This window comes from Rhodopila sp. (genome assembly GCF_965277825.1).
In the GTDB taxonomy this organism is placed as follows: Bacteria; Pseudomonadota; Alphaproteobacteria; order Acetobacterales; family Acetobacteraceae; genus Rhodopila.
On sequence record NZ_OZ255846.1, the window covers coordinates 284,395 to 397,471 of the forward strand.

Sequence of the window (113,077 nt, forward strand, 5' to 3'; positions counted from 1 at the left end):
CCGGCCTGGAGACGACCTGATGACCACGCTTCGCCGCTCGCGGCCCCCCACGCCAAGAGTCAGCACGCCGATATGATGTCATCCCGAAAACCCCGCATCGCCATCATCGGCGCCGGGCCCGGTGGCCTGGCCGCGGCGATGCTGCTCGCCCAGACCGACGCCTCGGTCACCATCTTCGAGCGACTCGACCATGTCGGCGGCCGATCGGCGACCATCCCGGCCCGCGCCCCGACCGGAACGTTCCAGTTCGACACCGGACCGACCTTCTTCCTCTATCCGCGCGTCCTCTCCGAAATCTTCGCCGCCTGCGGACGCAACCTGGACCACGAAGTGGACCTGATGCGGGTCGACCCGCAATACCGACTGATCTTCGAGGATGGCGGCCAGATCAGGGCATCCGCCACGATCGAGGAAACGGTGCGCGAAATCGCCCGCATCTCGCCCCGCGACGCCGCCGCGTTTCCGCGCTTCATGGCCGATAACCGCGCCAAGCTGGAGGCATTCCGCCCGGCCCTGGAATCCCCGTTCAACGGCCCCACCGACCTGCTGCGTCGCGGCGTGCTGCGCTCGCTGCCGGCACTGCGCCCACATCAGACGCTGGACCGCTACCTGGCTCGTTACTTCAGCGACGAACGCGTCCGACTGGCGTTCTCATTCCAAAGCAAATACCTGGGCATGTCGCCGTTCCGCTGCCCCAGCCTGTTCAGCATCCTGTCCTTCATCGAATACGAATTCGGCGTCTGGCACCCACGCGGCGGCTGCGGCGCGGTGATGACCGCGATGGCCCGCATCGCCACCGCCGCCGGCGTCGACCTCAGGCTGCGCGCCCCGGTGCAGGAAATCCTGTTCGAGGGCCGCCGCGCCGTCGGCATCCGCACCGCGGCCGGCCAGGAACGCTTCGACGCCGTGGTGATCAACGCCGATTTCGCCCAGGCCATGACCACACTGGTGCCGGACGCGCTGCGCCGCCGCTGGTCGAACCGGCGCATCGCATCGCGCAAATTCTCCTGCTCGACCTTCATGATGTACCTGGGCATCGAAGGCGACCTGCCCGGCGTCGATCACCATACGGTCTATCTGTCCAAGGACTATCGCCGCAACGTCGCCGAAATCGAGCACGGTCAGGTCCCCCCATCCAACCCATCGTTCTACGTGCAGAACGCCTGCCTCACCGATCCCGACCTGGCGCCGCCTGGGCACACCACCCTCTATGTGCTGGTGCCGGTCGGCCGGCGCATCGGCCAGGGCATCGACTGGAACGCCGAAACCCCGCGCTTCCGCGCGATGGCCCTCGATCGCCTGAAGCGCATCGGCATCCACGACATCGAACGCCGCACCCGCTACGAAAAAATCCTCACGCCGACCGAGTGGGAGCACGATCTGAACGTCTTCACCGGCGCCACCTTCAACCTGTCGCACAATCTCGGCCAGATGATGCACATGCGCCCGCGCAATCGCTTCGAGGATCTCGACAGCGTCTACCTCGTCGGCGGCGGCACCCATCCAGGCAGCGGATTGCCGGTGATCTTCGAATCCGCCCGCATCACCAGCCGCCTGATGATGCAGGATCTCGGGTTGGAAGCAGGCCGCGCCGCCGCGACCGATCTGCCAATGGATCAACCCCAGCCGGTGCCGGAGGTCGTTTGAGCGACACCGATCTCATGCAACCCCCCCGATCGACCCGACACGCTGCGGACGGTCTGCCGATCGGTGTGATCGGCGGCGGCCTGGGCGGCCTCGCCGCCGCCTGTACGCTCGCCGCGCGCGGCCACCGCGTCATCCTGTTTGAAAAGAACCCATGGCTCGGCGGCAAGGCTGCCACCCTGGAACAACAGGGCTTCCGCTTCGACATGGGCCCGACCATCCTGACCGTGCCCCGGGTGCTGGAAAGGATCTTCGCCGAAGCCGGACGCGACATGCACCACGTGCTCGACATGCGCCGACTCGACCCGCAATGGCGCTGCTTCTTCGACGACGGCTCGAGGCTGGACCTGAAACCGGACCTGCCCACCATGGCGGACGATATCGCCGCCTTCGCCCCAGGCTCGCAGCAGGGCTTTCGCGACTTCATGGACGTCGCCGCCAAACTTCACGAAGTCTCGGAAAAGTTCTTCTTCTGGCGCTCGGTCGAGGGCATCGGTGACACCCTCGACCTGAAAAAGAACATGGATCTGGCGACCCTGCGCGACGTGCTCAGCCTGCGCATGGGCGCAACCGTCGCCGGCACCATCCGGCGCCGCGTGCGCGACAAGCGGGTCGCCCAGATGCTAGACCACTTCGTCCAATATGTCGGCTCCTCGCCATACAGCTCGCCCGCCGTGCTGTGCGGCATCGCCCATATGCAGACCGACGGCGGCGTGTGGTATCCGATGGGCGGCACCCGCGCCGTGCCCCAGGCACTTGCCCAACTCGCCACCGAGCTCGGCGTCGAGTTCCGCCTGCGCACCGGCATCCGCCGCATCCTCAATAACGGAGCCCGCGTCGGCGGCGTGCAAACCGACGACGGCGAAACCATCCGCCTCGGCGCCGTCGTGTCGAACATGGATTCGGTGCGCACCCATCGCGAGCTGATCGGCGGCCAGCCGGCGGCACGCTTCGCCAAACGATGGAAGTCCGACCCGGCCTGCTCCGGCGTCGTGCTCTATCTCGGCCTCGACCGAGCCTACCCCCATCTCGCGCACCACGACTTCGTATTCTCGGCTGACCCGAAACAGGAGTTCGACTGGATCTACCGCCGCGGCGAGCCGGCCCCGGACCCCACCTGCTACATCGCGGCCCCTTCCCGCTCCGATCCCAGTGTCGCCCCACCCGGCGGCGAGGCACTCTACATCCTGGTCCACACCCCCTACCTTCGCCCGCACCACGACTGGACCAAGATGCTGCCGGCCTACCGCCAGGTGATCTTCGACAAGCTCGCCCGCTGCGCCGGAATGGCCGACCTGCAACAGCGCATCGTCTTCGAGTCCGCGCTGACCCCGGCCGACATCCACGAGCGCTACCGCGTGCTCGACGGCGCGATCTACGGATTGGCCAGCCATGGCCGGTTCCTTGGCGCGTTCAAGCCGGGCAACCGGTCCCGCGACCTGGGCGGGCTCTACCTCGCCGGCGGCGCCGCCCATCCCGGACCAGGCATGCCGATGGTTCTGATGTCGGGCTGGATCGCCGCCGACAGTCTCGACCGCGACGCCACCGGCGAATCGGCGGAAACCGGCACCACCGCCATGCCGGCGTCGACCGACGTGGCCAGCCTATCCGACATCGCCGCCAGGCCGGCGCCAACCGACGTGACCAGCCTATCCGACATCACCGCCAGGCCGGCGCCAACCGGTAAACCATCCGCCTGATGCGCCGCCGGCGCCGCCTCGCGATCGGCTGGCTTCTGCTGAGTTCGCCGGCCATCGCCGCCGATCTGCAAGTCACCGTCACCGGCGTGCGCAACAATCACGGCACCATCGCCATCGCCATCTGCGACAAGGCGGACTTCCCGACCGGAGCCTGCCCCTACCACGGCCGGATACCAGCTCGGACCGGCAGCGTTTCCCTCCACCTGACCGGCATACCGGCGGGCACCTGGGGGGCGGCCGTCTACCATGACGAGGCTGACATCGGACGCCTGCAGTTCGGTCTTCTTGGCATACCCAAGCAGGGCATCGGCTTCAGCAACGCGGCCAAATTGCACTTTGGTCCACCCGCCTTCGCCGATGCCGCGTTCACCTTGCGCGATCCTGGCGGCGCCATCTCGGTGCCACTGCGTTACCCCTCGCCATGAAGCCGTAGTGAACCCAATCCATGGCCCCGGACGATCCCTGCTCACGGCGCGGACGATCCCTGCCCAAGGCGAGTTCGGTCGGCGCTGCCATCTCAGCCTCTACCTGAATACACCCGGTATCCGATCAAAGCGAAGCGCCACACGCGGAGCGTCCACGATCCACCGCGTGAATCGCATACCCGGCGCCCTATGACTGCGCCGGATACGCTCGACCCCGCCAGGTGGCGGGAACCCCGCGCGCGCAACGGATCAGCGCCGCCCACTGCACCACCAGCAGTGCCGCGACACCGATCGGATGCAACACCGCGCTCAGCACCGGCTGACGGAACCGCCACGCCAGCAGCAGCCGCAGCCCGATCGAGGCCGAAACCGCGGCCCCGCTCACCCATCCCGGCACCAACACCAATAGCAGCAGCGGCAGGATCTGCCCGCCCACCAGAACAACGGTCCATAACGGCAACGCACGCGGCGTCCCCATCCCCTCGGTCGCGTTCTTGGTCAGGCCCTCCCAAAGACTGCTCGCATCCGAATACATCCGGCACGTCGCCAGCTCGGTCGCATCGAACAGTCCGGTGCGGATGCCCGCCGCGCGGAACGCCCTCGGCAGCTTCAGCCCGTCGTGCAACGACGCCCGGATGGCGGCGTGGCCGCCCGCAAGCCGGTAGTCCGCCCGCCGAGCGATGAACAATTGCCCGCACCCCGCGCCGAACGCGGGAGACACCGACCGCCGCATCAAGCCCATGGGCAAGAAACCCAGCAGCAGAAAATGGATCAACGGCAGCACCAGCCGTTCGGACCAACTGCCGACGATCTGGCGCGGGAAGCCGCTCGCCAGCCCGACGGCGTGACGCTGCATGAAGCCCGCCATCCGCGACACCGCCTCCGGCGCCAGCCGCACATCGGCATCGACAAAGACCATCAGCTCATGGCTCGCCAGCGTGGCCAGATGCGCACACGCCGATTGCTTGCCCGACCAGCCCGGCGCCAACGCCGGAGCGCTGGCCAGACGCAGGCGGACATCACCGATCGCACCGACGATCGACCGCGTGCGATCAGTCGAATGGTCATCCAGCACGATCACCTCGACCACGACGCCGACACTCGCCAGGGCGTGCGCGCAGGCGGCCCCGATCGTCGCCTGTTCGTTCCGAGCCGGGATCAGCACCGAGACCGCCGGGCAGCCCGCCGCAAGCGGTGGCAGGCCGAACGAACCGAGGTTGATCAACGCCAGCAGCAACGGACACACCGCCAGCACCACGGCCAGCCCGGCCAGCACAAGCATCATCGCCGCGTTTCCCTGCCCGGCTCGTGGGCCAGTTGAGCATGACGAAAATGCGCCAGCGCGGCCAGCCTGCGCCCGACATCATAGACCCCGCCAACCCCAGCCCGACCGCTCAGCAGACGCTGGAACCGGCTGGGATCGCGGCTGATCGCACTATTTGCCAGGCCATCCATGGTCTCGGTCAAACGCTGCTCCAGTAGCGCATTCCAGGCCGCGATATCACGTGAGCGTCCGGCCTCGGCCTCGATCGGCGATCCGAACCGCAGCAGCGCTTCCGGCTTGCGCTCGTTCCAGAAGGTGTACTCGATCGCCAGCGGCACGATCACCGCATCCGGCACTCGCCGGGCGAGATGCGCCAAGCCCGGGCGCAGCCGGGTCGGACGCACCCGGCCATCGGTGAACCGGCCCTCGGAGGTGATCCACAGTGCGGTTCCTGGCTGCGCCAGGATGCGCAGGCTGGTATCCATGAACCGCGCCGCACCTTGGCGAGTGGCGGTGTCGATGCCATAGACACCCAGCCGCCGGAACAGCTTGTAACGTCCCAGCGCCTCTGCTTCCATCGGCCCGAATCCGCGCCGATCGTGCACGATGGTGCTCGCCAGCAGCATGAACAGCGCCGGATCCCACCACGACGGATGATTGGCATAGATGATCAATGGACGATCGGTCGTAACCGGCAGGCACCCGTCGCGGGCGATCCGCACGGCATGGAAATTGCGCCAGAAGAACCACCTCAGATACCAGCCGAAGGCTCGGAACAGTCGCGGCGCATACAGCGCGATCGGGTCCTCCGCCGCCGCGGCGAGGCTGCGTGCAGGCATGGTTGTCGGTTCGATCCGTGCTGGCCAGCGTGAATAAATTCGCATTGAATCCATCAAATGGATAGCACCGCCGACCTGTCGAGGGGCGCTGACCCGCTTGTGGCCCAAGCGCCTATGGCCGGGGGGGCGCCTGTGGCCGAGATGGCGCGTGTGGCCGAGGTGGGACGCGTGGCCGAGGCGGCCCGTGTAGCCAAAGCGCGTGTGGCCGAGGCGCTGCATCGGGCCCGTCGCATCGGCCCGACCTGGGCGACGCGCCCGATCCAGCAACGGCTGCGCGTCATCCGGCGGGCGCGCCATCTGATCGCGCGCGACTGCGAGACACTGGCCGCGCTGTTGGTGCAACGTCGTCCGGTCGCCGAGACGCTGGTCAGCGAAATCCTGCCGCTGGCCGATGCCGCCCGCTTCCTGGAACGCCGCGCCGCCGGCTTGCTCGTCCCGCGGGTCGAACGCCGCGGCCGCCCGATCTGGCTGCTCGGCGTGCGCGCCGAGATCCGGCGCGAAGCGTTGGGCGTGGTGCTGATCGTCGCGCCGTCGAACTACCCGCTGTTCCTGCCGGGGGTGCAGATCCTGCAAGCCTTGACCGCCGGCAACGCGGTGTGCGCGAAACCCGCGCCCGGCTGGGCCGCCCCACTTCAGCACCTCGCCCGATTGCTGGCCGAAGCCGGCCTGCCCGACGGCGTGCTGAGCATCCTCGACGACACCCCCGCCTGCGCCGAGGCAGCGGTCCAGGCCGGGTTCGATCGCATCGCGCTGACCGGTTCGGCCGAGACCGGACGCAACGTGCTGCTTGCGGCGGCGCCACGCCTGACGCCGGCGACGATGGAGTTGTCCGGCAACGACGCCATGTTCGTGCTGCCCGGTGCCGACCTGAACCTCGTGGCGTCCTGCCTGGCCTACGCTCTGCGGCTGAACGGCGGCGCCACCTGCATCGCGCCGCGACGGGTGTTCATCACGCCACCATCGGCCGCGGTGCTGGAGCGCGCGTTGCTGACCCGCATCCAGGCCATCGCGCCGACCCCGGTCGCCCCGCACGTCCTCGCAGCGTTGCCGGCGCTGCTGCAAGAAGCCGCCGCATCCGGCGCCCGCGTCCTCGCCTGGCCCGCCGCCGGACTGGTGCCCCCCATCGTGGTCGCCGATGCCGGACCTGACCTGCGCCTGCTGCGGCAGGACGTGTTCGCCCCCGTGCTGGCGATCGTTCCCGTGCGCGACATGCCCCACGCCGTGCAACTGGCGGCGATGTGCCGCTACGCCCTGGGCGCGTCGATCTTCGGCCCCGAACCCGCGGCCCGAGCATTCGCCGCTCGGGTCAACGCCGGGTCGGTGGTGATCAACGATGTGATCGTCCCGACCGCGGATCCGCGTCTGCCGTTCGGCGGCCGCGGCGAAAGCGGCTTCGGCGTTACCAGAGGCGGTGAAGGCCTGCTGGAGATGACCGCGCTCAAGGCGATCAGTATCCGCCGCGGCCGCCTGCGCCCCCATCTGGCCGCGTCGACCGACCGCGATGGCGCGCGTTTTGCCGCGATGATCCGGTGGCTGCACGGCAAGTCGTGGTTCCGGCCATAAGCTGATCGCGGCGTGCGGGACCGTGCGCCGGGACGCGTCTTGTCGGCCCGTCGTTTGATTCTGTTGACAACCTCGGGCCACGCGCCGGATGTTAACATACCGTTAACAGACGGCTCCAGGGGAGGGACCGGTCATTTCAGACGTTTTCAGCAGTCGGATGCTGCCTCCGTCCCCGCTTGCGTCATCAAGATTTTTTATCGTGATCGCACGCAACCGCATACTCCATCCATGCGGTGCATGGAACATTGTCTGATGCCTGACTCCGAGGATCTGCCTCAACCAGCCACGCGCGTTGCCACCCAGGCTCGCCCGGGCGCGATGGCCGCCGTTATCGGACCATGCAAACCGGTGGCGGAAACACCGTCCAGGCCGCCGATCCTCCAACCGACAATCTTCCATCAGCCGTGGTTGTTGAACATCGCCAGCGACGGCACCTATCGCGAGGCCACGGTGTCATCCGGTGGAGCGGTCGTCGGACGTCTGCCCTATATCCTGTTCAGAAAGCCCAGCGGCCATAGGGTCCTCGGCATTCCCGATCTGACGCACGTCCTCGGGCCGGCGATCACGGTGGAAAACGGCGCCAGCCATGCCACCCGGTCGCTGCGGCAGTTCACCATCACCCGCGATCTGATCGCGCAACTGCCGACCGCATCGCATGTTGGCTTCAGGCTGCACCAGGGGATCACCAACACGCTCGCGTTCGAGGCCGCCGGCTTCGATACTTTTGTGAACTACACGGTCGAAATCGCCCCGCAACCCCGCGAGGTGCTCTGGTCGCAGATGCGCGACAAAACCCGCAACGTGATCCGTCGCGCCGGTGAACGCCTGACCGTGGTTGACCTGTTCGACCCGGAACGGTTCATCGACTTCTACGAACGCAACCTGCATGAGCGGGGTCTGCGAAACTATCATCCCAGACATCTCTGCGTGGCACTCGTCGCCGAATGTCTGCGTCGCGGCGTCGGACGGATACTGATCGCCGCCGACCCGAGCGGCAACTACAAATCCGGCGTATTCACGATTTGGGATCACCAACAAGAATATTACTTCATGTCGACCCGGACCCGAGATTCACACAACGGAGCAACCAGCCTGCTGATTTGGGCAGCCATCCAGCACGCCGCCATGCAAGGGCTGACCTTCAACACCGACGGCCTCGATAGCCGAAGTAATGTCATGCTCCTGACCGGCTTCGGCGGAACCATAAAGCCACGCCTGACGGTCGAGAAGTCATCAATGACCTACGCCCTGATCCGAGACATCAAACGACGGCTCACGCCGCTGACGGCCGATACGCGCGGCTAACGCGCGCGACTGACACGCGCGACTGACGCTGGTGGCTAACACGCGCGACTGCCACGCGCGACTAACACTAGCGGCCGACAGTGGCGGCTGACACGCGCGGCTGACGCTGGCGGCCGACACGCGCGACTGACACGTGCGACTGACGCTGGCCGCTGACACTGACGGCTGACACGGGCGGCTGACACTGACGATCAGTCGGGAAAGCCGCACGCCCCACCCCAGCCGCGGCACTGATGCCGCAACCCGAGCAAGAAAGCCGCCCAGCTTCGCCGGAGCGTACAGTTCGCGGCGCGATCGGAAGTCGATCCTGATCGCGCCGCGGCCGCCGCCCGGCCTCTCATGAAGGAGCGCCGCCGAGGTCCCCCGCGGCGGCGCCCACCCTCACGCCGACTCGCCCGATCAGGTGATCGCGTGCGCCAGCAGGCTGTTCAGGTTGGCGGTGGAGGCCCCGGCGATCGAGGCGATTGCCAGCTTCGCCCCGCCCGCGGTCGCGGAGATCGACAGCGTGGCGCCGCCAGCCTGGTCGGTCACCGTCAGGTAGTTCGCCAGCGTCGCCGCCGCGCCGTTCCAGTTGGTGGCGGCCAGCGCCGGCTTCAGGTCCAGCACATCGGCAATGGTCAGGATATTGCTCAGGATATTGCTGGTGAAGCTGACGCTGCCATGGCCCGCCGCCGGCAGCACGAAGGTGTTGTTGCCGCCGCTGTCGGTGACGGTCTCGGCACCGCCCGACAGGCTGACCACATCGCCCACACCCTTGAGGAACAGCATGTGTGCCCCCGCGGTCGCCACCACCGAGACCTGGCTGGCGCTGACCGTTGCGCTGGCGCTGGCCAGCGTGATCGGTGCCGGCAGTGGGCTGGTGCTGGTCCCCGGATCGGGTGCCCAGGCCGCGTTCGGGGTGGTCTTGCCCCACCACAGTTGGCTGGCGTTCTCCTGCCAGACCTGCTTGTTGACGTAGGCCAGTTCGGCGACGTTGGCGGTGGTCGTATCGGCGACACCGTTGACCGCGACCTGCCCGCTGCCGGTGATGGTCCATTTGTTGCCGCTGGCATCGATGATCGCATTGGCGCCACCGGCCAGCACCATGGTGTCGTTCGCCGAGGTCGGCGGCGGGGTGGGAGTCGGCGTTGGTGTCGGGACAGGGGTCGGTGTTGGTGCCGGCGTCGGCGTCGGAGCCGGCGTTGCCGGCAGCGGGCTGGTGGCGGTGCCGGCGCTGGGTGACCATGCGGCGTTGTTCTTGGTCTCGCCCCACCACAGCTTGGCGGCGTTCTCCTGCCAGATGGTGCCGTTGACATAGGCCAGTTCGATGACGTTGCCGGTGGTGCTGTCGGCGACACCGTTGATCGCCACCTGACCGCCGCCGGTGATGGTCCATTTGTTGCCGCTGGCATCGATGATCGCGGCACTGGTGCCGGTGACCACGGTGTCGTTCTTCGACGGCGTGGGGGTGGGCGTGGGCGTCGGCGTCGGCGTCGGGGTTGGCGCGGGTGTCGGCGTTGGCGTGGGAGCCGGCGTCGGCGTCGGGGCCGGCGTTGCCGGCAGCGGGCTGGTGGCGGTGCCGGCGCTGGGTGACCATGCGGCGTTGTTCTTGGTCTCGCCCCACCACAGCTTGGCGGCGTTCTCCTGCCAGATGGTGCCGTTGACATAGGCCAGTTCGATGACGTTGCCGGTGGTGCTGTCGGCGACACCGTTGATCGCCACCTGACCGCCGCCGGTGATGGTCCACTTGTTGCCGCTGGCATCGACGATCGCGGCACTGGTGCCAGTGACCACGGTGTCGTTCTTCGACGGCGTCGGTGTCGGCGCGGGGGCCGGCGTCGGTGTCGGCGCGGGGGCCGGCGTCGGAGTGGGCGCGGGGGTCGGCGTCGGCGCGGGTGTCGGCGTTGGCGTGGGTGTTGGCGTGGGTGTCGGCGTGGGAGCCGGCGTCGGCGTCGGGGCCGGCGTCGCCGGCAGCGGGCTGGTGGCGGTGCCGGCGCTGGGTGACCATGCGGCGTTGTTCTTGGTCTCGCCCCACCACAGCTTGGCGGCGTTCTCCTGCCAGATGGTGCCGTTGACATAGGCCAGTTCGATGACGTTGCCGGTGGTGCTGTCGGCGACACCGTTGATCGCCACCTGACCGCCGCCGGTGATGGTCCATTTGTTGCCGCTGGCATCGATGATCGCGGCACTGGTGCCGGTGACCACGGTGTCGTTCTTCGACGGCGTGGGAGTGGGCGCGGGGGTCGGCGTCGGTCGCGCCGCCGCCGCGATCCCCGCCGCGACCTGCTGTCCGAACGGCGTCAGCGACCCCGGGCCGCCGGCTTCGTTGTCGGTCAACTGATCCGGGCCACCCGACCCGCCCCAGGTCCACGCAGCGTAGCCATATCCGCTGTTCAGCACCGCGTTGATGACCTGATTGCCGTTCGCGTCGACATTCGAACCATCCGTCGAGTCACCGAATTCGCCGATGATCACCGGAACGGTGCCGTCGGCGCTGGTGATGCTCTGCGCCGCCGCGATGCCATATCCTCCGCTCGTCGACCCCTTCAGGGCCGCCGTTACCGTCGCCTGATCCGTGCTGTAGTTCGAGGTCCAGCCATAATAATGCAGGTCCCACGCGATATTGGTCATGCCGGAATAGGCCGACGCGGTCATGCCGAACCCGGCGCCCACCGAACCCGGGTTGCCGCCGCCGTCCAATTCCATCATCACCATGGAATTGTTGCCGGCGCCGCGGATCGCATTGTAGGTCGCCACCTCCTGCGTCGAGATCGCCGCTTCCGAGGGACCATAAGAGCCGCTATTCGGCTCGTTCATCGTCCCGAACCAGACATAGGGGTTGTTGGCGAACGTGGCGGCCAGCGAGGCATACCAGTTCGATTCGGTCGCCAACTGGGCCCCGGTGTAGGTGCCCGGAGACGGATAGGCATGGTCCTCGAACTCGACGACGATTCCCTTGGCCGTCATCTGCGAGACAAAGGTCTGGTACTGCGCCATCGAATAAGGCGCGGTGTCCCAAGTCGCCAACCGGATGAAATTCGTCCCGGGAAATGTCGAGCTCAGCGACTGAGCCACCGATGCCATGTCCTGGGGACCGATATCCATGCCCCGGGCAACATAGACATTGCCGTTCGGGTCAATAATTTGACCGTTACTTACGTGAAATTGCGTGCCAGCCATCGTGCTGAGTTCCCGAAAAGGTGATCGATGCACCCAGGGTTCTCACGACAACTTGATGAGGGTCAACGCAATGTCCCCAACCGCCAAGTCATCAAAAAAGATACGACATGTCATTACGTTTCCCGTATCTGCTACAAAAGACGCAGGAAATACGTTTCTATCAGCGATTACATCCTATGATGGTACATTTACAAAACGTATAACGCCAGAAAGACAGATTATTTTCACATTACGCCTAAAAACGAACGAAATCAGACTAATACGGATATAATAACAAGATCCGATGAAATGTTCTGTGACAGTCGAGCCGATCTTTTCGTGCCGAGCTACAAACCTCGGCGGGCGACCCCGCCGCCATCCGCCCCTACAATACAGCAGTATTCCGCAAGTGCAATACAGCAGTATTCGTCGACCGCGTGCCGCGCCAACGACATGGCTGCCAAGATGCAATCACCTACCTGTCCACGGCCAGGTAAGTTGCCGGCTGAAAGCCGCGCCAGACGGCACCGGCTCGTAAGCCTGCGATCAACGCCGCGTGCGCCTCATTCACCCGCGCCCGGCAGGTAACGCCGGCCCCGGCCGCGTCCATCATCCCCGGCTTCGCCGCCCCTGCAGCGCGATCGGCGACGGCAGCGAAAGATACGCCAGCCGTTTCATTTCCCGCCGCCCGGTGGACACCGTGTCCAGGATCAGCCCGCTCGCCAACGTCAGGAACGACAGCAATACCAGGCTGGCGGACAGGATCGCCGTGGGGAACCGAGGCACCAGTCCGGTGTGGACGAATTCCGAGATCACCGGGACGACCAACACCAGGGCAACCAGCAACAAGCCTAGCGAGATCGACGAAAAAAACTGCAACGGCCGCTCATCCTTGACCAGCATGACGATGGTCCTGGCAATCCTGATGCCATCGCGAATCGTGTTGAGCTTCGACACCGACCCGACCGGACGCGCGCCATAGCGGATCAACTGCTCACCAACCGGCATTTGCAGCTCAAGCGCATGAACCGTGAACTCGGTCTCGGTCTCGAACCCGACCGACAGCGCCGGAAACGACTTGACGAACCGCCGGCTGAACACCCGATAGCCAGACAGCATGTCGGAAATCCGCGCGCCGAAAATCCGCCTGACCGCTCCGGTCAGCATCGCATTGCCGAATTGATGGCCAATCCGGTAAGCCTCCTCGGTCTCATGCGCCCGCGTGCCGGTGACCATGTCGAGGTTGTCGGCGACCAGCATGTGAACCATGTGCTCGACCGCGCCGGCATCGTAGGTGTCGTCACCATCGACCAGCACATAGATATCCGCATCAACGTCGGCAAACATCCGACGCACCACATGTCCCTTGCCCTGCAGCGCCTCGGTGCGCACCACCGCTCCGGCCGCATGGGCAACCGAGCGGGTGTCGTCTTTCGAATTGTTGTCATAGACATAGACTTCGCAGCCCGGCAGCGCCGCCTTGAAATCACCGACCACCTTGGCGATCGTGACCTGCTCGTTGTAACACGGTATCAGAACCGCGATGTGGCCGAACCGATCAAGGCTGGCACGGTCAAACCCCTCCCGATCAACACCCGCCCGATCAACGTCGTCCCTCAGCCGAGCTCGTAACGCGGTCTCGCTCACCGTGGCCTCCAGACCCTGACTTATAGTAAAACAATAACGCAATCATCGGAACTAACCAAATCACGCGCGCTTCATAGCGCGGCGACGGAATGGAAAACGCGCACACGAAAGCGTTAACAGACACCGCGACCAAAACCAGTTCGAAAACAGACCGATCGATCGCGCCCAACGACCGCCAACGCCAGCACCCATAGATCAGGCCCAGACCCACGATCAGGTATTCCGGAATGGCAAGATACACCTGCCACACCGGCTCCACCGGGCGAATATACATCGTGAACAGGTCAGGCGGATTGGCCGGATCGGCATACCCATGGGACGGAACGAAATACTCACGCAAGGTGAACAACCCAAGCTGGGACAGCGAGTTGACGACGATGGCCCGCAACTGCATCCACGGATGCTCCAACGCCGCCGCTACGTAGATCCGCTTGTCCTCGGTCCGCAGCACCGCCGCCTCGTCCAGCGGCACCGCCGAATAGACGCCGTTCTGGTGCCAGATGAAATCGTCGTCGCCGACATCCAGCCGATCGAGATGCTTGCACATGTCCAGACCGATCGCCGGACAATGCGCGCGTAGATACAGCTTTCCCGGCCCGTCATCCAGCGAACGCGCCAACAGGAACGGCGGCCCGTTCGGCGTCAGCGTCCACTGCTTGAAGCCGATCACGCTCGCCGCCAGGGTCGCGCCGAGGGCCACCACAACCGCAACCCCGACCGTCAGGTAACGCGACCGCCACCGCCACAGCCGCCTGATCCGCAACAGCGCACCGACACCCAGGACCCCCAGCACCACCGGCGGTATCGAAAGATGCATCATGCAGCTCACGGCAATCAGCATGAACAGCGCGATCCGACCAACCGGCCGCAACCGATCCCAAAACAAAATCAGCAAGATCGCGCACCAGGCGGCGATCGGGGCGAACACGTCCGGCATCGCACTCGACGTCACCCACGACGCCGTCGTCAGCAACGCGAGCGTCACGATAAAGCCGGTCGCATACCAGCGCGGACGTTGTGGACAGATCAGCTCGAAGCCAAGTTTCAGCACCGCCGCCAACAGCATCGCCTGGATGCCGACCGCCACCCACAGCGACAGCGGATAGCCGGCGATATAAGTAAACAACGAGTAGAACGCCGAACGCACCATCCTCGCCTGCTGAATCGCCGCCTCGCTCGGCGCGGCACCCGCGACACCGGCACCATGCGGCCAGAACAATGCCAAACCCTTGGTCAGCGCCGCTCGCCCGGCCACGTAGTACGACCGCGTGTCCGGGAACACCAGCACGGCACCCTGATTGAGCAAGGTCGGCCAGCACAGCACCGCGGCTTCGACCAGGAACGACACAAATCCGATGACGCCGGCTGCGCGCCGGTCCACCGCAACCGCCCCAGCGGCGGGTCGATCGATCGTGCGGCGCCCTGTCCCGGCCAGTGACTCCTGCGCCATCAGCCCCTCCCTGCCTGCATCGTCGAACGACCGAAGCCCGGCCTCCATCGCTCACGCCATCCGTCGCTCACGCCATCCGCTCCAGCATTGTCCGCCCCTTGCGTAAAATCGGCGTCTCCACCAGGCGGTAGATCGCCAGCCCGAACAGATTTGCCCCGACCAGCGAAGCCACCGCGTAGCCGGTCGGATACATCGCATCGACGCCAATGCGTTTCAGCAACGATAACACGAAGGGGTGGAACAGATAGACACTGTAGGACGCATCACCGAACGCCTCCGCCACGGTCTCGAACCGTCCCGGTCGGCTGCGTCCGAAGATCGCCACGAACACCAACAGCAAGCACAACCCCCATATCACCGCCAGGTTGGGGAATTCGTAATGCTGCGCCTCGGTCAGCGGCGACTCGATCGAATAGGCGAACCAGACGATGAACACGCCGGAAATCAGCGCGAACGGGTACGGCACCACCAGTTTCTGCGCCCGCTGTTCCAGCACCCCGAGGCCGATTCCCAGCACGAACAGCAGAATGATCGGCCGAGTCCAGTACTGCGCCAGGGTCAGTGCGCCGTGCGTGTCCGATGCCGGCCGGATCAGCATGCCGACCAGCGTCAGGCCGGCCAATATCGCGCAGATCGCCAGCACGCCGGGCCGCCGCCTGCACAGCAGGCCAAGCGCGAAGATGGCATAGAACAGCACTTCATAATGCAGCGTCCAACCCTGCCCCAGCAGCGGGTTCATGCCGTCGGTCAGCGCCATGTAGTGCGGGATCAGCGCCAGCGAGCAGACGATATCGCTCGCGCTGTACTCGGCTCGATGCGGACTGAGCACGACGAACAACGCCGTCGCCAGCCAGTAGATCGGAAATATCCGGATCAGCCGCTTGCCGATAAACTGCCGGAACCCGAAACCGGACCCGAACGACTGGCGCGATGTCTTGAAGATGATGAAGCCGCTGATGATGAAGAACGTAGCGACACCAAAATAACCTGATACCCACAGCCTGTCGGCATATCGCCCCTGAACGCTGTGCGACAGCACCACCAGCGAGGCTGCCAGGCCGCGCAGCGCCTGCAGGTGGAACAGCTTCTTTTCACGCACGATCGAGACGCCACCCCGGCCGCTTGCAGAACCCGATCAACAACGCCACCATCGGGATCAGCCAGATCACCCGCGCCTCATACCGCGGCACCGGCTCCGAGATCGCGCCGGCCAGCGCTTCCAGCACCACCGCGGCGAGCATCATGATGGCCAGCTGACGCAGCGGGCGGGGCAGCGTTCGCCATGTCAGCACGATAAATCCAAGACTGCCGAAGACGATGCAGTATTCCACCACGCTGACATAAGTCTGCCAGGGCGCCTGATCGGGCATGTGCAAAATCATGTCGCTAGCGCTGTACTCGGCCCAGGACGGGATATAATACTCATGGATGCCGAAGGTGATCAGTTGCAGCATCGCGTTGCGCGCCATCGCGCTCGCCTGCATCCACGGATGCTCCAGCGCCGCGGCGACGTAGATACGCTTGTCCTCGGCACGCAACCGAGCCTCTTCGTCCGGCGATACGGCGGAGTATACCCCGTCGTCGGCCCAGATGAATTTCTCCGTCGTCAGATTGAGCTTGTCGAGATGCTTGCACATATCGAGGCCGATCGCCGGGCAATGCTCCAGCAGATACAGCCGGCCCGGACCGTCCTGCAGCGACCGCGCCAACAGGAAAGGCGGAGATTGCGGCGTGATCGTCCACTGATGGAAGCCCACCACGCCGACCACCAGCATCGCCGCCACCCCCGCTGCCAGCGCCGCGACGACCACCATGATGCGGTGCCGATCCCGCCACAGGTGGCCGCCGATCGTCACGCACCCGACAACCAGCAGACCCAATGCGATCGGCAGGTTGGTTACGTGCATGACCATGCTGGCGGCGATCCCTAACAGCAGCCAGAACCAGCCGCGACGCTGCGATTGATGCCAATAAACCAGCGTCATCGCGATACACAGCACCATGATCGGAGTAAAAATGTCCGGCATCACGTTGCAGGTTGCCCACGAAACCGTGGTGAACAACGCCAGCGTAACGATGAACGCCGTCACCTGCCACCGCGGCCGCCCCGGAACCGCCAGCCGAAAAACTAATTGTAGCACTATAGCAACGATAACCGCCTGCAATACGATCACCAGCCAGAGCGACACCGAAACCGCCGGAATATAGGCGAACAGCGAATAGAACGCCGAGCGTACGCCACGCGCCTTCTGCACCGCGGCCTCGACCGATTCGCCGCCTCCGCCATGATGGGCAAACAGCCCGGCGAGTTTTTCGATCGCCGCGCGGCCGCCCATGAAGTAAGAACGGGTGTCCGGGTAAACCAGCGGCCCCCGGTTGATCAGCCCCGGTATACATAAGGCAGCCACTTCACAAATGAACAACAAGACACGGTGGAAATACTCAGCGCTGGTTCGTCCGGTATGCCTGTTCAGCACCATTTCGACCACGTGAACGCCCTTTGCTGATGAAAGCTGCTATCAGGGTGTCGGCGACGCAGCAAGGTCTCCAAACCTAATACCGGGGCATGATCATGCAACGGCGAAACTATTTCGTTACCAGACCCCGGGCGATGAAACCTGAAACTGACATGAAACCCGAGACCGACATGATAGATGAAACCAGGATCGCCGTGGCAGTACAATTCATCCGCTTCGGCTTTGTCGGCGTCATCGGCTTCATCATCGATACCGCCGCCGTCTACGGATTCCGCCAATCCCTCGGACTCTACGGCGCTGGCCTGATCGCCTATCTGTTCGCCGCCAGCGCGACCTGGCTGCTCAATCGCATCTGGACCTTCCGCGGTCAAGGCACCGCGCCGGCACACCGGCAATGGGCGCTGTTCCTCGCCACCAACCTCGTCGGCTTCGTGCTGAACCGAGGCACCTATGCCGCGCTGGTGACCTTCGTCCCGCTCGCCGCCGCCCAGCCGGTGATCGCCACCGCCGCCGGCGCGCTCGCCGGAATGTTCGCCAATTTCAGCCTGTCCCGCCGGGTGGTGTTTCGCTGAATCACTGAAAATAAAGCGCTAGCGTCGCGAGACCGATGTTCGCCCGATATGGCGACCTTCAGACTGGCGACGCTAGCGACCCTGGAATTGCGCGTATGTCGCGCGTTGCAACGCATTCAGGTGCCCGGTCACGTCGAAGATCCCGGTCGGGTTGCCATAAGCCTGATAGCCGGCGAACCACCAGTCGGTCCCCACCCCCTGCTCGCCATCGGCGAAGCTCGGACCCCCCGCCGCCGCCAACTCGCCATTGGCGTAATCGATCAACGTCTTCGCCCAAGCCCGCTGATCGCTCGTGATCATGTTCGCCCCCATCTCGCCGATCCAGACCGGAGCGATGTGATCGCGCACCAGATAGCCCCAGACCTTGTTCATCTGACCCACCTTGACCGCGCCCGAATCGGGCTTGTAGCCGCCAATCTCGGTCGGATAGTCATGCACCGAATAGACCAGCTTGTTCGCCACCGATAGTTGCACCGGATACTTGCCCGCAACACTCAAATCCCCCCACGGCGCCGGCGTACCCGAATCCGCCAGCGAGCGCTGCATGTTCATCGGCCCCTCGCAGACGATCAGCTTCTCCGGATCGATCGCCAGGATGGCGTTTCCCGCACGCTCGCACATCAAGCGGATGTTGTGCGTCGGGTTGCGCTCGCCCGGCTCCCAGGTCGACATGCCCGGATAGCCCGAAGGCTCGTTCCACAGATCATAGCCGATCACCATCGGATTCGACCGGAAGTGCCGCGCCACCGTCCGCCAATCCTCGATGAATTTCTCCTGCGTCACCGTGCCGCGATTATGGCACCCGTCGGTATCGTCCGAGGCCCCGCCGGAATCGTACCAAAGCCCATTGACCTGCTGCGCGTAGCACGGCTTCCACGGTCCCGGCGCGCCCGCCTCGTTACTATGATCATCAAGTATCACTTTTAAGTGAGACCGACCGGCATCGGCAATGATCCGGTCCAGCGCCCCAAGCTTGTCGATCGAGCGGTTGCTCCAGTCCAGCCGGACCGTGTTGAATCCGGCCTCGGCGATCAAATCCATCTTGTCGTTGGCGCCGTTGTCCGGCCACATCCCGACACTGACGATGCGCACCGCGTTGCCCTTCGAGTCGACGATCTGACTGCCGCGTGTCGACAGCGGCGTGGCCGTCAGGAAACTCCCCGCCGCAATCGCGGTCTCCGCCCCGGCGATCGTTGTCACGATAAACAGCAGAATGAGATATAAGGTCAGTCGCATGCGCCAGACCTGGCGATTGGCTCGTCCGCTCCCATACACGTTGCAGTCATCCCGACCAGACCCTCAATCCCCGGAGTGTTCACGCCAACGTGCTTCCGCTCGCGCTGACGTTGCCAATTGGTTACGGCCATGTTGCCGCATAATGCCTCCGTCCCGCCCATAGATATGCTAGGATCACCAATGGCCGGCCGCCTCGACACCGTCATCCCCGCCACCACCATCCCCGCAACGACCATCCCAGCAACGACAACCCCCGCAACGACCATCTTGGGCCACCAAACACGCCGTCTCTACTCGTACTGATCAGGACCGTAGCCGCGATGCGCAACATGCGAACGCTCGAACGCAAGCTGGTGATCAAGGCCCGCCGGACCCCCGGCAGCGGCATCTTCCTGTGCGCCGTGGTCTGCATCCTGCTGCAGTTCTTCGTGACCAACAACGTGGTGCGGGTGATCGCCGGGCACGACGTCAACATCCGCTTCCACCCGGCCAACATCATCATGATGTTCTGCGCGTTCTACGCCCTGGCCAACGGCCCGATCCCGTTTCACCAACGTTGCCGCGAAGCGCCGGGATTGATCCTTTTCGTCTTCGCGATCCCGCTGTTCGCGATCTACACCGCCTGGTTCAACGGCCTGAGCGGAGCTGCGTTCTACTTCGACAGCTTCTGGGGGGCAGGCCTGCTCGCGGTCGCCCTCGAAGGCGCCACCGACCGGCAAAAGCGGTTTCTCGCCAAACTGCTCCTGGCCCTCGTGCTGATGAACGTGCTGTTCGGCCTGTTCGAAAGCCTGACCCAGCACAACCTCTTCCCGTTCGTCGCCAACGACGACGTCAAGCAGGCCGAGATCCAGGCCACCGCCAACTTCCGCGCCAACGCCTTCTACCCCCACCCGCTGACCGCCTCGCTGATCACCGGCATGGCGTTCTTCCTGCTCTACGTCATGCAATTGCGCTTCCTCGCCATGGCGCCGGCGTTCCTGCTGATCCTGATCGGGCTGCTGGCGTTCGGCGGCCGAACCGCGTTATTCGTCACCGTCGGGATGTCCGGCCTCGCCGCCTGCTGGGTGGTGCTGTCGGGAATCATCAAGCGCAACCTCAAGCTTGAGGTCATGGGCTACCTTCTGGTGGCGGTGACAGTGCTGCCGCTCATCACCCTGATCATCGTCACCCAGACCACCATCGCCGACCGCATCGTCAACACCTTGTACTTCGATGACAGCGCCGAGGTGCGGGTCTTCCAGTGGACCATTCTGAACTACCTGTCATTGAAGAACTGGCTGTTCGGCGTCCCGCTGCAGGAGCTCACCGCGCTGAAATATCAGATCGGCCTGGACTCGGTCGAAGATATCGAGAATTTCTGGCTGCTGCTGTTCCTCAATCTCGGCGCCGTCGGCTTCGTGGCGTTCCTGTTCGTATTCGGCGCGTTCCTGGTCCATATCGCCCGCTATGGCCACGGCATGTACGCCTGGATGCTCATGATCTCCGCCCTGATCATCGACTCCGGCTCCAATTCGCTCGGCCAGAAAAGCAACGACCTGGTGATCGAGGTGGCCTTCCTGGTGGCCATGTCGGGCTACCGGAACTACACCCGTCAGACCGTGCGACGAATCGCCACCAGCACGCCAATGCGCACCGAGGGACTGATCCGGGCGCGCATCCCGCCCCGGATCGTGCGTGGACTGCGTGTGCTGAACCGGGCACACTGACCAAGGATGACCAGCACTGCCCGCAGCACACCCGCCAGCACAACCCAAGACAGCAACAAGATCCCCGCCACCCTGATCGCCGGGGACGGCATCGGACCCGAGATCATGGACGCCGTCACCGCGGTGCTCGACGCGCTCGGTGCTCCCTTCGCCTGGGACCGCCAACACGGCGGCCTGGCCGGCATCGCCGAAGCCGGCGACCCCTTGCCGCCAGCCACGCTCGACAGCATCCGGCGCAACAGGCTGGCGCTGAAAGGCCCGCTGACCACCCCAATCGGCGGCGGCTTCCGCTCCGTCAATGTCCGCCTGCGCGAGGAATTCCAGCTCTACGCCAATCTGCGCCCGGCCAAGACGCTGGTCCCCGGCGGCCGCTTCGACGACATCGACCTGATCCTGGTGCGCGAAAACCTCGAAGGCCTCTACGTCGCCTTCGAGCACTACATCCCGATCGGAGACGACCCGCACGCCGTGGCGATCTCCTCCGGCGTCAACACCCGCGACGGCTCCAGGCGGATCGTCCGCTACGCCTTCGAACAGGCAGTGAAGCGCGGCCGCAAGAAAGTCACCCTGGTACACAAAGCCAATGTGCTGAAGGCGCTCACCGGCGTGTTCCTCGAAGCCGGCCAGGAAGTCGCCCGCGAATACCAGGGCCGCATCACCTGCGACGACCGCATCGTCGATGCCTGCGCCATGCAGCTCGTGCTCAATCCCTGGCAGTTCGACGTCATCGTCACCACCAACCTGTTCGGCGACATCCTGTCCGACCTGATCGCCGGCCTGGTCGGCGGCCTCGGCGCCGCGCCCGGCGCCAATATCGGCGACCGGGCGGCAATCTTCGAAGCAGTGCACGGCTCCGCCCCCGACATCGCCGGCAAGGGCATCGCCAACCCGACTGCGCTGGTGCTCGCCGCCGGCCTGATGCTCGACCATGTCGGCCTGACCGAGCAGGCCGAACACCTGCGCCGCGCCATCCACCTTGTCTTGAACCAGAACCGCACCCGCACCGGCGATCTCGGCGGTTCGGCCTCCACCGGCGACTTCGCACAAGCGCTGATCCAGCGGATCAACGCCCAGCGCTGACCACCTGGCGCTGACCCGCGCCACCACCGCCCATCCCGACCTCACCACCCAATTTGACCCCTCCGGCCACCCGCCTCATGCTGACCCCAACAGCCGGGGGAAATGGATGTCCGACAGCAGCCGAACACGGCCCGGCCGCAAACGCTTCATCGTCTACGCCCTGCTGTTCGCGATGACCCTGATCAACTACTTCGACCGCACCGTGCTCTCCATCGCCATGCCGGTGCTGAGCCAGGAATTCGCCCTCACCCCGGTCGCCATCGGCTACCTGCTGTCGGCCTTCATCTGGTCCTACGCCCCCTGCCAGTTGCCCGCCGGCATGACGCTCGACCGCTGGGGCACCCGCAAGACCGCGGCGCGCTGCATCGCCTTCTGGTCCGCCGCCACCGCACTCACCGCGGCCGCCACCAGCTTCGGCTTCCTGTTCTTCACCCGCCTGCTGCTCGGCATCGGCGAATCCCCAACCTTCCCACTCGCTGCCCGCGCCATCCGCGAGTGGGCGCCCATCGGCGAACGCGCCCTGGCATTCTCGATCTCCGGCTCCGGCCCAGCCTTCGGCACCGCCGTCTCCGCCATCACCATCGCCGGCCTGGTCAGCACCATCGGCTGGCGCCTCGCCTTCGTCTTCTCGGGCGCGCTCGGCTTCATCTGGGTCGCCGCCTGGCTGGCGCTCTACCGCGACCCCGAGCAAGCGTCGTGGCTGCAGCCCGCCGAACGCCGCCTGATCCTGGATCAGCGCGCCCCCGGTGGCACCACCGACACCACGGGCATGAAGCTTAAGGAACTGCTCAGCTATCAAACCATGTGGGGCCTATTCCTGGTGCAAGGCTGCGTGAACTACACCCAATACCTGTTCCTCACCTGGCTGCCGACCTACTTGGTGCAAAGCCGAGGCCTCAACATCCTGCATTCCGGCGTACAGACCGGCATCTGCTACTTCGGCGCCATGCTGCTGACCATCGCCATGGGCCGCCTATGCGACCACCTGCTGACCCCCCAGGCGGTGCAGGCCGGCAAGCGGCGCTACGCCGTCGTCATCCTGGCGTTCGGCGCCGCGGTCATGATCCTCGCGCCCTACACCGCGTCCGAGACCTGGCTGCTGGTTGAGATCACCCTGTCGCTCGCCTGCGTGCAGAGCGTCTTCGTCAACACCTACGCCCTGACCAACGACCTGCTGCACGCCGGCAAGAGCATCGGCACCGCGATCGGCTGGATCCAGCTCGGCGGCAACATCTTCGGCCTCGCCGCGCCCATCGCCACCGGCTACATCGTCGCCGCCACCGGCAGTTTCACCAGCGCCTTCCTGCTCGCCGGCGCACTGCTGGTGATCGGCGCGGTGGTCACCCTGACGATGACCCACCGCCCGGTCGGCGCCCCCCGCACCGCCATCGCTTAGACCTATCCTACCTCCACCGCCCCAATCTCGCGCAGCCGAGGCAACACCTCCTGGGTGAACAGCCTGATCCCCCTGCTCGATTCCGCGTGCGTCATATGCCCCGACCGCCCCACCAGCGCGAGATGCCCAAAACCCCCCACCTTGTCGTAGAACGCCATGATCTGCCGATACACACTGTCCGGGTTGCCGGCGAACAGGATACCCTGCGCCATCGCCTCCGCCGCGGTAATGGAAATCAGCTTCTCGGCATTGCGGCTGGCCGGCGCCACCCCCTTCTCCGCATCCCGCAACGCCAACCCGGCATCCGCCAATGGTTTCGTCCGATACAACCCAGGCGCCGCGACCGGCGGCGCCGCGCCGGGCAGGAACTTGTTGAACTGAGGCGCCGACTTCAAGCTGGTATTCAGGAACCACAGCAGCTTGCTGCCGACCTCGACCCCTTCCTCCTCGGTATCGCCAACATAGACCAGCGCCGCATAGGCAAAACTATCGGTCGTCGCCTTCGCCAGACCGGCCTCGGCCCGCGCCGCGCGATGCGCGTCATAAGCCCGCTTGGTGCCGTCCGGCCCACGCAGCACCAGCACATGGCGCATCCCGCGCCGCCCCACCTCGGCCGAACTGCGAGGGTCCCCCGTCGCCGCCCACATCGGCGGATGCGGCGCCTGATACGGCCGCGGCCAGATATTGACGTGGCGATGGCTGAAATGCTTGCCCTCCCAACTGAACGCCCCATCATGCGTGGTCAACGCCTTCCTGATCAGGTCGATCGCTTCCCAGTAACGTTCCTCGTTGTTCACCGGATTGACATTGGAGGACGCCATCTCGCTGCCGCCGGACTTCACGAAGCCGATGTCGAACCGCCCCTTCGCCAGGATATCGGCGGTGGCATATTCCTCCGCCACCCGCACCGGATCGGGCCGCAACGAAACCAGCGTCCCCAGGCTCAGCACCCGCACATTGCGGGTCTGCCGCGCCAGGATGGAGGTCACCATCGGGTTCGCCCCGATCAGCGAATTGATCCCGGCGTGATGCTCGATCGCGATCACGTTCATGCCCAAATCGTCGCACAACAGGAACTCGTCCAGCACCTCGTCGAACAACGTCGCCGCGACCTTGGGGTCGCACAGCCGGTTCGGCAACGAGGCCCGCACCGAATCAGCCGCATCGGTGATGCTCTTGTCGACGAACGGATACGGAATCTCACATTGCCACCAGGCGTCCATCCGGCCGGTCTCCCTACGAGTTCAAAAAAGCGCTGACGTGATCGACGAAAACGTCCGGCTGCTCGATCTCCGGCTGATGCCCGGCCCGCTCGATCAACGCAAATCGCGCCGCCGGAATCCGGGCCGCAAAGGCCTGTCCGTAAGTCGGACTGACAATGCCGTCCGACGCCCCCCACAGCACCAGCGTCGGCACCGCGATGCGCCCCAGCCAATACGCCAGTCGTGGATTGTGCATATACGGATGCCATGCATACAGCGACAGGGACTCCCAGTTGCGGTGCCGCATGACCAGCGCCTCGTCCGACATCGCATCGAAATCCGGCGCGTTGGCCAGATCATGCCAGGTGCGCCGCTTCACCTCCTCGGGATGAGTGTTGAACACGTCGGTGATATCCGCCGTCTCCCGGTCGCTGATCTTGATGCCGACGGCATCGACCAGCACCAGCCGCTCGATCTTGGCCCCGCCGCGCACCGCCAATTCCGCCGCCAGCCAGCCACCAAATGAAAACCCGATCAGCGTGACCCGGTCATACGGCAGCGCATCCAGCACCGCCGCCTGCAGGTTCGCCAGGTCATACACGCTTTCGAAATCCTTCGGCCGCGCCGATCGGCCAAACCCGGGATACGACGGCGCAATGACCTCGGCCCGCTGCGACAGCAACCGAACGAACCGAGCCTCCGGATCGCAAGGCTGCAACCCGTGCAGCAAGACGATCGGCTGTCCGGCGCCGCATCGCATCACTTCAAGCTCAATCCCGTGCACGGTCATCCTGGTGGCCTCGGGCATGGTGATCTCACTCCCTCACAAGGGTCATTCGTCGTCGCGCGTCTCGCGTCCCAGCCACATCGCGATCATGCTCGATACCGCGAAGCGGGTCATCAACGCCGCCGCATGGCTGAAGCGAACGGCACCACCAGCAGCCCGGCTATCATCTGACAGCGAACCGTGCATTGAACCAAGCCATCGCGCAAATTTATAGAATCGATGCGAACCCTCTGATTTCGGCATGCCGACGGACCTATGTCGCCGCGACACTTCGTCGCCGTCGCCGAGACCGGCACTTTCAGTGCCGCCTCCCGCATGCGCCGCAACCGTATGCAGTCATGGCCGGTAATTGCCCGTTACGTCAGCAGACAAACTTTGCCTACCCGTCGTGCCCATGCTACGATCAATCAATCGATCAATTACTGAGGGGCCGCCATGGATCGACGAATCGACGCTACCATCGCCCGCACCCAGCTCGGCCAGATCATGGAACTGGCCGAAAGAGACAACACGCGCTTCATCGTCGACAAGCGCGGCGAACCATCCGTCGTCATCATGAGCATCAAGGATTTCGTCAACACGATCGCGCCGCCGCCGGACTGGCTGACCAAGGCGTGGTCGGAAGCGAAGCGCCGCGGGCTGAATAAGCTCACGCGATGCAAGAGATCGACGCCGAAATCGCCGCCGCGCGGACCCAGACGCCGTCCGCCCACAAGCCGAGGTGATCCGGGCGGTCATTGACACGAATTTCCTGGTATCCGCCCTTCTGTCGCCGGAAGGCAACGCCGCGCTCATCGTACAAGCCGTTAAAGCCGGCCTGATCAGCGTCTTCTTGACCGATGAGATTGCCGACGAATATGCCGAGGTTCTGGCGCGCCCGAAGTTCGGTTTTGCGCCCGATGTGACAAGCGCACTGCTCGACAGGTTCCATACGCAAGGCAGCGTCATAAAGCCAAGCCAATCCGCGGGCGCGTCGCCGGATCCGGGTGATACGAAGTGCAATGCGCACTGGCTGCCCCGGTCGACGTGGTCGTCACCGGCAACAAGCGGGATTTTCCTGACGGGCCCTACGGCACAGGTTCTGAGCATAAGCGAATTCCTGCAACGGTTCATGATCGAAATACGATCATGACAAGCGCTTTGGTCGAGCCGCCCAGCCGTCCATCACGGCGAAACCTTTGCGCCACGGGCACGGGCAATGCCGGTCAGCCAAGCCACTGCCTACGGCGTCGCGCCCTCGCCCAGATCCCACCAGATGCCGGCAAACGCCGCCAGCCCCTCGCGGGCCGGCCCGACCAGCAAATGCTCGTCCGGCCCGTGCTGCTTGCAGCCGTTGTAGCTGTGCGGAATCCACACCAGCGGCACACCAAGATAGTCCACGAACACATCCCCCGGCAGGCCGCCCGAGGAATTCGGGATCACCTGCACCCGCTTGCCCAGCGTCCGCTCCATGCTGGCCACCGTCCAGCGCACCCAAGCATGGCCTGGATCAGTGCGACTGGCCGGCATCCGCACCCCGGCATTCTCGATCCCGACCGCGCCCAGGTCATGCGCGTCCAGGTGCCGGCGCAGCGCCGCCGCGAACCCGGCCGGGTCGCTATCGACGGTGTAACGGATCTGGCAATGCGCCCGGGCATTCGGCGCCACCGCATTCACCGGATTGTCCGGCCGCCCCGACAGCATCGCCAGCACGATGAAGCTGTTCCAGCCATAGATCTTCTCGGCCGCCGTCAGCCCGGGTTCACCCCACCCCGGATCGATGCTCGCCGCCTCGCCGCCGCCCACCGGGCAGCCATCCAGCACCGCCCGCACCGCCGCCGGCACGCCGCGCTGTCCCGCGCCCGACCCGGCCGCCCCAGGCAGCCAGTCGCGCACCAGGATCTTGCCCCGCTGGTCGATGATGCAGCCGAGCGCGTGGGCCAACAGCACCGCCGGATCCGTGGTCAGGCCACCCCAATGGCCCGAGTGAACGCCGCCCGCCCGCAGATCCACCACCAGGTCGAAGTGATAGGTGCCGCGGGTGCCGGTGGCGATGGTCGGGACCTCCGCCATCACCCGAGGCCCATCGCTGGCGATCAGCACATCGGCCGCCAGCCGCTCGGCATGTTCGGCGACAAAGCCGCGCAACCCTGTGGAACCACGCTCCTCGCTGGTCTCCAGCACCAGCTTCAAATTGAACCCCAGCACGCCGCCGCGTTCAGCCACCACCGCCTCGAGCGCCGACAGGTTCAGCGCGTGCTGCCCCTTGTTGTCGGCCGAACCCCGACCATACCAACGCTCGCCCTCCTGGATCAGCCGCCAGGGCGACAATCCGTCGCGCCACTGATCGTCCAGCCCGCGCACGGTATCCCCATGCCCATAGGATAAGACTGATTTGGCTGCGCCTGCTTCGACCCGTTCAGCAGACAGTATCGGCCCATGCCCTGCGACGGGATTGTCAAGGATTTCAACGACAAAGCCCATCCGTTCCAGCCACGGCTGGATCGCCTCATGAAGATACCGCTGCACATCCGCCGCATGGTCAGGTTCTTGGCTGGTGCTCGGAATCGCGATCAATTCGGCCAGATGATGGTGAAAATGCCCGTCGTCAAAATGCTTCAACGCGCTCGCAACCGCGCCTTCCCGTGTTCCCATTCTCAACTCCGTCTTGCCCAAGGCCGCGTACGAAAGTCCCCACCACACCGCCCGATCTCATCGCTCGGCCTGTCATCCCCTATCTGCGGTTCAGTTCCTCGCCGCGGAATACGGCAACCGACAGCAGGACAGTCTAGATCATCGCGCACTACACAGTGACCCCTGATCACAGTCCTATCGATCGCGCGCTGTCGCGTCGAAGGGTCATCACCGCACCAAGGTCACCCTCGAAATCCTGCTGGATGCCATTGATGCCGGGCTGATCGGCCGAGGCACCGTGCCGGCCAATCGAGGCGACGGACCGACTTTCCATAGAAAGTCTGATCAGCCAGTAGCCAGCACGATCGGCAGCAAAGCGTGCAGCACGGAGAGATGGGTTTCAATGAAAGCGGCTGCGATCAATGCAACATGCACCGGGTTGGCCGTAATATCGGTATCGCTGGCAAGGAACTCGCTCTGGATCGCGGCGAGTTGGTTGTGCCCTTGAATCTGCCCTTTGATATAGGCGATGTCGAAGGCCGCTCCGCTCAGACCTTGCAAGGACTGCACCATCATCTGCTGTTGATCGGTCAAGGCAGCCGGCGGCGGATCAGCATCGTTGGTCAGGGATTGCGCCACGGCGGTTTGTTCGTCGATCTCCAGTTTAGCAAACCGCAGCACGACGGGGCTTTTGGAATTTTGCAGCGCAATCTGACTAACGGTTTTAGCCAAGGTGCCTATTTGCAGCGTGTCGGCCGTGTAGGACGCGGGGTCGAGCATGTCCGTCGCGGTTTGGCCACGAGCCACGGTGCCAAGCAGGATAGGAGCCGCGGCCGCTCCGGTGAGGGCGAGAATAACATTCCGGCGATCCATCAAATGATCCTTTGAATTGGCTGACCGCGATCGGCCTGCACTGAGCCAACGAGTAGTGTTGCAAGAAAGTTCGCGGGATAAGGAGATTTGTATGCCGCTCGCCGCAGGATTTACTCCGGCATCAGCCAACCCGATCACTGATCCCGTCCGTCGATCGTGGCGCAACCCGGTCCGACCCGCATCCTGTGCAGCAAAATCTTGACGCGCTGATCGGACGATCCCCCAACTGGCGTTCGATGATCACCGCCAGATCGACGCTGCGCCAAACCGAAGCTGCGCCAAACCGAAGCTGCGCCAGACCGAAGCTGCGCCAGACCGACGCTGTGCCAGACCGCCGCTGCGCAAGATCGACGCTGCGATCACGGTCGCCGTCGGGACCAGTTTCCTCCGACAGACCGCACACCAGTAACGCAAAATGCGCTGAGCAACCCCAAGGGTGGAACTTCATGGAGGACTGGACGAATTTCTTCGCGGCGGAAGTCGGAGCCGCGGCTACTCTGACCGGCTTGCTGTTCGTTGCCCTTTCAATCAACCTGACCCGGGTTCTCCAGTTCTCCTACCTCCCGTTGCGAGCCCTCGAAGCGCTCGCGACCCTGATGTCGGTCCTGTTCGTCAGAGACACAATCGACAGCACCATCGGGTCGCCGGCTTGTCGAACACCGCCCGTCAGCTCAAGTCCCGAGGTTTACCTCTTCCAAAACAATCCACCCCGCTCCGGCCTTCAGCCCGCGCTTCCGCAGCCTCCGCTCCGCGGGCCATTGTCTCACCAGATGTGCGGCATCACCTTCCTCCCGCTATCCCCTGATAGCTCCGGTCCGAACGGGTTTGCGTCGCGCGACCACGGCGGAGGCGTCGATCATCGCCTAAACCCGAGCGACCCGCGGCAGCAGCGTCCAAAACTGCGTGCCAAGCTGGCGCAGCGGCAGCAGCGTCGGCAGAACCTGCCCGACATTCGGCCACGGCAGGATCACCACATCGTCGGGCGGATCGGCCAGCAGCACGTCCAGCGCAACGATCGGAATCCGGCTGCCCGGCATCAGACGGCCCCACCTGGCCGGATCGCCATCGGCGATCGTGCCGATCTCCTGTCGGGTGATCGCGCAGCAGTTCAGCAGCATCGCCCCTCGCGTTGCCGCGCCATATCCGGCCACGCGGCGCCCGGCTTGCCTGCGAGTCTCCAGAAAATCGCGGATATCAGCTCGCGCCGCCGCCACACGATCGCCGAAGCCGGCGTACAGCTCCTGCCCACTGACATCGCCGGCCGCCTCGGCCAGCCGAACCGCCTTCACCCCGGGCCGCACCGCGTGCGGACCAACCAGGTGGCAAGCCTGAACCCGCAGCGACCCGCCATGGTCCGCGACACGCTCCGCATCGAATACCCGCAGGCCAACCGAGCGCAGCAAGTGTTCCAGCACCCGCAGCGACAGATAGCTATAAATGTCGTGCCGGAACGCATCGAACTGGCCCTTTTGCAGCACCGCCAGCAAATGCGGCACCTGCAGCGCCAGCACGCCATTGGGCCGCAAGATACACGCCAGGCCCGCCGCCAAATCGAACAGGTCGCGCGCCCGCGGCAACGCGTCGTTGGCGATCACCAGGTCGGCGCAGCCGTGCCGCACCGCGATCTGGATCGCCGTCTCGGCGTTGAACAGGCCGGTTTCGATCGGCACCCCCGTGCCGCCTTCGCTCCCCGGTCCGATCCCCAGCACCCGGATGCCGGCGGCCTGGAACTGGTGCAGCACTCCGGCGTCATTGCCGCCGACCTCGATCACCAGCGACCCGCCATCCAGCCGCAGTCGCTTGCGCATGCTCTCGAACAACCGCCTCGCGTCCGGGCCCGCGACCGCGCGGTGCTCGGAAAGTCCTGCCTCCGAGGCAGCGATCGGGTCCGCCTCGGGCATCTCGTCCACCTGCACCAGGCTGCACGTGTCGCAGACCCTGGCATGCAACCGATAGCAAGGATCATCGGCCGATCCGACCGGAACGGCGCGGTGGGCCAACGGCAGCGAGCCAAGATCGATCAGCGTCCGGTGCAACCGAGCGCCGCACAGCCGGCAGGCAGGCTCCGTCAGCACGGCGGCCCTCAAAGCTGGCGCGGTCCGGCCCGCCCCCAAGCCCCGCGCCCCCAAACCCGGCGCCCCCAAGCCCGGCACCCCCAAGCCCGGCGCCCCCAAGCCCGGCGCCTCCAAACCCGCTGCCTCCAAACCCGGTGCCTTTAAGCCCGGCGCCCCCAGACCCGGCGCCCCCAAGTCCGGATCCGTCACGACTTCCGCCGTCAAACCTGGCACCGCCAAGCCCGGGCATCCGCCCGCCCCGGTGGCGTCGAGCGTGTTCAGCATCGGTCCCCCGCCAGCGCGCGGCAGACATTGGATTGATTGGTCACGACGGTGAACAGCCTTTTCCGCATGGTGTCAGCCAGGGAATCGGCCGTTCTGTCCAAAATGCCTGACGCGTTCGCGTTTTTCGCGCGCCCCAAGATAGCTCGGTATTGGTAAATAATTAGTTTCCAAACACGATCGAGTTGTCCACTGCGCCGACGCGTCGGAAGCATACGATCGAACCGCCGGACCGATCGCCGCCAACCGCCTCAGCCCTGGCCGGCAGAAACCCAAGGCGCGCCGACCGGGCGCAGTTCCGCGGTCCATTCGACCTCGGTCCGCGCCAGCGCAATCCCATGATAGGCCAGCGCGGGACCCAGCAGCGCGTTCGGGTTGGTCGACGCCATGCCCAGCGCGGTGGCGGCATCCGCCAGCTTCCAGGCCACCACGTTGCGCACCGCCTGATCCAGGCACAGCGCCGATCCAGCCAGCGTCGTGCTCCCCGGCACGCGGACCGCCCCGTCCGGCGCGTGCTCGATCGTCATCCCGGCGAAGCCGTAAACGCCAAACCCAGCGCCGGCCGCGGCCGTGGCGTCAGTCACCAGGATCGACCGCCGCGCCGTCTTGCCTCGGATCAGCACCTTCAAGACGCCGGCCGGGATGTGAATCCCGTCGGCGATGAAGCTGGCGCTCAGTCGATCCTCCGCCAGTTGCGCCATCAGCGGATTGAGGAATTTCGGCTGCGGCTGCGCCAGCCCGTTGCCCAGATGGGTGCTGAGCGCGACCCCCGCCTCGGCGGCGCGCGCGGTCACGGCTGCATCGGCCGCGCTATGCCCCATCGCCACCACCATCCCGCGCGAGCGCGCCCAGCGGATCAGCGGCACCGCACCAGGGCGTTCAGGCGCCAGCGTCAGCAACAGGATCGGCCGGCGCAGGGCCTTGCCCAGCCGCTCCAGCACCCCCGGGTCGGGCGCGATCATCGCCGCCGGCGGGTGGCAGCCCGCATATCCCGGCGCCGGATTGAGGAACGGTCCCTCCAGGTGGAAGCCAGGCACCATCAGCCCGCCCAAGCGGCTGGCGGCGACGGCGGCATCGAGCGCGGCCAGGCGCGCGGCCAGGGTCGCCTCGTCCGCGCTGATCAGCGTCGGCAGGCAACGGGTGACGTTGCTTCGGCGCATCGCCTCCAGCGCATGATCGAGCCCCTGCGCGCTCAGCCCGGCATCGTTGAAGTCCACCCCGGCATAACCGTTGACTTGCAGGTCGGTGAGGCCATGCGACTGCATGGCGTCGCTCTGAACCGAGCGGCAACCCCAAGTCAAGCAAAGCCGCCAGATGGTCCGGCCAGGAGCCGTCGCGACAAAGCTCCCGAGCTGCTCTCGCCCAGGGTTGCCAGGTGGTTGCCGCTGGTCAAGGATCGAGACGGGGATCGCCTGTGGACTGGCGCGGATCTGTGGAGCCGACAAGCCGTGATACACTATCCGATGACGCCAATTCTGCTCGGCGCCACGGTGGCCCTGCTCTGCGCCACCATGATCGGATCGCTGGCGACCGCCGTCGGCTTCCCGCTACCGCCGAACCAGCGCAGGATCGGCTGCATCGATGGATTGCGCGGCTACCTCGCCCTGTTCGTCCTGGTCCACCACTTCATCATCTGGGTCCAGATCGTTCGCCTGCACGGCGCCTGGGCCGCGCTAACCGCCAACCTGCTGAACAATCTCGGCGCCGGCGGAGTCGCGCTATTCTTCATGACCACCGGGCTGGTGTTCTACCCCCGCGTCCTGGCCGGCTTCGGCGCCACGTCCTGGGTGGCGACATACACCACAAGAGCCTTCCGTCTCATTCCGCTGCTGGCGTTTTCGGTGCTGCTCCTGTCGCTCGTCATTGCGCTCCGCACCGGCAATCGCCCCAACCTTCACTACGTCGCGGATTTCCTGCAGTGGATAAGCTGTCGGGCGACTCCGCCGCTTCTAGGGTATGCCGATAGCGGCCGTCTCGACGCCTACGTTCTGTGGTCGCTCAACTACGAGTGGATGTTCTACCTGTTCGTCCTGCCCGCATGCGCCCTGATGATCGACGCAACGCGCGGGCGCGGCCCGACCTGGGCGCTCCCGGTCGCCCTCCTGGTGCTATCGCTCGCCGCCAGGCCGCTGTTTCCGGCGTGGGGATTGTCCCGATATCTGCCGCTCTTCATCGTCGGCATGTTGGCCTACGAGGCGCAGCGGACCGAAGCCATCCGCAGGCTACTGAGTGCCAGGTGGATGGCAATTCCAGCCGGCCTCTGCCTGCTCGTGGGCCTGGTCAGCGCGCCGACGCCATACGAGATCCCGCACCTAGCGCTGATCGGGTTGTTCTTCGCCTCCGTCGCGTGCGGCAACGGCTTCGGCGGAGCCTTGCGGACCAAAGGCGCACGCGCGTTGGGTGAATGCTCCTATGGCATCTACCTGTTGCACGGGATCGCCCTGAATGTGCTCTTTACCGAGGGCTCCAGCTTCACCGACAGGTTCTCGACCAGCCAGATCTTCGCCCTGCTGCCCGTCGTCGCCGCCGGCGTGACCTGTGTCACGCTACTGACCTATGTGCTGATCGAACGACCGCTTATCCGCGCCGGCGGCCGCATCGCAAAGCTCGCGACGAAACGAAGCATGCGGATCGACAGCCCGCAAATCGAGCTCGCACCGTGATTTCGGCGTCAGCGGAGGCCGTCTTTCGCGCTCCACCGCAAACCCACCCCCGACACGCCGCAAGGCGTGCTCGCGTCCGATCAATCAGCGCACGCCTCCGATGATGTTCGTCGTAGCCCTGGCTGGGGCGGAGAAACGGCGCTGACCGAACAAAGAAACGCATGCTACATGTCATTCCGCGAAATAAACTTCACGCCTCACTGACCGGCGACCCTAGGTAACATCGGACAGCCGCCCGACCGCCCCGACCAGGGTGCTGAAGCTGAACGGCTTCTGCAGGAACACCGCCGGATCGCTCAACCGCTGAGCCTGCGCCAGTTTGGTCGGTTTGCCCGACATGAACACCACCGGGATGCCGGGATGGGCGCGCCGCGCCGCCAACGCCAAATCTATGCCGTCCCGCCGCCCCGGCAGGTTGATGTCGGTGACCACCAACCGCAGGCTCGCCAAGTCGAGCAGTTCGACCGCGGCATCCGCCGACGCAGCCTCGACGATCTGGAAGCCTTCACCACGCAGAACCTCGACCAGCATCTCGCGGATTTCGCTTTCGTCCTCAACCACCAGGATGCATGTCATTCCGCGGCCATCGAACCTTCCCCAATTCAATCCATGCGTGTAATACCATCGGTCCCGCGATGGCAGGAAAAAGCAAGATACAGCCTAACCTTTTTTCGAAAATGCACGTAGTTTTGACCTTCGGGTGGCCGCCGAAATACCCGGCACAGTTGTATTTCCTGAACGCCTACCGTCAGCCCCGCCCGCGCCCGGCGCACCCGAGCCAGCCACTGCCGCCGCACCACCGAAACATTGCTGCCCGGCCGGCAGCAACCGCTTCAGCCCCGAAGCGCCGCCCGGATCGCCGCCCGCACCGCCTCCGGCTGCCCCTCGACCGCCCGAGCCACCGCGCGCATCTGGCCACGCAGCGTATAGACCTGGTCGAGCAACGACAGCACCAGCGGCATGGTCTCCTCCGGCACCGCCATCGCATGGCGGAAATCGCGGATCAGCCGCACCCTGGCGATGTCGATCTCCTGGAATATCCAGTCCGGTTCGGCGCCCTCTGGACGCACCCAGCCGCGGAGCACCCAGGCCTGCAGCTCGGTCTCCCCAAGGTCGGGGAACAACGCCGCAACGGCGGTAAAGCGCATCATGTTCCCTGCCTCGGGTTGAAGCTCCCGCGCGGAGTCCAGGTCTTCAGGAACGCCGCCAGGTCCGGTTCGTCCCCCGGCGGCACCACGACCTGCAACTGAACGAACTGATGGCCCTGGCGGATGCCCTTGCCGCGCAGCCGCAGCCGCGTGCCGCTACCCGAACCGGGGGGCACCGAAACCCGCACCGGCCCATGAATCGTCGGCACCTCCAGCGAACTGCCCAGCACCGCCTCCTTCAGCGAGACCGCCACCTCGGAGACGATGTCGTCGCCGTCGCGATGGAACCGCGCATCGGGGGCCACCGTGATCTCGATCAGCGCATCCCCCGCGGCGGCGCCGTTCAACCCCGGCCCACCCTGGCCGCGCAGCCGCAGCACGTGACCGTCCTCGGTGCCCGCCGGGATGCGCACATCCAGCGTCTTGCCGTCCGGCAGCGCCAGCCGCCTGGTCGTCCCGGACGCCGCATCGACGAAACTGACGGTCAACGAATACTGCATGTCGCGCCCGCCCATCGGCTGACCCGTCGCTCCCCAGTCGGAGTGCCGGCCGCCCTGGCCGAACGCCTGGGCGAAAAACCCCTCCAGGTCCTCCCGGCTGAACCCGCCAGCCGGCTGGTAGCGGTCCTGACCCGGCGTGTCCCGGTAATACTGCCGTTGCTGCTGCACCTCGTGCCCCTCGGCATCGATCTCGCCGCGGTCGAACCGCGCCCGCTTGTCCTTGTCCGACAGCAGGTCATACGCCGAACCGATCTCGCCGAACCGGGCTGCCGCGTCGGGCTTGTCCGGATTGACGTCAGGATGATGCTGCTTCGCCAGCTTGCGATACGCGGCTCGGATCGCCGCCTCATCGTCGGTGCGCTGCACGCCGAGGATCTCGTATGGATCTTTCATCGCTACCGATCGCTAGAGCAACATCAGCCTGACGGGAAAGCCAGGCTGATAAAGTTGCTCGCTCAAACAAAGCGCTCTGGCCATCCGGGCACCCAACCGCGCCGCACCCTGGCGCCGCCTGCAGCCGAGCCCATGCCACCGCGTGCGAACCATCGCCAATGGCGATAACACACTGGGAACGCCGCCGAAGCCGATCAAGTGCCGGTCCATCGCGGTTTGCGCTTGCCCAGGAAGGCGTCAATCCCCTCCTCCGCGTCGCGCGCCAGCATGTTCCGCGTCATCACCCCCGACGTGTACTCATATGCTGATGCCAGGTCCATTTCGGCCTGGCGATGGAACGCCTGCTTGCCGATCGCCACCGTCAGCGGGCTCTTTGCCGCGATCCCCGCCGCCAGCGCCAGGGTCGCCGCGGCCAGTTCCGCCTCGGCGACGACCCGGTTGACCAGGCCCAGTTCAGCCGCCCGAGCCGCCGAAATAAGCTCGCCGGTCAGCAGCATCTCCATCGCCGCCTTGCGCCCCACCGATCGCGTCAGCGCCACCATCGGCGTCGAGCAGAACAGCCCGATATCCACCCCCGGCGTGGCAAACCGCGCGGTGTCAGCCGCCACCGCCAGATCCGCCGAGGCAACCAACTGACAGCCCGCCGCGGTCGCCACGCCGTGTACCCGCGCGATCACCGGCTTGGGCAGCCCGACGATGCGCTGCATCAGCCGCGAGCACAGCGCGAACACCGCCTCATACGCCGCTCGCGTCGGCGTGGCCCGCAGTTCGCGCAGATCGTGACCGGCGCAGAACGCCGAACCGTTGCCGGCGATGATCACCACCTTCACCGTCCGGTCCTCGGCAATGGCGCTGAGTTCGTCGTCCAGCGCCTGCATCAGCCCGATCGAAAGCGCGTTCCGCGCGTCGGGCCGGTTCAATGTCAGGGTGGCGATGTGGTCGCTGTCGTGGCGCAGCAGAATGTCAGGCATGATGCGACCACCTTACCGCGCACCGAACGGAACGTCCAAGGCTCGCGCCCAACCGAACAACCCCAGCGGGACAACCTCAACGGGACCGAACGGAACAACCCCAACGGAACAACCCCAGCGGTACAACCGCAACGGGAAACCCAGCGGGAGAACCTCGACGGGACGGCCCCATCGGGACCGAACGGAACAACCGCAACGGAACAACCGCATTGGAACAACCCCAACGCGACAACCCCAGCGGCCGAACCACGTTCCGCCGCAATGCTCAGGCCGGACACGCTCCGCCGGAAGGATACCTCGATGCCCACCAGCTACCCCCAACCGCGCGGCGAATTATCGCTCCGCACCGTCGCGATGCCGGCGGATACCAACCCCGCCGGCGACATCTTCGGCGGCTGGATCATGTCGCTGATGGACCTGGCCGCCGGCATCGCCGCCGGCACCCGCGCCAAGGGCCGCGTCGCCACCGCCGCGGTGTCCAACCTCAGCTTCCTGCAACCGGTCAAGGTCGGCGACGTCGTCTGCGTCTATACCGAGATCAGCAAGACCGGCCGGACCTCGGTCACGGTCGGCGTCGAGGCCTACGTGCTGCGCCGCAACCAGGGCGAGCGGGTGCGGGTGACCGCGGCCGAATTCGTCCTCGTTGCGGTGGACGATCACGGCACGCCGAGAGTGCTGCCGCCGGCCTGAGGCAGCCGCCCGCCACAGCCACCCGGCCGCGCCGCGTCCAGCAACCGTTCCGCCAGCGCCGCCGGCAGTCCGGCCTCGATCAGCAGCCCGGCATCGAGCGAGCTGCCATCGCGCACCGAGGCCGCCAACCCGGCGAACGCCGCTGCCAGCCGATCCGGATCGATCCGCACCGTCTGCGAGCTGACGGCCTCCGGCGCCGCGGTCACGAACGGCTTCAATCGCAGCTTGGCGCGATGGTCGCTTGCCCCCGGCCGGTCGTGCATATCCAGCCCGCGGTAGTAGCGTTTCTGCCATTGATCTCGCGCCGCCGACGGCGGCCGCTCCGCCACCGCGGCCTGGAATTCGTTTCTCGACTTGCTCCACGCGGCAAACTGACTGGCCGCCTCCGGATCGTCTTCCAAGGCAACGAATTTCGGGTTCATCCGCTCCAGCGCGTCTCGCTCGCTCGGCTGGATGAAGCAGATCGGGTCCCCCGCCTCGAACCGCACCCAATGGTTGCGCCGCAGAAAGCGCCAGTTCATCGTGAAGGTATAAGGTGACCAATCGGTCTCGATCACCCCGGACAACGCCGCCACCCCCTCCTTGGCCCAGTTCGGCGACCCGCCCACCATCAGGTTCCAGCCGGGCGGCGTGCGGAACAACGCCTGGATGTGGATGGTGAACGTTGCTTGCCCGAACAACGACACCGGCGCCGAAGCGCTCGGCATGCCGTCATCGGGGCGGATGATGACGTCCGCGGTCGAGGCTCCGCCGCGCCAGTACGCTTCGAAGCCGACCGGGGTAAGGATTTCCCAGCCATGCGCGTTGGCGATGTTCAGCGGCAGGCAGCGGTAGGCGAACGCCTCGGGCGTGGCGTCCATCCAGGAACGAGTGGCTTCGGCCGGGCGTATCAACGGCTGCCACCCCTTGTGCAGGTAGCACAGGAAATCCATTGCTTGGCTCCAACGGTTGCCCGGCAGCCTATGTCAAACCGCGCTCGGTCAAAGCAAGCCGAAACCATCACCAAACCAATGCAATGCCGCAAACATCCACCTAGGCAGAGGTTTCCCACCACTCCGGTCGGCCGCCCGACCCTCCCCGAGCGGTGAACGGTTGGGGACTAAAAGCACACCGTAGGAATAATTACTTGACAACCGCCCGCAACCCCAGCTACAACCCCAGCCACCCAACAACAGTCAGCCGCTCATGTCCGCAACCACCGCCGAACCACCTCCGGCCTCCAACCTCGACCTGCAGCCCGGCGACATCCTGCTGCACCTGATCGTCACCCTGCTCGCCCCGATGTTCCTGGGCGTCTGCTGCGGCAACCTCGACTTCGCCCGCATGGCGGCGCTGGAGACCGTCAACGCCTACCGCGCCCGCAGCCATGTCGACCTGATCGCGGTGGCCCAAATCGTCGCCCACGGCCTGGCCTCGGTCAGCTCGGCCTGCCTGTCGATGTCGGACGAGATCTCGCTGTCCATGACCCTGCGGCTGCGCGCCAGCGCCAATGCCTCCGACCGAGCCTGCGATCGCAACCGCCGAGCGCTGGAGAAGAACCGCGCCGCCCCAGTCCCCGACCCGGTGTTCGCCGCCGATTCGATCTTCGCCCCCGAACCCGAACCCGGCCCGACCCCCGATCCCGAGGCCGACCGCAAGCACGCCGAGGAAATCGCCCGCCTCGCCGCCATCCGCCAGCAGAATGCAGCGCTGCAGGCCCGCGCCGCCGCCGATCGTCCCGCCGCCCCGCCGCCAACGGCCTCCACCCCGGCCGCCCAGACCCAGGCCGCCCACACCGCGGCCGCCCAGAACCCGGTCGCCACAACCCCGGTCGCCACAACCCCGGTCGCCACAACCCAGGTCGCCCAGACCCCGGTCGCCCAGACCCCGGTCGCGCTCACCCCTGTCGCCCAGACCCCGGCCGCCCCGACCCCGAGCCCCCAGACCCCGGTCGCCGCAACCCCGACCGCCGCGCCCCAGGCCGCCCAAACCCCGGTCGCCGCAATCCCGACCACCGCGACCCAGCCCGCCCAAACCCCTGTAGCCGCAACCCCGATCGCCGCGACCCAGCCCGTCGCGACCCTGTCCGTCGCGCCCCAGCACCGTACGACCCAGGCGGCAGCCACCCGGGCCGCGGCAACCTCGCACCGACCGCCAGTCCCGGCCCGCACCGAGGCCGACCTCAGCGCGCAAGACTTCCAGCAACTCTGGGGCGCCGCGATGACAGTGGTCGCCAACGAATACGAAGCCAGCCTGGCCGACCTGCCGCCAGCCGAACGCGACGCCGCCCGAGCCCGCGCCGCCGTGCTGAACCGCGCCGCCGGCGACCTCTATTCCGGCAACGTCCCGCCCCGCCTGCGAGCCGGCGACCTCGGCTCCGCCACCCCGCCGACACGCTGAACCGCCGACCCGCCACCCTGCCGACCCGCTGAACCGCCGCCACCCCGCCGCCGCTCGCCGCGCGGGCATCCCCAGCCGCGGCCGACCACTTCGCGCCCCCGACCACTTCGCGCCCGTGTCCAGCACCGCGCTCACCGCCGCCGCGCCGTCGCGACGCCTCTTGCCATCGTGACGGGTACCTGCCCCGGCAACGAACGTTTCGCCTTCTCCCTGCCTGAATCATGGCATTGCATGACGTGATTGGTTATTCACGGTTCAAATTCGGAACGAGGACGCGACTTGCCCGCTGCACCCCCGACCACGACCCCGGCCAGCCACAACCGCCCAACCGGCCTGGCCCGGCCACCAGCCGACCAACCGGTCCACCGCAAAGGCCGCCCCCCCGGCGCCACCGAGGCCTTCGCCCTCGGCAGCTTTCTGGCCCGCTGGAGCAGCGTCACGGTGCACGACCTGTCGGCCTCGGAATCGGCCACCATGACGCTGCCCACCCTGCTGGCGATGGCACAGCCGGACGACGCGGCGCGCTGGGCCGCGCTCGGTCTCGATTACAGTCACCCGCGCGGCGCATCCTGGCTGCGGGCCGAAATCGCCACCCGCTACCGCGCCCTCGACCCCGATAACATCGTCTGCTGCGCCGGAGCACAGGAAGCGATCACCTGCGTCGCCGGCGCGATACTCGACCCCGGCGACCATGCCATCGTGGTGCTGCCGATCTATCAACCGTCGGAGTGGGCGGTCACCTCGGTCTGCGCCGCCACCGGCATCGCCCTGCGGCATCGCGGCCGCTGGCGCCTCGACATCGACCGCCTCGCCGCCGCGATCCGCCGCGAAACCAGGCTGGTGCTGATCAACTTCCCCAACAGCCCGACCGGAGCCCAGATCGACCCCGACTCGCTCGCCGCGCTGATCGCGCTCTGCCGCCACTACGGCCTGTGGCTGGCGAACGACGAGGTCTACCGCATGACCACGCTCGATCCCACGCTCGACCCGCTGCCGATCGCCGCGCTCTACGAACGCGGCATCTCGGTCAACTCGCTGTCCAAGGGCCATGGACTGGCCGGCCTGCGCACCGGCTGGATCGCCTGCCAGGACCGCGTGCTGCTGGCCAAGGTGCTGCTGGCCAAAAGCGGTCTGTCCAGTTGCGTGGCGGCGCCGAACGAGGTGCTGGCCCACATCGCGCTGCGTGCCGAGGCCCCGATCGTGGCGCGCAACCGAGGCATCGCGCAGGCCAACCTGGATTTGCTGCAAGCCTGCCTGACCCGGCACAGCCAGATCTTCGAGCTCACCCAACCCAACAACCTGGCGTTCTACGCGCCGCGCACCCGCCTCGCCGCCGACGCCGCCGACCTTGCCACCCGTCTGGCCGGCGCCGCCGGCGTCCTGGTGCTGCCCTGGACGCTGTGGCGATCGCCCTTGGCCGAGCTGGCGACCGATCGGCTGCGCATCGGTCTCGGCACCCCGGCCATGGCGCCGGCACTGGCGGCGCTGGACGACTACCTGGTCCGTCACGTCACGCCGGCCGAGGCACACCCGTGGTGAGGCCGGTCCATGATTCCGGTCCCGCGCAGGGCAATTGCATCTGCCTCAAACGCAAGATGCTGGAACCACCGATGCGCAAAGGATAAACAAGGTCTTTGACCCCGTTTTTTCAGCGTAACTCCTGATCTGCGTGCATCGGCGTGCATCTGCGGTTCCAAACCGCTTCTCTTGGTCGCGCCGTGTCCGCCGAATAGCGCCGACAGAAAATCCAGATGCGTTTACTCTGCGGTTCCGCGCCAACGACGTTGCCCCCTGATGCTGCCTCCCCCATTATACCGCCCCCGTGATGCTGCCACAACGACGCTGCCCTCATGATGCTGCCACAACGACGCTGCCCTCATGATGCTGCCCCCTGGTGCTGCGCCATGATACCGACTCCGCCCCAAGCTGCCCTCAATGATGCTGCCAAAAAGACGCTGCTCCCCATGATGCTGCGTCATGATACCGGCTCCGCCCAAGGTGGCCCCCATGATGCTGTCCCAACGACGCTGCCACCAACGACGCTGCCACCAACGACGCTGCACCAACGACGCCGCCGCCAAGATGCCGACCGCATGACGCTATTCGAGGACCCGGCCCAGGACCTGGCGCTGGCGCCCGGCGCGATGCTGCTGGGCCGCTTCGCCGAAACCGCCGACAGCGCTCTGCTGGCCGCCTTGGGCCGCATAATTGCCGCCGCGCCGATCCGGCACATGATGACGCCAAACGGCGGTCAGATGTCGGTCGGCATGACCAACTGCGGCGCCGCCGGCTGGGTCAGCGATCGCACCGGCTACCGCTATGACGGTCGCGACCCCGAAACCGGCCGGCCCTGGCCGGCGATGCCGCAAAGCTTCGCCGACCTCGCCACCCGCGCCGCCGCTGCCGCCGGGTTTGCCGGTTTCGTCCCGGATGCCTGCCTGATCAACCGCTACACCGCGGCAACCCGGCTGTCGCTGCACCAGGACCGCAACGAGCGTGACCTCGGCGCACCGATCGTCTCGGTCTCGCTCGGCCTGCCCGCGGTGTTCCTCTGGGGCGGCCTGCGGCGCGCGCAGCGGCCGAGGCGGGTCCGGCTGGTGCATGGCGACGTCGTGGTCTGGGGCGGCCCGGCGCGCATGACCTTCCACGGCATCGATCCCCTGCGCGCCGCCGACCACGCCCTGACCGGCCCGCTGCGCTACAACCTGACCTTCCGCCGAGCGCTGTGATCAGGCCGGTGGCCCAGGCGTCAGGAGCAACATCAGCCTGACCGGGTCGTCAGGCTGATGTCGCTCGTTCAAACAAGAGCGAGAGCGCGGTGACCGTTTACGGTCAACCTGGAAGCGCTTCAGCGTTGCGGCCGGAGCGGCAGCGCACGCGGCAGCCCCGGCGCCGGCGGCGGCACGGGGGCGGCATCGAAAGCCGGCCGCAGCAGCGTGGTTCCGCGCGGGCCGGCCACCGTGACGCCGGCATCGGTGATGCCCTTGACCTCGTACTCGCCGATATGGGCGCCGTTCTCGGCGATGATCGGATGGCCGTTCGAGGCTGGCGCGAAGATCGCGATGCGCTGCGATCCGCTCACCACGACGCCGGTCAGGCGGGGCAGACCTTGCACCCCGGCGGCGGCCAGCTCGACCGGGCGGCGACCCGGGCTGAACAGTGGACGCGCCAGGATCTGGTCCAGCCAGCCGCCATGCCGGTCCGGCGCCAGCGCTGCGTCGGTCTGCCCGATCCGCGCCGGCGTGGTGGCCCGGCCCACCGATTCCGGCGCCGCGGTGCCGACACCGGTCAGGATCTCGGCCGCGATCACCAGGCACAGCCCGAGCGCCGCCGCGCCCAGCCCGAGCGGCAGGCTGCGTCCCCCCGCGATCATGATCCGCCGCCGCGTTCGGCCGGCCGGAAACCATACAGCACCATCGACGCCTGCACCGGCAGCACGGTCGGGCGGGTGACGATGCTGGCGCTGTGGAAGTGGACGTCATCGATCAGGATGCGGGTCGGGGATTGTTCGATCGAACGCACCAGTTGCATCAGCACCGGCCAAGGTGCGTTCAGGCTGATCCGCAGCGAGACCTTGTGCCAGGCCCCGGTCGGCGCCGGCGGCAGGGTCTCCACCGCGGTCAGGCTGGCCCCGGCGGCGGCCGCCATCTTCTGGATGCGCTCTTGCAGGTCGGCCGCCGCCACCGCGTCGGAGCTGCCGGGCAGCATGATCTCCAACGCGCTGGCGCTCTCGGGCTTGGCCTTCGCCGCCGCGCGCAGCGCCGGAAGCGTCGCCGCGACCTGGTGCATGCGCTGCAGCAACGCCTGGCGCTGCTCCAGCATGACGGCCCGGTCGCCGAACCAGGACCGCACCGGATCGACCACGCCGAACCACGCCAGCGCCAGCGCCAGCACACCGACCGCAACCGCCAGCGCCTGGCCGCGCCGTCCGCTCAGCCAGGCGTCCGCGGTCATACCCAGCGCTCCGGCGCGAGATCGCCTCGGGTATCGCTCATCACCGGCGCCCACCGTGCCGGGGCGATCGCCGACCCCGTGCCGGCCGACCCCGCACCGACTGACCCCGCACCGACTGACCCCGCACCGACTGACCCCGCACCGGCCGACCGCTAACCGGCCGAGATCGCCAACCATGCAGCCGACCGGCGGTCATGCCGGCAGCCAACCGGCACCAAGACAGACGATCATCGATCGGCTCCCGTAGCACGGTCAGGCTGGGCACAACTCCAACGCGCGACATTCGTGCGCCTAAATAATGGTCTTGGTGCCGTCTATCGACCTTGCCCCGGCCGAACGCCAATCGAGAGTGCGCGAGCCCACACCAGGCGCCAGCAGCGTCCGGCCCAGGCAACGTCCGGCCCAGCAGCGTTCGGCCCAGCAGCGTTCGGCCCAGCAGCGTTCGGCCCAGCAGCGTTCGGCGCGGCGGGCGTTCGGCCGACGACATCCAGACGGCGGGCCGCGTCCGGCCTGATGCCGGGCTGCGGCGGCCGGGCTCCGGCGGCCTGGCTCCAGCGGCCTGGCTACAGCGGGATATACTGAACCCGCTCACGCCGGGTCAGCAGCGGCACCGCCTGTTGCAGGATCATGGTCTTGAAGTGCGGCGTCTGCTGGTGCGCCTCGAACGCGGCGGCGTCCTTGAAGACTTCGTAGAACAGGAACTGCCCGGGATTGCTGCTGCACTGGTTGACCATCAGCAGGTCGAGCCCGGGCTCGCTGCGTGCCTCGGGCACGAAGCGGGCAATGATTTCGGCCGCGGCCGAGACCTGGCCGTCGCGCACCTCCCAGCTCACGGTGAACGCCAACCTTGGATCTGCACCGGGTATCGGCACGGTGACCTCCTCAATGAACCGTGCCGAATGTAGGCGAGCCGGCCCCGGCGCGCACCGCAAGACACTTCGGCGACGGCCGAAGCGGTCGCCGCCAGCGGCCGCCCGGTTACCTCGCAGTGACCGCCCAGTCATGGTTGTGCACCAGGCCGTCGTCGTGGTCGGGCGCTTGGCGGGTCTCGCCCGGACCGCCCAGCCGCGGGCCGTGCAGCTCCGGACCGCGCAGCCCCGGACCGCCCAGCCAGGGTGCGTTCGACGTCGCCACGCGGTCACCATGGTGGCACTCACCAGACTGGCTGTGCGCGGCTTGGCGGGTGCACGGATAGGCTTCCTCGGCGCTGACCGCCCAATGGTGATTGTGCACCAGCCCATCGTCGAACCGCTCTGCCCGGCGGCCGAAGCCGCCCATGCCGTCGGGTGCATACAGCGGTGTGGTCAATGAAGTGAGGCGCATCGCTCGTTCCTCCGCGTCGGTGTGTGATAGTGAATACTTGACATTGCAGCCGCGAAAGCGAACCCCCATTTCGCGTGAAACCAAGCAATCCTGTCGCCGGCTTCACTGACCTCGGCAACAATCTGTAAAGGATGTAAAGTACATGAGCCGCACGCTGATCGGGCGGACGGTGCGCCGCTTAAGGACCGAACGGGCGTTGTCGCAGCAGGCCCTGGCAACCCGGCTAGGGATCTCGGCCAGCTACCTGAACCTGATCGAGCACGATCAGCGCGCCGTCACTGCGTCATTGCTGATCAAGCTGGCCGAGACCCTGCGGGTCGATCTCGGCGAACTGTCCGGCACCCAGGAACGCCAGTTGCAGGTCGGCCTGCGCGAGGCGTTCGCCGATCCGCTGCTGGGTGCCGAGGACGTCGCGGAGGCCGAGGTCGAGGCGCTGGCCGCCGGCAGCCCGACCGCGGCGCGCGCCGTGCTGGCGCTGTACCGCGCCTGGCGGGTGGCGCGTGAGGACGCCAACGGCATCGCCCTGCCGTCGGGCCGGCGCATCCTGCTGCCGAACGAGGAAGTGCGCGACTTCTTCGACGATCGCGCCAACCACTTCCCGGCGCTGGAGCAGGCGGCCGAGGCGCTGGCCGCCGACCTGGCCCCCAGCGCGCCGGCCGAGATGAACCACGCGATCGCCGAACGGCTGCGCGGCACCCACGGCGTGCGCGTCACCGTGCAGCCGCTGGAGGCGGCGCTGCGACGCTACGATCCGGCCACCCGCGGCCTGGCGCTGTCCGAGTCGCTGCCGCGCGAGAGCCGCGGCTTCCACATGGCATTCCAGTTGGCGATGCTGGAGACCCGTGAAGCGGTCGAGGCGGTGCTGAAGCAGGCCGCGCCGTCCACCCCGGAGGCCGCCATGCTGATGCGCATCGGCCTGCTGAACTACGTCGCCGGCGCGCTGGTGATGCCGTACGCCGCGTTCCACGCCGCGGCGTCCGGGCTGCGTCACGACATGGAGGCGGTCGCGGCGCGCTTCGGCGTGTCGTTCGAGCAGGCCTGCCACCGGCTGTCCAGCCTGCAGCGGCCGGGCGCGCGCGGCGTGCCGTTCTTCTTCCTGCGGGTCGATCCGGCCGGCAACGTGTCGAAGCGGTTCTCCGCCGCCGGCTTCCCGTTCGCCCGGTTCGGCGGATCCTGCCCGCGCTGGGTGGTGCACACCGCGTTCTCCGAGCCCGGTTCGGTGCAGGTGCAGGTGGCGGAACTGCCGGATGGGGCGGCCTATCTGTGCTTCGCCCAGGCGGTCGCCCAGCCGGTGGTGCGCTGGGGCGAGCCGCGGCCGATCCACGTCGTGGCGATGGGCTGCGCGCTGACCCACGCCGCCGAGGTGGTCTACGCCGACGGCCTCGACCTCGACCGATCCAGGGTCGGCATCGGCCTGTCGTGCCGGCTGTGCGACCGGCCGGACTGCGGCAGCCGGGCGTTTCCGCCACTGGAGCACCGCCTGTCACTCGATCCGCTGACCGCCGGTGCGTCGCCATATCGATTCGAGGCCAGGGTGCGTTAACGGCCGGTTAGCCGCGACACTCGTACGCCTGCTGGATCAGCTTGCCGCCGAAACTTTGCAATTATCGCCGAATCGGGAAGATCAATGCATGTATTGAACGGTACGATATGATATAGTGTTTGCGCTTGATGGGCGCCACGCGCTGTTGCTGGTGTCTCGTCAGGGCCAACCATTACCTCTGATCCGGACGTCCCTATGTCGAAGTATATCGTCGCCCGCGCCAATATTGCGATCTTCCTGGTGCTGATCGGCATCCTGGTGCTGATCGGCGCGATTACCTGGGATCGGTCCAACGCGGCGCGTTCGGCGGTTGAGTGGTCGCGGCACACCTCCCAGGTCCTGGGCACTCTCAAGGACCTGGACATTGCTGCGCACGATGCTGAAACCGGTGAGCGCGGCTTTCTGCTGACCGGGAGCGACGCCTATCTGGCGCCGTATGATGCCGCGCTGGGTCGGGTCAGTCTGCTGCAGGGTGAGCTGCAGCGGCTCACCGCGGACAGCCCGGCTCAACAGGAACGGCTGCGCGCGCTGGCGCCGGTGCTGCAGCACAAGCTGGAGGCTCTGGCACAAGGGGTGCAGTTGCGCCGCAGCAACGGGCTTGCGGCGGCACTCGGGCTAACTCGCGGCGATGGCGGCCTGGGGCTGAGCAAGCAGATCGAGGCCACCCTGGCAGCGATGGCGATCGAAGAGCAACGCCTGCTGGTGCAGCGACGGGGCTTGGCGGACAGCCGTGGCAACTGGGTGTTCTGGCTGGTGGTGGTCGGCACCCTGATCGCCGTGGCGGCGTTGCTGTGGGCGGCCCTGACGCTGAACCGGGCCTGGTCGCACTCGTCGCGCGCGGAACGCGACTACCGCAGCCTGGCGCTGCGGCTGCGGACCAGTTTGGACAGCCTGAGCCAGGGTGTCGCCGTGTTCAACGCCGACCGCCAATTGACGCATTGGAACGAATGCTTCCACGATCTGCTGGGGCTGCCCAGGGCGATGGTGCGGTCCGGTACGCCGTACGTCGCGTTCCACGACCACATGGCCGAAGCGGAAGCCGACTTCCTGGAGACCGAGGACCAGGTGCGTCACGGCAGCCAGCGGCCGGGCGAACCGGTGGTGTATGAGCGGGTCCGGCCCGACGGGGCGCAACTGGAGCTGCGCCGCACCGCGGTGCCGGATGGCGGTTTCGTGCTGACCGTCAGCGACATGACCAAGCGCGCCCAGGCCGAGGGCGTGCTGCGCGAGGCGCAGAAGATGCAGGCGATCGGTCAGTTGACCGGCGGCATCGCACATGATTTCAACAACCTGCTGACCGTCATCCTGGGCAACCTGGAAATCGTCCGCAACAAGCCGAACGACCTGGAGAAGCTGAAGACCCGCATCGAGCGGGCGATCTGGGCGGCGCAGCGCGGCGCGGCGTTGACCCGCCAGTTGCTGGCGTTCGCCCGCAAGCAGCCGCTGACGCCCTCGGCGATCGATCTGGCGGCGGCGATGCCGGACCTGGTGCCGCTGCTGCGCCGCACCCTGGGGGAGCACATCGAGGTGCGCTATGTCGAGACCGCCGCGCTGTGGCCGGCGATGGCCGACCCGGCGCAACTGGAAAGCGCGGTGCTGAACCTGGCGCTGAACGCCAGGGACGCGATGCCCGGCGGCGGCCGGCTGACCATCGAGCTGGCCAACAAGGTGCTGGACCAGGACTACGCCCGCCACAATGCCGAGGTCGATGTCGGCGACTACACCATGCTGGCGGTGTCCGACACCGGCCACGGCATGACGCCCGATGTGCTGGGCCGGGTGTTCGAGCCGTTCTTCACCACCAAGCCGGACGGCCAGGGCACCGGCCTCGGCCTGCCCATGGTGTTCGGCTTCGTCAAGCAGTCGGGCGGGCATGTGAAGATCTATTCCGAACCCGGCGAGGGCACCACGGTGCGGCTCTATTTGCCGCGCGCGGTGAGGGCCAGCGCGGCGGCGGGCCAGCGCAGTGCGGCGCCGGTGGAATTGCCGCGCGGGTCGGCGACGGTGCTGGTGGTGGAGGACGAACCGGCGGTGCGCGAGATCGCGGTGGCGATGCTGGGCGAGCTCGGCTACCGGGTGCTGGAGGCGGCCGACGGCGAGGAGGGTCTGCGGGTGTTCGGCACCCATGCCGGCGCGATCCATCTGCTGCTGACCGACGTGGTGCTGCCCGGCAAGGTACGCGGCCGCGACCTGGCCGAACGGATCACCGCGATGCGGCCGGAGGTGAAGATCGTCTATATGTCCGGCTATACCGAGAACTCGATCGTGCACAACGGCCGGCTGGACGACGGGGTGGCGCTGATCAGCAAGCCGTTCCAGCGCGAGCAGTTGGCGCGCAAGGTGGCCGAGGCACTGGCCGATCTCGCCGTCGCGGTGCCGTCGCCCATGTCGATGTCGGGCGAGGCGAAGGTGGTGGAGTTGAAGCAGCGCCGCGCCGGGGAATGAGGCTGGTGCACGACCAGTGTCCCGGTTGCCGGCCCACCGTGCGCCCGGACCGGTGGCGCGCCCGGACCGGTGGCCTACATCTGCACGACGGTGCTCAGTTCGAACACCACGCCGGTCGGGTTCTCGCCGATCCGCAAGGTCTTGTCGTTGACGAAGTGATAAGGCGGCACCGGCAGGTTGTAGGGCGCCGGGACGCCGGCGTAGACGCGGCCCGCCAGGTCGTATTTCGAGCCGTGGCACGGGCAGAAGTAGCCGCCCGGCCAATTCGGCGCCGGGGTCGAGGGATCCGGGTTCGGCAGGTAGCCGGGCAGGCAGCCGAGATGGGTGCAGATGCCGACCAGCACGGCGAACTCCGGCTTGGTCGAACGATGCCAGTTTTCGGCGTAGGCCGGCTGCTGTAGCACCTTGGAGGTCGGATCGGACAGCTTCGACACCAGGCTGGGGTCCTGCAGGGTCTTCAGCGCGGCCGGCGTGCGGTTGACGATCAGCATCGGCGCCCCACGCCACAGCACGACGATCTGCTGGCCCGGGGTGAGTTTCGAGATGTCGATATCGATCGGTGCGCCGGCCGCGATCACGTCGGCCGAGGGGTTCATCGAATCGACCAGCGGCCAGACGATTGCCGCGGCGCCGATCGCCGTGCCCGAGATGGCGACCAGCGACAGCATGTCGCGTCGTGTGGGTTCCGGACCGGAGGAGGAGGCATGGGATGACATGGCGGTATTTTGGCTGAACTGGGGGGGCGCGGAAATAGGTGGGAAGATGAACAGTTTGTAAGGTGGCGCGTTGGCGGGTGGGGATTGCTTGCGGGCAGTGGAATATCCAGATATTCTGTCTGGATATTCGGATATCTAATGGGAAGCCGACAAATGCCACTTTACATCAAGGACGATGGGACCGCGAGGCTGGTTGCCGAGTTTGCCGAACTGCGGGGCGTGTCGAAGCAGGATGCGGTCAAGCTGGCGGTGCGCGATGCGTTGGACCGCGCCGCCGAAGCGGTGCCGCTGCGCGAGCGTTTCGCTGCCTTGCGCAAGGCGCACAGGCTTCCCCGGGCGACCGGCGATGTCGCCGACAAAGCGTTCTTTGACGAGCTTTCCGGGGAGGTTTGATGGTGTTCGTGGACGCCTCGGCGCTGATTGCGATCATTGCGGGCGAGGCCGATGCCGACGCACTGGCCGATCTGCTGGAAGCCGATCGGGAGCGGATCTGTTCGGCGCTTTCGGTGTGGGAGACGGTGGCGGGTTTGTGCCGTAGCTACATTTACTCCGTGCCCGCCGCCCGGACCCATGTCGGGCGGTTTGTCGAGGCGGCCAACCTGCGGTTCGTCGGTATTGGCGAACGGGAGTTCGACGTGGCCGCGGAGGCCTATGCGCAGTACGGCAAGGGGCGGCATCCGGCGGCGCTGAACATGGGGGACTGCTTTGCTTATGCGTGTGCGCGGGTGAACCGGGCGACCCTGCTGTTCAAGGGCGAGGATTTCGCGAAGACGGACGTTCAGGTTGCCCGCTAAGGTGGCGCCGCTTGCACTGTGCCAGCATTAAGGTCAAACGGCCCATTCTGCGGAGAGTGCCTCAGCCTGCTGTAAAACGTTCTGGACGGCAGCATCCTCCAAGTCGGGAGGATAGCCGTATCTTCGCAGGATACGCTTCACCAAGACGCGCATTCGCGCCCGCGCCGTCTCTCGGTGCATCCAATCGACGGTCACATTGCCCTTTACGCTGTCAACCAACTCATGAGCGATAACACGCAGTGCCGGTTCGCCCAGGACTGATCTGGCGCTGGCGTTCGCTGCTAAAGCGTCATAAAATGCGATTTCATCATCAGTCAGACCAGTTTCCTCGCCGCGAGCGCGTTTGGCTCGAATGTCCTTCGCCAACCCGATCAGTTCCTCAAGCACCTGCGCCGTCGTAAGGGCATTTGTATGGTAACGGGCGATCGCGTCTTCCAGGCGTTCCGTGAAAGCCCTCGACTGAGTGACGTTGCGCTGTGATTGCGCGCGCACTGCCCCATTGATGAGCTTCTTGAGTGCCTCGATCGCGAGGTTCTTTTTCGGCATCTCCCGAACCTCGGCCAAGAACTCATCGCTCAGGATCGATATGTCCGGCGTTTCCAGTCCGGCCGCCTTCATGATATCCACGATCTCGGTCGAGACCACGGCGCGGCTGACGATCTGCTGGATGGCCAGTTCGCGTTCGGCGGCGGTTTTCTTGCCATCCCCCGGCTGGCTCTTGATCAATGCGGCACGGATCGCCTGGAAAAACCCGACCTCATCCCTGATAGCGACCGCCTCATCGCTCGCCCCAGCCAGCCCGAACGCCTTCGATAGCGCCACCACTGCGTCAGCATAGCGCCGATGCGCCAGCTTCTTTGCCTCGGCCGAGGTTTCTTTCTGCGCTGCATCCTGTTGGAACGTCAGCACCCAGTCTATCGCCCCGGCCATGATCGCCAACCGCCCTTGACCGCTTACCGATGGATCGAGTGCCGGGCGGTAATCGAATCCGCCCTTCATGTCGGGCCGGAACATCGCCCGGACCACCTCATATCGCTCCAGCAGCACTTCGACGGCCTTCGCCTCGTCAATGCCGGTCTGCTCCCGATCATCACCGGAATACTGGCCGAGGGCGCTTTTAAGGTTCTGTGCGATGCCGATGTAGTCCACCACCAGACCGGCGGGTTTGTCGTGGAACACCCGGTTCACGCGCGCGATGGCCTGCATCAACCCGTGCCCGCGCATCGGCTTGTCGACATACATCGTGTGCATACACGGCGCGTCAAAACCGGTAAGCCACATGTCCCGAACAATCACCAGCTTGAGGGTGTCGTTCGGATTCTTCGCCCGTTTGGCAAGCAGTGTCCGCCTTGTCTTCGCGGGCTTTCCGATGTGCTGCTGCCAAGCGGGTGGGTCGGAGGCGACCCCGGTCATCACCACCTTGATTGTGCCTGTGTCATCGTCCGCCGAGTGCCAGGCCGGCCGCAGCTCAACAATGGCATCGTAAAGTGCCACGCAGATGCGCCGGCTCATGCACACGATCATGGCCTTGCCATCAAGGCCCGCCAGCCGGTTCTCGAAATGGCGCACGAGGTCTTCGGCCACCAGTGCCAGCCGCTTGTCGGCGCCGACCAGTGCCTCCATGCTTGCCCATTTCCGCTTTAGGCGTTCCTGCTCATTCTCGGCTTCGTCTTCGGTCAGGTCCGCGATCTCGGCCTCAAGCTTCGGCTTTTCGTCCTCGTCCAGCTCGATCCGAGCGAGGCGGCTTTCATAATAGATCGGCACGGTCGCGCCATCCTCGACCGCCCGGCTGATGTCGTAGATGTCGATGTATTGGCCGAATACCGCCGGGGTATTGACGTCCTGCGCCTCGATCGGCGTGCCGGTAAATCCGATGAAGGACGCGTTCGGCAGGCCGTCCCGCATATACTTGGCGAAGCCGTAGGATATATCGCCTTGCCTGTCGACCTTGGCCCGGATGCCGTATTGCGAGCGATGGGCTTCGTCGGCGATGACCACCACGTTCCGCCGCTGCGTTAGCGGCGCGTACTCAGTGGCCCCCGCCTCCGGGGTGAATTTCTGCAACGTTGTGAAGATCACCCCGCCGGATGGCCGATCCAGCAACTGGCGCAGGTGGTCCCGATCGGTTGCCTGTTGCGGTGTCTGGCGCAGCAGATCGCGGCACATGCTGAACGTCGCGAATAGCTGGTCATCGAGATCATTGCGGTCGGTCAAAATGACCACTGTCGGGTTGGCCAGGGCCGGATGCTTGATGATCTGCCCGGCATAGAACGCCATCAGCAAGGACTTCCCGCTTCCCTGCGTGTGCCAGATCACGCCCACCCTGCGATCCCCATCCGGAGCCGTCGCAGCCAAGGTGCGTTCGACGGCGTGCCGCACGGCGTGGAACTGGTGATAGCCTGCCAGGACCTTACGCAATTCGGTATCGGTTTCTCCGAAGACGATGAAGTCCTTCAGCAGATCGAGCAACATGCGCTGGTCGAAGACGCCCTTCACCAGGGTTTCGAGTTCGGGCGTGCCCTTGGGCGCGACGTTAGTCCCGGTAATCGTGCGCCATGGCATGAAGCGTTCGTAGTCGGCGGTGAGCGACCCGACGCGGGCGGTGAGGCCGTCGGAGGCCACCAGCAGCGCATTCGTCCGAAACAGCGATCCGATGTGGTCCTTGTAAGTTTGCAACTGGTTGACCGCACCTGCGATGGTTGCGTTCCTATCGCCGGGGCTTTTCAGTTCGATCACGGCGATCGGGAGGCCGTTGATGAAGATCACAACATCCGGTCGGCAGTTTGTCTTGCCTTCGATCACCCTGAACTGGTTCACGGCGAGCCAGTCGTTGGCGTCTGGGTTGTCGAGATCGATCAAGCGAGCCTGCTCGCCACTGATGGTGCCGTCAGGACGCCGTACCTCGACAGGCACGCCTTCGACCAGATATCGATGCAGGCGGCGGTTTTCCTCGATGAGCGCGGGTGCTTCGACGCGGGTCAGTTTAGCTAGGACCTCGGCGCGGACATCCGGCGATAGGCCTGGGTTGAGGCTGGCGATGGCGGTGCGAAGACGGGGCAGCAGCAACGTATCGCGGTAGTTCGATCGCTCGGGATGGTGCCCGTCCGGTCCGATTTCGGGGCCGGGTGTCGCGGTGTAGCCAAGCTCTGAGAGCCACGCGAGCGTGGCTTCTTCGACATGGCTTTCGGCGATACCGGACCCAGCCATCAGTTAGCGACCCGATTCACGTCTTCTTCCTTTCAGGCTTGGAAAGCCTTTTCGCGACTTTCTCCAAGGCTGCGATGTCAGCCTGCGCTTCCCGTTCAGCTGCCGCGGCTTCCTCGGCGCGACGCCGTGTGTCGAACGAAGCGAAATGCTGACGCGTGATGGCTTCCATCCGGTCGTGCGAAACACGCCCGGCATGCTTCAGCACATCGCGCTCATTGAACGATAAGAAGCGGTCTGCCTGTTGGGTCCAGTCTATCATCATGATCTGCTGGCGGCGGGATGCCCGATCTTCGGCGAAATCCAGGAACATCGTCGTCAGCCGATTGAGTTCGCCGATCTCCTCGGGGCTCAAGTAGTTTTTGGCGATAGTCACATCGGCCTTGCGAACCCGCACCCCCGGCCAGTTGGTCAGCGCCATATTCGGTTTGGCAGGGTCGGCACGCTCGACAATCAACTCGGCGGCGGTGCGTCCGGTCACAGCAAAGACGAGCTTGTTCTGAATCGTCGCGAAGAAGGTCTTGGCTGCCGGCGCAGCGGAGGCATAGTCCACGCTGGTGGCGGCGAACAGGTCGCGGATTTTCTGGTAAAACCGCTTCTCGGACGCGCGGATATCGCGGATGCGTGCCAGCAGTTCGTCGAAGTAGTCCAGGCCGCCGGGTTCTTTCATCCGGGCGTCATCGATGGCGAAGCCCTTGATGAGATAGTCGCGCAGCGTGGTGGTGGCCCAGCGTCGAAACTGGGAGCCGCGCGGTGAGCGCACGCGGTATGCAATGGCGAGGATCGCGTCGAGGTTATAGGCTTTGACCATGCGCTGCACGGCACGAGCGCCCTCGGGGCGAACTTGTAAGAATTCCTTACAGGTTGCGGCTTCTTGCTGCTCGCCTTCTTCATAGATTGCACGGATATGCTGGGTGACGTTCTGGGGCGTGGTGTCGAAAAGCCCGGCAATTTCGGCTTGGGTAAGCCAAACGGTGCCATCAACCGCACGCAGATGAATGGCAGCTTGCCCGTCGTCGGTCTGATAGAGAATTAATTCTCCCTTCGAGAGGTCGTCGCTCATTGCGTGGCCTTAACCTCGTGTTCGGCGTAGCATACGCTGATTTCGCCTAACATCAGCTTAGGGAGTAGGAGGTCACGAACTTTAGCCAGGGTGATATTCTCTTCTAGATTCGCGAGGGTCGTATCGATAATCGGTCCTACACAGCTGCCAAAGGCATGCAAGACATCTTGGCTGCTTCTGACGATTGGCGTCGCCAAGACCAGCTCTGGGCGGACGGCTGGGTAAGCTCCTCCGTCGGCTAAGTGAGAAAGGCGCTCGATGTTCTCGGGCTGGGTCGCAGTGAGATAGACAAGTTCGCGGGCTATCGGATTGGTGGGGCGAAGAACGGCGAAGCCGGTGCTACCGGTCAGACCATCACGACCCACAAGCCCAAATGAACCGTTGCCGGGTCGAACAGTGCCAACGATCGTGTCGCTATGGCGTAGTACCCGCTGAGCCCGGCTTGGCGCGGTATCCCGCCCATGTATTTCCGTCGAATGTATCACCCCCCACTTCGTGCCGGAGAGGTCAACATACTCGACCTTTTCAGGGTATGTAGCGCGAGACCAAGCCTCCGGGTTTAGCGTGGCATATTCTGACAATGTATCAAAAGACCAACCCTCCGGCCTCCCTTCATCATCCAGACGATCCGGGAACAGCGCCCAAAGTTCTGGGGAAAGATATGGCTTGCGCCCTTCCATCTTCGCGCGGGTCGGCCCAAAATCAACAAACCAGTCCTTGAAGATTGCCCGCGCCATCGTCTCAAGGGTCTCGTTGATCTGCCGGTTCAGGTCGATCTTGTCGTCAAGCGCACCGAGGGTGGCCGAGATTTCCTTTTGCATCCCCATGGGCGGAAGCGGGAGGCAAAATCTCCTGAGTGACTCCAGAGGCTGTCCAATCCCCGGTGTTCCAACTTGAGACCCGTATTTGAGTATTTCATTGCGGCCTTCACAAGAGCGAAAATAATAGTAGACAAACAAGGGGTCAGCCTGCCGATGATCGACCTGAATTTTCATCAGGCTGGTGGAAAGAAAATACCGATCTGTCGAATCAGTTGGAACTATTGCGACCTCACCGATGGAACCCCTGTGAGGAAATACCAGGTCGCCCGCAACTACGACGCATCTTGGCATGCTGTCCGCCAAAGCTTCTGGTATGTAGACCCAGTCACCTTTCCACGAGCGCGTTTGAGAAATATTGGTTCCTCGGATAACAGGAACGCCTGCGGGAACGTACGTGTCGGCCTTCATGGACGATCCAAATGGCCCGATTGCAATCGCGCCTTGGCGCTGCGCGGAGAGGCTACCAAGGCATACCGTTCTGAATTCAGGCATCAAATGATACCATATCGAGGCGGCGGCGGACTACGTCTGTAAGGTATGCGGCCTCGTTAAACTGCTTTTCCAATGTCGCCTGAAGAGCCGAAAACCTCTCTGCGAATAGCGCCGCATCATCCTCAACATCAGCAGCCCCGACATATCGACCGGGCGTCAGCACATGATTGTGCGACCTGATCTCGTCCAGTTTGGTGGCGTTGCAGAAACCCGGAATATTGGCGTAAACACCTGCGTCAATTTCACCGCGCCACGCGTGGTAGGTGTCAGCGATCTTCGCGATGTCGTCGGCGAAAAACTCTCGGCGCGTGCGATCCACCATGGTGCCAAGCTTGCGGGCGTCGATGAACAGCACCTCGCCGCGTCGGTCTCGCAGCCCGGTCGGGTTCTTCCGTCTAGCAAGGAACCATAGGCAAGCAGGTATTGGTGTCGAGTAGAACAACTGGCCCGGCAGAGCGACCATACAGTCCACCACATCCGCCTCAACCATCGCGCGTCGGATCACATCCTCGCCGTTCTGCCCCGACGACATTGACCCATTCGCCAGCACCACGCCAGCCGTGCCACCCGGCGCGAGGTGCGACAAAATGTGCTGGAGCCAGCCGTAATTGGCATTGCTCGCGGGCGGGACGCCAAATGTCCACCGCGCATCCTCCCGCAGCCGCTCTCCACCCCAATCCGAGGCATTGAACTGCGGGTTAGCCAGGATGTGGTCGAACCGCAGGTCGCGCAGTTCGTCCTTCAGGAAGCTACCCTCGTTGTTCCAGCGAATATCGGCGTCGATGCCCCGAACCGCGAGGTTCATCTTCGCCAAACGCCAGGTGGTGTAGTTCGACTCCTGCCCATAGATGGCGATGTCGCCTACTCGTCCGCCGTGGCTTTCAACAAACCTCTCGGACTGCACGAACATGCCGCCGGAGCCGCAGCACGGGTCGTAGACCCGGCCCTTGTAGGGTTCCAGCATCTCGACCAGCACCCGCACGACCGAACGAGGCGTATAGAATTCGCCACCACGTTTGCCTTCCGATCCGGCGAACCCGCCGAGGAAATACTCGTACACGCGTCCCAGCACATCGCGGGCCTTGTCGCTTGGTTCACCCATGGCGATCTTGGAAACCAAATCGATCAGTTCGCCCAGCATCACCTTGTCCAAGGCCGGGCGGTTGTAATCCTTCGGCAACACGCCCCTGAGGCCGGGGTTTGCTGCTTCGATAGCGGTCATTGCGTCGTCGATCAGCTTACCGATCGTCGGTTGCTTGGCGTTCGCTTGAAGGTACGACCAGCGCGCCTCTTTTGGTACCCAGAAGACAGCCTCGGCGAGGTATTCGTCCGGATCTTCGGCGGCGGCCGCATCCTCCGCCAGTAGGGCCGCGTGCTTTGCCTCGAACGCGTTGGAGATGTGCTTGAGGAAGATCAGGCCGAGCGCGACGTGCTTGTAGTCGGACGGTTCAAGGTTCTTCCGCAGCTTGTCGGCGGCGAGGAACATCTGCGCCTCGAATCCGAGATTCGCACCGTTGCCATTGGCTTTGGCAGGTCGCACCGACGCTCCATTATCCGTGCCCTGTTTTGAGCGGCCACGCGCCATCACTACTGTCCTTCTTAGTTTGTTCCTTTGCCTCGACGTGCTGGAACCTCGATCTCGCGCCCGCCAGTCCGACCTAGATCCGCGCGGCCAGCGCCGCCACCGCCTGCCCGACCAGCTCCTGAATGATCGCCGCCACCGGCTGCACGCTGGTGACCATGCCGACCGACTGGCCGGCCATCACCGAACCGGTCTCGATATCGCCGTCGATCACTGCGCGGCGCAGCGCGCCGGCCCAAAAACGTTCGACCAAAAGCTGGGCTTCCTCCTTGGTTACCTCGCCGGCCAGCAGCTTGTCACGGGTTTCGGCCTGGTGCTGGAGGAAGCGTTTGGTGCCGTCGTTGACCAGGCCGCGCACCGGGATCACCGGCAGGCGGGGGTCGAGCTCGACCGAGGGCACCGCGTCGCGGGCGTTGGCGTGGACAAAGAACTTCTTGAACTTGGGATGGGCGATCGATTCCACCGAGGCGGCGAAGCGGGTGCCGAGCTGGGCGCCGGAGGCGCCCATTTCGAGGTAGGAGAGGATGGCCTCGCCGCGGCCCAGGCCGCCGGCGACGAACACCGGGACGTCGCGCAGGTGCGGCAGGATTTCCTGTGCCAGCACGGTCAGTGAGACCGGGCCGATATGGCCGCCGGCCTCGGAGCCCTCGATCACGATGGCGTCGGCGCCGGAGCGGACCAGGCGCTTGGCCAGCGACAGAGCGGGGGAGAAGGCGATCAGCCTGGCGCCGCCGTCCTTCACCGCGCGGATTGCCGGGCCGGGCGGGATGCCGCCGGCCAGCACGATGTGGCCGACCTTGGCCGCCAGGGTGACGCGGATCAGGTCGTCCAGTTCGGGGTGCATGGTGATCAGGTTGACGCCGAACGGCTTGTCGGTGCGGGCCTGAGTGCCGGCAATCTGCTCGGCTAACTGGGCCGGGTTCATGGCGCCGCAGGCGATCACGCCGAAGCCGCCGGCGTTGGAGATTGCCGAGACCAGGTGCTGTTCGCTGACCCAGCTCATGGCGCCCCCCAGGATGGCGTGGCGGCAGCCCAGGAATTCGGTGCCGCGGGCCCACAGCCGGTCGAGCCGAACGCGGGCGGTGGTCACGGGGGCGGCGGCCAAGGCGTCGGTGGGCGGATCCGCGGACGGCCCGGTGGCTTTGTCCTGCGGCGGGGCGTCCATCAGTTCGTCAGGCATCGAGGCCATAGGCGGTGTGTAGCGCGCGGACCGCGAGTTCGGTGTATTCGGCCGCGATCAGAACGCTGACCTTGATCTCGCTGGTGGAGATCACCTGGATGTTGATCGCCTTGTCGGCCAGCGCGCTGAACATCGTGTTGGCGACGCCGGCGTGGCTGCGCATGCCGACGCCGACCACGCTGATCTTGGCGACGTCGGGGTCCTCGATCAGTTCGGCGTAGTTGATCTGGCGCTTGATCCCGGCCAGCGCGGTGCGGGCCCGGGGCAGGTCGGCCTTGCCGACGGTGAAGGTCATGTCGGTGGTGCCATCGGCGGAAATGTTCTGCACGATCATGTCGACGTTGGCGTTCTGCTCGGCCAGGGCGCCGAAGATGGTGGCGGCGATGCCTGGCCGATCGGGCACCCGGCGCACGGTGATCTTGGCGTCGTCGCGGGAATAGGCGATGCCGGTCACGTTCTGCTTTTCCACGATCTCGTCCTCGTCCACAACCAGGGTGCCGGTGTCGTCGTCCGAATGGGCGCCCTGGGGGGCGCCGGGTGCAGCGTCCGGGGGAGGGTCGGTGAAGCTGGACAGCACGCGTACCCGAACGCCTTCGTTCATCGCCAGCTCGACGCTGCGGGTCTGCAGCACCTTGGCGCCGACCGAGGCGAGCTCCAGCATTTCCTCGTAGGTGATGCGGGCCAGCTTGCGGGCGCGCGGCACGATGCGGGGGTCGGTGGTGTAGATCCCGTCGACGTCGGTGTAGATGTCGCAGCGTTCGGCCTTTAGCGCGGCGGCCAGCGCCACCGCCGAGGTGTCGGATCCGCCGCGGCCGAGGGTGGTGACCCGATTGTCCGGGGCGATGCCCTGGAAGCCGGCGACGACGGCGACCTGGCCGGTATGCATGCGGCGGATCAGTTCGGCTCCCTCGATCGACTGGATGCGCGCCTTGCCGTGCGCGGTGTCGGTGCACAGCGGGATCTGCCAGCCCTGCCAGGACCGGGCGTCGATCCCGGCTTCCTGCAGGCAGATCGCCAGCAGGCCGGAGGTGACTTGTTCTCCGGTGGCGACCACGGCGTCGTACTCGCGGGCGTCGTGCATCGGCGACAGGTCGGTGCACCACTTGACCAGGGTGTTGGTCACGCCGGACATGGCGGAGACCACGACGGCGACCTGGTGGCCGCGGTCGACCTCGCGCTTGACGCGGGCGGCGACGATGCGGATGCGGTCGAGATCGGCGACGGAGGTGCCGCCGAACTTCATCACGATGCGGGCCATGGGCGGGGGTCGGTTGCCAATTTGCTTTCCGAACGCACACATACTGACCGATGAGAGGCGGAGCAACAATCATGAGCGGTGGCACGGTCTCGGCGGCGGAGGTGCGCAAATTCGATCGGCTGGCGTCGCGCTGGTGGGATCCCGAGGGTCCGATGCGACCGTTGCACCAGATGAACCCGGCGCGCATCGGCTGGATCGAGGGGATGCTGGTCGGGCCGACCCGGATCCTGGATGTCGGCTGCGGCGCCGGGCTGGCGGCCGAGGCCTTGGCGCGTCGCGGCCACGACGTGCTGGGGATCGACGCCGCGGGGGAGGCGATCGAGGCGGCCAAGGTTCATGCCGAGGCGGCGCGTGCCGAAGCGGCGCACGCCGAGGGGACGCATGCCGGGGGGACGCTTGGGAAGGGTACGCATGCCGGGGGGACGCATGCCGGGGGGACGCATGCGAAGGGGACGCATGCCGAGAAACCCCGACTGCGGCTGGCCTACCGGGCTTGCACCGCCGAGGCGCTGGTGGCGGAGCACCTGCGCTTCCCAGCGATCATTGCGCTGGAGGTGATCGAGCACGTGCCTGATCCGGCGGGTTTCGTACGGCTTCTGGCGGAATTGCTGGAGCCTGGCGGGGTGCTGGTGCTGTCCACCCTGAACCGCACGCGGCGATCGTGGATCGTCGGCAAGCTGGGTGCCGAATACCTGCTGCGGTTGCTGCCGGTGGGGACGCATGACTGGCGCGCGTTCATCACTCCGGCGGAGTTGGCCGGCATGCTGCGTGCCTCCGGGTTGCGGGTCGGGCGCACCTGCGGGCTGCTGGCCGATCCGCTGACCGGGCGCTGGCGTACCGGGCGGGACATGGCGGTAAACTACATGATGGCGGCGGAGCGTGGCGTCTTGTAATGGCAGCCGAGCGTGGACTCTTGTAAGAAGCACGGAGTGTGCTACATTCTGCGGATGACCAAGACGATGACCTTGCGGGACGCCAATCAGAGTTTTTCACATTGCATCCGAGCGGTGGAGTCGGGGGAGGATTTTGTGATCACGCGCAACGGCAAGCCGGTCGCCCGGTTGACTCCGGTGTCGAACGCCAGGGTGCTGACCGAGCAGCAGAAGCAGGCGCTGGCGCATTTCAGGCAGGTCGCGCGTGAGGGCTGGCCGCTGCGCTCCGGTCCGCTTGACCGGGACGCCCTGCACGAGCGCTGACCGGGGTGGCTGGCGACCGGGCATGAGCGCCGACCGGCGTGGCTGGCGACCGGGCACGAGCGCTGACCGGCGTGCCTGGCGCCCGGGCATGAGCGCCGACCAGCAGGCCGGCTGATAGAGCATGAGCGTCGACCGGTTCACGCTCGACACCAACATCCTGATCTACAGCGTCGATGCGACGGCCGGGCTGCGGCACGACGTCGCGGTCCAGGTCATCGAGCGGGCGGCAGTGTTGGCGAGCTGTCTGACGCTGCAGGCGGTGTCGGAGTTCTTTGCCGCCGCGACCCGGAAGGGCATGGTGACGCGGGTGCAGGCAGCCGACATGGCGAAAACCTGGCTGGACCTGTTTCCGATCGTTTGCGCGTCGGCGGAGGCGGCGGCGGCGGCGCTGGATCATGTGCTTGCGAGGCGCGCCGGCTATTGGGATGCGTTGCTTGTCTCGACCGCCGCGGAGGCGGGGTGCTCGGCGATCCTGACCGAGGACATGGCGGATGGGATGCTGCTTGGCGGGGTGCGGGTGATCAATCCGTTCGGCGATGGCGGGCTTTCGGCGGCGGCCGAACGGGTGTTGGGATCGGGCCAGTGATCGGCCCCGTGGGTGTCCCGGTGATCGGTTGGCTGCCGGGGTGGATTCCGGGGCTCACAGCGGGTTCCGTGGTGCGGCGCGCTGGCGGGTTCGGACCGGCCGCGACTCGGTCATGACGTTGATCTATCTGATTGCCGGCGAGCAGAGCGGTGATGTGCTCGGCGCGCGGCTAATGGCGGCGCTGAAGGCGCGACGCCCCGAATTTGGGTTTGCCGGGATCGGCGGGGCGGCGATGGCGGCGCAGGGGCTGGACAGCCTGTTTCCGATCCGGTCGCTGGCGCTGATGGGGCTGTTGGAGGTGGTGCCGAAGCTGTTCGAGCTGCGCACCCTGCTGCGGCGGACGGTGGCCGATATCGAGCAGCGCCGGCCGGATGTGGTGGTGACGATCGACTCGCCGGGATTCACCCTGCGGGTGTTGGGGGCGCTGCGCCGATCGGGGCTGGGGCAGTCGGGGCTGGGGAAGTCGGGGCTGGGGCAGTCGGGGCTGGGGCAGTCGGGGCCGGGGCAGTCGGGGGCGGGGCAGTCGGGGCCGGGGCAGTCGGGGCCGGGGCGGTCGGGGCTGGGGCGGTCGGGGCTGAAGCGGGCGGGGCTGAAGCGGGCGCATTTCGTGGCGCCGCAGGTCTGGGCGTGGCGGGAAAACCGGGTGAAGCATTATCCCGGCCTGTGGGACGAATTGCTGTGCCTGCTGCCGTTCGAGCCGGAGTTCTTCGCCGGCCACGGCCTGCCGGCTCGGTTTGTCGGCCATCCGGTGCTGGAAAGCGGCGCCGAGACCGGCGACGCGGCCAGGTTCCGGGCGCGCCACGCGGTGCCGCCCGACGCCCGGGTGCTGACCATCATGCCGGGCAGCCGGCGCACCGAAGTGTCGCGGCTGCTGCCGATCCTGGAGGCGACGCTCCGGCTGTTGCCGGATCGCGTGGAAGGTGTCGGCTCGGTGGTGCCGGTGGTGCCGCTGGCCGGTCCGGTCGAGGACATGGTGCGCGAGCTTACCTCCGGGTGGCCGGTGCGGCCGATCCTGGTGGCCGACGACGCGGCCAAGCATGACGCGTTCGCCGCCTCGGCGGTGGCGCTGACCAAGTCGGGGACGTCGACGCTGGAACTGGCGCTGGCGAACGTGCCGATGCTGGTGACCTATCGGGTCAATCCGGTGACGCATCTGATGGCGCGGCGGATGATCCGGGTGCGGTATGCCTCGCTGCTGAACCTGTTGCTGGATCGGCCGGTGGTTCCGGAGCTGCTGCAGTATGACGGGCGCCCGGATCGGTTGGCGGCGGAACTGGGGCGGCTGCTGAGCGATCCGGATGCGGTCGCGTTGCAGCGTCGCGGCTTCGCCGAGGCGTTGGCGTTGCTGCGGCCGCCGTTCGGCACGCCGTCGGAGTGCGCCGCCGAGGCGGTGCTGGCGCTTTTGCCGCCGCGGTAAAGCTCGGGACTTGAGCTGGCGGACAGGGTTCGACGATCCGGCGACTGGATGGTGCTGTCGATTGTCGCGCGGCCGAGGACCGGCCTCAAGGCCGCCGGCTTTTTCGCGGCGGTGCGGGATGGCGGTGCGAGGCGGCTGGGCGGCGCGCGACGGCGAAATTCTTGACAGTCCGGTTACCCACCGCTACGCCCCCGCGCCATCCTGCGCCCAATTGGGTGGTGCCCGAGCCTGGGTTCGATCGGGTCGGGGTGCGGGACCACGGATCGCGCCGAATCGTGCGACAAACAAGGCGCTCGGCGCTGGCGGGTCAGCCTGCTTGCGTTGGTGCCGACAGCTTGGAGAATAGCCGACCGATGCCGGTGCACGCTTTCATCTTCCCGGGCCAGGGCAGCCAGACTGTCGGCATGGGGCGCGACCTCGCCGCTGCCTTTGCCGCCGCGCGCGAGGTGTTCCAGGAGATCGACGAGACCCTGAAGCAGAAGCTGTCCAAGCTGATGTTCGAGGGGCCGCACGAGGAACTGACGCTGACCGAAAACACCCAGCCGGCGCTGCTGGCGCATTCGCTGGCGGTGCTGCGGGTGTTGGAGCGCGAAGGCGGCACGACGTTGCAGCGCAAGGCGCTGGTGGTGGCCGGACACTCGTTGGGCGAATACAGCGCGCTGGCTGCGGCCGGGGGGTTTTCGGCGGCTGATGCCGCGCGTTTGCTGAAGCTGCGCGGCCGGGCGATGCAGAAGGCGGTGCCGGCCGGGATTGGGGCGATGGCGGCGCTGCTGGGGGCCGACATGGAGCAGGCGCGCCAGATCTGTGCCGAGGCGGCGCCGGTGCCGGAGACTGGGGTGCCGGGGACTGGGGTGCAGAACAGTGGGGTGGCGGAGACTGGGCAGCGAAAGACCGGGGAAGGTAGGACCGGGGAAGGTCGGACTGGGGAAGGTCGGACTGGGGAAGGTCGGACTGGGGAAGGCAGGACCGGGGAAGGTCGGACTGGGGAAGGCAGGGCTGGCGAGCGGAAGACTGGGCAGCGCGAAATCGTGCAGCCGGCGAACGATAACGGCGGCGGCCAGGTGGTGATTTCGGGCCACCGCGGCGCGGTCGAGCGGGCGATCGAGATCGCCAAGCAGAAAGGCATAAGGCGGGCGCTGCTGCTGCCGGTGTCGGCGCCGTTCCACTGCGCGCTGATGGCGCCGGCGGCGGAGGCGATGGCCGAGGCGCTGCGGGCCACGCCGCCGAAGCCGCCCTGCGTGCCGCTGGTGGCGAACGTGTCGGCGCGGCGCGAATCCGATCCTGGGCAAATCCGCGACCTGCTGATACAGCAGGTGACCGCCACGGTGCGCTGGCGCGAATGCGTCGTGGCGATGACCGAGATGGGGGTCGACCGTTTCATCGAGCTCGGCGCCGGCAAGGTGCTGACGGGATTGATCAAGCGCATCGCGCCGGACGCGTCGGGTTTGGCTGCCGGCAGTCCGGCGGAGATCGAGGCGGTATTGAAGCGGCTGTGAGGGGAGACGCGCGATGTTCCGATTGGACGGCAAGGCCGCACTGGTCACCGGCGCCTCGGGCGGCATCGGCGCGGCGATCGCGCGGGCGTTGCATGCGCAAGGGGCAAGCGTCGCGCTGTCCGGCACGCGGTGCGATGCGCTGGAGGCGCTGGCGGGCGAGTTGGGCGAACGCGCGCGGGTCTGTCCGGCCGATCTGCGTGATGCCTCGGAACCCGATGCGCTGATCGAGACGGCGGAGGCCGCGATCGGTCCGCTGCATATCTTGGTGAACAATGCCGGCATGACGCGTGACATGCTGGCGCTGCGGATGTCGGACCAGGACTGGCAGGCGGTGCTGGACGTCGATCTGTCGGCGCCGTTCCGGCTGGCGCGGGCGGCGCTGCGCGGCATGCTGCGCCGGCGGGCCGGGCGGATCGTCAATATCTCTTCCATTGTCGGCGCCACCGGCAATCCGGGGCAGGCCAACTATGCCGCCGCCAAGGCCGGGCTGGTGGGCATGAGCAAGGCGTTGGCGCAGGAGGTGGCGTCCCGGGGCATCACCATCAACGTGGTGGCGCCGGGCTTCGTGGTAACCGCGATGACCGATTCGGTGGCTGAGGCGCAGCGGGCCAAGCTGTCGGAGGCGATCCCGCTGCGCCGGCTTGGGCAGCCCGCGGATGTCGCCGCCGCGGTGGTCTATCTGGCCTCGGACGAGGCCGGGTGGGTCACTGGCGCCACACTGCATGTCAATGGCGGGATGGCGATGATCTAAGCACCCAGGAGGGCGTGCGGGAGCCTTTCGCGGCTTCGGGGAACCATGCTAAGCGCCGCGTAGCTGTGTCTGGTGTAGCTATGTCTGGCACGGGCTCGCTTCGTGGACCGGGACTAGGTGTCGGCCGAAGAACGGGGCGCCGGCGGCGGAACAGACGGACGCAGATTTTAACCGAACAGGTCAGGAGTAGCGGAGCCGATGAGCGACATTGCCGACAAGATCAAGCGGATCGTGGTGGAACATCTTGGCGTGGATGAAGCCAAGGTGACGCCGGAAGCGTCATTCATCGACGATCTGGGCGCCGACAGCCTGGACACGGTCGAACTGGTGATGGCGTTCGAGGAGGAATTCGACGTGGAAATTCCGGAAGACGCGGCGGAAAAGATCGCCACCGTGAAGGATGCGATCGACTACATCGAAAAGCAGAAGCAGTAGGAGCTGCTTCTGATCAGCGTGAAAGGCCTGCTGTGATGCGGCGTGTGGTGGTGACGGGCATGGGTATCGCCTGCCCGCTTGGGGTCGGCGTGGAGCATGTCTGGCGCCGGTTGATCAACGCCGAATCGGGCATCGGCGCGATCTCGGTGTTCGATGCCGCGGAGTCGCCGTGCAAGGTGGCCGGGCAGGTGCCGCCGGGGGTGCGGGAAACCGGTGGGCTGGACATCAGCGAGTGGGTCCCGGTGAAGGACCAGAAGAAGATGGACCGCTTCATCCACCTGGCGATGGTGGCGGGGTCCGAAGCGGTCGAGGATTCCGGCTGGCGGCCGGAAACCGAGGACGATCGCTGTGCCACTGGGGTGATGATCGGGTCCGGCATCGGCGGGCTGGAGACGATCTACCAAGCCTCGATCCAGATCCACGAGGGCAAGGGGCGGCGGTTGTCGCCGTTCTTCATCCCGTCCGCGCTGTGCAACCTGGCGTCGGGACACGTGTCGATCAAATTTGGCTTCAAGGGTCCGAACCATTGCGCGGTGACGGCGTGCGCCACCGGGGTGCACGCGATCGGCGATGCGTCGCGGCTGATCGGGCTGGGCGACGCCGACGTGATGGTGGCGGGCGGGTCGGAGGCGGCGGTGTGCGAGCTGGGCATTGCCGGGTTCTGTGCGTCGCGGGCGCTGTCCACCGCGTTCAACGACCGTCCGGCGGCGGCGTCGCGGCCGTGGGACAAGGACCGCGATGGCTTCGTGATGGGCGAGGGCGCGGGCTGCGTGGTGCTGGAGGAATACGAGCATGCGCGCAAGCGGGGCGCGAAGATTTATGCCGAGGTGTCAGGCTACGGCATGTCGGGCGACGCGCATCACATCACCGCGCCGGCCGAGGGCCATGACGGCGCGTTCCGGTCGATGCGCAACGCGATGAAAAACGGCGGCTTCGGGCCGGCCGACATCGATTATGTCAACGCCCACGGTACCTCGACGCCGCTGGGCGACGACATGGAACTGGAGGCGGTGGAGCGGCTGTTCGGCGACGCGGCGCGCGGGCTGGCGATGTCGTCCACCAAGTCGGCGACCGGTCATCTGCTGGGCGCGGCGGGGGCGATCGAGGCGGTGTTCTCGATCCTGGCGATCCGCGACGGGGTGGCGCCCCCGACGTTGAACCTGGACGCCCCGAGCCGCGGCAGTGTGATCGATCGGGTGGCGAAGATGGCGCAGGAGCGCCGGATCAGGGTCGTGCTGTCGAACAGTTTCGGGTTTGGCGGCACCAACGCCTCTGTCATCTTCCGCGCTGCCTGACCCGGTGGCTGATCCAAGAGTTGACCCGAGGGCGGCGCAGCGGGCGAAGCGCTGGCGGCTGGTGAGGCTGGCCGGCGCGCTGGTGCTGGGGGTGCTGGTGCTGGGTGTCGCGTTGGTGGGTGTCACGGCGCTGGTGCCGGGGCCGGCGGGCGCGGTCGCGGGCGCGCTGCCTTGGTGGCGTGAGGCGGTGGGTCGTCCGGGGCCGTTGGCCGAGGCGCGCGCGATCGTGGTGCCGCGCGGCGGCACCGGCGAGCTCGCCCAGGCCTTGCGGGCGGATGGGGTGATCGACCAGCCGCTGCTGTTTCGTGCCGCGGCATGGTTGACCCGCGACGGCGGTACGCTGCACGCGGCGGAGTTTCGATTTCCGGCGCATGCCTCGGTCGGGCAGGTGCTGACGATCCTGCGCGCGGCGCGTCCGGTGGAGCATCAGTTGACCATTGCCGAGGGGCTGACGGCGCGGCAGATCGTTCATTTGGTCAACCATGCCGAGGCGATGGCTGGCGAGGTGGGCTCGATCGAGGAAGGTTCGGTGCTGCCGCAGACCTACGACTATGTTTATGGCGCCGAACGCTCGGGGTTGATCGTGCGGGCGACGGCGGCGATGGACAAGGCGCTGGCCGCGGCGTGGGCGGATCGGGCGCCGGGGTTGTCGCTGAGCAGCCCGCGCGATGCGCTGATCCTGGCCAGCATCGTCGAACGGGAGACCGCCAAGCCGGAGGAGCGGCCGCATGTCGCGGCGGTGTATCTGAACCGGTTGCGCCAGGGGATGCGGCTGCAGGCCGACCCGACGGTGGTTTATCTGGCGAGCAACGGTTCGGGGGCGCTGGATCATCCGCTGACCCGAGCCGAATTGGGACGGGACGATCCGTTCAACACCTATCGCAGCGCCGGGCTGCCGCCGGCGCCGATCTGCTCACCCAGCCTGGACAGCATCAAGGCGGTGCTGCATCCGCTGGCGAGTGACGACCTGTTCTTCGTGGCGGACGGCAGCGGCGGGCACGTGTTCTCGCGCAGCTATGAGGCGCATGACAGCGCGGTGGTTCGGTTGCGGGCGCTTGCGCCGGGGTCTCGCGGCGGGGCGGAGTAGCGGGCGGTGGTGATGGCCGCCGGATCCAGCTTGCCGCGAAAGGCGAGACGTCCGTGCCAGAGCGGCTGTTTGGCGATGGCGCGCGGTAGTCGCCTCGGCGGCTCAGCGGTGCATACTGCGGTGCGGGGTGGATGGAGCGGGCGATGACGGCTTACATGATTGTTCAGAGCAGGATCATCGACGAGGCGCAATATGGGAAATATCGCCAAGCGGTCATGCCTCTGATCGAGCGATTTGGCGGACGGAACGTGAGGGGCGGGACAGTGGAGCTGCTTGAGGGTCGCCAGGATGATCGCCGCATGGCCTTGTTCGAGTTCCCGGCCTTGGAGGCCATTCATGCGTTCTGGACCTCGCCCGACTATGTTCCGGTGAAGGAACTTCGGCGGGGGGCTGCTGAGCTGGAGATCTGGGCGGTTCCGGGGCTCTGATCCGGGAACGTTCCGCCCGGCGCGGTCGTGCTTCGGCAGCGCTTGAAAGTTCCGTACACGGTATAAATTGGTGGTGTGCGGTCCTGCCGCCGAGGCCGGGGGTTGGAGTTCGATGCGGTTAAGGATCGAGGCGCAATGCGTCGACTTCGCCGATGCCAGATCGATGGGTCGGCAGCGATCCGCGTGAGGCGCAATCGCGGGGTGGCGATAGTGGTCGGGCCAGGCGCCGAGAATTGCAGCGGATTCATACGACAGGCGGAGGTCAGGCGCTTGGACGGCGGATTATGGATGCGATGCAAGCGCCGGCTCGCTCGATAAATCCGCGTTCAAGCTCTGACGACGGGGGCATAGTCGCGAGAAAGGCATCGGCAGGGTTAGCGCATTTTCTATCGGCGTTATTCGCCGGACCTGGCGTGGCCAAGAGAAGCGGGTTTGCAACCGACGATGCAGGCCGATGCACGCCGATAGGAGTTACGCTGGAAACTGGGTTCAAAGGCCTTGCATAACCTTTCCGCATTCGTGGTTCCGGCATCGTGCGTTTGCGGCGAGGCCTGTTGGTCCGATCAGTTCTGCCACGGATCGCGATAATTCGGATCTTTCTGCTGCCGGCTCTGGACGTAGTCTTGTTGGCTCTGCAAGTCTTTCTGGCTCACCTTGTGCTTATGCCATTGATGTCCGGCAATGCAGCCTCCGATGGCTCCGAGCACGCCATGGCCCGCCATGTGACCTGCCAGGGCGCCGGCGGCGCCCCCGGACAGGCAGCCGATGGCGTTTGCCTTGGGGGTGGCCGCGGTCAGGCCCAGAACCGCGGCCGCGGTGAGCAGTGCGTATCGCATCGATAATTCCTTCATTCTACTTCGCGTAAGCTTGCTTGTGGAACACCATCACATCGTTCTTGCTGGACACTAGCCGCAGCACCTTGCCGCCCTGTTCCAGTGTATATTTGTCTTCCTCGACCTCGGCGGCGCCGTGTTCGGCGGTGGTTTTCGATTTCACCGGGGTGAAAACCAGGGTGCCGGTTGAGTCGCTGACTTTTTTCTGTTCGTAGGAGCCCGCCAACTCGGCCACGACCTTGTTGTTCTGCACGGTCTGGCTGGTCCACAAATTATCCGCCAGCACGTCCATGGCAATGATCACATTGTGGCTGAGATTGGCTTGCCATTGTCCGGAAATACTTGCATCGGCCATCGCTGCCGTCGGCGTGAACGCGATGACGGCGGCGAGAAGTGCGCGGCGATACATAACTGAAGCTCCTGCTGTTTCTGCCAACGGAAAGAGCGCCAGACGGCCGACCCTTGCCCAGGCAGCTTACCTATCTTGCCGGCAAAGGGACCGCAACCCGCGGCGGACTTGCCAGCAACGCGACAGATCGGTGTTGCGGCGGATGGCGGGAATGCCATCGGGTGCTGCAGCGCTGAGAAATCCGACGGGACAGTCGTGCTGATCGACAGCCACCCAGCAGGTCCGCCGGCGGATGCGGCGGCGATGCACGGTTTCGCCAAGCACGGCATGGTGTTGGATCCATTCGAGGCCGGGCAGCGTCCGGAAGCGCTGGGCCGCAGAGCGTTCTATGGCAGGTAGAAGATGGGGCGTCGGCGTCGCGGGCAGGGCGGATACGGGTAATCACGGCGGCACGCCGCGCGCAACCGATGTTTGCATTTGGTGCGTCTGGCGCCGGTCGTTCGGCGTGGTCATATTCGCGGTCACCCGCACCACCGAAAGACATTGCATCATGCCCCCCGCCGCTGCCAGCGATAGCGCCAGCACAATCCTTATCATCGGAGCGTCACGCGGTCTCGGCCACGCCATGGCTGCCGAGTTTCTGAAGCAAGGGTGGAATGTCGTTGGCACGGTCCGCGGGCGCGGGACCCGAACCTTGCTGCACGCACTGGCGGAGGAGTTCGCGGGCCGCGTCGAGATCGAGACGCTCGATATCTGTGAGCCGGACCAGCTCGCGGCGCTGCGCGATCGGCTGTCCGGCAGATTGTTCGATATGCTGTTCGTCAACGCCGGAACGACAAACAATGAAAAGGAAACGATCGGAGAGGTCACGACGGACGAGTTCATGCGCGTGATGATCACCAATGCGCTGAGCCCGATGCGGGTTGTCGAGCGGCTGGAACAGTGCGTCAAACAAACGGGCATGATCGGCGTGATGTCATCCGGGCAAGGTAGCATTGCCAACAACGAGACCGGCATGCGGGAGGTCTATCGGGGCAGCAAGGCGGCGCTGAACATGTTCATGCGAAGCTTCGCGGCACGGACCTCCGGAACATCGCGCGCGCTGGTGGTGATGGCTCCCGGCTGGGTGCGCACCGACATGGGCGGCCCGGAGGCACGCTTGAGCATCGCAGAAAGCGTGCCGAACCTGGTAGGCGTGCTGCTCGTGAAGCAGGGGACCTCCGGTCTGGAATATCTCGACTATCTTGGCCGCACCGTCCCGTGGTGACTTGTTGCCCCGCAATCTGGTTTCACGGCAGTGGGGAAGCTGGGTGGACAGCCCGGCTTTGTCCGCCCTGCCGCGGTTATCGAGCGACCCCTTGCGCGCTCACCTGGCGACCCTTGCGCGCTCACCTGGCGACGACGCCAGGGTTGACAATGTCAACACAGCCCTCACGTTGACAGTGTCAACAATAGCAGGTAACGGTCATGCCGACAGTGTTCATAACGGGGGGCCATAAGGGCCTTGGCCTCAGAAGCGTCCAGCGCATCGCGGCCAGCGGCGGCTTCGACCTGGTGCTCGGCGGCAGGAACCTTGCGGAGGTAGAGGTTTCGGTCGGCGAGCTGCCCCGCGACTATAACGTCAACGCTTGGGCGGTGCTGCTGGATGTATCCTCCCTGGCTTCCGTCCGCACCGCCGCGGCGCAATTCCAAGCTATGGTCCAGGATGGCAAGGTGGCGCCACTTCGGGTGCTGATGCTCAACGCCGGCGCGCAGTTCCTCGGTGATGTTTCGTTCAGCGTCGATGGCTACGAACAGACTTTTGCCACCAACTGCCTGGGCAACTATCTGCTGATCTGCCTGCTGCTGGGCGATATCGAGCGCGGCGGGCGGGTCGTCTTCACCGCGAGCGGCACGCACGATCCCGCCACGATGGATAGCAAGATGGTCGGCGCGGCGGCAGCGCCCGACGCGATCGCGCTGGCCAATCAAGGGAAGCACGGGAAGCCGATCTCCGGCGGCAAGCGCTACGTCAGCTCAAAGTTGTGTACCATCCTGTATGCCTACGAGTTGGATCGCCGCCTGAGGGCCGCGGATGCGGACATCGCCTCGATTGCCTTCGATCCCGGCCTGATGGTCGAGACCGGGCTTATTCGTTCGGCACCGCCGGTGGCGCAACGGATACTACGCACCAGACTTGCGAAATGGCTGTTCAGGACGCTGGGTGTCACGATGGGCAGCGTCGCGTTCTCGGGTGATGCGCTTGCCGACGTGGCGATCGATCCAAGGTTCGCCACCGCTTCCGGAAAATACATACAGTCTCGTAACGGTGGCTTGATCGAGGCGCGTTCATCGAAGGCTTCGTACGAAGCAGCTTCGGCCAGCAAGCTGTGGCAGGATTCGGAAGCGCTGGTCGATCTTCAGCCGGAGGAACGGCGCAAGATGTTCCCCGCGATCAGGGCGGCCGCGGCATAGCGCGATGCCGGAGCAAACCCTGACAACCGGCAAGCGACTGGTCGAAGCGGCGACAGCGCTGCTGGATAGTGGCGGCGAAGCCGCTGTCACGCTTCGTGCCGTCGCCCAGGCCGTGGGGGTGTCACACAATACGCCGTACCGACATTTCGCCGACCGCGCCGCGTTGCTTGCGGCGGTAGCCGAACGCGACTTCACGATGCTGACCGACGCATTCACGGCGACTGAGGGGACACGGCTTCAGCCACTCGCGAAGGTGAAGGACGCGCTTGACGCCTTCGTGGTCTATGGCGAGACCTACCCGGCCCGCTACCGCCTGCTGTTCAGCGATCCGGGCATCGCATCGCCTGGCGGCGAACTCGAAGCCGCTGCGATGCGGTCATTCGCTGCCTTCGCCAAGCTCATCGAGGGGGCTCAAGCAAGCGGCGATCTGCCGGCAACCATGCCTACAGCGACGTTGACGGGCGTTGTCTTCGCCACGGTTCACGGCCTGCTCGATCTGCAGGCTGGCGGTCGGATGCGCGAGGAGAAGGGCCTATCCAGGGCTGCCGCGGGCGTCGCGGTGCTGTTCGAACTCATCGCGCCGCGTGGCGATGCAGCCGCGCAGAGCTGTGCAACCGTTTCTTCCCCGTAGCAAAAAACCGTTGCCGGTGCGGCTGACCGGCCAGGAGATCCGCCATGGTCAAGTTCACCATTCTGCTGAAACGCAAAGCGTCACTCAGCCACGATGAGTTCGTCGCGTATCACAAGATGCACCACGCGCCCTTGTTCATGTCGATCGCGGTCGTCAGGGCGACGGTCCGCCGCTACGTCCAGCAACACGCGATGCCTGTCGAGTTACCCGGGCTGCCGCCGGTCAAATATGACGGCATCACTGAACTCTGGTTCGACGATGTCGACGCGCTCGTCGGTTGCTTCAGTGACGCCGATTACATGGCGAAGATCAGGCCCGACGAGGCGAAGTTCCTGGACCTCCACGGCTGCGACTTCATCGTTTCAGCCGAGACGGTGATCGCGGAATAGTCGCGTGTCGCTCGGGTTGCCGCTGCTGGTGTCGGTCGTCGCGGGCGGGTTGGATGGCAATGATCTTGCACCTGCTTCCGGGGGCGCCGGCTGCGTGCTGCGATGGCGGAACGGGAGGGGTGGGCGATGGCGGGTTTGGCGGCGGTTCGGCCGAGCGTGGAGCAGAGCCGCAGGGCGATCGGGGCGGCGACCATCGGCAACGTCATGGAGTGGTATGATTTCGGCGTGTTCGGCTTTCTCGCCGGGTCGCTGGCGCTGAATTTCTTTCCGCGCGACGATCCTCGGACGTCGTTGCTGAACACCTTTCTGATCTTTGGTGTCGGGCTGGTGTTTCGCCCGCTGGGCGGGATCGTGATCGGCCGCATGGGGGATCGGGTTGGCCGCAAGCCGGCGCTGGTGCTGACCATCCTGATGATGGCGGTGGGCACCGTGATGATCGGTCTGTTGCCGACCTATTCCGCCATCGGGGTGCTGGCGCCGGTCGGGTTGTTGCTGGCGCGGCTGCTGCAGGGGTTCTCCACCGGCGGCGAGTGGGGCGGGGCGACGGCGTTCATGGCGGAATGGTCGGTCGAGGGGCGGCGCGGGCTGTATACCAGCCTGCAGCAGATGTCGGTGGCGGGTGGCAGCCTGCTGGGGGTGGGGCTGGCGGCGCTGCTGACCTCCTGGATCGGGTCGCAGGCGATCAACGACTGGGGCTGGCGGATCCCGTTCCTGCTGGGCGGCCTGTTCGGACCGATCGGGCTGTGGCTGCGTCGTTCGGTGGACGAGACGCCGCCGTTCCGCGAAGTGCTGGCCGAGGGGGATACGGCGGAGGCCTCGACGTTCCGGCACGCGGCCCAGGCGTTCGGGTTCACCATACTGTGGACGGTGAGTTTCTATGTGTTCCTGACCTATATGCCGACCTACACCCGGACGCAGTTGCACCTGAGCGCAGCGCAGGCGTTGTGGGCATCCACCGCCAGCCTGTTGGCGCTGATGGTGCTGGTGCCGCTGATGGGTGCGTTGTCGGATCGGATCGGCCGGAAGGTCCTGCTGCTGTCGTCGTGCGCGCTGTGTTTCGTGCTGCCGATTCCGGCGTTCTATGTGTTGACCCGAGGCTATGGGTTTGCCTCGGTGGTGTGGGTGCAGATCGTGTTTGCGCTGGCGATTTCGTTGTTCTCCGGGCCTGGGCCGGCGGCGATCGCGGAGATGTTTCCGACCCGTGGCCGGTCGACCTGGATGTCGTCTTCGTATGCGCTGGCGGTGGCGATTTTTGGTGGGTTCGCGCCGTTCATCTCGCAATGGCTGATCGATGTGACGGGATCGAAGATGGCGCCGACGGCGTATGTGATGGCGGCGGCGGCGATCAGTTTCTGGGTGATCGCGGGGTTGCGGGAGACGGCGCACGAACCGTTGCGTTAGGTGTCGTTGTCCCATCCGGTTGCTGATTGTGCTTGCGTCGCGGGGGCCGGCGTCAAGCCCGAGCCGCCTCCGGCGGTCGCGCGAGGCTTGACTCCGGCCGCTGCGACGAAGCGGGGCTTCACATCGGATGTGCCGCTGAGTGTGGACTTCGGCTGACCCTGTCGGGGTGGAAGGCGCTGAGCTGGTGGGATAGGAGCGCTGCGCTAGGGGCACCAACGCGTTGGCGACGAACGCGGTGTTGGAGACGAACGCTGACCGGGTAGGTGGGCATGAACACGGCGCGGGCGGGCGAATGAGGTCGCGGGTGAAGCGTCGACGGTGCTGCACGGCGGCGGCGTGAACGAGGCTTGATCGGCTTGCGGCTGGCGGGCGGACACGGCAGAGTTTGGTTCGCCGCCTGGTTCAGGGCGGGAGGAAACCAACCCGAACGAGGTCCCGCCGATGGACGCCACAGCCGAACCAGTTGGAGCCGGCCGGATTGCCGCGCGCATCGATCGCCTGCCGCTGACCTGGGCGCAATGGCGGCTGGCGCTGATCAGCCAGTTGTTCTGGGGGGTGATCATCGCCGCGGACGGTATTCCGGCGAAGGTCTATCCGTATGTCTGGCTGCCGCAGCACGCGTTCGGGATGACTGCATTCTCATTTCTGCTGGCGATGCAGTTCGGTGTCGGCATCCTGGTCGGCGAGTATCTGATCGGGCTGGTGGCGGACCGCTGGGGGCGGCGGGTGGCGCTGCTGATCTCGACGCTGGCGATCGCGCTGCTGATGTGGCCGACGGCGTTGACCAACAACTTTGCCCTGCTGATGGTGTTCTTTGGCCTGTCCGCCATCGGCCTGGGGGGCGTGCTTTCGGTCAACGTGGTCTATATGGGCGAGATCATTCCGCCGAAGGAGCGCGGGCGGGTGATGCTGGGGTCTCAGGTCCTGGCGGTGGCGGTGTACGGCCTGCTGGGCAACATACCGGCGATTCTTTGGATACCGAACCACTACGAGCTGTTCATCAATTTCTACTGCGTGGTCTCGCTGGTGGTGCTGGTGCCGCTGGCCTGGGTGATCCCGGAATCGCCGCGTTGGCTGGAGGCGCATGGCCGCCACGAGCAGGCCGAACGGGTGACCGCGGCGCTGGAGGCGGAATGCCTGCGCCGCAGCGGGCTGAGCAGCCTGCCGGAGCCGCAATATGCGAAATACAGCGTCGATGTGCGCAAGCACGTGCCGGTGCGGGAGCTGTTCCGCGGCGAGTATGGGCGACGCACGGTGTTGCTGCTGGTGGCGTGGATCCTGGGCTATAGTGGCATGATCTATGGTTTCGGCGGTTACGAGACGCTGTTGCTGCGTGGTTTCGGGCTGACCGCCGACCAGGCGTTCGGGGTGATCCTGGTGTCGTCGACGCTGGGTGGCGGCGGCGGGCTGGCGATCTGCGCGATGCTGGGGGAGGCGGTGGAACGACGGATGATCATCCTGGTCAGCGCGCTTATCACCGTCATTATGCTGTCACTGCTGTATTTCGTGCATACGGTGCTGGCTTCGTATGTGCTGGTGACGCTGTCTTGGGGGGCGACCGAGGTCTGGCTGTTCAGCATGTACAACTATACCGCCGCCAGCTATCCGACCCGGCTGCGGGCGACCGGGACCGGCCTGACCGATGGTGTCGGTCACCTGGGCGCGGTGTTCGGGCCGGTCGTGGCGGGCTGGCTGTTCTCGGCGACCGCGGCGTTCGGCCATGCCGGCTGGTTTGCCTATGTGATGATCCCCGGGGCGTTGATCCCGGCGGTGATGATCGCGGTGTGGGGGATCGACCAGCGGCGGGCGATCCTGGAGCATATCGCGGTTTAGGGCTGGGGCGGTTTAGCGCGGGGCTGTCGAGTGCGGGGCGATTTAGCGCGGGGCGGTTGACTGCGGGGCGATTTAGCCCAGGGCGGCTTAGAGCGGGGCTGTTGAGCGCGGGGCTGTTGAGCGCGGGGCTGTTGAGCGCGGGGCTGTTGAGCGCGGGGCTGTTGAGCGCGGGGTTGTTGAGCGCGGGGCTGTTGAGCGCGGGGCTGTTGAGCGCGGGGCTGTTGAGCGCGGGGCTGTTGAGCGCGGGGCGGCTTAGCGCGGGGCGGTTGAGGGCGGGGCGGCTTTGCGCTCGACGGGGCGGTCAGGCGGGAATCCAGCTTTTGTTCTCGCCGGCGTAGGCCGGGCCGGGATTGCCGCTGACGGTGGTGCGCCACATCACGCGGGATTCAGTTTCGGCGTCGAACCAGGTGGCGGCGTGCACCAGGCAGCGATTGTCCCAGACCACCAGATCGCCTCGGGTCCATTCGTGGACGTAGACGAACTCGGGGCGGGTGAGGTGGGACATCAGCTCGAACAGCAGTGCGCCGCCGTCGCCGTCGGGGCCGGGCTGCATGCCGGCGATGGGGCCGTCGAGCCAGTCCATCTGGCCGGCCTCGCACAGATAGAGCGCGGGGCGGCCGGTGACCGGGTGGATGCGCACGAGCGGCTGGCGTTGCGGGCGCTCGTGCGGCGCCAGCTCGCGCGGGCTGGCGCCGGACAGCACGGCATCGCGGTTGCGCCCGGCGCCGTTCTGCACATGGATGCCGTCGAGGCCGTTCAGGCGGGCCTGCATTTCGGGCGGCAGCGCGGCGTAGGCGGCGGTGGCGTCGGCGAACAGCGTCTGGCCCTGGTCGCGGCGGATCGGCGTCACCGCGAGGAAAAGGGAGATGTCGGGCGGCGGGCGGCGATAGCTCTGGTCGGTGTGCCAGCCGCGGCGGTGCGGGAAGCGGGTGGGTAGCTTGCCATCCTGGGTCAGCGGCGGCTCCGGCTGGCGCGGCGGCATGCGGCTGACCGGGGCGACGTTGGAGACGATGAAGATCTCGGGCACGGATGGGTGCACCATGTTCGGCGCGGTCAGGTTGTGGCGGTAGTCCTCGACCTCGGCACCGAAGACGCGGCTGAGGCGGACCAGCAGTTCGGGTAGGTCGGCCATCGCCTGCAGGCCCGGCAGCAGCAGCAGGCCGCCGGCGTCGGCCAGCGCGGCGGGCAGCAATTTCGGGTCGCGTTCGGCGGCTTCGACGACGCGCCGCGCGGCGTGGCGTTCCGCGATAGGCTGCTGCGCCGGAGCGCCGGCCAGTTGCAGGCGGGCGCCGAAGCCGGATCCGGTGAGCGGCTGTGGGGGCTCGAAGCGGTCGGTCAACGGTTGCCTCCGATGCGATGGAAGCCGGAGGCTATCGGATCGGTCGGTTCGGTCAACTCGTCGGGGCGTGGAACGCGCTTGCCGGGGTGGTTGCGCGCGGCTGAGCGGTGGATGGCGCGGGGTCATCGCATTTGGATTTCTGTCGGCGCCATTCGCCGGATGCGATGACCGGGAGAAGCGCCGGACGCGGCGTGACCACGAGAAGCGGTTTAGAACCGTAGATGCACGCCGAGGCACGCCGATCAGGAGTTATGCTGAAAACTTGCTTCCAAGGCGTTGCATATCCTTTCCGCATCCGTGGTTCCCGCATCTGGCGTTTGAGGCAAATGCAATCGCCCTAGTGAAGGGCGGATTAGCAATGGTCAATTCGATGGAATCGAAATAGAAGGGATGTCCGGTCGTGCCGGTGGGTCGCCGGGTTGGTGGGTGTCTGGCGGATGGAGTTGTTTGATTGGATGCATGGATGTCCTTGGCCGAAGTGAGAGCGTGAACGATTTGCGAGCCGATATTGCGGCCGTCAGCGAAATCAAGGCGGTCCCGACGATCCTGGAGGTGGTGTGCCGGACCACCGGCATCGGCTTTGCCGCCGTGGCCCACGTCACCGAGGATCGCTGGGTCGCTTGTGGCGTGCGCGGTGAATTCGCCGGACTGCAGCCGGGCGGTGAGCTTCCGGTTGAAACCACGATCTGTCATGCGGTGCGTGCCAGCGGGGAAGCGGTCATTGTCGACAACGTCGCCGTAGACCCGCGTTATCGCGACCATCCGACGCCTGCGCAGTATGGCTTCCAAAGCTGCATCTCGGTGCCGATCGTGCTGCCGGACGGGCGGTTCTTCGGCACGCTGTGTGGCGCCGACGCGCAGCCGGCGCGGCTGCGGACGCCCGAGGTGATCGGCATGTTCAAGATGTTCGCCGAACTGATCGCGTTTCACCTCAATGTGCTGGAGCAGGCCGCGGTCAGCCAGGATCGGCTGCTGGACGAGCAAAAAACGTCGCTGTTGCGCGAGCAGTTCATCGCGGTGCTGGGGCATGATCTGCGCAACCCGCTGGCGGCGATCAGTGCCGGGGCAGAGTTGCTGGCGCGGACGCCGCTGACCGAGAAGGGGTCTCGGATGGTGGCGATCATTCGCGCCAGCGCCAACCGGATGTCGCGCCTGATCGACGATGTGATGGATTTCGCCCGCGGCCGGCTGGGCAGCGGCCTGACCCTGGACCGCACCTCCGCCGAGGCGCTGGAGCCGGTGCTGCGGCACGTGATCGCGGAGTTGCAGTCGAGTGTGCCGGAGCGCCGGATCGAGGCATCCATCGCGCTGGGCGGCCCGGTGCTGTGTGATTCGGTGCGGATCTCGCAACTGCTGTCCAACCTGCTGGGCAACGCGCTGGCGCATGGCGCTGCGGACCAGCCGGTGCGGGTCGAGGCGGTTTGCGATGACAAGGCGTTCGAGCTGGCGGTCTGCAACGGTGGAGAAATGATCCCGCCGGCGGTGCTGGAGCGGATGTTCCAGCCGTTCGCTCGCGGGGCGGTGCGCCCGGATCAGCCTGGGCTTGGCCTGGGCCTGTTCATCGCGTGGGAAATCGCCCGCGCACATGGCGGCACGCTGACGGTGACGTCGTCGGTGCAGGAGACGCGGTTCAGTTTCAAGATGGCGGTGGGTTGACCGGGGCTGATGGTGTGGCTGGGGCTGATGGCGTGGCCGGTATGGCGTCGCGCAGGGATGCTGTTGTTCCTGCCCGGTTCGCTTTCGCAGCGTAGCGCGGGCGTCGCGTCAGCCGCAATGTGGCGGGCGCTGATGGGCGGGGAACGATCGGTCAGCCGACGAGACCGATGGCTCCGGCGATCGCGGCGCCACCGAGGATCAGCATCGGGTGGAGCTTGGTGCAGAGGAACAGCGCCGCTGTCAGCACGGTGACGACGGCGGCGGCGGCATCCACCGCGGTGGCTTCGATCAACAGTGCCGCGCTGGCCATGATCAGCCCGATGCTGACCGGCTGCAGGCCGGCCTGCAGGGCTTTGCGCCAGGGAGCGTCCTTGAAGCGATACCACACGCCGCTGACGATCAGGGTCAATAACGAGGACGGGGTGAGCACCGATACTGTCGTGACCAATGCGCCCGAGAGGCCGGCGACTCGCCAGCCGATCAGGCTGACCACCATCATGTTCGGCCCGGGTGCTGCCTGGGCGAGGGCGAACAGCGCGGCGAAATCGCGCGCTGTCATCCAATGGTGGACGTCGACGACCTGGCGCTGCATCTCGGGCAGCACGGCGTTGGCGCCGCCGAAGGCGAGCAGCGAGAACTGCGCGTAGACGGCGGCGAGTTCGGTCAGCCTGGTCATCGGGGGAAGCGCCATTGCAGCAGGGTGGAGCCGATCGCCAGTACTGGCATGGCGGCCAGCAGCGGCAGGCGCAGCACGGCGATCACCACGAAGCTGCGGGCGGCGACGCCGATCGCCATTGGCCTGCCGCGCAGCGGCGCGGCGATTTTCCATGCGCTGGCCAGCAGGTACGCTGCGGCGGCGGCCGACAGCGCGACGAACGCGCGGCGCACTGGCGGGTAGGCGGCGTACTGGTCATAGATCGCGCCCAGCATGATGACGATGGCCACCGGCGCGGTCATCAGTCCGAGCAGGCAGGCGATGGCTCCGCGCAGGCCGTGGAAGCGCGATCCGAGCGCGATCGTCAGGTTCATGATGTTGCCGCCGGGCAGGAATTGGCACAGCCCGAGCATGTCGGTGAACTCGGCGGCGGTGAGCCATTTGCGCTGGTCGACGATCATCCGCCGGGCCCAGGGCAGGACGCCGCCGAAGCCGCAGATGCCGACGATGAAGAAGCCGGCGAACAGGTCGAGGGTGGTTGGATCGGGCGGGGTCGGGTCTGGTCTGGTCGGGTTGGGCGTGGCCGGGGTGAGCGTGGTCACGGTGGGCGTGGCCGGGGTGGGCGTGGTCACGGTGGGCGTGGTCACGGTGGGCGTGGTCGGGTTGGGCGTGGTCAGGGTGGGTGTGGCCGGGGTGGGCGTGGTCGGGGTGGGCGTGGTCGGGGTGGGCGTGGTCGGGGTGAGCGTGGTCGGGCTAGGTGTGGCCGGGCTGGGCGTGGTCGGAGTGGACGGGATGCGGTCGGGGGGCGTTTCGGACATGCAGCGATGGATAGCGAATCCTGGGTGGGTTGGACAATTGGCGGACGGTGGCGGCGGTGTTGGGTCCAGGGGGTATTGCGCTTTGGCAATGGGAAGCAACGGACAGTTTCCTGGTGTGCCGAAGCTGTGTCTGGCGTTGCGGTCGAGCAAGCCCAATGTAGGCTGCATGACCAAGCGCCGCAGCAGCAGCCTTCCCGCTATGATGACTGAAATGACGCTGGCGTCGTGGGAGACCATGTTCCGCCGCGGGCTGATGATGGCGCAGGGGACTTGCAGCGCGGCCGAGTATCAGCGGATGGTCATGGAAAAGGCGGCGGCGATGCAGGCCTCGACCCTGGCGATGATGACCGGGCGGGGGCAGGCCGCGATGGTGGCGCCGTACTTGGTCCGGTCGCGTGCAAACGCTCGGCGGTTGCGCCGCAAGTAGAACTGGTGGTCGCTTTATTCGCGGGCTGCGCGGGCCGCCATTGCGGGTCAGGCGCTTTCGCGGTGTTCGACGTCGGGGTCTTCGCGGGGCGCCTCGGCTTCGCGCCGCAGCCGGCGGAAGCTGCGCACGCTGAACGGCAGCATCCCGACATAGATCAGCCCGGCCGCGGCCAACGCGGCCCATGGGTCGGCAATGGCGACCGCGGCGTAGGCGCCGGTTCCCAGCAGCAGCGGCAGGACGTACTCCGACGGGACCTTGAAGTTCTTGAAGCTCCAGATCGGCAGGGTGGACACCAGCAGCAGCGAGGTGCCGATCAGCACGGCGGCGCAGAGCAGGGGAAACTGGGAGGCCTGCAGCAGCCAATCGAAGCCGAGCGACTGTGCCTCGAGGCCGAGGAAGAGTGGGAACAGCGCCAGGCCGGCGCCGGCCGGGGCCGGGACGCCGGTGAAGAAGTTGTAGGCGTAGGCTGGCTTCGGGGCGCCGTCGAGGGACGCGTTGAAGCGTGCCAGGCGCAGCGCCATACAGACCGCGAACATCAGGCACGGGGCGTAGCCGTAGGCGCGGCCGCGCTGCAGCGACCACAGGTAGATGACGAACGGGGGCGCCACGCCGAAGCAGAGAAAGTCGGACAGGCTGTCGAACTCGGCGCCGAAGCGCGACGTGGTTTTCAGCATCCTGGCCAGTCGGCCGTCGAGGCCATCGATCAGGCCGGCGACGACGATCGCCACGGCGGCGGCGCCAAACCTGCCCTCGAGTCCGAAGCGCATCGATGTCAGGCCGCCGCACAGGCCCAGCATGGTCAGCAGATTGGGGATCATGCGGTTGAACGACGGGCCCTTGTAGCGCGGCCGCTTGCGTGGCCGCGGGCGGTAGCGTCGCAGTCGGCGGATCTGTGAGACGGACGCTCGGTCGGTCATGATTTCGCCCTGGCTATTGCACGATTCATGGGGTTTACGCGTCGTGCCGAGCGCGATCGTGGGCCAGTTCGGCGATCACGGTTTCACCGCCGATCATGGTTTGGCCCTCGGTTACCAGGGGGCGCACGCCTTCGGGCAGGTATAGATCGGTTCGGCTGCCGAAGCGGATGATGCCGAAGCGGTCGCCGGCGGTCACCGGGTCGCCTTCGCGCACCGAACAGAGGATGCGCCGAGCGATCAGGCCGGCGATCTGCACCACGGCGATTTCGTGCCCGTCGGGCAGGCGGATGGCCAAGGCGTTGCGCTCGTTTGCCTCGCTGGCCTTGTCCTGGCCGGCGCTGAGGAAGGCGCCGTGGCGGTAGGCGATGCGGGTGATGACGCCGCTCGCCGGTACGCGGTTGACGTGGACGTTGAGCACCGAGAGGAAGATCGACACTTTCCAGCGCGGGCCGGTGGACAGGCCGAGTTCCGGCGGCGGGGCGGCGGGCCTGACCGCGACCACGCGGCCGTCGGCGGGGGCGAGGAGCAGGTGGTCCCTGGGCGGCGGATGGCGCTCCGGGTCGCGAAAGAAGTACAGGCAGAACAGGGTGAAGACGAGGCCCAGCCAGATCAGCCAGGCGCCGAAGGCGAAGCCCAGCAGCAGGGCGATCAGTCCCGCCATGATGAACGGGCGCCCGGCCGGGTGTGGCGGCGCGAGGACGCCGCTTATATCGTCCGTGATAGCCATCTGGCGGCGGTTTATGCAGGGTTAGCCGGCGCTGGGCAAGGATCACCGCGCGGGTGACCTGGCGAGCGGTCGGTCCGCTTGGGTCGCGGGCTTGATGTTTGGCATGGAGAACGGGACAAGCGGCACGACGGAGATCTTGGAGTTCTTTGCGATCGATGTTGGGAGACGTATGACGTCGATTGAAGCCGGCCTTTTCTGCGATTGTTTACGGTCAAATTTTGTGGACGCAACGGTGCTCGGTTCCGAGCGGTGGGTGGGTGCTGTGGTTTAAAAGTACTGAACCGCGGATGCACGCGGATTAACGCAGATTGTTGTTCCTTGGCCGCAAGCTTTATTTTCGGGTGACGGGTGCCGGTGACGAGTGATGGCTGGGCAGGCCTGCGCGGCTGAGCGGCCTTCTTGCGGGCCTGTCTTTGGATGGCGCCGTGGTGCCCGTCCTAGATGGCGGCTTCTTGAAAAATTCGGCCGGCGTCGCCGCCCCATGCCTGGTTGTAGCGCTGCAACCAGTGTTCGGCCTGGGTCGGCGCGCCGGCGGCGATGACTTGCAGCGGTTGCAGATAGGCGCGTTCGTCTTCGCCTGCCGCGTTGAGCCGGTGGCGGGCGCGCAGGCCGTCCTGGGCGATCGTCACGACGTCGGCGGCGATGTCGCGCAGGGTGCCCCCGCGCCACGGCGCGGCCAGGCCCTGGCGCGGCACGGCGGTTCGGGCGGTGACGGCATCCTGCCAGGATGCGCCGCGCAGCAGTGCCTCGGCGGCGGCCAGCGCGGCGGGGTCGTAGAGCAGGCCGACCCAGAGCGCCGATTGCGCCAGCATCATGTCAGGGCGTCCGGCGTCGGCGCCGCGCATCTCGAGGAAGCGTTTCAGGCGGACATCGGTGAAGGCGGTGGTGACGTGATCGGCGAAGTCGCCCTGGGTGGCGGTGACGCCGGCCAGAGCGGGCACCCGTCCGGCGATGAAGTCGGCGAACGACTGTCCGGCGACATCGATGTAGCCGCCGTCGCGGTAGACGAAATACATCGGCACGTGCTCGATCAGCCAGGACGCGTAGCGCTCGAAGCCGAAACCGTCCTCGAACATGACCCGTGGGATGCCGGCGCGCTGATTGTCGGTGTCGGTCCATACCTGGGCGCGATAGGACAGGAAGCCGTTCGGCTTGCCCTCGGTGAACGGAGAATTGGCGAACAGCGCGGTGGCCAGCGGCTGCAGCAGCAGCGAGACGCGCAGCTTGCGCCGCATGTCCTGCTCCGAGGCGAAGTCGAGATTGACCTGCACCGTGCAGGTGCGGGTCATCATGTCGAGACCCATGGCGCCGACCAGCGGCATGTAGCGCTGCATGATGGCGTAGCGGCCTTTCGGCATCCACGGCATCGCGGCGCGGCGGGCCAGCGGGTGAAAACCGAGCGGAGTGAAGCCCATGTCGAGGGGGGCGCAGGCGGCGCGGACCTGGTCGAAGTGGGTTTCGAGCTCCTGGCGGGTCTGGTGCAGGTCGTGCAGCGGTGCGCCGGACAGTTCGAGCTGTCCGGCCGGCTCCAGCGAGACCGAGGCGGCGCCCTGCTTCAGCCCGATGGTGTTGTCGCCGTCCAGGATGGGGGCACCGCCGATTTGGGCCAGGCCGGCGAGCAGGTCGCGAATGCTGCCGGGCTGGCGGTCGGTGGGGAAGTAGGGCGGCGCGGCCAAATCGACTTTGCGGAAGCCGAACTTTTCATGTTCGGTGCCGATGCGGAACTGCGCCGGCGGCTTGGCGCCGGCTTCGAAATACTCCGCCATTTGCCGGATCGAGGTAAGCGGCGTGTCGTCGGTGTCACCGGGATTGGACATGGGGTTCCCACGGCAATTTGGTTATACCGCCGGTCTGGCGGCGGGGTGCGCTGGGTAGTCTGGTCGCAAGCCAAGGGCCGAGAACCGGAACGGAGCACGCCTGTGTCGGAGTTCACCGTACTATTCCCCCCGCGCTGCTTGCAACAAGGCGAGGCCGACGATCGCCGCGGTCTCGGCGCGCAGGATGCGTGGCCCGAGGGAAACCGGGCGGACGAAGCGGCAGCGGTCGAGTGCGCCATGGTCGCGCGGTCCGAAGCCGCCCTCGGGGCCGATCAGCAGGCCGGCTGGATGGGCGGCCGGGCCTAGGGGTTGGGCGTTGGCACGCTCCAACGCGACGAACAGGGTGCGTTCGGGCGGCCAGCCGGCGAGGCTGTGGTGCAGTTGGCGCGCCGGTCGGAGGTCGGGGACGGTGAGACGTTCGCTTTGTTCGGCGGCCTCGATGGCGATCGCGCGCAGGCGGTCGAGATTGACCCGCCCGGCGTTGGTGCGTTCGGTGAACACCGGCAGCAGGGACGCGACGCCGAGTTCGGTAGCCTTCTGCACCAGCAGGTCGGTGGTGTCGCGTTTGAGGATGGCGAACATCAGCCAGAGGTCGGCGTCGGCGGATTGCGGCCGGAGCCTGGCTTCGACCGCGAAGGTGGCCTTGCCTCGGGTCAATTCGGCGATCCGGCCGGTCCATTCCCCGTCGCGGCCGTTGAACAGGCGGATCGGGTTGCCGATCGCCTGGCGCATGACGGCGCCGAGGTAGTGCGCCTGGGCCTCGCTGGCCTGGATCGAGGCACCGTCGGCCAGTTCCGCCTCGACATACAGGCGGATCATGACTTTGCTGTATGACCAGTTGGTGCAAGCCCAGTCGGTGCAAGCCCAGTTGGTGCAAGCTCAGTTAGTGCAAGCATGGAACCGCGAACAAACCCCGTTATGACGCACACCGACATCGTCGCCACCGGCTGGATCGCGCGGTTGCCGCGCGCATGGCTGCCGTATCTTCTTGTTGCCCGGCTGGACCGGCCGATCGGCACCTGGTTGCTGTTCCTGCCGGGGTTGTGGGGGATCCTGCTGGTCCGAGCCCCGGTCGGCCAGACGGTTCGGCTGATTGCTCTGTTCGGCGTCGGCAGCCTGGTGATGCGCGCCGCCGGTTGCGTGGTCAACGATCTATGGGATCGCGATATCGATCGCAAGGTGGCACGCACCGCCGGGCGTCCGCTAGCCTCCGGCACGCTGAGGCCGCTTGCCGCGCTGGTGTTCCTGGGCGTGCTGCTGGGGGTGGGGCTGGTGGTGCTGCTGCAACTGAACCGACTGGCGCAGGGTCTTGGGGTGGCGTCGCTGCTGCTGGTGGCGCTGTATCCGTTGGCCAAGCGGGTGACCTGGTGGCCGCAACTGGTGATGGGGTTCACCTTTGGGTTCGGCGCGCCGCTGGGCTATGCGGCGGCGGCGGGGCGGCTGGATTTCGCCTGGGCGGCGCTTTATGGGGCGGCGATCCTGTGGGACCTGGGGTTCGACACGATTTATGCGCATCAGGACCGCGAGGATGACGCCCTGGTGGGCATCGGTTCGACCGCTCGGCTGTTCGGCGAGCGGACCCGGCCGTTCCTGGCGGCGTGCTACGCGGGGTGCATCGCGGTGCTGGCGCTGGCTGGCTGGGCCGCCGGGCTGGGCGGGTGGTTCTATCCGGCGCTGGTGCTGCCGGCGGTGTTGCTGGCGCGCCAGGTGGCGGCGCTGGACATCGACGACCCGGCCGGATGCCTGCGGCTGTTTCGAGCCAACCGGGAGGTGGGGCTGGCGGTTGGCCTGGCGATCCTGGCGGGCTGGATTTGAACGATCCCGAGGCGCTGATCCGGGCCAACACGATCCTGACGCCGGTTTGTCAGGTGCCGGAGATCAGGCTGCATCTGGCGACCGAGATCACGCCGATCTGGCAGGCGACCGAGGCGTGGTTGACCGAGAATAATGTGGCACCGCCGTTCTGGGCGTTTGCCTGGCCGGGCGGGCGGGCATTGGCGCGGCATATGCTGGACCATCCGGAGCTGGTGGCCGGCAAGCGGGTGCTGGACTTCGCGGCCGGCGGCGGGATCGCGGCGATCGCCGGGGCGCTGGCCGGGGCGGCGGCGGTGGAGGCGGCGGAGATCGATGCGCTGGCTCTGGTGGCGGTGGGGATGAACGCGGCGGCGAATGGCGTCGATGTGGCTCGGTCGGGCGACGTGGTGGGGATGGCGTGCCGCTGGGACCTGATCGTGTGCGGCGATATCTGCTACGAGGCGCCGATGACCGGGCGGATCATGCCGTGGCTGAGGTCGATGGCTGCGGTCGCCGAGGTTTGGATCGCCGATCCGGGTCGCGCCTACCTGCCCGCGGTGGGGCTGCGGACGCTGGCGGGCTACCGGATCGAGACCAGCCTGGAACTGGAGGACAGCACGTACCGGGATGTGGTGATCTATCGTGTGGGTTGCGGCGTGGAACAGGGCCTCGGTTGAGGGCGACAGCCGACATCTGTAGTTATGCAGCACGAAGACGCCAAAGTTCGAGGTGCGTCGGGGGCCAGACAGACGGAGATCGAGATGAAGACAACCTACCGCGGCAGTTGCCATTGTCGCGCTGTCACCTTCGAGGCCGACATCGACCTCGATCAGGGAACCGGCAAGTGCAATTGTACCATGTGCTGGAAGCAGCGGATGTGGAACGCTGGCCAGTTGGCGCCGGCCGATTTCCGCCTGCTGACCGGCGAGGATGTGCTCAGTGATTATTCCAAGTCCGGGGAATGGGGCGAAGCACACCACCACTTTTGTAGCAAATGCGGCATCGCGACGCATGGCCATGGCAAGATCGAGCAGATGGGCGGCAATCCTTATGTCTCGGTTCATCTCGCCGCACTCGACGACCTGCCGGTCGAGGATCTGGTTTCCGCGCCGTTGACCTTCATGGATGGGCTGCACGACAACTGGTTGAATGCGCCGGTGGAAACCCGGCAGTTGTAGTTGGGTCAGGTTTGCGGCCAGGTCGCGCGAAGCCGGACATGGCGCAAAATCTCGAGTCGTCGGCCAACCAGCTAGAGCCGTTATTTGCCGGTGGGCTGACCAAGAGGCGTGCCGTTCACGGTCAGTGGGCCGTCTCCAAAGCTGATGTCCCAGACCAGGCTGTCGCCCTGCGGACGGGCCAGGGCCTTGGCGAGGAAGATGATCGGCAGCGCCTGTTGCACGCTGGGTTGGCGCTGGATGCGGGTGAGCAAGGCGTCGAGGCCGCGTGCGGCGATGTGGATGGTGCCGGCCAGCCCGGCGGTGGCGGGTGGGCGCAGGTTGGCCGAACCGGTGAGCGCGAGGGGGCCGGCGTCGAAGGACAGTGCCTCGATGGCGATGCGGGCGCCCGGTTCGGCGAGCAGGGCGGTGGCCTGGGCTTGCAGCAGAGCGGGGTCGGTTTGGCCGTCGGCGACGGCTCGCAGCAGGGCGATCAGCGGGGCGGTGGGGACGCCGGTCAACAGCGTCTTGAGGTCGATGTGGCGCGGCACCAGGTCGGCGGTCTGGGCCGGGACGGTGGGAATGGCGATGCCGTCGGCCGCGATGGCGAGCCGGGCATCGAGGCGATCTCGGACGGTGTCGCCGGCGAGGTGGAAGCGAACATCGTCGACGCTGCCGGCGCTGGTTCGGTTCGGGGTGGCGAAGCGGAAGCGGATATGCTGGATGGTCTGGTCCGCCTCGATCCGGTTCAGCAGGCCGGGGGTGGCATCGATGACGGCGCGAAGTTGCTGGCGCTGTAATGGGGAGTTGGGCGCTGGGGAGTTGGGCGCTGGGGATGTGGGCGTCCGGGAGGTGGGCGCTGCGGGGTGTGGACGCGCTGGGGGGCTGGCGATGAAGGCGCGGACTGCCGCCAGCAGGCGGGTGCCCTGCGCCTGGTCGAGCCCGTCGATCGAGACATGGCCGGCGATGGCCTGGATAGCGGTATCGGACGACCCGCCGTTGGCGGCATGGCCGAGCAGATGGAGACCGGTCGCCTGGTTTTGCGTGCTGAAGCTGATCCGGCGGTCGGGTGCGGTGACGACGGTTCCGTTGCTGGCGAACCGGTCGATGGTCTGGTCGATGGTCTGGTCGATGCGCTGATCGGGCCGTTCAGTGTGTGTCTGGATGGTGCCGAAGGCGGCGGTGTAGGAGGTCTCGGCGGTCGGTGTCGGACCCAGCCTGGCGGCGGCGGCCTGGCTACCGATGGTGAAGGCGATCCGGCTGGGCGTGCCGTTGGCCGGGGTGGTCAGCAGCGTGCCGTTTGGCGGAAAGGTCATCGATGAGACCTCGAAGCCGCCCTGTCGCAGCGGGCGGGCGACGGCGGTGACGGCGGCGTCGGGTGGGGCGGAGAGGCCGGACAGCGGCAGCCGCACCTGGTAGGTTGACCCGTCGCGGGTAATCGATACCGAAGCCGGTTGCACCGTCAGCATGCCGAGCGAGGCGAGCGACAGGACTTGCGGCAGGTCGACCTTGAGGGCGTCGGTTGGCGCGACCGTAGTCTCGGCCTGTGCCGTTGCGGCTGGGAGGGTCAGCAGGAGGAGCAAGGCGAGGCGATCGGCGGCTGGCATGGGACCTCTTGGAAAACGCGGTGGCGTCAGTCGGCCTCGGCGAGGCGGGTGGTGGCGTTGGTTACCGGTAGCCAGACGCTGACGGTGGTGCCTTGGGCTTCCTCGCTCTCGATCAGCAACTGGCCGCGGTGGCGGTTGACGATGTGCTTGACGATCGCCAGGCCGAGGCCGGTGCCACCGACTGCGCGGGAGCGTCCCTTGTCCGCGCGGTAGAACCGTTCGGTCAGCCGGGGCAGGTGCTGCTTGGGGATGCCGGCGCCCTGATCGGTGACCGCGATGACGATGCCGGGGCGGCTAGGCCAGCGGTTGGCGGCCCTCGCCAGGCCGACATCGAGGCTCAGCACACCGTCGTCGCGGCCGTATTTCAGACCGTTGTCGAGCAAGTTCTGCAGCACCTGGGCGATCTGGTCGGCATCGCCGGCGACGACCGGCAGATCGTCGTCGATGCGCAGCGTGAGCTTGACGTTACGGCTGCTGAGCCGCGGCTCGAATCCGGCGGCCATGCGGTGGATCAGTTCGGCGAGGTCGAGCGGATCGGATGGGACCTGATGCTCTGTCAGCTCGATGCGCGACAGGCTGAGCAGATCGTCGATCAGGCGGTTCATCCTGGCGCCCTGCTCGGCCATGATCGCCAGGAAGCGCTGCTGGGCGGGCGGATCGTCGGCGGCTGGTCCGCGCAGGGTTTCGACGAAGCCGATCAAGGAGGCCAGGGGGGTGCGCAGCTCATGGCTGACATTGGCGATGAAGTCGGCGCGCATCTGTTCGACCGCGCGTTCTCGGGTGCGGTCCGACAACACCACCAGGGCCTGGCCGCCGTCGGCCAGCGGCGGGTCCATCGGCACCACGGTGGCGTAGAGGTCGCGTGGCACTGGGGCGCGCAGCAGGATTTCGGCGGCTTGCGACTGGCTGGTCGCGAGTGCGCGGTCGATCGCGCCGCGTATGCCGGGATGGCGCAGCACGGCGGGCAGGTCGTCGTCGAGCGCCGCACGGGCGGCGGCGTTGGCGCGGCGGACGGTGCGATCGCTGGACAGCACGATGACCGGGTCGGGCAACCGTTCGAGAATCAGGGTGTCGGCGCGGCGGTGCTGTTCCTGCAGCGCCGAACGGACCGCGAGGCGGCGGGACAGGCGTTCCATTTCGTGTCCCAGGCGGTCCATCAGCAGCGGGCTTTCGATCCTGGCGAGGGGGCCGGCGTCGTCGGCGGCGATGCGTCGGAGCTGGCCGATCAGCAGGTCGAGGTCGCGTCGCCAGACCATGGCGAAGGCGCCGGCGAGCAGGACGCTGATCGCGATCGCCGCCAGTGCCGGCCATAGGGCGGCCCACTGGAACACCGCCATGATGGCCAGGGATGCGACCGGCGCGGCGGCCAGGCATGTCGCGACCAGCAGCTTCATCGGCGCCGCTGGGGTGGCGGGTACGAACTTGGATTCGATCGCACAGAATCGTGAGGCGCGGAGCGTCCACGATTCGACGGCTGAACCGGATACTCGAGCGAGAAGCGACGTATCGCGCCTGTCTGATGCGCGATCCTAGTCGGCTGGGTCAACACGCTGATAGCGGGCGCGGACCCCGCGTTCGATGGCGGCGGAGATCAGGCTATCGAGACCGAGTTCGCCGCGCACGAATTCCAGCATCTCGAGCGACTGGCGGCGGGCGCCGTCGCCGCCGGCGACCACCTCGCAGCCCAGGGCGTAGGCGGTTTCACGCAGCTTGCCGGTGAGCGCGGCGCGCAGCAGGCGGCCGGCATGCTCCAGCCCGTCGTCTTCGTGCAGCAGGCTTGCGGCGCGTTCGGTCACGTCGGCGAGCTCTTCGCTGGTGAAGTCCTGGAACGCGGGCAGCGTCTGCACCAGACCGGACATGATGCCGATTTCGCGGTCTGTCATGCCGCCGTCGGCGGCGGAAACCAGGACCATGGTGAGCACCAGTGCCTCGGGCGCGTTGATGGAGTCGCGTGAACGCATTGGATCCTCCAGGCATGATCGGTGGCGGGTGGCGGGGCAGGCTTGGTTGGTCGTGGCCGGGCGGGTCGCGGAGACAAGTGGAGAGGGGGGTTGTAGCGGGAAGCGTAGGGTGACCGATCGAGCCGGATTATCACCCAGGTTGATCGGTTCGGGTTACGACGCAGGTGGGTCAACTCTAGGCAGCGGGTGTCGGCCAGCCGGGGGTGGTGACCGAAGGCAGTCTTGGGTGGCCGGGCCAAGCCCGGTGGGTTTATACGCGCCAATCATGACACGGTTGGCGGTTTGCTTGAAGTCATCACATGGTCGGTCACAGGGTAATCGCCATTTGGACATTCTGTCGGCGCTATTCGCCGGACGCGGCGTGACTTAGAGAAGCGGTTTGGAACCGCGGATGCACGCCGATCGGCGTTACGCTAAAATCTGGGTTCAAAGACGTTGCATATCCTTTCCGCATCCGTGGTTCCAGCATCGTGCGGTTGCGTCAAATCCAATGGCTTAGCTTCGTCCGCATCGGATTACCGTAAAAGCAATCGCGCGGCGATGATCGACAGCGAGATGGCGAGGGCAATGGACGTGCCGCCGCAAGCTCAGCTTCCGTTCGGACGTCTCGGCCGACCGAATGAAATCTGGCCTGCGCTCCGCATGATCATCGAAACCGAATATCTCGCTGGTCAGACAGTCCACGTGGACGGTGGGCGATAGCCCACATGATACGGAGGATTACGTGCAACGACTTGCTGTTATGTTGATTTCAGCTGTCATCGTGTCGACCGCAGCAGACGCCAAATCCAAGAATCTTGTTGCCGGGACTTGGACGATGGTCGCAGGCAAGGCTGATCCGAAGGGGGCCAACAAGGATCTTTTTGGCCCCCATCCCTCGGGCCAGCTAATATTCGCTGAAGACATGCGTTTCGCCGTCGTCATCAATGATCCCGGCGTATCTCACTTCGCATCGAGCGACCGGTCAAAGGGGACGGACGCGGAAAACAAGGCCGCTGTTGCTGGCGCGCTTGCTCTGTACGGCACCTATCATGTCGACAATGGGGGGCGGTTTGCGGGTGAGCACGTAATCGGATCAACGTTTCCGAATTGGAATGGCCTTGATCGGACTACGGCCACGCTATCCGAGACGGTCGACGGCGACACGATGCTCGAACATCTGCATGACCCAGGCGGACCGCTGATCGAAATTGTCTGGCGACGGGCTCCGAGGGAGAACGCCGGAAAATGAAAACATCCTGATCACCGGCGTTTCAAGCGGGCTCGGTCGGGCGATTTGGTCGGTCATGAGGCGGTTGGCGGATTGGGGGTTACGAAGCTGCGGGTTTGCAGGAAGGCGGCGGTTTCGGCGACGGCTTGGGCCAGGCCGACGCGCTGCACCGTGACACCTGGGGGGAATGAGGACATCAGGCGGCTGGGGGCCTGGCGGTCCAGCAGCACGAACACGCCGCGATCGGAGGCGCGGCGGATCAGTCGGCCGAACGCCTGCCGCAGTCGGAGGCGGACGATGCGATCGTCATAGCCCTTGGGGTCGCCGTCGGACAGGTGGATGCGCCGCTCACGGTGCAGGATGTCGGGCCGCGGCCAGGGGGTGCGCTCGAACACCACCAGGCGCAGGGCGTTGCCGGGAACATCGACGCCGTCGCGCATCGCGTCGGTGCCGAGCAGGCAGCTTTCCTGTTCGGCGCGGAAGATGTCGACCAGGGTGGCGTTGCCCATGGCATCGACGTGCTGGGCGTAGAGCGGGATGCCGGCCTGTTCCAGTTCGGTGGCAATGCGGGCGTGTACCGCGCGCAGCCGGGCGATTGCGGTGAACAGACCGAGGCCGCTGCCGTCGGATGCCAGGAACAAGGCGCGATAGGCGGCGGCGAGCTGATCCAGGTTGCCGGGGGTGACGTCGGTGACCACGAAGGTTCGGGTTTGCAGGGCGTAATCGAACGGCGAGGCCACTGCCGCGCGGATCGCCGGCGAGGGCAGATGCGGCGCGCCGACGCGTGCCTCGGCCGAGGTCCAGGCGGTTTCGGGGTCGGCCTCGCCGGCGTCGCGCAAGGTCGCCGAGGTGACCAGCAGGCCTTGGGCGGGGGCGGCCAGGGTGGTGGCGAACGGGATCGTCGGGTCGAGCCAGTGGCGGTGCAGGCCGACGTCGAGGTCGCGCGGTCCGTCGCGGCGGTCGAGCCTCAGGAACAGTACGTGGGTCGGGCGCTTGCCGGGTTCGGGCTGCGGTTCGGTCAAGCTCCAGAGCATGGTCTGCCAGGCCTGCAGCGGGTTGAGTGCGCGCCGGGTGAGCGAACGCCCGATGGCTTCGATCCGGTTGCGGGTGGCTTCGTCGAGTTCCTCGGCTTCGTCGTCGAGTCGGGCGAGCAGGCGTTCGCGCAGGGTGGCGAGCGGTTCGGTGATTCTGGCCAGCGCCTTGGCGAGGTGTTCGGCGGCGGCGGCGGCGTCCTCGTTGAGCGGGAATACGTCGCATTCGATGGAGCCGTAGGGGCCTCTTGGGTCGGCGCCGGGCGAACGCGCCAGCAGTTGGCGGCGGATCAGGCGCAGGAAGGCTTCCGCGGGGTTGGGGCGGGCCGGTTCGATATGGTCGAGGTCCTGGGTGTCGGCGGCTGGGTCCTGGATGCGGGCGGCCCAATCGGGAGGCGGCAAGGCGTTGGCGGCTTGTAGCGCGGCATCCAGCGGAGCGATCAAGGCGGGGCGGTCGGCGACCAGGTCGTCTAGCCGCTTGCGCAGGCCGCGGGCGCGCGAGCGGCCACCCTCGGCGCCGCGCAGCCAGCGCCTGAGTTCGGCGGTCTCGATGCCGGAGAGCGCGGCGGAGAAGGCGCTGTCGGCGGCGTCGAACACGTGGTGGCCTTCGTCGAACACGTAGCGGGTTGGTACTGCGTTGTCGTCGAGGCCGCCCCAGGCCGCCTGGGTCATCACCAGGGCGTGGTTGGCGACCACCAGTTCGGCGGTGCGGGAGCGGCGGATGGTGTGTTCGATGAAGCAGCGGCGCCAGTGCGGGCAGGCGGCGTGGATGCACTCACCGCGGCGGTCGGCCAGCGAGGCGATCAGCGCGGTGCCGAATAGTTCGGGCAGCCAGCCGGGCAGGTCGCCGCCCTGCACGTCGCCGTCGTTGGTGGCCATCGCCCAGCGGGCGATCAGGCCGAGCGGGATGATCTGCTGGTGGATGAAGCCGCCGGAGGCGCTGCTGACGGCGTCTTCCAGGTTCAGCAGGCAGAGGTAGTTCTCGCGTCCCTTGCGGACCACGATGCGGCGGCGGCGCTGGGTCGGGTCGGGGATCAGGCGTTCCAGTTCGTCGTCGATCTGGCGCTGCAGGTGGCGGGTGAAGGTGCTGATCCAGACCGCGCCGCGGTTCTTTTCCGCCCATAGGCTGGCGGGGGCGAGGTAGCCCAGGGTCTTGCCGGTGCCGGTGCCGGCCTCGGCCAGCACCAGGTGGGGATCGCCGCGGATTTCGCGCGGGGCGAAGGCGGCGGCGGCGGCGGCGGCGTAGTCGCCCTGGCCGGGGCGTTGTTCGGCGTGCGGGCCTAGCATGGCGGCGAGACGCAGGCGGGCTTCGGATTCCGGGACCGGATGGGCGGATGGCGGCGGCGGGGGGGCTGCATCCTCCCACTCAGGGAGTTTTTTCCACACCTTCATCGGTTCGTTGGTGGCGGCGGCGTCGGGGCGGCCGAGCGCGTGGGTGACGTAGGCGCCCCAGCCCCAGCCGGCCTTTTGCATGCGCGCGGCCAGGGTGGCGGCGTCGCGGTTGAGCAGGGTGTCGCGGCCTTGGGTGAGCTGGTTCAGCAGGGTGGCGGCGAGATCGGGCAGTCTGGTGACCTCGGCTTCGAGGCCGATCGGCGGCTGGTCGTCGTCGAGTGCCATGGCCAGGCCGCGCGGGGTGGGCGCGGCGGTGCGGGCGGGGCGGACGAAGGCGAACAGGTCGAGCAAGTCGAAGGCGGGGCCGGGGCGGATGCCGAGGCGGCGGAAGGTGGCGGGGGCGTGCACCAGGATCGGCGGCGGCAGTGTTTTCAGCAGCGCGGCGGCATCTTGGGTGGGCAGCACCAGGAGTTCGCCGTCCGGGGTGAGGACGGCGGCGCGGCCGTGGCCCGCGACCACTGAGGGGGCGTCGGGCAGCGCGATGGAAGGGCTCACGCTGGATGTGTAGCGAGGATTTCGGGCGGCGTCAGTACGGCCGGGGTGTTTGGCGATCCGGTTGGCGAGCGTGGGTGGTGTTCGGTGCGCCGGGTTGCCGGCGGCTGTCTTGCTGAGCGGACAGCCGCCGGTCCGGTTTAGGCTATTCCAGTCTGCTGGCGTCCTGATAGGGGCGATAGGTGCCGTTCAGGATCCCCGGGATGTCGTGCCGGGTGAGGCCGATGTCGCGCAGGTCGCGATCGTTGAAGCCGTTGAGGGTTTGGAGATCGCGAGCCTGTTGGCGGCGGGTCTTGATCCAGCGGACGACCTGGTCCGCCAGATCGCTGAACGCGGCGCGGCTTAGCGCCGGCCGGAGCCGCGGTCGCGGCTGCGGAGGTTTTCGTTCGGTCAGCCAGTAGCGTTGATACCAATCCTTGTCGACGATGAACGGCAGCATGACCGTTACTCCTGCTTGAGCGGAAAAGGACTGCCGATCCGTGCAGTCCGGTTCTATCCTTTTGGACAGACGCTCAGGCCCCGTGGTCCATGCATGACCGTCCTTGTCGAATCTATTCCGACTGTCAGAGGATGCCGATGCGGCCTGCAACGGGTGCGGGGTGTTCAGCGCCTGTCCGCGTCACCAGTGTGTACATGTCTGCATAGCATCGAATCCTTCCAGTCTCGATCAGTGGGGATCATCAAAGTGCTCAGGCCGCTGGTGCGCCGCATCGTCCGAACGGATGAAACAATCGGAATTATTTTTGTTGCGACCAACAAACAAGCGTTGGAGAAACAGGTGACTTGCCAGCAAGCGGACCAGATCCGCCTGACGGCGAGCACGGGTCTTCTCGAAGATCGCCCGCAACTGCGACCGGACCGTGTTGTGCGCCACCCCGAACTTGTCGGCGGCCTCGGTCAGCGATGTGCCTGACAGCAGGTGGGCGGCGAGCCTGGCTTCGGCTCGGGTCAGGTGGAACGCGTGCTGGAAGACCTGTGCCTCAGTCGCGGCGTCGGTTTCGTGTGGCGTGTCGACGAACAGCACTGCCTCGGCGGCGGCTGAAGCAATACTCGCGGAGCCAAGTGGGGCGACGACGATACGATACATCGGCGCGTCGGCTTCGCGGGCGACTGCGAACACCGGATTCGGTGCGACGGCGGAACGGCCCGGCGGGATGGCTTCGGACGAGCGATCGGCGACGCTGGCAACCGCGACGGTGAGCAGACGTGTGTCGTGGCTGGTGCTGGCGTGAAGCCGGCCGTGCACAAGTCGAAGTCCGTCGCCGCGCTGGATCAGTTGCTGGCCGGCGGGATTGGCGAAATAGACGTGCAAGGAACGATCGACTGTAAGCACGCCGATTTCGAGGCATGCGAGTACGGCGCGTAATTCCTCGGTGGCAGTATTGGGTATGTGGAAACTCATGTTCCGGGCTCCGAACGACTTGGCGAACAGATCCGGACAGGTCTTGAATAAAAAAGGCCCCGTCCGATGTCGGCGGGGCCTGAACCAAAGAGTGGTTTCGCTACCCTACCGTAACGACGTATTCACGTCGCGCGTGCAAGTCGCCTGCATGGCGCCGCCGGACGTCCGAATAAGGATGAAATTAATGTACATGAAGCTCCAATATAAAAAAGCGGCAGCAAAGTAAAGCGCCATGTGCGCCGTTCGGGTTGCCGGCGCGACTCGGCGCTACACGATCTCGTGTTACGCTGATCCGGGTATGCGGCCGCCGATCGTGGGGCATCAGGCTTGCGGGGCGTCACGAAACACTTCGTCCCAGGCAGCCCGCAGGGCGGTGTCGGCATCTTGAATGGTGGCCGGGATGCCGAGCGCGGCGAGGCTGGTGACGCCGTATTGCGGCAGGCCGCAGGGGACGATGCCGCTGAAATGGGTCAGGTCGGGGGCGATGTTGAGCGCGATGCCGTGCCAACTGACCCAGCGGGTTACGCGTACGCCGATGGCGCCAATCTTGGCCTCGGCTCCGGTGGTTGGGTCGGCGACCCAGATGCCGACGCGGCCTTCGCGGCGTTCGCCCTTGACGTGGAAGCGGTCGAGGGTGCGGATCAGCCATTGCTCCAGGCCGTTGACGAAGCAGCGGATGTCGTGGGCGGGGACGCTGCCGTGGGAGTGGTCGAGGTCGAGCATCACGTAGGCGGTGCGCTGGCCGGGTCCGTGATAGGTCCACTGCCCGCCGCGGCCGGCGGCGAAGGTGGGGAACCGGGTCGGGTCGGTGAGTTCGGCCGGCTTGGCGGAGGTGCCGGCGGTGTAGAGCGGCGGATGCTCGACCAGCCAGACGCGTTCGCGCGCGGTGCCGGCGCGGATGGCGCCAACGCGAGACTGCATGTCGGCGAGCGCGGTGGGGTATTCGGTAAGGCCGTCGGCGACGCACCATTCCGGTGGCTGGGGATGGGGCGGCTGGGAGCGCGAGGTCATTGAACTGGTATCATTCATCCGCTATATGGCGCCGCCTGCCTACCACGGTGCGGTCGTGGCGGAATGGTAGACGCGCAAGCTTGAGGTGCTTGTGGGGGTAACCTCGTGGAAGTTCGAGTCTTCTCGACCGCACCAGATCGATCCGATGCCTTGCCGGTATGTGGGCTCGGGTTCGCCTCCAGGCAATCCGGCGGAGGGTGACTTGCAGACTGACCGGTGCCGCAACCCGCTGTTCGGGCCCAATCGGTTCAAGCTGGGGATCTTCAGCGCCAATTGCGACGGCGGCCTGACCATGAGCCTGGCCCCGGACCGCTGGAAAGCCGAATGGGCCGATATCGCGGCGATGACCGGCATCGCCGACGAGGCGGGACTGGAGTTCATCCTGCCGGTCGCCAAGTGGCGCGGCTACCAGGGCAAGGCGAAGATCTACGGCCGGTCGTTCGAGACCTTGACCCATGGCGCCGCGCTCGGCGCGCTGACCAGGCGAATCGCCATTTTCTGCACCGTCCACGTTCCGCTGGTGACGCCGGCGTTTGCCGCCAAGGCGATGGCGACGATCGACCATGTCAGCAACGGCCGGGCCGGGTTGAACATCGTCTGCGGCTGGAATCAGGAGGAGTTCGATCTGCATGGGGTCACCATCGATCAGGACTCGCGCTACGATCATGGGCTGGAGTGGTTCCAGGTGTGGTCGAAGCTGCTCGCCGGGGGGCCGGAGTTCGACTGGGACGGGCGCTTCTTCAAGCTGCGGCGGCTGCAGACCGATCCGCTGTCGATCCAGCGGCCGTGGCCGGCGGTGATGTCGGCCGGGTTTTCGGCGAAAGGGCGCGACTTCGCGGCGCAGGCGGCGGATGTGCTGTTCACCAACCTGACGCAGCTCGATCAGCTTCCGGCGATTCTGGCGGATATCAATGACCATATGGCCAGGCGTGGGCGGGTCATCTCGGTGTTTACGATGTCGCATGTCGTGTGCCGGCCGACGCGGCGGGAAGCCGAGGAGTTTTATTACTATTTCGCCGAAGAGATGGCCGACGAGGAGGGCCAGGACTACTACCGCCGGATGCGGGGAACCACGGCCGGCAGCGGCGCGCAGAGGGTGGTTCGGCCGTTCGACACGCGTTTCAACCTGGCCACCGGAAAGCGCTTCGCCGGTGCTTATCCCGGTGCGTTCCCGCTGGTTGGCACGCCTGACGAGATCACGGCGGAGCTGGTGGCGATGAGCGAGTTGGGCCTGGCCGGCACTTCGGTGGCGTTCCTGGACTATCTGAAGGAGATTCCGTTCTTCCTGCAGGAGGTGCTGCCGAGGCTGGAGAGGGCCGGGTTGCGGCAGCCGGTCGCGGCCTGAACGACAGGCGCGGCGTCGCTGCCAAGCCATCTGAACGGCTCTGTGGCCGGTGAGCTGATCGGTGGCGGGTGAGCTGATCGGTGGCGGGTGAGCTGATCGGTGGCGCGTGATCAGTGGCGGGTTAACTGATCGGTGGCGGGTGAGCTGATCAGGGGCGGGTCAGCTGATCTGGGGCGGGTGAGCTGATCGGTGGCGGGCGAGCTGATCGGTGGCGGGTGGATCTGTGACTGGTTAGCTGATCAGTGGCCGGCGTGGCTGCCGGAGAAATCCGGCTGTTCCAGGCCCGAGGCTTCGAGTTGCTTGACCAGTGCGGCCTTCAGGCGGTCCAGGCCGGCGGTGCTGGTGGCCTCGCAGCGGGCGACCAGCACGGCCTGGGTGTTGGAGGCTCGCAGCAGCCACCAGCCGTCCGGGGTCTGCACGCGAACGCCATCGGTGGCGGAGACCTTGGCACCCTCGGCCTGCAGGCGGGAGGCGACTTCCTCGATCACGGCGAACTTGCGGCGGTCGTCGCAGTCGAAGCGGACTTCAGGGGTGTTGATGACGTGGGGGAGGGCTTCGCGCATCGCCGACAGCTTGCCGGACATGCGGGCGACGATGCCCAGGGTGCGGACCGCGGCGTACAGCGCGTCGTCGAAGCCGTACCAGCGGTCGGCGAAGAAGATGTGGCCGGACATCTCGCCGGCCAGCGGGCTGCCGGTCTCGGCCATCTTCGACTTGACCAGGGAGTGTCCGGTCTTCCACATCAGCGGGTGGCCGCCGGCCTTGGCGATTTCATCGAACAGCACCTGGCTGGCCTTGACGTCGGCGATGATGGTGGCGCCGGGATGTTCCTTCAGCACGTCGCGCGCCAGCAGCACCATAAGCTGATCGCCGAACAGGATCGCGCCGGTATCGTCGACCAGGCCGATGCGGTCGGCGTCGCCGTCGAAGGCGATGCCGATATCGGCCTGGCGGGCGCGCACCTCGGCGACCAGTTGGGCCAGGTTGGCCGGCACGGTGGGATCGGGGTGGTGGGCCGGGAAATGGCCGTCGATGGTGCCGTTCAACACGTGATGCTCGCCCGGCAAGGAGGCCACCAGTTTGTCCAGCACGTCGCCAGCGGCGCCGTTGCCGTTATCCCAGACCACTTTCAGCATGCGGTCGCCGCCATCCCAATCGGACAGCAGGCGCGCTGCGTAGTCATCGGCGATGGCGACGGCCTGTTCGGTGCCGGCGGCCTCGGGGACCACATCGCCGGTTTCGGCCAGCTTGCCGATGCGCAAGATCTGCTGGCCGAAGAACGGCTTGCGGCCCCACATCATCTTGAAGCCGTTATAGTCGGGCGGGTTGTGCGATCCGGTGACCATGACGGCGCCGTCGGTCTCCAGCGTGGTCGCGGCATAGTACAGCATCGGGGTCGGGCCGCGGCCGACACGCAAGGCTTCGACGCCGCTGGCCTTGAGACCGTCGACCAGGGCCTGTTCCAGATCGGGGCTGGTCAGGCGGCCGTCGTAGCCCACCGCCACGCGCTTGGCCGCACCGTGCGAACTAGCGCCGGGCGACTTTGTACCGGGCGCCTGGGCATCGGCCCCGGCCGCGGCGGCCGGCGGCGCGTCGGCTTCGACCAGCATCGATCCGAAAACGCGGCCGATGGCGAAGGCGTCGGCCGGGTGCAGGGTTCGCCCGACGATGCCGCGGATGTCGTATTCGCGCAGCACCGTCGGATCGAAATGGTGGGAGAAGGCCATGGATCTGGTTGCTCTTGCTGTCAGATGTAGTTCTTCAGGAACGCGTGCACCGCGCCGGCCAGGTCGGGTCGCTGCAGGGCGAAGGCGATCTGCGCCTCCAGAAAGCCGATCTTGTCGCCGCAGTCAAAGCGGCGGCCCTGGTAGCGCAGGCCATGGAACGGTTGCTCGCCGATCAGGCGGGCCATGCCGTCGGTCAGTTGCACCTCATTCCCGGCGCCGCGGTCCATCCGCGCGAGGTGGGTAATGACCTCCGGCATCAGGATGTAGCGGCCGATGATCGAGAGGTTGGACGGGGCGTCCTTGGGCGCCGGTTTTTCGACCAGGCCGAGCACCTCGACCAGGCGGCCGTCGTCCTTTCCGGTGCGCAGGATGCCGTAGCGGTTGGTCTGTTCGGGCGGCACCTCGGTGATGGCGACGACGTTGCCGCCGGTTTCGCGGTAGGCCTCGGCGAGTTGCTGCATGCAGGGCTTGTCGGCCAGCACCATGTCGTCGGGCAGCAGGATGGCGAACGGGTCGTCGCCGACGAAGGCGCGGGCGCACCAGATGGCGTGGCCTAGGCCGAGCGGCACTTGCTGGCGAACCGTGGCGATCGAGCCGGGTTCGCTTTGGGTGCCGACCAGGGCGGCCATCGCGTCGTGTTTGTTGCGTTCTCGCAAGGTGGCTTCCAATTCGTACGCAACGTCGAAATGGTCTACCATGGAGGTCTTGCCGCGGCCGGTGACCATGCAGAATTGCTCAATGCCGGCGGCGCGTGCCTCTTCCACGGCGTACTGGATCAATGGCTTGTCGACGACGGGCAACATCTCTTTGGCGATGGCCTTGGTGGCGGGCAGGAAGCGGGTGCCCATGCCGGCGACGGGGAGGACGGCTTTGCGCAGTTTTTTGATCACGCACGGCTCCAATCAAAATTTTTCGCAGATTCGCGCGGCGCGGGATGGCCCGTGGCGATGCTGATGGGGCAACGCCGCACACCGACGCGCGCAAGCACGGGGCTGCGGCGTGAAGATAAGTCCGTGGCCGGCTTTACCCAAGCAGAATGTCACGGGCCTGGTTGATCCGCGCGGCGAGCCAGTCCGAGCCGCCGGCGTCGGGGTGGGCGCCGCGCATCAGGCGGCGGTGGGCGTTCCTGATGTCGGGTTCGGAGGCGCCTGGGCGTAATCCTAGCACCGCGTAGGCTTCCTCACGGGTCATCGGGCCGGAGCGTGCCGGGCCTGAGTCGGAGTTGCCGGCGCCGGTTCGGGGCCCTCCGGCGCGGCGGCCGCGGGCGGCCTGCCAGCGTTGGTAGACCAGCGGGCCGAACAGGGTGAGTGCACCGAGCGCGACGCCGCCTCGGCCGGTGAGGATCAGCAGCAGGGCGAGGCTGAGGCCGCCGAGGGCGAGGATCCAGGTGAACAACGCCTTGATCGAGGTGACCGAGGCCTTGGCGAACGCGCTCATGCCGCCGAGCAGCAGGAACAGGACGACGGCGCCGAGAAGAAGCCAGAGCATGTCAGGCCATCATGTGGGGTGGCTGGTCACTTAGGGTAGTTTGGGCTGGGGGTCGTTTGGGCTGGCTTGGTCTTGCGCCTCGACCACGGCGAGGGCGCTGAGGTTCACGATGCCGCGTGCGGTGACGCTGGGGACGACGACGTGGATCGGCTTGGACATGCCTAGAAGGATGGGTCCGACCGGCAGTCCGTCGGCGGCGGCCTTCAGCAGGTTGAAGGAGACGTTGGCGGCATCGAGGGTCGGCATGATCAGCAGGTTGGCGCTGCCGGCGAGCTGGCTGTCGGGCACGACGCGATCGCGGATCGCCTGTATCAGGGCGGCGTCGGCGTGCATTTCGCCGTCGATTTCCAGGCCGGGGGCGCGGGCGCGGATCATGCCCAGGGCCTGGCGCATCTTGCGTGCCGACTGGCTGTCGCTGGCGCCGAAGCTGGAGTGTGAGACCAGCGCGGCCTTGGGGCTGAGGCCGAAGCCGCGCACCGCCTCGGCGGCCAGAAGGGTCATTTCGGTGATCTGCTCGGCGGTGGGATCGATCACCATGAAGGTGTCGCAGATGAACAGCACGCCGCTGGGGATAATCAGGCAGGACAGCGCGTAGATCCGGTTGACGTCGGGCCGGCGCGGGATGATCGGCAGGATGTACTGGATCTGGCGCCACCAGCCTCCGGTGCCGCCACAGATCGCGGCGTCGGCCTGGCCATCGTGTAAAAGCATCGCGGCGGCGACCGAGGCTCTGGTCGCGAGGCGCCGGGCGGCGGCCTCGGGCGGGGTGCCGCGGCGGCCGGACAGGCGCTGGTAGGGCGGGATCAGGCGGTCGAACACGTCGCTGTCGAGGGTCGGGTCGAGCACCCGGACGGTGGTCTCGAGATCGATGCGCAGGCCCATTTCCTTCACCTTGGCGGCGATCACGGCGCGCCGGCCGAGCAGGATGGGCTGGGCGATGTCGTCATCCACCAGGGTCTGGGCGGCGCGCAGGACGCGTTCGTCCTCGCCTTCGGCGAACACCACGCGGCGGGGATCGCGGGAGGCGGCTTCGAACACCGGGCGCATCAGGTAGCCGGAGCGGAACACGAAACGCTGCAGATCGCGGTGATAAGTGGCGAAGTCGGCGATCGGGCGGCGGGCGACGCCGGTTTCCATGGCGGCGCGGGCGACGGCGGGGGCGATCTCGAGGATCAGGCGGGGGTCGAACGGTTTTGGGATTATGTAGTCCGGGCCGAAAACCGGGGCGGACCCGCCGTAGGCGGCGGCGACGACTTCGCTGGCCTCGACGCGGGCGAGCCGGGCGATGGCTTCGACGGCGGCAATCTTCATTGCTTCGTTGATGGTGCTGGCCCAGACATCCAGGGCGCCGCGGAAGATGAACGGGAAGCAGAGCACGTTGTTGACCTGGTTGGCGTAGTCGCTGCGGCCGGTGGCGACGATGGCATCGGGGCGGGCGGCGGCGACGATGTCGGGGTCGATCTCGGGGTCGGGGTTGGCGAGCGCCAGGATCAGCGGCTTATCGGCGAGCAGCGGCAGCCAGTCGGGGTGCAGCACACGGGGGGCGGACAGGCCCATGAAGATGTCGCAGCCGGGCAGGGCGTCGCGCAGGGTGGCGGCGTTGCTGTCGCGGGCGTAGCGGGCCATGTTCGCCAGCATGTTCGGGCGGTCCTTGGTGACCGCGCCGCTGATGTCGGTCAGGGTGACGTTCTCGGGGCGCAGGCCCATCGAGACCAGCAGATCGACGCAGGCCAGGGCCGCGGCGCCGGCGCCGGAGGTGACCAATTTGGCGTCGGACAGGTGCTTGCCTTGCAGCAGCAGGCCGTTGCGCACGGCGGCGGCGACGGTGATGGCGGTGCCGTGCTGGTCGTCGTGGAACACCGGGATGGCCATGCGGGCGCGCAGTTCGGCCTCGATGGCGAAGCACTCGGGGGCCTTTATGTCTTCGAGGTTGATGGCGCCGAAGGTGGGTTCGAGGGCGGCGACGACGTCGCAGAAGCGGGCCGGGTCGGCGGCGTCGACCTCGATGTCGAATACGTCGATGCCGGCGAATTTCTTGAACAGGACGGCCTTGCCTTCCATCACCGGCTTGCCGGCGAGGGCGCCGATGTTGCCGAGGCCGAGCACGGCGGTGCCGTTGGAGATGACGCCGACGAGGTTGCCTCGGGTGGTGTAGTCGTAGGCGGCGTTCGGGTCGGCCTTGATGGCATCGCAGGCGGCGGCGACGCCGGGGGAGTAGGCGAGGGCCAGGTCGCGCTGGGTGGCCATGGTCTTGGTCGGCTCGACGGCGAGTTTTCCGGGCCGGGGGAGGCGGTGGTAGTCGAGCGCGGCCTTGCGGAAGTCGTCGTCCATTGTTGCCTCGGGTGGTCGGGTTGCAGCGGCGCACCATGGTGGGCGGAGGCTGGGCTGGCAACATGAGGTTGTTTTTTCGCTTTTTGGTTAGAAACAGCAGTTGGGTCCCTTTTGGGGGACAGTTGGAGAAAGATTGACTGAATAGCGGGTTTGATCTTGTGGTTTTGGAAAAAATATCCTCTTAAGCGCCATCCGATTGCGCCCGAAGCGCGTTTCAAGGCGTCCCTGTTCGATGCAATTTCCCGGTCTTTTCGGCGCGAGGTTCGATCCAGGTTCGGTCTGGCTGGTGGGGGCGGGTCCGGGTGATCCGGGCCTGCTGACGCTGCACGCGGCCTATGCGCTGGGTCAGGCGGATGTGGTGGTGCACGACGCGCTGGTGTCGGATGCGATCTTGTCGCTGGCGCCGGAGGCGGTGCTGGAGCTGGCGGGCAAGCGGGCTGGCGGGGTGCGCACTCAGCAATTGCGGATCAACGACCGGCTGATCCGGTTGGCTCGTCGGGGGCTGCGGGTGGTGCGGCTGAAGGGTGGCGACCCGCTGGTGTTCGGGCGCGGCGGTGAGGAAGCGCTGGCGCTGGCCGCCGCCGGGATCGGGTTCCGTATCGTGCCGGGGATCAGCGCCGGGCTTGGTGCCACGGCGGCGGCGGGGATTCCGCTGACCCATCGGGGGTTGGCGCGCAGCGTGGCGCTGGCGACCGGGCACGATTCCAGCGGCGAGCTGGCGGATGTGGACTGGGCTTCGGTGTCGCGCGGGTCGGAGGTGCTGGTGTTCTACATGGCGCAGCGCCGGATCGGGCAAATCGCGGAGCGGCTGATGCAGGCGGGGCGTGACGCCGGCGAGCCGGTGGCGCTGATCAGCAATGCCACTCGGGTCGATCAGGAGGTGCGGATTTCGACGTTGGCCGAGGCGGGATCGGCGGCGGTTGGGATCGCTTCCGGTGCGGCGACGCTGATCGTGGTGGGGCCGACCATCGGGCTGCGGGCGTTGCTGGCCGATTGGCAGCAGATTGAACCGATGACCGTTGCGGGTGGCGAGGCGGGTTCCCAGGGCCGACTTCCCTTGGGCCGGCGCGGCTTGGCCCAAGGCTGAAGGATAAGACATGCAGACTGCTCCATTGCTGCCTACCACGGCGCCGTTTGCCGAGGAACAGATCGCGGCGCTGAACCGGGTTATCTCGGTGACGACGGCGGAACAGCGGGCGTGGCTTTCGGGCTATCTGGCGGGGTTGCAGGCGGCGAATGATCCGCAAAGTGCCACGCCGGCCGCGCCGCCGGCCAAACGCGCGCCGCTGACCATTCTGTTCGCCACCGAATCGGGCAATGCAGAGGCGCTGGCGGGGCGGGCGCGCAAGGCGGCGGCGAAACTCGGGTTCGCGGCGAAAGTGGTCGATATGGCTGATTTCACTCCGCGGCAGGCGGCGGGTGTGGAGAATTTGCTGATCGTTGCGTCGACGTGGGGCGAGGGTGACCCGCCGCAGCGGGCGGTGGATTTCCATGAGGCGTTGATGGCCGAGGATGCGCCCGCGTTCGACAAGACGCGGTTCGCGGTGCTGGCGCTGGGCGATCGGGCCTATGCGCGGTTCTGCGAGATCGGGCGGAGCATCGATGAGCGGCTGGCGGCGCTAGGCGGGGCGCGGGTGGCCGAACGGATCGAGTGCGATCTGGATTTCGAGACCGCGGCGTCGGGCTGGATCGATGCGACACTGGAGCGGCTGAACGCCGAGGTTGGCGGCGAGGCGGTGGGTGCCTCGGTGATCCATGTCGATTTTGCTCGGCCGGGGGGCGAGGCGCCGACGCGGGCGGTTCCGTTCGCGGCGGAGATTACTGAGCATGTGCGGCTGAGCGGCAGCCGGTCTTCGTCGGATACGCATCATGTCGCGGTGTCGCTGGCGGGGTCGGGGATTGTTTATGAGCCGGGTGACTCGCTGGGGGTGGTGGCGGAGAACGATCCGGCGCTGGCCGATGCGGTGTTGCGGGCGGCGGGGCTGAGCGATGACGCGGCGTTGCGCGATGCGCTGATCGAGCGGCTGGACATCACCACACTGACGCCCGGGCAGATCGAGGCTTTTGCCCGCGAGACGAAGACGCCGGCTCAGTCGGCGGAGTGGGCGGTGGGACGGCAGGTGATTGACCTGCTGGAGACCGCGCCGGGGGCGTTGAGTGGCGAACAACTGACGGCTCTGCTGCGGCCGCTGCCGCCGCGGTATTACTCGATTGCGTCTAGCCAGCGGGCGGTGGGGGAGGAGGCGCATCTGCTGGTTGCCGGGCTGCGCTATGCGGCGCATGGGCGGGAAAGGGGCGGCGTGGCGTCGCTGGATATCAGCGCGCGGCATGGCGAGGGCGATCGGCTGAAGGTTTTTCTGCGGCCGAATGCGCATTTCCGGCTGCCGGTGGATGGTGAGCGGCCGATCATCATGGTCGGGCCGGGTACTGGGCTGGCTCCGTTCCGCGGGTTTTTGCAGGAACGTGAGGCTGCGGCTTCGGCGGGGCGAAATTGGCTGGTGTTTGGGCACCGTAACTACAGCCATGACTTTCTTTATCAGCTCGAGCTGCAGGACTGGGTGAAGAGCGGGCTGCTGAGCCGGCTGGATGTGGCGTTTTCTCGGGATCAGCCGGAGAAGCGCTATGTGCAGGACGCGCTGTGGGAGGCTCGGGCGGATGTGCATGGGTGGCTGAGAGAGGGTGCGGCGCTTTACGTTTGTGGTGACGCCAATGCGATGGCCAAGGATGTGCACGCGGTGCTGCTGCGGATCCTGGCTGATCAGGGTCGCCAGGATGGGGCGGGGGCGAAGGCGGAGCTGGATGCGATCCGGCGCGACGGGCGTTATCTGCGTGATGTTTACTGAGGGTGATCGGCATGGCCTCGGAACAGAAGTTATCGGCGAACGAGCGTATCAAGGCGGAGAGTCGTTTGTTGCGCGGTTCGATCGCCGAGGGTCTTGGGCGCGTCGAGACCGGGGCGCTGGCGGACGATGACACCCAACTGACGAAGTTCCATGGCTTCTATCAGCAGGACGATCGTGATCTGCGGGCCGAACGCGGCAAGCAGCGAATGGAGAAGGCGTTCAGCTTCATGGTGCGGATGCGGATTCCCGCGGGCACCGTTAGCCCGGCGCAATGGCTGGCGATCGAGCAACTGGCGTTGCAAAGGGGCAATGGCAGCATCCGGCTGACGACGCGCCAGACGGTGCAGTTGCACGGTGTGCTGAAGGGCAATCTGCGATCGTTGATGCAGGGGCTGCATGACGTGTCGCTGGACACGATCGCGGCTTGCGGCGACGTCAATCGCAACGTCATCGCGTCGGCCGATCCTTGGCGGCGCGCGCTGCACGGGGAAATCAGTTCGCTGGCGGTCCGGCTTTCGGAGCACCTGCTGCCGCGCAGCCGAGCCTGGCACGAGATCTGGCTGGGCGAGGAGCAGGTTGCGGGTGAGGCGGTGGAGGACGAGCCGATTCTTGGGCGGACCTATCTGCCCCGGAAATTCAAGATCGCCATCGCGCTGCCGCCGCACAACGAGGTCGATGTTTTCGCCCATGATTTGGGGTTCATCGCCATTGTCGAGGGCGGTGCGATAGCCGGCTACAACGTTGTGGTGGGCGGCGGCATGGGGATGACGCATGGCGAGACGGAGACCTATCCGCGGACCGGCGACGTGATCGGGTTCTGCTGGGCGGGGGATGCGATCGAGGTGGCGGAGAAAGTCGTCACCGTGCAGCGCGACCACGGTGATCGTTTCAATCGAAAGCATGCTCGGTTGAAATACACTATCGACGCGATGGGGCTGGATCGGTTCGTCGGCTTGCTGAGGGAACGCCTCGCTGTCGGGCTGGAGCCGGCTCGGGACTATGCGTTCACCTCGACCGGCGACCGGTTGAGATGGGTCGAGGAAGCGGATGGTTCGGCGCATTTTACGTTGTTCGTGGAGAATGGGCGGATCCGGGGCGGGATGCTGGAGGGGCTGCACGCGATCGCCGAACTGGGTGTCGGGCGGTTCGTGATCACGGCGAACCAGAATCTGATATTGGCGGAGATTCCGGCGTCGGCTCGGCGGGAGGTGCAGGCGGTGCTGGCGGGGCATGGACTGGATCGGTCGGCGGCCGGGCTGCGGCGTAATGCGATGGCCTGCGTGGCGCTGCCGACATGCGGGCTCGCGCTGGCGGAAAGTGAACGTTACTTGCCCGATCTGGTGGGCCGACTGGAGGTTGAGCTTGAGCGGTTTGGGCTGGGTGATGACGAGATCACCATGCGGATGACCGGCTGCCCGAACGGTTGTGCCAGGCCTTATGTGTCCGAGATCGGGTTGGTCGGGCGTACGCCGGGTATCTACAATCTGTATCTTGGAGGGGCGTTCGAGGGTGTGCGGCTTAACAAGCTGTATCGCCGTGATGTCGATGGCGACGCGATCGTGGCGGCGCTGTCGCCGTTGTTCGAGCGCTATGCGGCGGCGCGGGGGCGGGACGAGCGGTTCGGCGATTACCTGATCCGAGCCGGCATCGTTGCGGAAACGACGGCCGGATTGAACTTTCATGAAAACCTGTCTGCTGACGTAGGGTCCCAAATCTGAAGTTCGCCATATCCGGCGAACATCAGTCTCGGGGACCCTAACTTTGTGTTTTCACTGGCCTGCTGATCCCCATACGTGCGCCGCATAGTGCGGCGAACTTCTGGGGCAGGACATTAGGGAGCTGATCGATGCGCGCTGTTCGTGCTTTGACGGGTGGTTTCGGGATCTCCGCCGACCAGCCGTGGCTGCCGGGACTGCCGCATGTGGCGGCGGCGCTGGCGACGTTGCTGGTGTTCGATGGCGCGGCCTTTGTCACCGGGCTGATGCTGGCGACGCTGGCGAGTTTCGTGGTGTATCTACCGGTGACGGCGTTGGTGCTGAACGGCGGCCGAGCGATCGCGGCGGACGGGCCGGCTCCGTTGTTGCCTCTGGCGGCGCAGTTGTTGCTGCTGGGGTTGTGGACGGCGACGGCTTGGGTCGGGGCGGCGCTGGTCGGGTAGGCGGTTGTTTGGCCCGATGCGGCCCATACTTGCCCGAGGCGGTCCATAGTTGCCCGAGGCGGTCTTTACTTATCCGATGCGGTCCATAGTTAGTGGACGACGCCTTGGGGCGGTGAAGCCGGACAGGAGTTCAAGATGGCCAAGATTCTGGTGCTGTATTATTCCGCTTATGGTCACATCGAGACCATGGCGAACGCACAGGCTGACGGGGCGCGCGGGGCGGGTGCCCAGGTCGATGTCAAGCGCGTGCCGGAGCTGGTTCCCGAGGAGCGGGCGCGGAGTTCGCACTTCAAGCTGGACCAGCCGGCGCCGGTGGCGGTGGTGGCGGACCTGGCGAATTACGACGCGATCATCGTCGGCACCGGCACCCGGTTCGGCAGGATGTCATCGCAGATGGCGAGTTTTCTTGATCAGGCGGGCGGATTGTGGGCGGCGGGCGCGCTGAACGGCAAGGTAGGCGCGGCGTTCGCATCGTCGGCGACGCAGCATGGCGGGCAGGAGACCACGTTGTTCTCGATCATCGGCAACCTGCTGCATTTCGGCATGGTGGTGGTCGGCATGGATTACGGCTACGCCGGGCAGATGACGCTGGACGAGATTGTCGGCGGCGCGCCGTATGGTGCGACCACGATTGCCGGCAGCGATGGGTCTCGGCAGGTATCGCAGAAGGAACTGGACGGGGCTCGGTATCAGGGGCGGCGGGTCGCGGAGGTGGCGGCCAAGCTGTTCGGGTAGGGGCTGAGGCGGCGGGCGAGAGGACGTCCTCTTGGTATGGGACGCTTATCGCGCGTCACGATCGCCTCAGCGGGCTTGCGGCCGCGAGGGCGCCGCCAATGTCGCGGACAGGCAAAGGAGGCTGTGATGGCCAAATTACTTCGTCCCGGCGACAAGGTTTCCTGGGGCACATCCCGAGGGCCCACCAAAGGTGTCGTGGAGGAAAAAGTCACGTCCACCACGAAGGTCAAAGGCTACGTGGCCAAGGCCAGCGAGGCGAACCCGGAATATAAGGTGCGGAGTGAGAAGACGGGGGCGGAGGCTGTCCACAAGCCGGAGAGTTTGCGTAAAGTCCGATGAAGCCTGCGTGACGGGCCACTCGGTTATTGACACGAACCGGTCCGATGGCCCCAGACTGGTGGTGTCCAAGGAGGTAACCCCGCGCTTGCGCGCCCAGGCCCGTTGTTGCGCTTGACCCGTCCGGTCGAGCCAATCATTGCTTCCGCCGCCGATGCCGGAACGGCCCGGCTTGGTTGTGTGGAGCGGCATTGATGACCGGAACCGAACGCACCGGAACTGAAGGCACCGGAACCGAACGGACCGGAACCGAACGGAAGCGTCTGCATGTCATCACCTGGGGCTGCCAGATGAACGTGTATGACAGCGGGCGTATGGCGGACGTTCTGGCGCCGATCGGCTACGCGCCGGCGGCGGTTCCGGACGGCGCCGACATGGTGATCCTGAACACCTGCCATATCCGCGACAAGGCGGCGGAGAAGGTATTTTCCGAGCTGGGACGGCTGCGCCGATTGAAGGAGGCGACCGGCAACCGGATGATCCTCGCGGTGGCCGGCTGCGTGGCGCAGGCCAAGGGGGCGGAAATCCTGGTTCGGGCGCCGTATGTCGATATCGTGCTGGGACCGCAGACCTATCACCGGCTGCCGGAGATGGTCGCCCGCGCGGCTCGGACCCGTAGCAGGGGGAACGGCCGGGGGGCGGGGGTGATCGAGACCGATTTCCCGCCCGAGGACAAGTTCGATCAACTGCCGCAGAGCGACGCCCCGCAGGGCGTGACGGCGTTCCTGACGGTGCAGGAAGGCTGCGACAAGTTCTGCAGTTTTTGCGTTGTGCCGTACACGCGCGGCGCCGAACAGAGCCGATCCGCCGACAGCATCCTGCGCGAGGCTTGTCACCTGGCGGCGCAGGGTGCGCGCGAGATCACCGTGCTGGGCCAGAACGTCAACGCCTGGCATGGCGAGGCGCCGGCCGGTTCATCCGGGGCCTGGGGCCTCGGTCGGCTGCTGCGTGCACTGGCCGAAATTCCGGGGCTATGCCGGCTGCGCTACACCACGTCTCATCCGCGCGACATGGACGATGACCTGATCGGCGCGCACCGCGACCTGCCTGCGCTGATGCCGTATTTGCATCTGCCGGTGCAGTCCGGTTCGGACCGCGTGCTGGCGGCGATGAACCGCAAGCACTCCGCCGCGGACTACCGGCGCCTGGTGGAACGGCTGCGCGCGGCGCGGCCCGACCTGGCGCTGTCGTCGGACTTCATCGTCGGCCATCCGGGGGAGACCGAGGCCGACTTCGAGGCCACGATGGCGCTGGTGCGTGAGGTCAGGTTCGCCCAGGCCTACAGTTTCAAATACTCGCCACGGCCGGGCACGCCGGCGGCGGGCGCGGCGATGCAGGTGGCGGAGGCGGACAAGGATCGGCGGCTGCGGACGCTGCAGGCGCTGCTGCGCGACCAGCAGGGCGAATTCGCCGCCGGCTGCGTGGGGCTCGATCTGGCGGTGTTGTTCACGGGATTTGGCCGCCACCCTGGTCAGATCGTCGGGCGTTCACCATTTCTGCAGCCTGTACATGTGATGGGACAGGCCGGTCTGATTGGTACTGAATCGATTGTGCGAATCGTTGCGGATATGCCAAACTCATTGGCGGGAACCCTTGTCGAGGAGAGACGAATAGCTTGACACAGATCGCCGTCCCCCGGGCCACGCCTCCGGCACCGGCTGCCTCCGCCCCCACCGGCGGCAAGGCCATTACCCTGAAGTTCAACGACAACACCTTGCTGCCGCTGTTGTTGGGGGACCACGACCGGCATT

The 113,077-nt window shown here is 66.4% G+C and carries 103 protein-coding genes and 1 tRNA gene (1 of these 104 cut by a window edge); 53 read left to right on the top strand and 51 right to left on the bottom strand.

Annotated features, from left to right (window positions below; genetic code table 11):
- Positions 1-72 precede the first annotated feature (72 nt).
- The 3 genes from crtI to ACQY4T_RS01915 are packed head-to-tail and all read left to right on the top strand — an operon-like array spanning position 73 to position 3,769.
- Entirely contained in the window at positions 73-1,647 is a 1,575-nt protein-coding gene (crtI, locus tag ACQY4T_RS01905) for a phytoene desaturase family protein (protein WP_428536837.1), read from the top strand.
- Positions 1,644-3,344, top strand: coding sequence for a phytoene desaturase family protein (locus ACQY4T_RS01910; RefSeq protein WP_428536840.1), 1,701 nt, complete (start codon positions 1,644-1,646; stop codon positions 3,342-3,344). Before crtI ends, ACQY4T_RS01910 begins: the two co-directional genes overlap by 4 nt.
- The gene (locus ACQY4T_RS01915) at positions 3,344-3,769 is read left to right on the top strand and encodes a DUF2141 domain-containing protein (RefSeq protein WP_428536843.1); all 426 of its coding nucleotides are present in this window, start codon (positions 3,344-3,346) and stop codon (positions 3,767-3,769) included. The genes ACQY4T_RS01910 and ACQY4T_RS01915 overlap by 1 nt, the downstream gene beginning before the upstream one ends.
- A gap of 187 nt (positions 3,770-3,956) precedes the next feature.
- On the opposite strand, the gene ACQY4T_RS01920 is transcribed toward ACQY4T_RS01915, so the two are convergent.
- Together ACQY4T_RS01920 and ACQY4T_RS01925 are read right to left on the bottom strand one after the other, a co-directional pair.
- Positions 3,957-5,054 carry a glycosyltransferase gene (locus tag ACQY4T_RS01920; protein ID WP_428536846.1) on the bottom strand — a complete coding sequence of 366 codons (1,098 nt, stop codon included), beginning with the start codon at positions 5,052-5,054 and terminating at the stop codon, positions 3,957-3,959.
- On the bottom strand, positions 5,051-5,872 hold the full coding sequence (locus tag ACQY4T_RS01925; protein ID WP_428536849.1) for a lysophospholipid acyltransferase family protein: 822 nt from the start codon (positions 5,870-5,872) through the stop codon (positions 5,051-5,053). The genes ACQY4T_RS01920 and ACQY4T_RS01925 overlap by 4 nt, the downstream gene beginning before the upstream one ends.
- Positions 5,873-5,929: 57 nt before the next feature.
- On the opposite strand from ACQY4T_RS01925, the gene ACQY4T_RS01930 reads away from it, so the two are divergent.
- Together ACQY4T_RS01930 and ACQY4T_RS01935 are read left to right on the top strand one after the other, a co-directional pair.
- Positions 5,930-7,435: an aldehyde dehydrogenase family protein gene (locus ACQY4T_RS01930; protein WP_428536852.1), complete on the top strand. Its 1,506-nt coding sequence runs from the start codon at positions 5,930-5,932 to the stop codon at positions 7,433-7,435.
- A gap of 54 nt (positions 7,436-7,489) precedes the next feature.
- Complete coding sequence (locus ACQY4T_RS01935) at positions 7,490-8,740, top strand: GNAT family N-acetyltransferase (RefSeq protein WP_428536855.1); 1,251 nt, start codon at positions 7,490-7,492, stop codon at positions 8,738-8,740.
- Positions 8,741-9,139: 399 nt separating this feature from the next.
- On the opposite strand, the gene ACQY4T_RS01940 is transcribed toward ACQY4T_RS01935, so the two are convergent.
- From ACQY4T_RS01940 to ACQY4T_RS01960, 5 genes are all read right to left on the bottom strand, one after another.
- On the bottom strand, positions 9,140-11,824 hold the full coding sequence (locus ACQY4T_RS01940) for a cellulase family glycosylhydrolase (protein WP_428536858.1): 2,685 nt from the start codon (positions 11,822-11,824) through the stop codon (positions 9,140-9,142).
- Positions 11,825-12,487: 663 nt separating this feature from the next.
- Positions 12,488-13,525 carry a glycosyltransferase family 2 protein gene (locus ACQY4T_RS01945; protein ID WP_428536861.1) on the bottom strand — a complete coding sequence of 346 codons (1,038 nt, stop codon included), beginning with the start codon at positions 13,523-13,525 and terminating at the stop codon, positions 12,488-12,490.
- Complete coding sequence (locus ACQY4T_RS01950) at positions 13,482-14,975, bottom strand: hypothetical protein (RefSeq protein ID WP_428536864.1); 1,494 nt, start codon at positions 14,973-14,975, stop codon at positions 13,482-13,484. The genes ACQY4T_RS01945 and ACQY4T_RS01950 overlap by 44 nt, the downstream gene beginning before the upstream one ends.
- Before the next feature lie 67 nt (positions 14,976-15,042).
- Entirely contained in the window at positions 15,043-16,074 is a 1,032-nt protein-coding gene (locus tag ACQY4T_RS01955) for an acyltransferase family protein (RefSeq protein WP_428536867.1), read from the bottom strand.
- Positions 16,067-17,311, bottom strand: coding sequence for a hypothetical protein (locus tag ACQY4T_RS01960; protein WP_428536870.1), 1,245 nt, complete (start codon positions 17,309-17,311; stop codon positions 16,067-16,069). The genes ACQY4T_RS01955 and ACQY4T_RS01960 overlap by 8 nt, the downstream gene beginning before the upstream one ends.
- Before the next feature lie 293 nt (positions 17,312-17,604).
- On the opposite strand from ACQY4T_RS01960, the gene ACQY4T_RS01965 reads away from it, so the two are divergent.
- Positions 17,605-18,024: a GtrA family protein gene (locus ACQY4T_RS01965; protein ID WP_428536873.1), complete on the top strand. Its 420-nt coding sequence runs from the start codon at positions 17,605-17,607 to the stop codon at positions 18,022-18,024.
- Between the two features lie 72 nt (positions 18,025-18,096).
- Here ACQY4T_RS01965 and ACQY4T_RS01970 read toward each other — a convergent pair whose 3' ends face one another.
- Positions 18,097-19,260, bottom strand: coding sequence for a glycoside hydrolase family 5 protein (locus tag ACQY4T_RS01970; protein ID WP_428536876.1), 1,164 nt, complete (start codon positions 19,258-19,260; stop codon positions 18,097-18,099).
- Positions 19,261-19,580: 320 nt separating this feature from the next.
- Between ACQY4T_RS01970 and ACQY4T_RS01975 the strand changes: the two genes are divergently transcribed.
- The 3 genes from ACQY4T_RS01975 (at position 19,581) to ACQY4T_RS01985 (ending at position 23,442) form a co-directional block, all read left to right on the top strand.
- Positions 19,581-20,966, top strand: coding sequence for a VpsF family polysaccharide biosynthesis protein (locus ACQY4T_RS01975; protein WP_428536879.1), 1,386 nt, complete (start codon positions 19,581-19,583; stop codon positions 20,964-20,966).
- Positions 20,967-20,972: 6 nt separating this feature from the next.
- Positions 20,973-22,046, top strand: coding sequence for an isocitrate/isopropylmalate dehydrogenase family protein (locus ACQY4T_RS01980; protein WP_428536882.1), 1,074 nt, complete (start codon positions 20,973-20,975; stop codon positions 22,044-22,046).
- 106 nt (positions 22,047-22,152) lie between these two features.
- On the top strand, positions 22,153-23,442 hold the full coding sequence (locus tag ACQY4T_RS01985) for an MFS transporter (protein WP_428536885.1): 1,290 nt from the start codon (positions 22,153-22,155) through the stop codon (positions 23,440-23,442).
- Positions 23,443-23,444: 2 nt separating this feature from the next.
- Here ACQY4T_RS01985 and ACQY4T_RS01990 read toward each other — a convergent pair whose 3' ends face one another.
- From ACQY4T_RS01990 to ACQY4T_RS02000, 3 genes are read right to left on the bottom strand one after another with little or no spacing between them, the layout of a single operon-like run.
- On the bottom strand, positions 23,445-24,665 hold the full coding sequence (locus tag ACQY4T_RS01990; RefSeq protein ID WP_428536888.1) for an LLM class flavin-dependent oxidoreductase: 1,221 nt from the start codon (positions 24,663-24,665) through the stop codon (positions 23,445-23,447).
- Between the two features lie 13 nt (positions 24,666-24,678).
- Positions 24,679-25,452: an alpha/beta fold hydrolase gene (locus tag ACQY4T_RS01995; RefSeq protein WP_428536891.1), complete on the bottom strand. Its 774-nt coding sequence runs from the start codon at positions 25,450-25,452 to the stop codon at positions 24,679-24,681.
- A gap of 24 nt (positions 25,453-25,476) precedes the next feature.
- Positions 25,477-25,674, bottom strand: coding sequence for a hypothetical protein (locus ACQY4T_RS02000; RefSeq protein WP_428536894.1), 198 nt, complete (start codon positions 25,672-25,674; stop codon positions 25,477-25,479).
- A gap of 192 nt (positions 25,675-25,866) precedes the next feature.
- Between ACQY4T_RS02000 and ACQY4T_RS02005 the strand changes: the two genes are divergently transcribed.
- Together ACQY4T_RS02005 and ACQY4T_RS02010 are read left to right on the top strand one after the other, a co-directional pair.
- Positions 25,867-26,172, top strand: coding sequence for a type II toxin-antitoxin system Phd/YefM family antitoxin (locus ACQY4T_RS02005; protein ID WP_428536897.1), 306 nt, complete (start codon positions 25,867-25,869; stop codon positions 26,170-26,172).
- Positions 26,153-26,563, top strand: a complete 411-nt coding sequence (locus ACQY4T_RS02010; RefSeq protein ID WP_428536900.1) for a PIN domain-containing protein — start codon at positions 26,153-26,155, stop codon at positions 26,561-26,563. The genes ACQY4T_RS02005 and ACQY4T_RS02010 overlap by 20 nt, the downstream gene beginning before the upstream one ends.
- 89 nt (positions 26,564-26,652) lie before the next feature.
- Here ACQY4T_RS02010 and ACQY4T_RS02015 read toward each other — a convergent pair whose 3' ends face one another.
- The 4 genes from ACQY4T_RS02015 to ACQY4T_RS02030 form a co-directional block, all read right to left on the bottom strand.
- Entirely contained in the window at positions 26,653-28,065 is a 1,413-nt protein-coding gene (locus ACQY4T_RS02015; protein WP_428536903.1) for a M20/M25/M40 family metallo-hydrolase, read from the bottom strand.
- A 324-nt stretch (positions 28,066-28,389) separates the two neighbouring features.
- On the bottom strand, positions 28,390-28,917 hold the full coding sequence (locus tag ACQY4T_RS02020) for a DUF4142 domain-containing protein (RefSeq protein WP_428536906.1): 528 nt from the start codon (positions 28,915-28,917) through the stop codon (positions 28,390-28,392).
- Positions 28,918-29,780: 863 nt separating this feature from the next.
- Positions 29,781-30,992 (bottom strand): class I SAM-dependent methyltransferase, encoded by a 1,212-nt coding sequence (locus tag ACQY4T_RS02025; protein ID WP_428536909.1) that lies wholly within the window; start codon positions 30,990-30,992, stop codon positions 29,781-29,783.
- Positions 30,993-31,504: 512 nt separating this feature from the next.
- Complete coding sequence (locus tag ACQY4T_RS02030; protein ID WP_428536912.1) at positions 31,505-32,518, bottom strand: N-acetylglucosamine-6-phosphate deacetylase; 1,014 nt, start codon at positions 32,516-32,518, stop codon at positions 31,505-31,507.
- A gap of 198 nt (positions 32,519-32,716) precedes the next feature.
- Between ACQY4T_RS02030 and ACQY4T_RS02035 the strand changes: the two genes are divergently transcribed.
- Complete coding sequence (locus tag ACQY4T_RS02035) at positions 32,717-33,916, top strand: acyltransferase family protein (protein WP_428536915.1); 1,200 nt, start codon at positions 32,717-32,719, stop codon at positions 33,914-33,916.
- 213 nt (positions 33,917-34,129) lie between these two features.
- Here ACQY4T_RS02035 and ACQY4T_RS02040 read toward each other — a convergent pair whose 3' ends face one another.
- From ACQY4T_RS02040 to ACQY4T_RS02055, 4 genes are all read right to left on the bottom strand, one after another.
- Positions 34,130-34,492, bottom strand: coding sequence for a response regulator (locus ACQY4T_RS02040; protein ID WP_428536918.1), 363 nt, complete (start codon positions 34,490-34,492; stop codon positions 34,130-34,132).
- A gap of 257 nt (positions 34,493-34,749) precedes the next feature.
- A complete protein-coding gene (locus ACQY4T_RS02045) occupies positions 34,750-35,067 on the bottom strand; it encodes a chaperone modulator CbpM (protein WP_428536921.1) in 318 nt (105 codons plus the stop codon).
- The gene (locus tag ACQY4T_RS02050; RefSeq protein WP_428536924.1) at positions 35,064-35,957 is read right to left on the bottom strand and encodes a DnaJ C-terminal domain-containing protein; all 894 of its coding nucleotides are present in this window, start codon (positions 35,955-35,957) and stop codon (positions 35,064-35,066) included. Before ACQY4T_RS02050 ends, ACQY4T_RS02045 begins: the two co-directional genes overlap by 4 nt.
- 194 nt (positions 35,958-36,151) lie before the next feature.
- Positions 36,152-36,928: an enoyl-CoA hydratase gene (locus ACQY4T_RS02055; RefSeq protein WP_428536927.1), complete on the bottom strand. Its 777-nt coding sequence runs from the start codon at positions 36,926-36,928 to the stop codon at positions 36,152-36,154.
- 300 nt (positions 36,929-37,228) lie between these two features.
- Here ACQY4T_RS02055 and ACQY4T_RS02060 point away from each other — a divergent pair, with 300 nt between their 5' ends.
- Positions 37,229-37,618, top strand: a complete 390-nt coding sequence (locus ACQY4T_RS02060; RefSeq protein WP_428536930.1) for an acyl-CoA thioesterase — start codon at positions 37,229-37,231, stop codon at positions 37,616-37,618.
- Here ACQY4T_RS02060 and ACQY4T_RS02065 read toward each other — a convergent pair.
- Positions 37,585-38,550 (bottom strand): DUF6065 family protein, encoded by a 966-nt coding sequence (locus ACQY4T_RS02065; protein ID WP_428536933.1) that lies wholly within the window; start codon positions 38,548-38,550, stop codon positions 37,585-37,587. The genes ACQY4T_RS02060 and ACQY4T_RS02065 overlap by 34 nt on opposite strands.
- Before the next feature lie 253 nt (positions 38,551-38,803).
- Between ACQY4T_RS02065 and ACQY4T_RS02070 the strand changes: the two genes are divergently transcribed.
- From ACQY4T_RS02070 to alkB, 3 genes are all read left to right on the top strand, one after another.
- A complete protein-coding gene (locus ACQY4T_RS02070; protein ID WP_428536936.1) occupies positions 38,804-39,997 on the top strand; it encodes a hypothetical protein in 1,194 nt (397 codons plus the stop codon).
- 279 nt (positions 39,998-40,276) lie between these two features.
- On the top strand, positions 40,277-41,536 hold the full coding sequence (locus ACQY4T_RS02075) for a pyridoxal phosphate-dependent aminotransferase (protein WP_428536939.1): 1,260 nt from the start codon (positions 40,277-40,279) through the stop codon (positions 41,534-41,536).
- A 554-nt stretch (positions 41,537-42,090) separates the two neighbouring features.
- The gene (alkB, locus tag ACQY4T_RS02080) at positions 42,091-42,726 is read left to right on the top strand and encodes a DNA oxidative demethylase AlkB (protein WP_428536942.1); all 636 of its coding nucleotides are present in this window, start codon (positions 42,091-42,093) and stop codon (positions 42,724-42,726) included.
- Positions 42,727-42,845: 119 nt separating this feature from the next.
- Here alkB and ACQY4T_RS02085 read toward each other — a convergent pair whose 3' ends face one another.
- The 4 genes from ACQY4T_RS02085 to ACQY4T_RS02100 all read right to left on the bottom strand — a co-directional run bounded on the left by ACQY4T_RS02085 (position 42,846) and on the right by ACQY4T_RS02100 (position 45,274).
- Complete coding sequence (locus tag ACQY4T_RS02085) at positions 42,846-43,370, bottom strand: hypothetical protein (protein WP_428536945.1); 525 nt, start codon at positions 43,368-43,370, stop codon at positions 42,846-42,848.
- Positions 43,367-43,951, bottom strand: a complete 585-nt coding sequence (gene gspM, locus ACQY4T_RS02090) for a type II secretion system protein GspM (protein WP_428536948.1) — start codon at positions 43,949-43,951, stop codon at positions 43,367-43,369. Before gspM ends, ACQY4T_RS02085 begins: the two co-directional genes overlap by 4 nt.
- Before the next feature lie 563 nt (positions 43,952-44,514).
- A complete protein-coding gene (locus tag ACQY4T_RS02095) occupies positions 44,515-44,823 on the bottom strand; it encodes a putative quinol monooxygenase (protein ID WP_428536951.1) in 309 nt (102 codons plus the stop codon).
- A 106-nt stretch (positions 44,824-44,929) separates the two neighbouring features.
- Positions 44,930-45,274, bottom strand: a complete 345-nt coding sequence (locus ACQY4T_RS02100) for a hypothetical protein (protein WP_428536954.1) — start codon at positions 45,272-45,274, stop codon at positions 44,930-44,932.
- Positions 45,275-45,416: 142 nt separating this feature from the next.
- Between ACQY4T_RS02100 and ACQY4T_RS02105 the strand changes: the two genes are divergently transcribed.
- Both ACQY4T_RS02105 and ACQY4T_RS02110 read left to right on the top strand, forming a co-directional pair.
- Positions 45,417-46,817, top strand: a complete 1,401-nt coding sequence (locus ACQY4T_RS02105) for a helix-turn-helix domain-containing protein (protein WP_428536957.1) — start codon at positions 45,417-45,419, stop codon at positions 46,815-46,817.
- A gap of 195 nt (positions 46,818-47,012) precedes the next feature.
- On the top strand, positions 47,013-49,262 hold the full coding sequence (locus ACQY4T_RS02110) for a CHASE3 domain-containing protein (protein ID WP_428536960.1): 2,250 nt from the start codon (positions 47,013-47,015) through the stop codon (positions 49,260-49,262).
- 74 nt (positions 49,263-49,336) lie between these two features.
- Here the strand turns inward: ACQY4T_RS02110 and petA are convergent, their stop codons facing one another.
- A complete protein-coding gene (petA, locus tag ACQY4T_RS02115) occupies positions 49,337-49,978 on the bottom strand; it encodes a ubiquinol-cytochrome c reductase iron-sulfur subunit (protein WP_428536963.1) in 642 nt (213 codons plus the stop codon).
- Between the two features lie 153 nt (positions 49,979-50,131).
- Between petA and ACQY4T_RS02120 the strand changes: the two genes are divergently transcribed.
- Positions 50,132-50,371: a type II toxin-antitoxin system VapB family antitoxin gene (locus ACQY4T_RS02120; protein ID WP_428536966.1), complete on the top strand. Its 240-nt coding sequence runs from the start codon at positions 50,132-50,134 to the stop codon at positions 50,369-50,371.
- Entirely contained in the window at positions 50,371-50,772 is a 402-nt protein-coding gene (locus tag ACQY4T_RS02125; protein WP_428536969.1) for a type II toxin-antitoxin system VapC family toxin, read from the top strand. Before ACQY4T_RS02120 ends, ACQY4T_RS02125 begins: the two co-directional genes overlap by 1 nt.
- A gap of 33 nt (positions 50,773-50,805) precedes the next feature.
- Here ACQY4T_RS02125 and ACQY4T_RS02130 read toward each other — a convergent pair whose 3' ends face one another.
- The 6 genes from ACQY4T_RS02130 to ACQY4T_RS02155 all read right to left on the bottom strand — a co-directional run bounded on the left by ACQY4T_RS02130 (position 50,806) and on the right by ACQY4T_RS02155 (position 60,372).
- Positions 50,806-53,979: a type I restriction endonuclease subunit R gene (locus ACQY4T_RS02130; RefSeq protein WP_428536972.1), complete on the bottom strand. Its 3,174-nt coding sequence runs from the start codon at positions 53,977-53,979 to the stop codon at positions 50,806-50,808.
- Positions 53,980-53,995: 16 nt separating this feature from the next.
- A complete protein-coding gene (locus tag ACQY4T_RS02135) occupies positions 53,996-55,039 on the bottom strand; it encodes a virulence RhuM family protein (protein WP_428536975.1) in 1,044 nt (347 codons plus the stop codon).
- Positions 55,036-56,352: a restriction endonuclease subunit S gene (locus ACQY4T_RS02140; RefSeq protein WP_428536978.1), complete on the bottom strand. Its 1,317-nt coding sequence runs from the start codon at positions 56,350-56,352 to the stop codon at positions 55,036-55,038. The genes ACQY4T_RS02135 and ACQY4T_RS02140 overlap by 4 nt, the downstream gene beginning before the upstream one ends.
- Positions 56,345-57,937: a type I restriction-modification system subunit M gene (locus ACQY4T_RS02145; RefSeq protein ID WP_428536981.1), complete on the bottom strand. Its 1,593-nt coding sequence runs from the start codon at positions 57,935-57,937 to the stop codon at positions 56,345-56,347. Before ACQY4T_RS02145 ends, ACQY4T_RS02140 begins: the two co-directional genes overlap by 8 nt.
- 73 nt (positions 57,938-58,010) lie before the next feature.
- Positions 58,011-59,099 (bottom strand): NAD(P)H-dependent flavin oxidoreductase, encoded by a 1,089-nt coding sequence (locus ACQY4T_RS02150; protein ID WP_428542666.1) that lies wholly within the window; start codon positions 59,097-59,099, stop codon positions 58,011-58,013.
- Between the two features lie 7 nt (positions 59,100-59,106).
- The gene (locus ACQY4T_RS02155) at positions 59,107-60,372 is read right to left on the bottom strand and encodes an aspartate kinase (RefSeq protein ID WP_428536984.1); all 1,266 of its coding nucleotides are present in this window, start codon (positions 60,370-60,372) and stop codon (positions 59,107-59,109) included.
- 71 nt (positions 60,373-60,443) lie between these two features.
- Between ACQY4T_RS02155 and ubiG the strand changes: the two genes are divergently transcribed.
- The 10 genes from ubiG to ACQY4T_RS02205 all read left to right on the top strand — a co-directional run bounded on the left by ubiG (position 60,444) and on the right by ACQY4T_RS02205 (position 69,063).
- Positions 60,444-61,265 (top strand): bifunctional 2-polyprenyl-6-hydroxyphenol methylase/3-demethylubiquinol 3-O-methyltransferase UbiG, encoded by an 822-nt coding sequence (gene ubiG / locus ACQY4T_RS02160; protein ID WP_428536987.1) that lies wholly within the window; start codon positions 60,444-60,446, stop codon positions 61,263-61,265.
- Between the two features lie 36 nt (positions 61,266-61,301).
- The gene (locus tag ACQY4T_RS02165; protein ID WP_428536990.1) at positions 61,302-61,568 is read left to right on the top strand and encodes a type II toxin-antitoxin system Phd/YefM family antitoxin; all 267 of its coding nucleotides are present in this window, start codon (positions 61,302-61,304) and stop codon (positions 61,566-61,568) included.
- A gap of 121 nt (positions 61,569-61,689) precedes the next feature.
- Complete coding sequence (locus tag ACQY4T_RS02170; protein WP_428536993.1) at positions 61,690-62,154, top strand: PIN domain-containing protein; 465 nt, start codon at positions 61,690-61,692, stop codon at positions 62,152-62,154.
- A 112-nt stretch (positions 62,155-62,266) separates the two neighbouring features.
- Positions 62,267-63,571 (top strand): lipid-A-disaccharide synthase, encoded by a 1,305-nt coding sequence (locus ACQY4T_RS02175; protein WP_428536996.1) that lies wholly within the window; start codon positions 62,267-62,269, stop codon positions 63,569-63,571.
- A 353-nt stretch (positions 63,572-63,924) separates the two neighbouring features.
- Complete coding sequence (locus tag ACQY4T_RS02180) at positions 63,925-65,067, top strand: acyltransferase domain-containing protein (protein WP_428536999.1); 1,143 nt, start codon at positions 63,925-63,927, stop codon at positions 65,065-65,067.
- A gap of 13 nt (positions 65,068-65,080) precedes the next feature.
- Entirely contained in the window at positions 65,081-65,818 is a 738-nt protein-coding gene (gene fabG, locus ACQY4T_RS02185; RefSeq protein ID WP_428537002.1) for a 3-oxoacyl-[acyl-carrier-protein] reductase, read from the top strand.
- A gap of 198 nt (positions 65,819-66,016) precedes the next feature.
- Positions 66,017-66,253, top strand: coding sequence for an acyl carrier protein (locus ACQY4T_RS02190; protein WP_158923295.1), 237 nt, complete (start codon positions 66,017-66,019; stop codon positions 66,251-66,253).
- 35 nt (positions 66,254-66,288) lie between these two features.
- Positions 66,289-67,548: a beta-ketoacyl-ACP synthase II gene (fabF, locus tag ACQY4T_RS02195; RefSeq protein WP_428537005.1), complete on the top strand. Its 1,260-nt coding sequence runs from the start codon at positions 66,289-66,291 to the stop codon at positions 67,546-67,548.
- 4 nt (positions 67,549-67,552) lie between these two features.
- A complete protein-coding gene (gene mltG, locus ACQY4T_RS02200; protein WP_428537008.1) occupies positions 67,553-68,635 on the top strand; it encodes an endolytic transglycosylase MltG in 1,083 nt (360 codons plus the stop codon).
- A 143-nt stretch (positions 68,636-68,778) separates the two neighbouring features.
- Positions 68,779-69,063: a DUF1330 domain-containing protein gene (locus ACQY4T_RS02205; protein WP_428537011.1), complete on the top strand. Its 285-nt coding sequence runs from the start codon at positions 68,779-68,781 to the stop codon at positions 69,061-69,063.
- A 563-nt stretch (positions 69,064-69,626) separates the two neighbouring features.
- Here the strand turns inward: ACQY4T_RS02205 and ACQY4T_RS02210 are convergent.
- Positions 69,627-69,899 carry a hypothetical protein gene (locus ACQY4T_RS02210; RefSeq protein ID WP_428537014.1) on the bottom strand — a complete coding sequence of 91 codons (273 nt, stop codon included), beginning with the start codon at positions 69,897-69,899 and terminating at the stop codon, positions 69,627-69,629.
- A 16-nt stretch (positions 69,900-69,915) separates the two neighbouring features.
- A complete protein-coding gene (locus ACQY4T_RS02215; RefSeq protein ID WP_428537017.1) occupies positions 69,916-70,332 on the bottom strand; it encodes a hypothetical protein in 417 nt (138 codons plus the stop codon).
- A 168-nt stretch (positions 70,333-70,500) separates the two neighbouring features.
- Here ACQY4T_RS02215 and ACQY4T_RS02220 point away from each other — a divergent pair, with 168 nt between their 5' ends.
- The 7 genes from ACQY4T_RS02220 to ACQY4T_RS02250 all read left to right on the top strand — a co-directional run bounded on the left by ACQY4T_RS02220 (position 70,501) and on the right by ACQY4T_RS02250 (position 76,953).
- Positions 70,501-70,644, top strand: coding sequence for a hypothetical protein (locus tag ACQY4T_RS02220; RefSeq protein ID WP_428537020.1), 144 nt, complete (start codon positions 70,501-70,503; stop codon positions 70,642-70,644).
- A 151-nt stretch (positions 70,645-70,795) separates the two neighbouring features.
- A complete protein-coding gene (locus ACQY4T_RS02225; protein ID WP_428537023.1) occupies positions 70,796-71,512 on the top strand; it encodes an SDR family NAD(P)-dependent oxidoreductase in 717 nt (238 codons plus the stop codon).
- A 200-nt stretch (positions 71,513-71,712) separates the two neighbouring features.
- Positions 71,713-72,699 carry an SDR family NAD(P)-dependent oxidoreductase gene (locus tag ACQY4T_RS02230; RefSeq protein WP_428537026.1) on the top strand — a complete coding sequence of 329 codons (987 nt, stop codon included), beginning with the start codon at positions 71,713-71,715 and terminating at the stop codon, positions 72,697-72,699.
- Positions 72,700-72,703: 4 nt separating this feature from the next.
- The gene (locus ACQY4T_RS02235; protein ID WP_428537029.1) at positions 72,704-73,330 is read left to right on the top strand and encodes a TetR/AcrR family transcriptional regulator; all 627 of its coding nucleotides are present in this window, start codon (positions 72,704-72,706) and stop codon (positions 73,328-73,330) included.
- A 44-nt stretch (positions 73,331-73,374) separates the two neighbouring features.
- Positions 73,375-73,719 carry an EthD domain-containing protein gene (locus ACQY4T_RS02240; protein WP_428537032.1) on the top strand — a complete coding sequence of 115 codons (345 nt, stop codon included), beginning with the start codon at positions 73,375-73,377 and terminating at the stop codon, positions 73,717-73,719.
- 126 nt (positions 73,720-73,845) lie between these two features.
- Positions 73,846-75,120: an MFS transporter gene (locus ACQY4T_RS02245; RefSeq protein ID WP_428537035.1), complete on the top strand. Its 1,275-nt coding sequence runs from the start codon at positions 73,846-73,848 to the stop codon at positions 75,118-75,120.
- Between the two features lie 441 nt (positions 75,121-75,561).
- Positions 75,562-76,953 carry an MFS transporter gene (locus ACQY4T_RS02250; protein WP_428537038.1) on the top strand — a complete coding sequence of 464 codons (1,392 nt, stop codon included), beginning with the start codon at positions 75,562-75,564 and terminating at the stop codon, positions 76,951-76,953.
- A gap of 301 nt (positions 76,954-77,254) precedes the next feature.
- Here ACQY4T_RS02250 and ACQY4T_RS02255 read toward each other — a convergent pair whose 3' ends face one another.
- A complete protein-coding gene (locus ACQY4T_RS02255) occupies positions 77,255-78,292 on the bottom strand; it encodes a TauD/TfdA dioxygenase family protein (RefSeq protein ID WP_428537041.1) in 1,038 nt (345 codons plus the stop codon).
- A 486-nt stretch (positions 78,293-78,778) separates the two neighbouring features.
- Here ACQY4T_RS02255 and ACQY4T_RS02260 point away from each other — a divergent pair, with 486 nt between their 5' ends.
- Positions 78,779-79,948, top strand: a complete 1,170-nt coding sequence (locus ACQY4T_RS02260) for a GAF domain-containing sensor histidine kinase (protein ID WP_428537043.1) — start codon at positions 78,779-78,781, stop codon at positions 79,946-79,948.
- A 151-nt stretch (positions 79,949-80,099) separates the two neighbouring features.
- Here ACQY4T_RS02260 and ACQY4T_RS02265 read toward each other — a convergent pair whose 3' ends face one another.
- Positions 80,100-80,624, bottom strand: coding sequence for a chromate transporter (locus ACQY4T_RS02265; RefSeq protein WP_428537047.1), 525 nt, complete (start codon positions 80,622-80,624; stop codon positions 80,100-80,102).
- The gene (locus ACQY4T_RS02270; RefSeq protein WP_428537050.1) at positions 80,621-81,421 is read right to left on the bottom strand and encodes a chromate transporter; all 801 of its coding nucleotides are present in this window, start codon (positions 81,419-81,421) and stop codon (positions 80,621-80,623) included. Before ACQY4T_RS02270 ends, ACQY4T_RS02265 begins: the two co-directional genes overlap by 4 nt.
- 199 nt (positions 81,422-81,620) lie before the next feature.
- On the opposite strand from ACQY4T_RS02270, the gene ACQY4T_RS02275 reads away from it, so the two are divergent.
- The gene (locus ACQY4T_RS02275) at positions 81,621-81,848 is read left to right on the top strand and encodes a hypothetical protein (RefSeq protein ID WP_428537053.1); all 228 of its coding nucleotides are present in this window, start codon (positions 81,621-81,623) and stop codon (positions 81,846-81,848) included.
- Between the two features lie 47 nt (positions 81,849-81,895).
- On the opposite strand, the gene ACQY4T_RS02280 is transcribed toward ACQY4T_RS02275, so the two are convergent.
- From ACQY4T_RS02280 to ACQY4T_RS02295, 4 genes are all read right to left on the bottom strand, one after another.
- Positions 81,896-82,765: a CDP-alcohol phosphatidyltransferase family protein gene (locus ACQY4T_RS02280; RefSeq protein ID WP_428537056.1), complete on the bottom strand. Its 870-nt coding sequence runs from the start codon at positions 82,763-82,765 to the stop codon at positions 81,896-81,898.
- Positions 82,766-82,799: 34 nt separating this feature from the next.
- A complete protein-coding gene (locus ACQY4T_RS02285; RefSeq protein WP_428537059.1) occupies positions 82,800-83,492 on the bottom strand; it encodes a phosphatidylserine decarboxylase in 693 nt (230 codons plus the stop codon).
- A 437-nt stretch (positions 83,493-83,929) separates the two neighbouring features.
- Entirely contained in the window at positions 83,930-85,309 is a 1,380-nt protein-coding gene (locus ACQY4T_RS02290; protein ID WP_428537062.1) for a glutamate--cysteine ligase, read from the bottom strand.
- 120 nt (positions 85,310-85,429) lie between these two features.
- Complete coding sequence (locus ACQY4T_RS02295; protein ID WP_428537065.1) at positions 85,430-86,128, bottom strand: 16S rRNA (uracil(1498)-N(3))-methyltransferase; 699 nt, start codon at positions 86,126-86,128, stop codon at positions 85,430-85,432.
- Between the two features lie 99 nt (positions 86,129-86,227).
- On the opposite strand from ACQY4T_RS02295, the gene ubiA reads away from it, so the two are divergent.
- From ubiA to ACQY4T_RS02310, 3 genes are all read left to right on the top strand, one after another.
- Entirely contained in the window at positions 86,228-87,124 is an 897-nt protein-coding gene (gene ubiA, locus ACQY4T_RS02300) for a 4-hydroxybenzoate octaprenyltransferase (RefSeq protein WP_428537068.1), read from the top strand.
- On the top strand, positions 87,121-87,780 hold the full coding sequence (locus ACQY4T_RS02305; RefSeq protein ID WP_428537071.1) for a class I SAM-dependent methyltransferase: 660 nt from the start codon (positions 87,121-87,123) through the stop codon (positions 87,778-87,780). The genes ubiA and ACQY4T_RS02305 overlap by 4 nt, the downstream gene beginning before the upstream one ends.
- An 84-nt stretch (positions 87,781-87,864) precedes the next feature.
- Complete coding sequence (locus tag ACQY4T_RS02310) at positions 87,865-88,281, top strand: GFA family protein (protein ID WP_428537074.1); 417 nt, start codon at positions 87,865-87,867, stop codon at positions 88,279-88,281.
- An 80-nt stretch (positions 88,282-88,361) separates the two neighbouring features.
- Here ACQY4T_RS02310 and ACQY4T_RS02315 read toward each other — a convergent pair whose 3' ends face one another.
- From ACQY4T_RS02315 to ACQY4T_RS02325, 3 genes are all read right to left on the bottom strand, one after another.
- A complete protein-coding gene (locus ACQY4T_RS02315) occupies positions 88,362-89,864 on the bottom strand; it encodes a DUF2125 domain-containing protein (protein ID WP_428537077.1) in 1,503 nt (500 codons plus the stop codon).
- A 26-nt stretch (positions 89,865-89,890) separates the two neighbouring features.
- The gene (locus tag ACQY4T_RS02320; protein WP_428537080.1) at positions 89,891-91,258 is read right to left on the bottom strand and encodes a sensor histidine kinase; all 1,368 of its coding nucleotides are present in this window, start codon (positions 91,256-91,258) and stop codon (positions 89,891-89,893) included.
- A 135-nt stretch (positions 91,259-91,393) separates the two neighbouring features.
- A complete protein-coding gene (locus ACQY4T_RS02325; RefSeq protein ID WP_428537083.1) occupies positions 91,394-91,825 on the bottom strand; it encodes a tellurite resistance TerB family protein in 432 nt (143 codons plus the stop codon).
- Between the two features lie 724 nt (positions 91,826-92,549).
- On the opposite strand from ACQY4T_RS02325, the gene ACQY4T_RS02330 reads away from it, so the two are divergent.
- Positions 92,550-93,056 carry a lipocalin-like domain-containing protein gene (locus tag ACQY4T_RS02330; RefSeq protein ID WP_428537086.1) on the top strand — a complete coding sequence of 169 codons (507 nt, stop codon included), beginning with the start codon at positions 92,550-92,552 and terminating at the stop codon, positions 93,054-93,056.
- A 53-nt stretch (positions 93,057-93,109) separates the two neighbouring features.
- On the opposite strand, the gene ACQY4T_RS02335 is transcribed toward ACQY4T_RS02330, so the two are convergent.
- From ACQY4T_RS02335 to lipB, 4 genes are all read right to left on the bottom strand, one after another.
- Entirely contained in the window at positions 93,110-95,953 is a 2,844-nt protein-coding gene (locus tag ACQY4T_RS02335; protein WP_428537089.1) for an ATP-dependent DNA helicase, read from the bottom strand.
- Positions 95,954-96,095: 142 nt separating this feature from the next.
- A complete protein-coding gene (locus tag ACQY4T_RS02340; RefSeq protein WP_428537092.1) occupies positions 96,096-96,389 on the bottom strand; it encodes a DUF1127 domain-containing protein in 294 nt (97 codons plus the stop codon).
- Positions 96,390-96,617: 228 nt separating this feature from the next.
- Positions 96,618-97,352, bottom strand: a complete 735-nt coding sequence (locus ACQY4T_RS02345) for a helix-turn-helix transcriptional regulator (RefSeq protein ID WP_428537095.1) — start codon at positions 97,350-97,352, stop codon at positions 96,618-96,620.
- Positions 97,353-97,673: 321 nt separating this feature from the next.
- Positions 97,674-98,363: a lipoyl(octanoyl) transferase LipB gene (lipB, locus tag ACQY4T_RS02350; protein WP_428537098.1), complete on the bottom strand. Its 690-nt coding sequence runs from the start codon at positions 98,361-98,363 to the stop codon at positions 97,674-97,676.
- A gap of 49 nt (positions 98,364-98,412) precedes the next feature.
- Here lipB and ACQY4T_RS02355 point away from each other — a divergent pair.
- Positions 98,413-98,498: transfer RNA gene (locus ACQY4T_RS02355), tRNA-Leu, on the top strand.
- A gap of 67 nt (positions 98,499-98,565) precedes the next feature.
- On the top strand, positions 98,566-99,708 hold the full coding sequence (locus ACQY4T_RS02360; protein WP_428537101.1) for an LLM class flavin-dependent oxidoreductase: 1,143 nt from the start codon (positions 98,566-98,568) through the stop codon (positions 99,706-99,708).
- A 239-nt stretch (positions 99,709-99,947) separates the two neighbouring features.
- Here ACQY4T_RS02360 and pgmG read toward each other — a convergent pair whose 3' ends face one another.
- The 4 genes from pgmG to ACQY4T_RS02380 form a co-directional block, all read right to left on the bottom strand.
- Positions 99,948-101,435, bottom strand: coding sequence for a phosphoglucomutase/phosphomannomutase PgmG (gene pgmG / locus ACQY4T_RS02365; RefSeq protein ID WP_428537104.1), 1,488 nt, complete (start codon positions 101,433-101,435; stop codon positions 99,948-99,950).
- A gap of 20 nt (positions 101,436-101,455) precedes the next feature.
- A complete protein-coding gene (gene galU / locus ACQY4T_RS02370; RefSeq protein ID WP_428537107.1) occupies positions 101,456-102,325 on the bottom strand; it encodes a UTP--glucose-1-phosphate uridylyltransferase GalU in 870 nt (289 codons plus the stop codon).
- A 133-nt stretch (positions 102,326-102,458) separates the two neighbouring features.
- Positions 102,459-102,923 (bottom strand): hypothetical protein, encoded by a 465-nt coding sequence (locus ACQY4T_RS02375; protein WP_428537110.1) that lies wholly within the window; start codon positions 102,921-102,923, stop codon positions 102,459-102,461.
- 30 nt (positions 102,924-102,953) lie between these two features.
- Positions 102,954-105,254 (bottom strand): NADP-dependent malic enzyme, encoded by a 2,301-nt coding sequence (locus ACQY4T_RS02380; protein ID WP_428537113.1) that lies wholly within the window; start codon positions 105,252-105,254, stop codon positions 102,954-102,956.
- 232 nt (positions 105,255-105,486) lie between these two features.
- Between ACQY4T_RS02380 and cobA the strand changes: the two genes are divergently transcribed.
- The 8 genes from cobA to ACQY4T_RS02420 all read left to right on the top strand — a co-directional run.
- Complete coding sequence (gene cobA, locus ACQY4T_RS02385) at positions 105,487-106,341, top strand: uroporphyrinogen-III C-methyltransferase (protein WP_428537116.1); 855 nt, start codon at positions 105,487-105,489, stop codon at positions 106,339-106,341.
- 10 nt (positions 106,342-106,351) lie between these two features.
- A complete protein-coding gene (locus tag ACQY4T_RS02390) occupies positions 106,352-108,097 on the top strand; it encodes a diflavin oxidoreductase (protein WP_428537119.1) in 1,746 nt (581 codons plus the stop codon).
- Positions 108,098-108,108: 11 nt separating this feature from the next.
- Positions 108,109-109,815: an NADPH-dependent assimilatory sulfite reductase hemoprotein subunit gene (locus tag ACQY4T_RS02395; RefSeq protein ID WP_428537122.1), complete on the top strand. Its 1,707-nt coding sequence runs from the start codon at positions 108,109-108,111 to the stop codon at positions 109,813-109,815.
- Positions 109,816-109,943: 128 nt separating this feature from the next.
- Positions 109,944-110,255: a hypothetical protein gene (locus ACQY4T_RS02400; protein WP_428537125.1), complete on the top strand. Its 312-nt coding sequence runs from the start codon at positions 109,944-109,946 to the stop codon at positions 110,253-110,255.
- A 135-nt stretch (positions 110,256-110,390) separates the two neighbouring features.
- On the top strand, positions 110,391-110,990 hold the full coding sequence (wrbA, locus tag ACQY4T_RS02405; RefSeq protein WP_428537128.1) for an NAD(P)H:quinone oxidoreductase: 600 nt from the start codon (positions 110,391-110,393) through the stop codon (positions 110,988-110,990).
- A 126-nt stretch (positions 110,991-111,116) separates the two neighbouring features.
- Entirely contained in the window at positions 111,117-111,329 is a 213-nt protein-coding gene (locus ACQY4T_RS02410) for a DUF2945 domain-containing protein (protein WP_428537131.1), read from the top strand.
- 191 nt (positions 111,330-111,520) lie between these two features.
- Complete coding sequence (miaB, locus tag ACQY4T_RS02415) at positions 111,521-112,945, top strand: tRNA (N6-isopentenyl adenosine(37)-C2)-methylthiotransferase MiaB (protein WP_428537133.1); 1,425 nt, start codon at positions 111,521-111,523, stop codon at positions 112,943-112,945.
- A gap of 5 nt (positions 112,946-112,950) precedes the next feature.
- Positions 112,951-113,077, top strand: partial view of a PhoH family protein gene (locus tag ACQY4T_RS02420; RefSeq protein ID WP_428542669.1) — the beginning only. Its footprint extends 944 nt past the window's final position; the window shows 127 of its 1,071 coding nt (coding positions 1-127); the start codon lies at positions 112,951-112,953; the stop codon falls past the right edge of the window.

Coding starts and splice junctions, on each gene's coding strand:
- wrbA (WP_428537128.1), top strand. CDS start 110,391: ATGGCCAAGATTCTGGTGCTGTATTATTCCGCTTATGGTCACATCGAG.
- ACQY4T_RS02055 (WP_428536927.1), bottom strand. CDS start 36,928: ATGCCTGACATTCTGCTGCGCCACGACAGCGACCACATCGCCACCCTG.
- ACQY4T_RS02275 (WP_428537053.1), top strand. CDS start 81,621: ATGATGACTGAAATGACGCTGGCGTCGTGGGAGACCATGTTCCGCCGC.
- petA (WP_428536963.1), bottom strand. CDS start 49,978: ATGTCATCCCATGCCTCCTCCTCCGGTCCGGAACCCACACGACGCGAC.
- ACQY4T_RS02045 (WP_428536921.1), bottom strand. CDS start 35,067: ATGATGCGCTTTACCGCCGTTGCGGCGTTGTTCCCCGACCTTGGGGAG.
- ACQY4T_RS02225 (WP_428537023.1), top strand. CDS start 70,796: ATGCCCCCCGCCGCTGCCAGCGATAGCGCCAGCACAATCCTTATCATC.
- ACQY4T_RS01980 (WP_428536882.1), top strand. CDS start 20,973: ATGACCAGCACTGCCCGCAGCACACCCGCCAGCACAACCCAAGACAGC.
- ACQY4T_RS02315 (WP_428537077.1), bottom strand. CDS start 89,864: ATGCCAGCCGCCGATCGCCTCGCCTTGCTCCTCCTGCTGACCCTCCCA.
- ACQY4T_RS02320 (WP_428537080.1), bottom strand. CDS start 91,258: ATGAAGCTGCTGGTCGCGACATGCCTGGCCGCCGCGCCGGTCGCATCC.
- ACQY4T_RS02130 (WP_428536972.1), bottom strand. CDS start 53,979: ATGGCTGGGTCCGGTATCGCCGAAAGCCATGTCGAAGAAGCCACGCTC.
- ACQY4T_RS02170 (WP_428536993.1), top strand. CDS start 61,690: ATGAGCGTCGACCGGTTCACGCTCGACACCAACATCCTGATCTACAGC.
- ACQY4T_RS02085 (WP_428536945.1), bottom strand. CDS start 43,370: ATGATCGCGGGGGGACGCAGCCTGCCGCTCGGGCTGGGCGCGGCGGCG.
- ACQY4T_RS02060 (WP_428536930.1), top strand. CDS start 37,229: ATGCCCACCAGCTACCCCCAACCGCGCGGCGAATTATCGCTCCGCACC.
- ACQY4T_RS02280 (WP_428537056.1), bottom strand. CDS start 82,765: ATGACCGACCGAGCGTCCGTCTCACAGATCCGCCGACTGCGACGCTAC.
- ACQY4T_RS02375 (WP_428537110.1), bottom strand. CDS start 102,923: ATGCTCTGGCTTCTTCTCGGCGCCGTCGTCCTGTTCCTGCTGCTCGGC.
- ACQY4T_RS01930 (WP_428536852.1), top strand. CDS start 5,930: ATGGATAGCACCGCCGACCTGTCGAGGGGCGCTGACCCGCTTGTGGCC.
- ACQY4T_RS02390 (WP_428537119.1), top strand. CDS start 106,352: ATGCAGACTGCTCCATTGCTGCCTACCACGGCGCCGTTTGCCGAGGAA.
- ACQY4T_RS02340 (WP_428537092.1), bottom strand. CDS start 96,389: ATGCTGCCGTTCATCGTCGACAAGGATTGGTATCAACGCTACTGGCTG.
- fabF (WP_428537005.1), top strand. CDS start 66,289: ATGCGGCGTGTGGTGGTGACGGGCATGGGTATCGCCTGCCCGCTTGGG.
- ACQY4T_RS02205 (WP_428537011.1), top strand. CDS start 68,779: ATGACGGCTTACATGATTGTTCAGAGCAGGATCATCGACGAGGCGCAA.
- ACQY4T_RS02035 (WP_428536915.1), top strand. CDS start 32,717: ATGACGCCAATTCTGCTCGGCGCCACGGTGGCCCTGCTCTGCGCCACC.
- ACQY4T_RS02135 (WP_428536975.1), bottom strand. CDS start 55,039: ATGAGCGACGACCTCTCGAAGGGAGAATTAATTCTCTATCAGACCGAC.
- ACQY4T_RS01920 (WP_428536846.1), bottom strand. CDS start 5,054: ATGATGCTTGTGCTGGCCGGGCTGGCCGTGGTGCTGGCGGTGTGTCCG.
- ACQY4T_RS01970 (WP_428536876.1), bottom strand. CDS start 19,260: ATGCGACTGACCTTATATCTCATTCTGCTGTTTATCGTGACAACGATC.
- ACQY4T_RS02005 (WP_428536897.1), top strand. CDS start 25,867: ATGGATCGACGAATCGACGCTACCATCGCCCGCACCCAGCTCGGCCAG.
- ACQY4T_RS02285 (WP_428537059.1), bottom strand. CDS start 83,492: ATGGCTATCACGGACGATATAAGCGGCGTCCTCGCGCCGCCACACCCG.
- ACQY4T_RS02105 (WP_428536957.1), top strand. CDS start 45,417: ATGAGCCGCACGCTGATCGGGCGGACGGTGCGCCGCTTAAGGACCGAA.
- ACQY4T_RS02210 (WP_428537014.1), bottom strand. CDS start 69,899: ATGCGATACGCACTGCTCACCGCGGCCGCGGTTCTGGGCCTGACCGCG.
- ACQY4T_RS02265 (WP_428537047.1), bottom strand. CDS start 80,624: ATGACCAGGCTGACCGAACTCGCCGCCGTCTACGCGCAGTTCTCGCTG.
- cobA (WP_428537116.1), top strand. CDS start 105,487: ATGCAATTTCCCGGTCTTTTCGGCGCGAGGTTCGATCCAGGTTCGGTC.
- ACQY4T_RS02380 (WP_428537113.1), bottom strand. CDS start 105,254: ATGGACGACGACTTCCGCAAGGCCGCGCTCGACTACCACCGCCTCCCC.
- ACQY4T_RS02110 (WP_428536960.1), top strand. CDS start 47,013: ATGTCGAAGTATATCGTCGCCCGCGCCAATATTGCGATCTTCCTGGTG.
- ACQY4T_RS02345 (WP_428537095.1), bottom strand. CDS start 97,352: ATGAGTTTCCACATACCCAATACTGCCACCGAGGAATTACGCGCCGTA.
- ACQY4T_RS01990 (WP_428536888.1), bottom strand. CDS start 24,665: ATGGACGCCTGGTGGCAATGTGAGATTCCGTATCCGTTCGTCGACAAG.
- ubiA (WP_428537068.1), top strand. CDS start 86,228: ATGACGCACACCGACATCGTCGCCACCGGCTGGATCGCGCGGTTGCCG.
- ACQY4T_RS02020 (WP_428536906.1), bottom strand. CDS start 28,917: ATGGATCGCCGGAATGTTATTCTCGCCCTCACCGGAGCGGCCGCGGCT.
- lipB (WP_428537098.1), bottom strand. CDS start 98,363: ATGACCTCGCGCTCCCAGCCGCCCCATCCCCAGCCACCGGAATGGTGC.
- ACQY4T_RS02000 (WP_428536894.1), bottom strand. CDS start 25,674: ATGCCGAAATCAGAGGGTTCGCATCGATTCTATAAATTTGCGCGATGG.
- miaB (WP_428537133.1), top strand. CDS start 111,521: ATGACCGGAACCGAACGCACCGGAACTGAAGGCACCGGAACCGAACGG.
- alkB (WP_428536942.1), top strand. CDS start 42,091: ATGACGCTATTCGAGGACCCGGCCCAGGACCTGGCGCTGGCGCCCGGC.
- ACQY4T_RS02065 (WP_428536933.1), bottom strand. CDS start 38,550: ATGGATTTCCTGTGCTACCTGCACAAGGGGTGGCAGCCGTTGATACGC.
- ACQY4T_RS01940 (WP_428536858.1), bottom strand. CDS start 11,824: ATGGATATCGGTCCCCAGGACATGGCATCGGTGGCTCAGTCGCTGAGC.
- ACQY4T_RS02070 (WP_428536936.1), top strand. CDS start 38,804: ATGTCCGCAACCACCGCCGAACCACCTCCGGCCTCCAACCTCGACCTG.
- ACQY4T_RS02290 (WP_428537062.1), bottom strand. CDS start 85,309: ATGTCCAATCCCGGTGACACCGACGACACGCCGCTTACCTCGATCCGG.
- gspM (WP_428536948.1), bottom strand. CDS start 43,951: ATGACCGCGGACGCCTGGCTGAGCGGACGGCGCGGCCAGGCGCTGGCG.
- ACQY4T_RS02125 (WP_428536969.1), top strand. CDS start 50,371: ATGGTGTTCGTGGACGCCTCGGCGCTGATTGCGATCATTGCGGGCGAG.
- ACQY4T_RS01975 (WP_428536879.1), top strand. CDS start 19,581: ATGCGCAACATGCGAACGCTCGAACGCAAGCTGGTGATCAAGGCCCGC.
- crtI (WP_428536837.1), top strand. CDS start 73: ATGATGTCATCCCGAAAACCCCGCATCGCCATCATCGGCGCCGGGCCC.
- ACQY4T_RS02180 (WP_428536999.1), top strand. CDS start 63,925: ATGCCGGTGCACGCTTTCATCTTCCCGGGCCAGGGCAGCCAGACTGTC.
- ACQY4T_RS02140 (WP_428536978.1), bottom strand. CDS start 56,352: ATGCCTGAATTCAGAACGGTATGCCTTGGTAGCCTCTCCGCGCAGCGC.
- ACQY4T_RS01915 (WP_428536843.1), top strand. CDS start 3,344: ATGCGCCGCCGGCGCCGCCTCGCGATCGGCTGGCTTCTGCTGAGTTCG.
- pgmG (WP_428537104.1), bottom strand. CDS start 101,435: ATGGCCTTCTCCCACCATTTCGATCCGACGGTGCTGCGCGAATACGAC.
- ACQY4T_RS02015 (WP_428536903.1), bottom strand. CDS start 28,065: ATGGGAACACGGGAAGGCGCGGTTGCGAGCGCGTTGAAGCATTTTGAC.
- ACQY4T_RS02250 (WP_428537038.1), top strand. CDS start 75,562: ATGGACGCCACAGCCGAACCAGTTGGAGCCGGCCGGATTGCCGCGCGC.
- ACQY4T_RS02100 (WP_428536954.1), bottom strand. CDS start 45,274: ATGCGCCTCACTTCATTGACCACACCGCTGTATGCACCCGACGGCATG.
- ACQY4T_RS01925 (WP_428536849.1), bottom strand. CDS start 5,872: ATGCCTGCACGCAGCCTCGCCGCGGCGGCGGAGGACCCGATCGCGCTG.
- ACQY4T_RS02395 (WP_428537122.1), top strand. CDS start 108,109: ATGGCCTCGGAACAGAAGTTATCGGCGAACGAGCGTATCAAGGCGGAG.
- ACQY4T_RS01985 (WP_428536885.1), top strand. CDS start 22,153: ATGTCCGACAGCAGCCGAACACGGCCCGGCCGCAAACGCTTCATCGTC.
- ACQY4T_RS02235 (WP_428537029.1), top strand. CDS start 72,704: ATGCCGGAGCAAACCCTGACAACCGGCAAGCGACTGGTCGAAGCGGCG.
- fabG (WP_428537002.1), top strand. CDS start 65,081: ATGTTCCGATTGGACGGCAAGGCCGCACTGGTCACCGGCGCCTCGGGC.
- ACQY4T_RS02400 (WP_428537125.1), top strand. CDS start 109,944: ATGCGCGCTGTTCGTGCTTTGACGGGTGGTTTCGGGATCTCCGCCGAC.
- ACQY4T_RS01950 (WP_428536864.1), bottom strand. CDS start 14,975: ATGGCGCAGGAGTCACTGGCCGGGACAGGGCGCCGCACGATCGATCGA.
- ACQY4T_RS01960 (WP_428536870.1), bottom strand. CDS start 17,311: ATGGGCGGCCGCGCGGCGATCGAAAAACTCGCCGGGCTGTTTGCCCAT.
- ACQY4T_RS02190 (WP_158923295.1), top strand. CDS start 66,017: ATGAGCGACATTGCCGACAAGATCAAGCGGATCGTGGTGGAACATCTT.
- ACQY4T_RS02245 (WP_428537035.1), top strand. CDS start 73,846: ATGGCGGGTTTGGCGGCGGTTCGGCCGAGCGTGGAGCAGAGCCGCAGG.
- ACQY4T_RS02240 (WP_428537032.1), top strand. CDS start 73,375: ATGGTCAAGTTCACCATTCTGCTGAAACGCAAAGCGTCACTCAGCCAC.
- ACQY4T_RS02145 (WP_428536981.1), bottom strand. CDS start 57,937: ATGGCGCGTGGCCGCTCAAAACAGGGCACGGATAATGGAGCGTCGGTG.
- ACQY4T_RS02410 (WP_428537131.1), top strand. CDS start 111,117: ATGGCCAAATTACTTCGTCCCGGCGACAAGGTTTCCTGGGGCACATCC.
- ACQY4T_RS01965 (WP_428536873.1), top strand. CDS start 17,605: ATGAAACCCGAGACCGACATGATAGATGAAACCAGGATCGCCGTGGCA.
- ACQY4T_RS02270 (WP_428537050.1), bottom strand. CDS start 81,421: ATGTCCGAAACGCCCCCCGACCGCATCCCGTCCACTCCGACCACGCCC.
- ACQY4T_RS02175 (WP_428536996.1), top strand. CDS start 62,267: ATGACGTTGATCTATCTGATTGCCGGCGAGCAGAGCGGTGATGTGCTC.
- ACQY4T_RS02030 (WP_428536912.1), bottom strand. CDS start 32,518: ATGCAGTCGCATGGCCTCACCGACCTGCAAGTCAACGGTTATGCCGGG.
- ACQY4T_RS01995 (WP_428536891.1), bottom strand. CDS start 25,452: ATGCCCGAGGCCACCAGGATGACCGTGCACGGGATTGAGCTTGAAGTG.
- ACQY4T_RS02040 (WP_428536918.1), bottom strand. CDS start 34,492: ATGACATGCATCCTGGTGGTTGAGGACGAAAGCGAAATCCGCGAGATG.
- ACQY4T_RS02050 (WP_428536924.1), bottom strand. CDS start 35,957: ATGAAAGATCCATACGAGATCCTCGGCGTGCAGCGCACCGACGATGAG.
- ACQY4T_RS02295 (WP_428537065.1), bottom strand. CDS start 86,128: ATGATCCGCCTGTATGTCGAGGCGGAACTGGCCGACGGTGCCTCGATC.
- ACQY4T_RS02325 (WP_428537083.1), bottom strand. CDS start 91,825: ATGCGTTCACGCGACTCCATCAACGCGCCCGAGGCACTGGTGCTCACC.
- ACQY4T_RS02120 (WP_428536966.1), top strand. CDS start 50,132: ATGCCACTTTACATCAAGGACGATGGGACCGCGAGGCTGGTTGCCGAG.
- ACQY4T_RS02230 (WP_428537026.1), top strand. CDS start 71,713: ATGCCGACAGTGTTCATAACGGGGGGCCATAAGGGCCTTGGCCTCAGA.
- ACQY4T_RS02155 (WP_428536984.1), bottom strand. CDS start 60,372: ATGGCCCGCATCGTGATGAAGTTCGGCGGCACCTCCGTCGCCGATCTC.
- ACQY4T_RS02150 (WP_428542666.1), bottom strand. CDS start 59,099: ATGGACGCCCCGCCGCAGGACAAAGCCACCGGGCCGTCCGCGGATCCG.
- ACQY4T_RS02310 (WP_428537074.1), top strand. CDS start 87,865: ATGAAGACAACCTACCGCGGCAGTTGCCATTGTCGCGCTGTCACCTTC.
- ubiG (WP_428536987.1), top strand. CDS start 60,444: ATGAGCGGTGGCACGGTCTCGGCGGCGGAGGTGCGCAAATTCGATCGG.